74 protein-coding genes and 2 pseudogenes (1 of these 76 running past the window's edge) are annotated in these 115343 nt (G+C 45.1%); 22 read left to right on the forward strand and 54 right to left on the reverse strand.

Translation table 11 applies throughout. The annotated features are described in order from the left end of the window. Positions 1-200: 200 nt before the first annotated feature. Entirely contained in the window at positions 201-455 is a 255-nt protein-coding gene (locus ACYPWY_RS04935; protein WP_459684322.1) for a hypothetical protein, read from the reverse strand. 150 nt (positions 456-605) lie between these two features. Beyond that, positions 606-1481: an NAD kinase gene (locus ACYPWY_RS04940; RefSeq protein ID WP_459684323.1), complete on the reverse strand. Its 876-nt coding sequence runs from the start codon at positions 1479-1481 to the stop codon at positions 606-608. A gap of 225 nt (positions 1482-1706) precedes the next feature. Here ACYPWY_RS04940 and ACYPWY_RS04945 point away from each other — a divergent pair, with 225 nt between their 5' ends. From ACYPWY_RS04945 to ACYPWY_RS04960, 4 genes are all read left to right on the forward strand, one after another. Next, a complete protein-coding gene (locus ACYPWY_RS04945; protein WP_459684324.1) occupies positions 1707-2441 on the forward strand; it encodes a pyridoxine 5'-phosphate synthase in 735 nt (244 codons plus the stop codon). A 143-nt stretch (positions 2442-2584) separates the two neighbouring features. Beyond that, positions 2585-2830 carry a hypothetical protein gene (locus ACYPWY_RS04950; protein ID WP_459684325.1) on the forward strand — a complete coding sequence of 82 codons (246 nt, stop codon included), beginning with the start codon at positions 2585-2587 and terminating at the stop codon, positions 2828-2830. Positions 2831-2874: 44 nt separating this feature from the next. Continuing rightward, on the forward strand, positions 2875-3738 hold the full coding sequence (locus ACYPWY_RS04955) for an energy transducer TonB family protein (protein WP_459684326.1): 864 nt from the start codon (positions 2875-2877) through the stop codon (positions 3736-3738). 64 nt (positions 3739-3802) lie between these two features. Continuing rightward, positions 3803-4342 (forward strand): DJ-1 family glyoxalase III, encoded by a 540-nt coding sequence (locus tag ACYPWY_RS04960; protein WP_459684327.1) that lies wholly within the window; start codon positions 3803-3805, stop codon positions 4340-4342. 8 nt (positions 4343-4350) lie between these two features. Here ACYPWY_RS04960 and ACYPWY_RS04965 read toward each other — a convergent pair whose 3' ends face one another. The 3 genes from ACYPWY_RS04965 to ACYPWY_RS04975 form a co-directional block, all read right to left on the reverse strand. Further along, a complete protein-coding gene (locus ACYPWY_RS04965) occupies positions 4351-7593 on the reverse strand; it encodes a UvrD-helicase domain-containing protein (protein ID WP_459684328.1) in 3243 nt (1080 codons plus the stop codon). Next, entirely contained in the window at positions 7571-7915 is a 345-nt protein-coding gene (locus ACYPWY_RS04970; protein ID WP_459684329.1) for a translation initiation factor, read from the reverse strand. The genes ACYPWY_RS04965 and ACYPWY_RS04970 overlap by 23 nt, the downstream gene beginning before the upstream one ends. 193 nt (positions 7916-8108) lie before the next feature. Next, the gene (locus ACYPWY_RS04975) at positions 8109-8234 is read right to left on the reverse strand and encodes a hypothetical protein (protein WP_459684330.1); all 126 of its coding nucleotides are present in this window, start codon (positions 8232-8234) and stop codon (positions 8109-8111) included. Positions 8235-8310: 76 nt separating this feature from the next. On the opposite strand from ACYPWY_RS04975, the gene ACYPWY_RS04980 reads away from it, so the two are divergent. Both ACYPWY_RS04980 and ACYPWY_RS04985 read left to right on the forward strand, forming a co-directional pair. Then, positions 8311-8667 (forward strand): AAA family ATPase, encoded by a 357-nt coding sequence (locus ACYPWY_RS04980; protein WP_459684331.1) that lies wholly within the window; start codon positions 8311-8313, stop codon positions 8665-8667. A 158-nt stretch (positions 8668-8825) separates the two neighbouring features. Further along, entirely contained in the window at positions 8826-12368 is a 3543-nt protein-coding gene (locus tag ACYPWY_RS04985; protein WP_459684332.1) for an SNF2-related protein, read from the forward strand. Positions 12369-12388: 20 nt separating this feature from the next. Here the strand turns inward: ACYPWY_RS04985 and ACYPWY_RS04990 are convergent. Continuing rightward, a pseudogene (locus tag ACYPWY_RS04990) lies at positions 12389-13090 on the reverse strand (ATP-binding protein); the annotation flags it as partial. Between the two features lie 688 nt (positions 13091-13778). Here ACYPWY_RS04990 and ACYPWY_RS04995 point away from each other — a divergent pair. Beyond that, complete coding sequence (locus tag ACYPWY_RS04995; RefSeq protein ID WP_459684333.1) at positions 13779-17099, forward strand: sialate O-acetylesterase; 3321 nt, start codon at positions 13779-13781, stop codon at positions 17097-17099. 665 nt (positions 17100-17764) lie between these two features. Here the strand turns inward: ACYPWY_RS04995 and panD are convergent. The 5 genes from panD to ACYPWY_RS05020 form a co-directional block, all read right to left on the reverse strand. After that, a complete protein-coding gene (gene panD / locus ACYPWY_RS05000) occupies positions 17765-18118 on the reverse strand; it encodes an aspartate 1-decarboxylase (RefSeq protein WP_459684334.1) in 354 nt (117 codons plus the stop codon). A 7-nt stretch (positions 18119-18125) separates the two neighbouring features. Then, complete coding sequence (panC, locus tag ACYPWY_RS05005) at positions 18126-18977, reverse strand: pantoate--beta-alanine ligase (protein WP_459684335.1); 852 nt, start codon at positions 18975-18977, stop codon at positions 18126-18128. A 209-nt stretch (positions 18978-19186) separates the two neighbouring features. Next, positions 19187-20113: a phospholipase A gene (locus tag ACYPWY_RS05010; protein WP_459684336.1), complete on the reverse strand. Its 927-nt coding sequence runs from the start codon at positions 20111-20113 to the stop codon at positions 19187-19189. Between the two features lie 17 nt (positions 20114-20130). After that, positions 20131-20613 carry a YkgJ family cysteine cluster protein gene (locus ACYPWY_RS05015; protein WP_459684337.1) on the reverse strand — a complete coding sequence of 161 codons (483 nt, stop codon included), beginning with the start codon at positions 20611-20613 and terminating at the stop codon, positions 20131-20133. Continuing rightward, a complete protein-coding gene (locus ACYPWY_RS05020) occupies positions 20597-21649 on the reverse strand; it encodes an asparaginase (RefSeq protein ID WP_459684338.1) in 1053 nt (350 codons plus the stop codon). The genes ACYPWY_RS05015 and ACYPWY_RS05020 overlap by 17 nt, the downstream gene beginning before the upstream one ends. Before the next feature lie 317 nt (positions 21650-21966). Between ACYPWY_RS05020 and darT the strand changes: the two genes are divergently transcribed. Continuing rightward, on the forward strand, positions 21967-22605 hold the full coding sequence (gene darT, locus ACYPWY_RS05025) for a type II toxin-antitoxin system toxin DNA ADP-ribosyl transferase DarT (RefSeq protein ID WP_459684339.1): 639 nt from the start codon (positions 21967-21969) through the stop codon (positions 22603-22605). A gap of 11 nt (positions 22606-22616) precedes the next feature. Next, positions 22617-23663: a type II toxin-antitoxin system antitoxin DNA ADP-ribosyl glycohydrolase DarG gene (gene darG / locus ACYPWY_RS05030; RefSeq protein ID WP_459684340.1), complete on the forward strand. Its 1047-nt coding sequence runs from the start codon at positions 22617-22619 to the stop codon at positions 23661-23663. A 53-nt stretch (positions 23664-23716) separates the two neighbouring features. On the opposite strand, the pseudogene ACYPWY_RS05035 reads toward darG, so the two are convergent. From ACYPWY_RS05035 to ACYPWY_RS05165, 27 genes and pseudogenes are all read right to left on the reverse strand, one after another. After that, positions 23717-24664 (reverse strand): annotated as a pseudogene (locus tag ACYPWY_RS05035) (glycoside hydrolase family 43 protein); the annotation flags it as partial. Positions 24665-24688: 24 nt separating this feature from the next. Further along, positions 24689-26233 carry an alpha-N-arabinofuranosidase gene (locus ACYPWY_RS05040; RefSeq protein ID WP_459684341.1) on the reverse strand — a complete coding sequence of 515 codons (1545 nt, stop codon included), beginning with the start codon at positions 26231-26233 and terminating at the stop codon, positions 24689-24691. 291 nt (positions 26234-26524) lie between these two features. Further along, on the reverse strand, positions 26525-27823 hold the full coding sequence (locus tag ACYPWY_RS05045; protein ID WP_459684342.1) for an alpha-l-rhamnosidase: 1299 nt from the start codon (positions 27821-27823) through the stop codon (positions 26525-26527). A gap of 200 nt (positions 27824-28023) precedes the next feature. Then, positions 28024-29496, reverse strand: coding sequence for a rhamnogalacturonidase (locus tag ACYPWY_RS05050; RefSeq protein WP_459684343.1), 1473 nt, complete (start codon positions 29494-29496; stop codon positions 28024-28026). A 30-nt stretch (positions 29497-29526) separates the two neighbouring features. Further along, positions 29527-30207, reverse strand: a complete 681-nt coding sequence (locus ACYPWY_RS05055) for a GDSL-type esterase/lipase family protein (RefSeq protein ID WP_459684344.1) — start codon at positions 30205-30207, stop codon at positions 29527-29529. 21 nt (positions 30208-30228) lie between these two features. After that, a complete protein-coding gene (locus ACYPWY_RS05060) occupies positions 30229-31062 on the reverse strand; it encodes a hypothetical protein (protein ID WP_459684345.1) in 834 nt (277 codons plus the stop codon). Between the two features lie 221 nt (positions 31063-31283). Continuing rightward, the gene (locus ACYPWY_RS05065; RefSeq protein WP_459684346.1) at positions 31284-33425 is read right to left on the reverse strand and encodes a DUF4450 domain-containing protein; all 2142 of its coding nucleotides are present in this window, start codon (positions 33423-33425) and stop codon (positions 31284-31286) included. An 11-nt stretch (positions 33426-33436) separates the two neighbouring features. Further along, positions 33437-34669 (reverse strand): glycoside hydrolase family 88/105 protein, encoded by a 1233-nt coding sequence (locus ACYPWY_RS05070; RefSeq protein ID WP_459684347.1) that lies wholly within the window; start codon positions 34667-34669, stop codon positions 33437-33439. 38 nt (positions 34670-34707) lie between these two features. After that, positions 34708-34848, reverse strand: a complete 141-nt coding sequence (locus ACYPWY_RS05075; protein ID WP_459684348.1) for a hypothetical protein — start codon at positions 34846-34848, stop codon at positions 34708-34710. Positions 34849-34909: 61 nt separating this feature from the next. Continuing rightward, on the reverse strand, positions 34910-35224 hold the full coding sequence (gene rhaM / locus ACYPWY_RS05080; RefSeq protein ID WP_459684349.1) for an L-rhamnose mutarotase: 315 nt from the start codon (positions 35222-35224) through the stop codon (positions 34910-34912). A gap of 13 nt (positions 35225-35237) precedes the next feature. Beyond that, positions 35238-36248, reverse strand: coding sequence for a family 43 glycosylhydrolase (locus ACYPWY_RS05085; RefSeq protein ID WP_459684350.1), 1011 nt, complete (start codon positions 36246-36248; stop codon positions 35238-35240). Between the two features lie 14 nt (positions 36249-36262). Continuing rightward, the gene (locus ACYPWY_RS05090; protein WP_459684351.1) at positions 36263-37663 is read right to left on the reverse strand and encodes a glycoside hydrolase family 88/105 protein; all 1401 of its coding nucleotides are present in this window, start codon (positions 37661-37663) and stop codon (positions 36263-36265) included. Positions 37664-37705: 42 nt separating this feature from the next. Next, positions 37706-38944 carry an oligogalacturonate lyase family protein gene (locus ACYPWY_RS05095; protein ID WP_459684352.1) on the reverse strand — a complete coding sequence of 413 codons (1239 nt, stop codon included), beginning with the start codon at positions 38942-38944 and terminating at the stop codon, positions 37706-37708. A 93-nt stretch (positions 38945-39037) separates the two neighbouring features. Next, complete coding sequence (locus ACYPWY_RS05100) at positions 39038-41083, reverse strand: rhamnogalacturonan lyase (RefSeq protein ID WP_459684353.1); 2046 nt, start codon at positions 41081-41083, stop codon at positions 39038-39040. 25 nt (positions 41084-41108) lie between these two features. Next, positions 41109-42572, reverse strand: coding sequence for a sulfatase-like hydrolase/transferase (locus tag ACYPWY_RS05105; protein ID WP_459684354.1), 1464 nt, complete (start codon positions 42570-42572; stop codon positions 41109-41111). After that, a complete protein-coding gene (locus ACYPWY_RS05110; RefSeq protein WP_459684355.1) occupies positions 42562-45360 on the reverse strand; it encodes a glycosyl hydrolase 115 family protein in 2799 nt (932 codons plus the stop codon). Before ACYPWY_RS05110 ends, ACYPWY_RS05105 begins: the two co-directional genes overlap by 11 nt. A gap of 199 nt (positions 45361-45559) precedes the next feature. Continuing rightward, positions 45560-48079, reverse strand: a complete 2520-nt coding sequence (locus ACYPWY_RS05115) for a rhamnogalacturonan lyase family protein (protein ID WP_459684356.1) — start codon at positions 48077-48079, stop codon at positions 45560-45562. Between the two features lie 150 nt (positions 48080-48229). Beyond that, positions 48230-52801: a rhamnogalacturonan lyase family protein gene (locus ACYPWY_RS05120; protein ID WP_459684357.1), complete on the reverse strand. Its 4572-nt coding sequence runs from the start codon at positions 52799-52801 to the stop codon at positions 48230-48232. A gap of 590 nt (positions 52802-53391) precedes the next feature. Then, positions 53392-53580 carry a DUF6722 family protein gene (locus ACYPWY_RS05125; protein WP_459684358.1) on the reverse strand — a complete coding sequence of 63 codons (189 nt, stop codon included), beginning with the start codon at positions 53578-53580 and terminating at the stop codon, positions 53392-53394. 158 nt (positions 53581-53738) lie between these two features. Further along, complete coding sequence (locus ACYPWY_RS05130) at positions 53739-56477, reverse strand: autotransporter outer membrane beta-barrel domain-containing protein (RefSeq protein WP_459684359.1); 2739 nt, start codon at positions 56475-56477, stop codon at positions 53739-53741. Between the two features lie 366 nt (positions 56478-56843). Then, entirely contained in the window at positions 56844-57461 is a 618-nt protein-coding gene (locus ACYPWY_RS05135; protein ID WP_459684360.1) for a transposase, read from the reverse strand. Positions 57462-57631: 170 nt separating this feature from the next. Further along, the gene (gene pyrI, locus ACYPWY_RS05140; RefSeq protein WP_459684403.1) at positions 57632-58096 is read right to left on the reverse strand and encodes an aspartate carbamoyltransferase regulatory subunit; all 465 of its coding nucleotides are present in this window, start codon (positions 58094-58096) and stop codon (positions 57632-57634) included. A 189-nt stretch (positions 58097-58285) separates the two neighbouring features. After that, the gene (gene pyrB, locus ACYPWY_RS05145; protein ID WP_459684361.1) at positions 58286-59203 is read right to left on the reverse strand and encodes an aspartate carbamoyltransferase; all 918 of its coding nucleotides are present in this window, start codon (positions 59201-59203) and stop codon (positions 58286-58288) included. A 155-nt stretch (positions 59204-59358) separates the two neighbouring features. Next, positions 59359-60036: a TatD family hydrolase gene (locus ACYPWY_RS05150; RefSeq protein ID WP_459684362.1), complete on the reverse strand. Its 678-nt coding sequence runs from the start codon at positions 60034-60036 to the stop codon at positions 59359-59361. A gap of 125 nt (positions 60037-60161) precedes the next feature. Further along, positions 60162-60443: a hypothetical protein gene (locus tag ACYPWY_RS05155; RefSeq protein WP_459684363.1), complete on the reverse strand. Its 282-nt coding sequence runs from the start codon at positions 60441-60443 to the stop codon at positions 60162-60164. Positions 60444-60448: 5 nt separating this feature from the next. Further along, the gene (locus tag ACYPWY_RS05160; RefSeq protein WP_459684364.1) at positions 60449-61510 is read right to left on the reverse strand and encodes a hypothetical protein; all 1062 of its coding nucleotides are present in this window, start codon (positions 61508-61510) and stop codon (positions 60449-60451) included. After that, entirely contained in the window at positions 61450-61848 is a 399-nt protein-coding gene (locus tag ACYPWY_RS05165) for a hypothetical protein (protein WP_459684365.1), read from the reverse strand. The genes ACYPWY_RS05160 and ACYPWY_RS05165 overlap by 61 nt, the downstream gene beginning before the upstream one ends. Positions 61849-62214: 366 nt before the next feature. On the opposite strand from ACYPWY_RS05165, the gene ACYPWY_RS05170 reads away from it, so the two are divergent. The 12 genes from ACYPWY_RS05170 to ACYPWY_RS05225 all read left to right on the forward strand — a co-directional run bounded on the left by ACYPWY_RS05170 (position 62215) and on the right by ACYPWY_RS05225 (position 71148). Then, on the forward strand, positions 62215-62406 hold the full coding sequence (locus ACYPWY_RS05170) for a hypothetical protein (RefSeq protein WP_459684366.1): 192 nt from the start codon (positions 62215-62217) through the stop codon (positions 62404-62406). A 35-nt stretch (positions 62407-62441) separates the two neighbouring features. Beyond that, on the forward strand, positions 62442-62948 hold the full coding sequence (locus ACYPWY_RS05175) for a hypothetical protein (RefSeq protein WP_459684367.1): 507 nt from the start codon (positions 62442-62444) through the stop codon (positions 62946-62948). Positions 62949-63304: 356 nt separating this feature from the next. Further along, positions 63305-63523 carry a hypothetical protein gene (locus ACYPWY_RS05180; protein ID WP_459684368.1) on the forward strand — a complete coding sequence of 73 codons (219 nt, stop codon included), beginning with the start codon at positions 63305-63307 and terminating at the stop codon, positions 63521-63523. 5 nt (positions 63524-63528) lie between these two features. After that, complete coding sequence (locus ACYPWY_RS05185) at positions 63529-63723, forward strand: hypothetical protein (protein WP_459684369.1); 195 nt, start codon at positions 63529-63531, stop codon at positions 63721-63723. A 101-nt stretch (positions 63724-63824) separates the two neighbouring features. Next, positions 63825-64013 (forward strand): type II toxin-antitoxin system HicA family toxin, encoded by a 189-nt coding sequence (locus ACYPWY_RS05190; protein WP_459684370.1) that lies wholly within the window; start codon positions 63825-63827, stop codon positions 64011-64013. Positions 64014-64055: 42 nt separating this feature from the next. After that, positions 64056-64463, forward strand: a complete 408-nt coding sequence (locus ACYPWY_RS05195) for a DNA-binding protein (RefSeq protein WP_459684371.1) — start codon at positions 64056-64058, stop codon at positions 64461-64463. 273 nt (positions 64464-64736) lie between these two features. After that, positions 64737-64943 (forward strand): site-specific integrase, encoded by a 207-nt coding sequence (locus tag ACYPWY_RS05200; RefSeq protein WP_459684372.1) that lies wholly within the window; start codon positions 64737-64739, stop codon positions 64941-64943. Positions 64944-65016: 73 nt separating this feature from the next. Then, the gene (locus ACYPWY_RS05205; protein ID WP_459684373.1) at positions 65017-65190 is read left to right on the forward strand and encodes a hypothetical protein; all 174 of its coding nucleotides are present in this window, start codon (positions 65017-65019) and stop codon (positions 65188-65190) included. A gap of 37 nt (positions 65191-65227) precedes the next feature. Then, a complete protein-coding gene (locus ACYPWY_RS05210) occupies positions 65228-65632 on the forward strand; it encodes a DUF5053 domain-containing protein (RefSeq protein WP_459684374.1) in 405 nt (134 codons plus the stop codon). Between the two features lie 249 nt (positions 65633-65881). Next, positions 65882-69181 carry a phage tail tape measure protein gene (locus ACYPWY_RS05215; protein WP_459684375.1) on the forward strand — a complete coding sequence of 1100 codons (3300 nt, stop codon included), beginning with the start codon at positions 65882-65884 and terminating at the stop codon, positions 69179-69181. Positions 69182-69466: 285 nt separating this feature from the next. Continuing rightward, the gene (locus ACYPWY_RS05220) at positions 69467-70354 is read left to right on the forward strand and encodes an IS982 family transposase (protein ID WP_459684404.1); all 888 of its coding nucleotides are present in this window, start codon (positions 69467-69469) and stop codon (positions 70352-70354) included. Between the two features lie 275 nt (positions 70355-70629). Then, complete coding sequence (locus ACYPWY_RS05225) at positions 70630-71148, forward strand: NUDIX hydrolase (protein ID WP_459684376.1); 519 nt, start codon at positions 70630-70632, stop codon at positions 71146-71148. A gap of 50 nt (positions 71149-71198) precedes the next feature. Here the strand turns inward: ACYPWY_RS05225 and ACYPWY_RS05230 are convergent, their stop codons facing one another. The 12 genes from ACYPWY_RS05230 to ACYPWY_RS05285 form a co-directional block, all read right to left on the reverse strand. Continuing rightward, entirely contained in the window at positions 71199-73163 is a 1965-nt protein-coding gene (locus ACYPWY_RS05230) for an alpha-L-arabinofuranosidase C-terminal domain-containing protein (protein WP_459684377.1), read from the reverse strand. 83 nt (positions 73164-73246) lie between these two features. Beyond that, the gene (locus tag ACYPWY_RS05235) at positions 73247-77806 is read right to left on the reverse strand and encodes a rhamnogalacturonan lyase family protein (protein ID WP_459684378.1); all 4560 of its coding nucleotides are present in this window, start codon (positions 77804-77806) and stop codon (positions 73247-73249) included. A gap of 574 nt (positions 77807-78380) precedes the next feature. Continuing rightward, a complete protein-coding gene (locus ACYPWY_RS05240; protein WP_459684379.1) occupies positions 78381-80891 on the reverse strand; it encodes a beta strand repeat-containing protein in 2511 nt (836 codons plus the stop codon). A gap of 97 nt (positions 80892-80988) precedes the next feature. Next, on the reverse strand, positions 80989-83385 hold the full coding sequence (locus tag ACYPWY_RS05245) for a rhamnogalacturonan lyase (RefSeq protein WP_459684380.1): 2397 nt from the start codon (positions 83383-83385) through the stop codon (positions 80989-80991). 18 nt (positions 83386-83403) lie between these two features. Beyond that, entirely contained in the window at positions 83404-85215 is a 1812-nt protein-coding gene (locus ACYPWY_RS05250) for a RagB/SusD family nutrient uptake outer membrane protein (protein WP_459684381.1), read from the reverse strand. Positions 85216-85273: 58 nt separating this feature from the next. Then, positions 85274-88429 carry a SusC/RagA family TonB-linked outer membrane protein gene (locus tag ACYPWY_RS05255; protein WP_459684382.1) on the reverse strand — a complete coding sequence of 1052 codons (3156 nt, stop codon included), beginning with the start codon at positions 88427-88429 and terminating at the stop codon, positions 85274-85276. A gap of 50 nt (positions 88430-88479) precedes the next feature. Further along, positions 88480-90225, reverse strand: a complete 1746-nt coding sequence (locus ACYPWY_RS05260; RefSeq protein ID WP_459684383.1) for a fasciclin domain-containing protein — start codon at positions 90223-90225, stop codon at positions 88480-88482. 33 nt (positions 90226-90258) lie between these two features. After that, on the reverse strand, positions 90259-92082 hold the full coding sequence (locus tag ACYPWY_RS05265; RefSeq protein WP_459684384.1) for a fasciclin domain-containing protein: 1824 nt from the start codon (positions 92080-92082) through the stop codon (positions 90259-90261). 18 nt (positions 92083-92100) lie between these two features. Continuing rightward, a complete protein-coding gene (locus ACYPWY_RS05270; protein ID WP_459684385.1) occupies positions 92101-93717 on the reverse strand; it encodes a RagB/SusD family nutrient uptake outer membrane protein in 1617 nt (538 codons plus the stop codon). A gap of 38 nt (positions 93718-93755) precedes the next feature. Then, on the reverse strand, positions 93756-97040 hold the full coding sequence (locus ACYPWY_RS05275; protein ID WP_459684386.1) for a SusC/RagA family TonB-linked outer membrane protein: 3285 nt from the start codon (positions 97038-97040) through the stop codon (positions 93756-93758). Positions 97041-97101: 61 nt separating this feature from the next. Continuing rightward, positions 97102-99633 (reverse strand): fasciclin domain-containing protein, encoded by a 2532-nt coding sequence (locus tag ACYPWY_RS05280; RefSeq protein ID WP_459684387.1) that lies wholly within the window; start codon positions 99631-99633, stop codon positions 97102-97104. Between the two features lie 544 nt (positions 99634-100177). After that, on the reverse strand, positions 100178-103180 hold the full coding sequence (locus tag ACYPWY_RS05285; RefSeq protein WP_459684388.1) for a glycoside hydrolase family 2 protein: 3003 nt from the start codon (positions 103178-103180) through the stop codon (positions 100178-100180). Between the two features lie 323 nt (positions 103181-103503). Between ACYPWY_RS05285 and ACYPWY_RS05290 the strand changes: the two genes are divergently transcribed. After that, complete coding sequence (locus ACYPWY_RS05290; RefSeq protein ID WP_459684389.1) at positions 103504-107850, forward strand: hybrid sensor histidine kinase/response regulator transcription factor; 4347 nt, start codon at positions 103504-103506, stop codon at positions 107848-107850. Positions 107851-108114: 264 nt separating this feature from the next. Here the strand turns inward: ACYPWY_RS05290 and ACYPWY_RS05295 are convergent, their stop codons facing one another. The 4 genes from ACYPWY_RS05295 to ACYPWY_RS05310 form a co-directional block, all read right to left on the reverse strand. Continuing rightward, positions 108115-108687, reverse strand: a complete 573-nt coding sequence (locus tag ACYPWY_RS05295; RefSeq protein ID WP_459684390.1) for a hypothetical protein — start codon at positions 108685-108687, stop codon at positions 108115-108117. Positions 108688-109105: 418 nt separating this feature from the next. Next, positions 109106-111202: a beta-galactosidase gene (locus tag ACYPWY_RS05300; RefSeq protein ID WP_459684391.1), complete on the reverse strand. Its 2097-nt coding sequence runs from the start codon at positions 111200-111202 to the stop codon at positions 109106-109108. After that, the gene (locus ACYPWY_RS05305; RefSeq protein ID WP_459684392.1) at positions 111199-113985 is read right to left on the reverse strand and encodes an alpha-L-rhamnosidase; all 2787 of its coding nucleotides are present in this window, start codon (positions 113983-113985) and stop codon (positions 111199-111201) included. Before ACYPWY_RS05305 ends, ACYPWY_RS05300 begins: the two co-directional genes overlap by 4 nt. A gap of 20 nt (positions 113986-114005) precedes the next feature. Further along, positions 114006-115343 carry the 3' end of an exo-beta-1,4-galactosidase gene (locus tag ACYPWY_RS05310; RefSeq protein ID WP_459684393.1) on the reverse strand. It continues 1548 nt past the right edge of the window, so 1338 of the gene's 2886 nt are visible here — the last part of the coding sequence; the start codon falls outside the window, past its right edge; it ends in the stop codon at positions 114006-114008.

A 115343-nucleotide genomic window follows, 5' to 3' on the forward strand; every position in this document is an offset into this window, starting at 1 on the left:
TCATAGACATACTTTACTTGATACTTGTAAAAAGTACCGTTGATGAGCCTGATTTCCGTCAAAGGCTCCTTGAACTGTTGAATCCATTCCGGTAAATACATAATGCAACCTATTTAGGTAGCACAAAACTACAACAAAAAAGTGGAATATCCAAATGTTTATGCCACTTTTTTGCTAAAACTACCTAAATTTTTGCGGAGTTAGGGTTTAATGGCAAATTTTGTAAGAAGAAAGAAAATGCAAAAAGCAAGATAACTTAGAACTTGTACAACATTAATGAAATGACCATAATCAGCAGGGCCAATACCAGAACGAGTAATGTAAAAGAAAGTTCCACCTGTCCAAGTGAAGGTTATCGCCGTAACAATCCCCAAAGCCAGTAAAGTTTTGGGAAGATTTTCCTTTTCCAACCTAAAGGAGTAGGCCAACAAATACTTTAATTTCTCTTTCATCATGATTTTTTTTCCACAAAATACATCATTTATTTTGGTTCCGAAAGAATGGAATAAACAAATATCCGCTTTTTATGCACCAATTGATGAAAAGGAGGGATGAACGGCGCCAAGTGGAGACGTGGCACGCCACATCTCCACAAACCTTGAACCTTAAACCTTAAACTTCCGCGGATCGGCTCCCCACATCAGTTTTTCCCGCAGCGTTTCGTAAAAAGTATGCCCTACCCTTTTCACGACTTTAAGCGGATAGTGGCCTTTTTTTATTTCCAGCCGAGTACCCGTACTCAGTATATTCGACCGGCCATCCAGCGAAACAAGAAAATTCTGGTTACGGCTTTCAATATCAAGTGTTATCACCGAATCGTCGCCAATAACAAGCGGACGAGTGGTCAGGCTGTGTGGAGCAATCGCCGACAAGATAAAATTCGACGAATCGGGGGTCATAATAGGACCGCCCACACTGAGGGAATAGGCCGTAGAACCGGTTGGCGTAGCCACAATAAGGCCGTCAGCCTGATATGAGGTCAGGTATTCGCCGTTCACATGAGCGTGAATGGTTATCATCGAAGCCGAATCTTGCTTGAGTATAGCCACCTCGTTCAGGGCATAATTATAGCCCCGAAAAGCCTTACTCTCGGTCGAAAGCGTCAGTTGCGTCCTTTTCTCAACACGGTAGCGTCCGGCGACCAGGTCGGTGAGGGTCGATTCAATATCCTTATCCGAAATATCGGCCAAAAAACCGAGCCTGCCCGTATTGATTCCCAGAATAGGAATATCTTTTTTACCGACCAGCGAGGCTGTTTTCAGAAAAGTGCCATCGCCGCCGATACTCAAAGCAATATCAATGCTAAAATCGTCATTTTCAATCAGTCCGGCAAGTTTATACTCCAAATCGAAAGAAGTATGCAAGTAGTCATAAAATCTTTTCCGGATATAAATTTCCACCTCATTTTCGGAAAGAATATTGAAAATCTTCCCTATCTGTTCTGGTTGCTGATACCTGCTGCCGAATATTCCTATCTTCATACGGATGTTTTTTTTCTGAAATAGCTATTATTTATGAACGCATACAAATGTAAAAAGATTTAAGCGATTCCACTTTATAATTGCCTCCGAAAATTAGATGTTTAGTGTCTGTTTAAAGATTTATGCCAATTGTTTACCCCCAAATAGAAAAAAATGAGCTATCTTTGGCATCAATTTCGGCAACCAGGTAGAATAGGTTATCGTGGACGATACAGTTAACAGGATATGACTAAGTTAAGCGTAAATATTAATAAAATAGCCACTTTGCGTAATGCTCGCGGCGGAAGTGTACCCGATGTATTGAAAGTTGCTACCGATTGTGAACTATTCGGAGCCGATGGAATTACCGTACATCCAAGGCCGGACGAAAGGCATGTCCGTGTAAAAGACGTTTATGAACTGAAAGCGCGGGTAAAAAAGGAATTTAACATTGAAGGCTATCCCTCTCCCGATTTTATAAAATTGGTCAAAAGCGTAAGACCCACGCAGGTAACCCTTGTGCCGGACGCTCCCGATGCAATTACATCCAATACGGGATGGGATACGAAGCTACACAAAGATTTTCTGACGGAGGTAATCGACGACTTCAAATCGGCAGGCATTCGCACATCCATATTCGTTGGAACCGATTTGGAAATGATTGAATATGCCGCCAAAACAGGCGCCGACCGTATAGAACTCTATACCGAACCATACGCCGTCAATTACCCCAAAAATCCGGCAAAAGCCGTAGCTCCATTTGTAGAAGCCGCCAACCGCGCAAAAAAGTTGGGATTGGGCATAAATGCCGGCCACGATCTAAACCTCGATAATCTCAAGTATTTATACACAAATATTCCGTTTATAGATGAGGTGTCGATTGGGCACGCACTTATCAGCGATGCCTTGTATCTGGGCTTGGAGAAAACAATTGCAGCCTATAAAAACCGGTTGAAATTGGAAGCGCAAAATTGTGATTAGCTTTCAAAATTTGTACTTTAGCGGAGGATATACAATTTGGATTTGGCGACACAATGGGCACAATAAGTTGTGATTAGCTTTCAAATTCTTTCGATATTTCATTTATTTATCTATATTTGCAGAACAATTTATAAGTAGAAAGTTTGTATTTAGTAAAGAGTCTTAAAGGGTTTATCATTGCATCGGGTAAATTTATAAATTCAAAAAGAGGTCATACCGTGTCAATCTTGGATGAATTTGATTTAGATTTATCTCTTGGAGGTCTTGTGTATTCTTCTGTCGGAGAAGGCAGGAAGAATATGGGTAGCGACTTTATGGCTGTAAGAAACGACTTTAGAAAAGTAACCGAACAAGCTAAATTAAAAACCTCGTCAAAAAATAAAGAGTAATCCGACAAGAATTCTTACCATATACCAAAACTTCAGGCAGATCTATGGACGAAATTTCAAAAGACAAAATAGTAAGTATCGCGGGAACAATTGGGGTTCATGTGCTTATTCTTGTTCTGTTGTTGCTTTACGTCATAAGGCCCAGTTCCGACCACCGGTGGACGGAACCGCTGGAAGGTGTTCCGGTGATGTTTGGCAATGTACCCGATGCCTTTGGCGATAACGAAGCTTTGGGAAGGGGAAACAATGCAAATACTACGACCGATACCGAAGCAGAGGCGCCCAACGAAGCAGTTGCCCCTCAGCAACAGGCCGTTGCAAGTCCTGCTACGGACAACAATGCGGTGGCAACACAGGATTTGGAGGAATCTGTCGCCGTGAAAGAGGCCAGGAAAGCCGCCGAAGAGAAAAAACAGCAAGAAGCTATTTTGGCCGAACGCGAAAAGGCGGCAAAAGCGGAAGCCGAACGAAAAGCCGCATTGGAAGCCGAAGAAAAGCGAAATATCAACAGCCAGATGGCCGGACTTTTTGGCGATGGAACGGGTGATGGCAGCCGGGGAAACACCTCTGGAACAGGAACGCAAGGTGTTCCGACCGGTAATGCGAGTTATGGAAATACATCCGGCGTTGGAGGTTGGGGAAGTTACGACCTTGGCGGACGCGGCGTAGGCCGGGGAGGATTAGTTAAGCCATCCTATACGGCAAACGATTACGGCACAGTGGTGGTCGATATTATTGTTGATCCTCAGGGAAATGTAGTGGAGGCCACACTCGGACGGGGGACAAACACAACAAGTACTTCGTTGAAAAATGAAGGATTGAGAGCTGCTAAAACTACCAAATTCAATCCGGTAAGCAAAGCGGGCAACCAAAAAGGAACAATTACCTACAAGTTTAATTTGAATTAGGGGAGTTATGAATTTGTAGAGACGTGGCACGCCACGTCTCTACAAACTTTAAACTTAAAAAGATATGAAAGAAGTATATATATTCCTGACAACCGGCTTTGAAGAAATTGAGGCGATTGGAACTATCGACATTCTGCGCCGTGGCGGCATAAACATTCAATCGGTCTCGCTCGAAAGCAGTACACAAGTGGCCAGTAGCCGCAAAGTAAGGGTTATTGCCGATTTACTGTTTGACGAAGTTGATTTTTCTCAGGCCGAAATGCTGATTATACCCGGAGGAACAGTCCGTTTCAACGAACACGAGGGTTTGAAAAAACAAGTACTCGCCTTTGCGCAAGCCGGTGGAAAAGTAGCTGCTATTTGTGCCGCGCCGGTGGTTTTAGGTGGCTTGGGCCTGCTCAGGGGGAAGAAAGCAACATCCTATCCGGGTTATGAATCCTACTTGGAAGGAGCTGAATTTGTAGAAACACCGGTTGTGGTGGACGGAAATATCATCACAGGTCGCGGCCCCGGATTCACAATGGACTTTGCCCTGAAACTGGTCGAAATTCTTCAGGGGAAAGCCAAAAGCGACGAGGTGGCTAAAAACCTGTTGTTGAAATAAGAATTTACTTATTCCACCCGCTGCACCTTGCCCAAAGCCACATAACAAATATACCCGCTGATTTTTTGGTAGCCCATTTTGCCGATTAGCGACATGTAGTATTTCAGTTGCTTGTGGTATTTCTTGTTTTCTTTTTCACCGAATTTATAGTCGATAACCACCACTTCGCCGTCTTTCAGCATTACTCTGTCGGGGCGAAGAAAGGATCCGTTGGGTTGCAATATCTCCACCTCGTTCAACACCTTGTACTTGCCTGAGTACCATTCCAGCACGGCTTCGCGCGATAAGAATTGAGAAAGGGTGTTCCGCATGTCCGACTTTTCCGCCTCGGTGATGTCGCCCGAAATATGGTACAACTCCAGTACCTCCTCCAAATTATTGGCTGTATCAACTTTACTTATTATTTCGTGCATAAGCGTTCCGTACTCGCGCTGCCCGCTGCCCGAAAAGAAATACTTGTTGTTGAGCTTCAACTTGAGCCTGTCGTCGAACGGGATACTCGAAAGCGCTCCCAGAGCAATTTCTCCCGCATTCGATTTCTTTTCACCGGAGGGAGGACGGTATTCTTTTCCCAATTCAAAAACGGACGATTCCTCGTCGAAATTCTTGCTCAGGTCAATGTATTCTTTTCCCTTATCCGGCGCCAATGAGGTATTAAAAGATGTCCATAGCAAGGAGGAAATATTTGTTACTTTTTCGTTCTTGGGTTTGGGCGAAAAGGCAATCAGTTCTTTCTTGGCGCGGGTAAAAGCCACATACAAAATATTCAGGTTGTCGATAAAAGCATGAAGCTGTTCTTCAAAATATTCGTACTCAAAGATGGTGTTCTTTAGCTTTTTGGAATATTTTACCGGCGCCAAACTCAAGCGGTTAAAGGGTTCGATTGAGGGTTGGCACCACAGAATGGTAGTCAGCTTGTGGTCGGTATCCCAGTTGCAGAACGGAATCAGCACCACTTCAAAGCCCAATCCTTTCGATTTGTGGATGGTCATGATGCGGATGGCATCCTGTCCGTCTGGCGTGAAAATGGTTTTTGACGACCCCGACTCTTCCCACCAACGCAAAAACGCATCCAAATCGGACGAATGCCTGACCGTGAAATCGAGCGCCATATCAAGAAACGACTGGATATAAATATTTTCTTTTTTATCCATCGCCTCACGGAACAAATCGAAAATGCCCTCTGTCATTTCGTAAAGAGGCAACTCCCTTATTTTATCCAGTTTGCGGATGATCTCTCCGGGGAAATCGACCAAAATCGAAAAATGTTTCTGTATAGCGGCATCGGTAGGCAGTTGCTCCTGCGTTTTGTAGTATTCGTAGATGGCGAGGGAGCGCAAAGAAGCATCCGCCGGATTCCACAAATATTTCAACAACGAAACAATGAGCTTGATACTCTGTGCATTGCGGATATACAACGCTTCATCCGAAATAATATCGTACTTGTACTTCGATTCGGGATGCGAGCCTTTGTATTCCAGCAGGGTGTTGGCTACGTCTTCGCCTTCCCTTTTTGTCCTCACAAGCACAGCTATATCCTTCAGCCGGTAGCCTTTATCCTGCAATTCCTCTACCATTCCGGGCAGTTGCTGAAGTGCATACGATTGCCAATCGGGATGTTCACCGGTATCCACAAACTCAATTCGGACATGCCCGTCTTGCTTGTTTTTCTTCGCCGGCGTATGCTGATACACCCCCGAATAAGCCGTTTCTATTTTGTTCGACAAGCGGTTGATTCGCTCATCGCCTGTCTCTTGCCTGTCGCTGTTAAATTCGGCCTGCAAAATGCGGGACGAGGTGGTGAACACTGCATTATTAAAGTCGATAATATGTGCCGAGCTACGCCAGTTCGTACCCAGCGACTTATGCGCTATGTTCTTTTTGCCGAAGTCTATATCCAATTGTTCCTCAAGCAGTTTCCAATCAGAATTGCGCCATCGGTAGATACTTTGCTTCACATCCCCCACTATCAGGTTGTTGTTTCCGGCTGCCATGCTGTTTTTTATCAGGGGGTAGAAATTCGTCCATTGCATCCCCGACGTGTCCTGAAACTCGTCAATCATGTAATGGTCGATGTAGGTTCCCGTTTTTTCATAAATAAAAGGCGAATCGGTTCCCTGAATGATTTTATTCAGCAGCTCGGTGGTATCCGAAATAAGCATGATGTTGTTTTCGGCGGTGTATTCCCTGATTTTTTTATCCACATCGCTCAGTATCCCCAGCGTAAAATAATAGCGGTTTATCTCGCAGGCCGTTTGATAGAGGGTCGAATTTTGGTAATGCGCGCTGATTTGGCCGATGCATTCGTTCAGTCCGGCGTTGTAGGCTTCCTCTATTTTATTTCGGGTAACGCCGTCTGTTTTTCCGGTGTACCAGTTATCTATATTGCCGGACAGATTTGTAAACGTGGCGGTTGGCTCCTTTATTTCGCCGTTTGCCCACTTCAGGAATTGAGCGAAAGGCGACCGGCTTCCTCCTTTAAAATCATCGGCGTGCAAATCGAAGCGTGTCATCAGGTTCAAGCCTTTTTCGCCGAATTGCTGCGATGTTTTTTCAAAATCGCGGATGATGATTGCCAGCATCTCCTTGTAATCGTCCAAAAATTCTTTATTGGCAATATCGCGCTGCAATCCGTCGCTAAACGCTTTGTAGCTCTCCTTGAATATCTCGGACGACAACGATTGTATGTCGTTGCGGATATTCCATGTTTCGCCGTTTTCTATTTTTTCTTCCGAAAAGCGGATCAGCCAATTCAGCAATTGTTTGTTTTCTTTCCGTTCCAAATCGTAAAGCATGGAATCAATCGCTTCACCGAGTACCTTGTTTGAATCCAATTCAATACTGTACCCGCCTCCAATCCCTATCTCACGAGCAAAAGCCCGCATTGTTTGCTGAAAAAACCGATCGATCGTGCTGATGGAGAAAGCCGAATAATCGTGGAGTATATTGATGAGCGTTCTGCGCGCTTGCTCCCGTATCTGTTCTTCATTTTTCGCCTGCTCCTTCACTAAATCACTCAGGTAATCGGAGGATTTTCCGGTAGCCAGGTTTGCCAGTTCTTCAATGATACGGCTTTTCATCTCGTCCGTGGCCTTGTTGGTGAACGTTACGGCAAGTATGCGCCGGTAAGCGCCCGGAGACGAAAAAAGCAGGCGCAGGAATTCGCCCGTCAGTTGGTGCGTTTTTCCCGAACCGGCAGACGCCCTGTAAACAATCAGGTTTTGGATGTCAGATAATTCTTGATTTGGCATATCCTTCTTTTTGCAGCAATTCCAGCGCCTTGTTACGGAAATCGCCTTGGATAATTATTTCACCCTCTTTCGCCGAGCCGCCCACGCCACATTTCACCTTCAAAAACTTCCCCAAGTCTTCGAGGTCTTCGGTGGCGCCGATAAATCCGGTAATCAGCGTTACCGCTTTGCCTTTGCGGTTGCGTTTATCCAGCGATATGCGGAGCAACTGCTTTTCCTTGGGCAAAGTTTCGGCAGACTGTTCGTCCTCCGATTCGTAGCCAAAATTGGGGTTGGTAGAATATACAATATTCAGCCGGTCTTTCCAGTCGTTATTTTTCATGCGCTATTTTCTAAAAAATTGTTTTACAAAGATAGGTTTTTAAATTGATACACGCACTCCTCCTTGTTTCCCATATAGGGCAAACGCATGAAAAATTTTACGGCTTATGCCTTTCTGTAAGGTTGCTGATTGGGCCGGAGATTTGACTACGTCGATTTTCAATTCTCGCTACGCTCGAAATGACAGTCTCTTTTTAGGAGAGGGGAGGAAGAAGCGGCGGCTTCGCCGCCGCTTCCTCATCCCTTAAACCACTAACAGGCGAGTCATTCCAACCAAAGGGAGGAATCTCATCCGTAATAGCGCTAGTAAAATTTTTCAAGGTTTGCTCTGCTCCTAAGGGTTATGTAAATGAGAGTTTTCCAGTATTTTTATATCTTTATCTGTTAAAATCCAATATGATAACAAATATCAAAATAGAAAATTTTAAGAAACTAGAAAGTATATCATTTCCGCTATCTTTTTCAGTAGTGATTATCGGCCCTAATAACTCTGGTAAATCAACAATTTTTCAAGCATTATGTCTGTGGGAAATAGGTGTTAAAGGTTATATTGCTGCTTATCAGAAAAATGATTTGAATAAACAAGGTGCAGTAACAATAAATAGACGAGATTTATTAACCAGTCCGATTTCTGATGCCAGATTTTTATGGAAAGGGAAAAAAGTTACTCAACTAATTAATTTAGTGGACATAAAAGATATTCCCGCAGAAATTACAGAAAAATTGGATGCCATTTACGAAATATTGAAATAGAAGATGCCCCATTGTCGAGAAAAAAGTATATTATAGTAAAGAAAAAAGGCTAAGAATACACCTTTTTGCGAATATTTGTCTATCAATGATGGTGATTCATATTCAGCAAAATCATATATTTGCACTTGATTTTTAAACTTAATAAAAACAGAAATACTATGGCCGAAAAATTCGGAAAAACGTGGTGGGGCGAGCATTGGTTGCGCTCGCTGGAGAACGTGGATTACGATAATCGCCTGCCGCGAGGAGCTTCTTATGCACGAAGCGGCCATGTGGAGAGTATAGGAATAAAAAATAACCAAATAGCGGCCAAGGTATCAGGAAGCCGTCCGAGACCATATAAAGTCGCGATTATTGTACCGCCTTTTTTCGATGAACAGATTGAACGGTTGATGGATAAAATCATCGAACAACCTGCTCTCATTTCCAAGCTGCTCAATCGTGAACTTGACCCTGCCCTGCTGGATATTGCCGAATCAGTTGGCTTGAAAGTGTTCCCCAAACAATGGACGGATTTTAAGATGCAATGCTCGTGTCCCGATTGGGCAGTGCCCTGCAAACATTTAGCATCGGTCATATACATGCTGAGCCGCGAAATCGACAACAATCCCTTTTTGGTTTTTGGCATCCACAACGTTAATTTGATGGACGAATTGAAAAAACGCGGCATTTTTATTGCCGACCGGCAGAAAACTGAAATTCCTACACTCGAAAGCCTGCTGAAACTACAGCTCTCTCCCAAGCCCGCCTCAAAAGGGAAAGGAGATGCTCCCTCTCCTCAGGGAAGGGCTGGGGAGGGGCGTCAGAGTTTGGACTTTTCGCAGCTCCAAAATATTTCCGAGGCCTTGATACAACTTTTGCCCGATGCTCCACCTTTTTATCCTTCGGGCAATTTCCGCGAAAAATATGCCGATCAACTAATTCGTATAGCCAAAGAGGCCACGCGTATTCTCTCCAAAAGATTGGATTTTACAGCTATTTTCCCTCTTTCCGACAATCAATTATTAACCAACCGCTCTACGCTGAATTTAACACTTGACAACAATAACCAACTGCACATCAATGGCGAAAACCATAACATTGAGGATTTAAACAAACTGATTCCCGCTCTTTTCGTCTTGAATCCCGACCACTTACCCGACTTGGAGCCAAATGTGGTGGCGTTTTACAAAATTTTGCTCACATCTTTGCACTTACTGGCAAACGGAATGGTGATTCCGCAAATTGTTCAGTTGGAAAACAAACGCTTCATCATACGCTGGTTGCCGGCAAGCATGGATAACCGCGTGAAAACGATTGTCGAAAAGCTCTCCGAAATACTGCCCGGCAAGTTGTTGCTTACGAAGAAAATCGTGCGGAAAAATGAGCAGTTGGCAGCGGTAGAAAATCAAACAATCGAACTATTATCGTTGTTTATCGGCAATATACTAGCCCGTCTATCCCGATCGTCGAACAACGACTTATTCGAGGATCTATTTTTTAAAAATACCTCTTATGCTTTTGCCGGTGTGGGCGAAAATGCATTGAGTGGAGGTATAAAAGTATGGTTGGACAGATATTACCTGACTGCCGAAACCTACAAGCCGGTGATTACAGTCTCGGAACTACCCGATGAACAATTTGACGTGCAGATCAGCGTTGAAGATACTTCCGCTCCCGACCAGCTGCCCATCCCGCTGGAAAATATCCTGAAACAGAAGCAATACGAAAAGCAACGGTTTAAAATTTTACAGGGCGTATCATTGTTAACGCCGTTTATCCGTGGCTTGGACGCACATATCAATTTGGGCGGAAACACCCCTGTTCGCTTTGACAATAGCGAGTTTGCCCCTTTCCTGATGGAGGCGCTTCCGGCAGTACGTTTGCTCGACATCAAGATTTTACTACCCAAATCTTTGCAGGAATTGTTGCGCCCAAAAGTATCGGTGAAGCTAAAACGAACATCCGAAAGTCAGGGATTTGTACGTTTGGACGATTTATTGTCATTCGATTGGCAAGTAGCTGTCGGCGACAAAGTGATTTCGCCCGAAGAATTTAACAAATTGATGAAAAATGCCTCCCGGCTCTTCAAGTTCAAGGAAAACTACATTTATGTAAGCAATGCCGACATTGAGAAGTTGAACAAAGCTTTTTCGAGCAGTAAACCGCTCAATTCCTATCAATTACTGCAAACAGCATTGGCCGAAGAATACGAAGGAGCGCCCATTATACTTAGTGATGAAGTGCGCGATTTGATTAACGAACTGACCTCTAACGAGGACATTCCGCTTCCACAAGGTTTGAAGGCCCAGCTTCGCCCGTATCAACAGCGCGGTTTTTCGTGGATGTACCGCAACAGCCGTATCGGTTTCGGAAGCGTTATTGCCGACGATATGGGGTTGGGAAAAACATTGCAGGTTATTTCTATCCTGTTGAAATTCAAGGAAGAAAATGCTATTAATAAGAAACACAAGGCATTGGTGGTTGTGCCTACCGGCTTGTTAACCAATTGGCAGGCAGAGATTGGAAAATTTGCGCCATCGCTTTCGGCACATATCTATCATGGAACAGCGCGCAATTTGAAACAGTTCGATACCGACATCATGCTCACAACCTACGGCGTGCTTCGGAGCGATTTCGACCTGCTGAAAAAGCAGAAATGGCAAGTAATGATTATTGACGAAGCGCAAAACATTAAAAATCACGACACGGCACAGTCGAAGGCCGTCAAAAGCATTCCGGCAAACATCCACATAGCGATGAGCGGTACCCCGGTCGAAAACCGCTTGACCGAATTTTGGTCAATCATGGATTACACCAATAAAGGGTATTTGGGCAATGTAAAATCGTTTAAAGAAGATTATGCAAATCCAATTCAAGTGTTTAACGATGAACAGATTGTGTCTAAATTCCGGAAAATAACCGCGCCATTTATGATGCGCCGGATGAAATCGGACAAATCCATCATTTCCGACCTGCCCGACAAAATCGAACAGAATCAGTTTGCGCAACTCAGTAAACAGCAAGCAGCTTTGTATGAAAAGACCATGGAAGCGGCCATGAAGGAAATCGAAGGCATTGAGGCTAGCGACAGCCAAACGCTGTTTAAACGGCAAGGTTTGGTATTGCAAATGATATTGGCCTTGAAGCAAATATGCAACCACCCCACGCAATTTCTGAAAAACGGACAATTTGAGGCTGCCCTCTCGGGAAAAACAGAATTGCTCTTTGAATTACTCGACAGCATCAACGAAAGTGGTGAAAAGGTGTTGATATTCACACAGTTTACCGAGATGGGAGAATTACTGGAACGCTTTATTACCGAACGTTTTGGCGAAAAACCGATGTTTTATCATGGCGGGTGCAGCATCAAACAGCGCGAAGAGATGGTCAACCGCTTTCAGAACGGTCGCGCCGACAAGATTTTTATACTCTCGCTCAAAGCTGCCGGAACCGGTTTGAACCTGACCGCCGCCTCGCACGTTATTCATTACGACTTGTGGTGGAATCCCGCCGTCGAAAATCAGGCTACCGACCGCGCCTACCGCATCGGGCAAAAGAAAAACGTGATGGTACACCGCATGATTTGTAAAAATACCTTTGAAGAACGAATAGACGAGATGATACAAAAGAAAAAACACCTGGCCGAAATGACGGTAGCCAGTGGCGAAAACTGGATTGGCAAGCTAAGCAACAGGGAGCTGAGGGAGATATTTGAGTGAAATAGAATCAGATTCCCCCATCAATAATTCATCCCAAATTGCCAAAGCGGGACGATGTTGCCGTACCCAAATTCGATGTCGTCTTTCAGTATATATGCTTTTTTCAGGCCTTGAATCTGCTTTTGTCCTTTGGTTTTTCCTCCGACTTCAAATGTCATGTCTTCTATTTGGAAATCGGATGCGGGGGAGGCTATCACATCAAAGTTTACGCGCATTTGATTGAAGAAAAATGTTTCCCGGATATTACCGGTATTGGACATGTCTTTTGCCAGATTATAGATAAGATTGGTGTTGTCCAAATAGATTCTATCGACTTTTCCAAGCCCACGAATACCGCCTGTGGCATCCCGCAATTGGGCTATCAGTCCGGCTTCCTCAATGTAGAGGCAATAGTCGGCTATGTTGTTGCGGCTGGCGCCCAGCATCACCGCCAAATTGCTAAAGTTTGGCTTGAAAGGTGTACTTTTAGAAATAATGGCCATCAATTGCTTCAACTTTCGTCCGGTAGAAACATTCATGTCGGCATACAGCGGGATGTCCGATTCAAATGTCTGATTAACTATTTGTTGCAGGCGTAAATCATATTCATCCTCTATTGCAAAGGGGTAATATCCTTTTTTCAAATAATCGGCAAAAAGCGGCAGCGGGCGCTCAACTCCGGGTATTTTTACTTTATGCGCCACAATGTCCTGCAAGCTGTAAACATCGGTAGATATGTGATTGCACTACGATAGTGAGATTTATTCTATTTTTTGCACTATCATAGTGCAATTTTCGCTAATTTTCCTCAAACGAAGCCCATTATTTGCCCCGAAATATAGGAGAGGCTTGTCTCAAAAGAACGCAAATTACGCAAATTACGCAGATTACACAAATTTACGCAAATAAACCACTATATATTTTTCTTATTTAATTGAATTGCAAGAATAAATAAATTGCGATAATTCGCGTAATCTGCGTAATTTGCGTTCAAAAATACGTTCGAGACAACCCCTACAGTAGTGAATAACAACATTGAATAACAGCTTTGCACAACAGCAGTATATAGTCTGACACCTGCCCGGTGAGTGAATAACAACATTGAATAACAGCTTTGCACAACGGCCCCAATAAATTAACAATAACTTGCCGAAATTTTATACCCTAAGCATTTAATTTATCAAATATATATGTATCTTTGCAGGATAAAATGATTTCGTTAAAATACGGTAAGCTTATCCCGTTCAGTACAATAAGGCTTGGCAGAAGAGGTAAATCGCTGTTTGAAACTGAAATCGTTTAGAGCTAATAAAAATTTTCTGACTTTTGGGAACTTCTGTTCTTCATTTTATGGATTGAATTGTGTTCCCCTTTAAAATTTAATTAATCATTAATTCGGTATCACGAGAGATACCTCAATTTTTTTTCACCATGAAAACAGTTAAATTTCTTTTTCTTTTTCTTTTTTTACTGTCGGCCACGACTCAGGTAAAAGCCGAGTTAGAACCGAAAGTTGTCGGCTCAATTGTCGAAAGAGCTCAGGTAAACCAATTTACCTCAGGTAACTATTGGGGGTACCAGTACTACTCAACCGCAATAAGATTCGACCTTTCGGCATCCGACATCAATAATCTGGCGCTGAAAATGAGTGTTTATGTCGAAAATTTTGACAATCCCACCGACCTCACACCCATAACATCAGCCGGATTCGACCAGATAGAATTTGCCAGCGACTACAATATTACCGGCAGCGTAAAATATTTGGTATGGAAAATAAAAGCGTTAAACCTTCAGCCCGGATGGCAAGATATTACTTTGCCTTTCCCAACAGGTAACAACGCCGGAATCGACTTGTCCAAAATCAATTTCTTCCGGTTTTGCCTCGCCCAAATCTTCGCCAACCCGGGTGCGTTTCAAATTCGCATAAAGGACGTGAAGGTGGTCGATCTTTCTCAAATGATTGAACCGTCCGTTACTCCTCCGGTAGAATGGGAAACCGATCATTTGGTAAGCGATGTTCCTTTCACCATGGAGGGTACTTATAGCGCCGGTGGATTTGCTGTCGGCAAGAAGTTGGAACCTGCTATTGATGCATCCAAACACAATCCCGCAAAATTGGCTCTTCAGATGGACATTGATGTGGACGATTTGGACACTCCCGGAGATATTTCGATTTTGAGCAAAATTACCGGACAAGTAGAACTGACAAGCGGTGGCGGTCCCGACCAGCAAGAACTCAGCTGGGGAATCACCTCGCTGAATTGGAAACCCGGAAAAAGCACCTACACCCTTTACCTTTCTTCGGCCTCTGCCTCAAGTGTTGCCGGTTCTCCTCCCTTCAATCCGGGCAATATCAATTATATCCGCTTATATGGCAATGGCGCTGCTTTTGCCAGTTACACCGGACATTTGAAGATAAAAGTGGACAACGTAAAAATTATCGACCTGACCAACGAAACAAAATTGCCGACCCTGTTCAGCGACGGAATGATTTTCCAACAAAACAAGGATATAAATGTATGGGGCTATTCTCAGGCAGGAAAACCAATCAAGGTTGAGTTCTATAAGAACGATATTAAAATTGACGAAAAAGAAACCGTAACAGCCGAAAGCGGTAAATGGACAACAACATTCGCCCCATTGGCAGGTAGTTACGACAAATATAAACTGGTAGTATTGGAAGACGGAGTCCTTAAACAAACCGTCAACGACATCCTGATTGGTGAAGTATGGTTGGCAGCCGGTCAATCCAATATGGCTTACGGCGTTTCGGGAACACCTGACGCAGCAGAAGTGATTGCCGCCGCAAACAACAACAATATTCGCTTCTTCCTCGAACCCACATGGCCAACATCAAGCACCGTAATGCCTTACGAACCGGTGAATGACATACCCGGCGCATACTGGGGAGCCGGAGATGACCCGGCACAAGTAGGGAAATTTTCGGCTGTTGCCTACCACATGGCGCTCAATCTGCAACCGGAGTTGAAAGTTCCTATCGGTATTATAAATGCCGCAATCGGAGGTTCTGTTATCGAAGCATGGCTCCCGAGAGAAGAAGTAGAAGCCGATGCAAATCTGGTTTTTCAACTGAAGAGAAAAGGTTTATACTTCAACGAAGAATGGTGGGCAGACGGAGGAACAACACTGACTTGTATCTATAACCAAAAAGTGGCTCCTCTTGCCGGATACAACATCAAGGGAACAATCTGGTATCAGGGCGAAAGCAACAGTGGACGCGCCGATATATACGGCCTTGAATTGGATGCAATGCAAAGAGGTTACGAAAGATTGTTTGGCTTCACCAACAATGATATGCCGTTTATCTTCTCACAGGTTTGTCCGTGGTTGACCGATTTGGCTAATCCGCAATTCCTGGGATATTTGGCCGAAACCATGACAGACGCATGGAAACTGCATGAAAGCAACACAGCCATGCTTCCGTTGTATGACCTCGATTTGACTTACGATACCGACCCCATCCATCCTATCAATAAAACACCTGTGGGTAAACGATTTGCAGTTGCCGCTAAAAACCTGGTTTATGGCGATGGACAAAAAGAATACACCGCACCTGTTTTCGAAAGCCTGAGTGTTGCCGACAACAAGGTAACCGTGAAATTCAGCCACGTAGGCGATGGTTTGCAAGGAATTGATGGAGCTACCGACATACATGGTTTTGCTATCAGCCGCAGTGATGGTGTTTATGTGAATGCCAAAGCAAAAATTGTTTCAAAAGACGAAGTAGAAGTTTGGAACGACCGGATTACCGACCCCGTAAACGTTACTTATGCTTTTGCAACTTTCAATACAAACTCCAACTTGGCCAATTCGACAGGAATTCCGGCTTCGCCATTCAGAACAAACAAAGCTGCCACCGGTCAAAAATATTTCAATGCACAGGATTGGACGTATGCCGATGCTGATGTTTGGGGCGGATACAACAATGGCACAAAAGATGTGATTGGATTTATGGAGACATGGAAAAAGGGAACTGTATCGGGTCAGACAGCTACTGTTAAGTGTAGTTACGACGAAGCGAATAAAACAGAAGGAAAAGCATCGCTGAAAGTAGATTATACACCCGATAAGCTCGGTATTGCTTCGGTAACCCCTGTTTTGACTAATTTAACGGTACTCAAACAATTCGATAACTTCAAAACAATTTCGGTTGACATATTGAACCCCGATGACAGAGATAAAGAGTTGGAATTATTCCTCAAAGGCTCAAGCGCTACTCTTTACAGAGCTCCGATTGCCGACCAGAAGGCGACAAGCAACCTGAATACCAAAGTGAAACTTAAAGCCGGCGCCGGATTTACTACATTCACTTTCGATATAAGCAGGTTTGTGGTTACCAACGGTAACGTTATCACTACTCAGTCAACTATAAACACTACATTGAAGTCGTTAACAAATTTGCAATTTACAATCAATGACACTCAAGCCGGAACAATTCAGCTCGACAACATCCTCTTCGGATTGGAAATGAAAGACGAATTGGGTATTGAGGGTGCAAAAAACGATAATTCGCAGATAAGTATTGGCCTTTTGAACCAAACAATTACGGTAAACAGCACGAACGAATTGATCAGGAAAATTGATGTTCTTGATTTGCAAGGAAGGGTAATCAGCTCAACCAGCCCCAATCAATCGTCTGTTGCGTTTAAAGCGCCAACACAAGACACCATTGTGATTGTGAAAGTACAAACCGCAAATGCTCAAAAAACCGAGAAATTAATCCTCAAATAAAAAGCAGGACTGTTTCATAAGCACGCAGGTAACGCAGATTATTATAATGATAATCTGCGTTATTTTTGTTTAAAAGGGAACAGAAAGGGGGGCAAACGCATGAAAAATTTAGTACTACTGTTACGAATGAGATTCCTCCCTAAGCCCCCCACCCCCCGTAGGGGGGATTTCAAAAGCCTCCCCTACGGGGAGGTTTGGAGGGGCTTCGCCGCCACGTCCTCATCCCTTAAACCACTAACAGGCGTGTCATTCCGACCAAAGGGAGGAATCTCCTGCTCATATCAGCAACTTTACCGAAAGGCATAAGCAGTAAAATTTTTCATGCGTTTGCCCTAGAACAGCAAGAACGCAAATTGCGCAGATTACACAAATTATATATTGTTTGAAATCAGTCAATTCATAAAATTATTTGCGTAAATTCGCATAATTTGCGCAATTTGCGTTCTTATATAGTTGCCTCAATAGTGCGTATGTAAAGACTGAGAGGTTCTGCAATGCACAGGGTTTTGCTCCATGCTCGGGAGATTGCGGGTCGGAGCCCGCAATGACAGCGACAGAAAAAAATCATCATCATATAACAAACTCCGTCCCATGCGGGACTAAACACAAAAAAACGCAAAACCCTATCGGCTATGCGTTTAAATATATCAGATAACTTGTAATGACTATTTTACTATCCGGTTGGTTTTTGTATCGGGAAAGATAACCCAGGGTTTGAAGGTCTTGGCTTCTTCAAAATCCAGAATGGCATACGAGATGATGATGATAACATCTCCGGGCTGTGCCTTGCGGGCTGCCGCTCCATTCATGCAGACCATTCCCGAACCGCGTTCGCCTTTTATAACATAGGTTTCCAGGCGTTCGCCGTTGTTATTATTCACGATATACACCTTTTCGCCTTCGATAATATTGGCGGCATCCATCAACTCCTCGTCAACGGTAATGCTCCCTATGTAGTGAAGGTTGGCTTCCGTTACAGTAACCCTGTGTATTTTTGATTTAAGAACTTCTATTTTCATATCTTTCTTAATTTCGATTGAAGTATGTTATGTTATCAATCAACCTTACATCTCCGCAAAAAACAGCAATGCATCCAACAGCATACTTAGTATCGCTCCAATTATCAATTGGTTGAAGCGTATGTCCATCCACAATATCGTAATATTCTACTTTCAAATCCTCTTCCTTGTTTATCGAAGAAGTTACCTCATCAATTGTTTCCCTCACACTCAACGAACCGGTATATGCCAGGCTTTTTTTCAGCGAGGCATATATTTTTGCCGCTGTTACTTTCTGTGCCGGAGACAGCCTTTCGTTGCGGCTACTCATCGCCAAACCGCTTTCGGCCCTCAATATCGGCATTCCTGTAATTGTAACAGGCAAATCCAACTGCTTCAGCATTTCGCGGATGATGGCCAACTGCTGAAAATCCTTTTCTCCAAAATAAGCCCTGTCGGGTTTCACAATATCGAACAATCGGCTAACCACTTGAGCCACACCGTTAAAATGACCAACACGATGCTCCCCTTCCATCACTTTATCCAGCAATCCGAAATCGAATTGACGGGTATCCGGCTCGGGATATATCTCTTTTTCGCTTGGTGCAAAAACTACATCCACGCCTGCTTCTCCCAACAACTGCGCATCACGCTCCAGTGTCCTCGGATATTTTTGGTAATCGTTCTTATCGTTAAACTGAGTGGGATTTACAAATATGCTTACCACGCAAACATCATTGTCTTCGAGGCATTTTTTCACAAGCGACAGATGTCCCTGGTGCAAAGCGCCCATAGTTGGAACAAAACCAATAGACTTCTTTGGCTGCGTTGACGAAAACAAAACATTCTGCAAATCGGCGACTGTGCGAACTAAAAGCATCTTATTTTTCTTTCAATAATCCTGCCGGACTAAATTTTCGGCAAAGGTAAACATTTTATATGAATTAAGAATTGATTTCTGTATTTTGTTCAGAGCAAACGCATGAAAAAAGTCCGAATAGACTAAGGCTGAAAGCCTTAGCCTTACAGCTATACCCTACAAGCAGGCTCTAACATTCCCTAGGGGCATGACCCGTCTCTACCCCCATCTCAACGCAAACGAAGAAATGTCGGCTGAATAACAAATCCAAGCCTGAGCCGGTGCCTGTACTGTTTATACGACAGCATATTTTCGCCATAACCGTTGTAATATTCCATAAACAGGTATTGGTTTTCGTGCTTAAACAGCCTGTACGAAAAATTTACCACCACATTGGTGTCGAAGAAATGCCCCGCCCTTTTTGTGAGTAAAAGACCTACTTTATATTTCTCCCTGTTTCTATATTCCATCGAAAATTGTCCCCAGCCTTTGTAGCTTACAATATCTCTGTTGTTGCCTCCATCGACCAATGGAATCCACAACTTCGCGCGTCCCGACCAGTGATCGTCTAATACGATAAGCGCTGTGGCGCTTATTTTGTTCCAGCTGCGCGAATCGTCCCCCGCCCGCCCGTTCGATTCGTGTTCGAGCTGAAAATCAATTGTACCCAGAAAACGGTTTTTATAGGCAAGCGCCTTACCCAGCCCGATTGTGGGATTGTAGTTAATATCGCCAAACGGAAACGATTCGCGGTAAATATCCCAATAGGCCAGTTGGGTATAGGTCAGGAAGAGGTATGTTTTCAGCGGAAGCACACTATTGGTCATGCGTTGCATAAAGCTTATCTGAAATTTCGCATCCGAATTGTAACGGGTAGGCTTCGTAAACAAACTGGTTCCCGTTACCACATAATTGTCTTTGTAGATGCCAAAAGATGGCAAATCATCATATACCTGAACAATACTGTCGGCATTGTTCAATGTTGGTACCGGCTTAAAAACAAGCGTAAAAACTTCTTCAGCCCGTTTTTTGATTTCACGCGACAACCGGATCGTGTCTTCCGGCAGAACGCCCTCAGCATCAACCCCCGAGTTCTGGGCAAAAATACCTGCCGTAAAGTAACAGCCGAACAGCAACAAAACAACTACTTTTTTCATATATATCTCAGAAACTGTTAAATCCTGGTCAATCTGGTCAAAACTTCGTATGCAACGGGACAAGTTTCGGCATTTTTTACCGTCAGTTTATAAATCTGGCTAAACTTTTTCCTGCCGGTATGAGGATATTCCCTGCACGCTTTTGGCCTGTATTCGTATATCGAACAATAATTATCGGGCAACAGGAACGGGCAAGGCATTGTTTTGAATACATAATCCTTGTCTTCGTCAATCCGCAAGTAGGTTTCAACTACCGCCGAGGGCTTCATTTTCAAGGCTTTCGACATGCGTTCTATGTCCTTGTCGTAAATTGCCGGGCCTAAAGTGCGGCAACAATTGGCACATTCAAGGCAGTCTATCGCCTCCGAAACTTCCTCGTGCAGGCCGTGCACAACAGCATCCGCTTTTTCCAGGCTGTTCTTATTTTTTTTATAATACAGTAAAAAATAAGGACGCGCTTTTTCTGCCAGAATTTTCAGGTTCTCATATTTCCCTTTCATCAGCGCGTGTTATTTCCCCTGCCAACGGAATCCTCATCCTTATCACAATGTCTTCTTTCGAATAATTATGGCCAATTAAAAACATCATCTTGGTAATGGCGGCTTCCACCGTGGTATCGAGGCCGCTTATCACTCCGGCTTTCAGCAATTCCCGTCCGGTTCCGTAGCGTTGCATCTCAACGGTTCCCATCGCACATTGAGTAACGTTGACGATGATAATTCCTCTTTTTACAGCCTCTTTTATCGCATCAATAAACCAGGGAGCCTGTGGCGCATTACCCGATCCGTAAGTTTCGAGGACAACGCCCCGAATGCCTTTTATCCCCAAAATCGTTTCAACTGTTTTCCGATCAATACCCGGAAATAATTTCAGGATAACAATGCGGGGATCCATGTAATAATGGAACTTTTCTTTCCTGTCGTTGATTGGCAAGATATACTTCCGGTCGTAGCAAATATGTATTCCCGACTTGGCCATATCGGGATAATTGTATGATTGGAAGGCATTAAAATTATCGGCATTCGCCTTAGTCGTGCGATTTCCCCTGAACAGATAGTTCTGAAAAAAGATGCAAACTTCGGGCGCTATCGGGTTGCCGGCAGCATCTTTATCGGCGGCTATTTCCATGGCGGTTATTAAATTTTCCTTGGCGTCAGTCCGCAATTTGCCTATGGGCAGTTGTGCGCCGGTCAGTATAACCGGTTTTTTCAGGTTCTCGAGCATAAAACTCAGCGCCGAAGCCGTAAAAGCCATCGTATCGGTTCCGTGCAGAATAACGAAGCCATCGTGTGTATGGTAATTATCCTCAATGATTTTCACCAGTTTCTGCCAATGCACGGGCGATACGTCCGACGAGTCGATAACCGGGTCGAAAACAAGCGTATCAACGGAAAATTTCAGGCGTTGAAGTTCGGGCAAATGGCTGGTGAGATGCGAAAAGTTGAATGTTTCGAGACAACCGGTTTCGCTATTTTCAATCATGCCGATTGTTCCGCCGGTATATATCAACAATATATTTGCATTCGCATCTATCATAACCCCAAGTAGCCCTCTCCCGTTAGAAAAACTTTTTCACAAAAGTATATAGATTATGTGAGAAATGAGGAATGAAAAGGGAAAAATATTACCCCCTCCAAGCTCCCCCGAAGGAGGAGGCTTTAAAGTGAAACTGCTTCAAAAGTCTTTTTCTGAGTTTGTCATTGCAGGCTCCGACCCACAATCTCCTAACAGTCAGATAATGTTATTGGGAGATTCCGTGTCAAGCACAGAATGACAGCCGTTTTTAGTAGAATATATGTGCTTTCATATTTGAAAATATTATCTTATCTTTGGCTATGAATAGCGCCTAAATTATGGAATTAGCGGACATAAATATATATCGTATGACACATATTGAGAATATTCCTCATATTCTCCAATATGGCATTACTCATAAAAATTCACTTAATGCTAATTCTGATTACATAACTATCGGCGATAAAAGTTTAATTGATACTAGAAGCGCCAAGCAAATACATATAGAAGAAGGGGAAACAATTATTCTAGGCAATTTTATCCCTTTCTATTTTGGAATTAGAATGCCAATGCTCTTCTACGTTATGCAACATGGTGGAAATTTTGTTGAAAAAGCCACTCCTGCTGAAGATATTGTTTACTTAGTTTGTGCAATAAGAAAAATTATAGACTCAGATAAAACATATTTTTTTTCTGATGGACATGCAACAGATAGCCTTACAACATTCTATGACAAAAGCAAAGTAAGGGAATTACCCAATATAATAGATTGGGATGCGATTAAAGCTCGTTATTGGTCGGGAAATGAAAATTTAATTCTCAAATGTAAAAAGCAAGCAGAATTTTTAGTACAGGAGGATTTACCTCCCGATTATATTATTGGATTTGTGTGCTATAATGAGGAAACAAAAGAGAAATTAATGACAATGGGCATTGTAAATGAAAAGATAAGAATAAGAAATCAAGCTTATTACTAAAATAATTGGATATGATACAGTATATTACAGGAGATATTATGGAAAGTCATGCACAAGCATTGGTTAATACTGTCAATACCATGGGAGTGATGGGCAAAGGCATTGCTTTGCAATTTAAGAAAGCATATCCTAATAATTTCAAAGCCTATAATGAAGCGTGTAAAAGAAACGAAATCTCGGTGGGAAAACTATTTGTTACACATGACAGCAATTTAAGTTCAGGTGATAAAATCATTGTCAATTTTCCAACAAAAAAGGATTGGCGAAAGCCATCGGAATATAGTTTTATCGAAGAAGGGCTCAACGATTTTATCAGAATATTAGAAGTAAATCGGATAAAAAGTGTAGCTATTCCGCCGCTTGGGGCTGGAAATGGCGGTTTGGAATGGGAAAAAGTGAAGAAAATTATTGAACAAAAATTGGGACAACTTGATATTGAAATTTATGTTTATGAACCAACAATTCAAATTAAGGAATATTTGAAAAAAGAGCGAGTTAAACTCACTGATGCTAGAGCATTATTGCTATACGTCCTTTACGATTTAGTACGAAATGGCGAATATGTTTCAGAATTTTCCAGTGAGAAAGTTTGCTATTTCCTACAAAAATTTGGTGGCGAAAAATATTTAAAGCTCAAATTTGAACCTAATTTTTATGGCCCTTATTCGGGTAAAGTGCGGTATATATTAAATGTTTTGAACGGAAGTTATATAATGGGTTATAGCGATATGAATAAAAAACCGTTTGACCCATTGACAGTTGTTGCAGATGGATATGAGACTGTTAGAAATCATGTTGAAAATACAAAAGAACTTTTTTCTATTGCCAATACTACAACGAATTTTTTAAATGGTTTTTATTCTGATTTTGCACTTGAACTTTTATCCTCTGTTGGGTATATAATTGACCAGAATAAAACATTCGACCCGCAAATTATAGACCAAAAGTTAGGTGAATGGAACGATAGAAAACGTAGCTTATTTTCAAATCTCAAATACATTGATTTATCGGTTAGTCATATTCAAGAATACAAACAGAGAATGCAAAATAACATCTAAGGCTGCCTCCACTTAAATTGAGACAGCCCTATTTTGAACTTTGAAACCTATTTCAATCTATCCAAAACACTCTCCGCCACCGTAAAGGCTGTGCCGTGCCTTATGCCTTTGGGCAAGGAGACCGAATCCGACACATCTTCCCAATTAATCATATCCTTCGAGCGGATGGCTCCATATACGTGGTTGCGGTATTTATCGAAATAAACATATACATATTCGCCTACTTGCAAGGGTGTTGGCCCTTCTGCCCAATAATCGCCGGTGATAGGTTTTGATACCCTTACCGGAAAATTGTATGGTTTATTGTTTGAGGTAATCCGTATGTTTTTTTCGGGCGGATTGGAGTTTTCATTTTTCACAAACAGATAATAGGTATTCCCCTTTTGCAAAATAGCGCCGTCAATCACGCTGAAATCGGGGTCGAAGAACACCTTTGTTTCGCTGAAGGTTTTAAAATCCTTTGTCGTTACATAAAACTGCCGGTGATTCAAGCCTTTTTCACTGTCCGAAACCGGCACCTCTTTGAAATATCCGGGGACTGTTGACGACCAGAAAATATAAAAGGTTTTGTCGGCTTTATCGTAGAACAGTTCGGGAGCCCAGGTATTTTTGGCGCCCTCGAATTTTTCCATCAGCGGAATATTTTTTTGCTCCGACCAGTTTTTCAAATCTTTCGACGAGGCATAGCCTATCCCCTGATCCCACCAGCCGCTTGTCCACACCATGTGAAAAACGCCTTCTTCGTCCTGAACAATGCTGGGGTCGCGCATCAACTTATCCTTGCCCACTTCCGGCTTCAGAAAAGACGAATCATTGTTCAAGGCCGTCCAGTTCAGGCCATCGTAGCTGTATGCCAAGTGTAAGCCATCGGCGCTGCCACCCTTGAAATAAGAGAATAAATAGACTTGCTTTGTTTCCCCTAATTCATTCTTCTTCTGCGCCTTGGTTTGGCACGAGCAGAGGAGCGCCAATACAAAAAATAGACTTATCAACTGTTTCATATCTTTTCCCATTTGTCTGAATTATTATTGAATTTCGATTGTAACAAGCGATTTTGCCGGTAGTTTCAATGTCAGTTTATTGTTCCTGAATGTAGCGTCCTTAAAATCGACTAACTTCACAACTTCCTTATTTTCAAAGGTATTGTGTGAATCGGTTTGGGGAGCTGTGATTATGTTACCCGCGAGCAACTTTCCGTTTTGTATGCCCCTCACATCGCACGAAACTTCTATGGCATTTTCGGGGTCGATGTTCACAAACGACAGGTGTATTTTATTGTTGGCATCCTTCGAGGCCGACACCGAAACGGCATCTATCTTTTTGCCTTTGTGCTCATAAAGCGGCGCATTCAATTGCACGGGCAGCATGGTTGCATCCTGATGCACTTTGTACATATCGAAAACATGATAGGTGGGGGTCAGCAGCATCTCATCGCCCTCGGTAAGGAACAATGCCTGCAAAACGTTGACCAGCTGAGCAATATTAGCCACCCTCACCCGGTCGCAATGCTTGTGAAAAATATTCAGAATGGTTCCTGCGAGCAAAGCATCCCGCAATGTATTTTGCTGATACAAAAAGCCCGGATTGGTTCCTTTCTCCACATTGTACCAGGCGCCCCATTCATCCACCACCAAGGCAACCCGTTTGTTAGGGTCGTAAATATCCATAATGGCCGAATGGCGTTTTACCAAATTATCCATCTGGTATCCGTTTGCCAACAGCGAAAAGTAATCGTCGGCGCTAAAGCCTGTCGCTTCGCCCTTGTTGTTCCACGAATAAGTCAGTGTGTAGTTATGAAGCGAGATGCCGCCCATCATGTTATTCGGAATGTTTTTCATCGCGGTAGTCATCCAGTTGTAATCGTCCACATTGGGGCCGCCTGCTATCCTGTACAGCTTATTGTCGCCGTAATTGCGGCAGTAGGTTGCATAACGGCGGAAGTTTTCGGCATAGCCTTCGGGGGTCATATTACCGCCGCATCCCCAGTTTTCGTTACCAACGCCCCACAATTTCACTTTCCAGGGCTTTTCGCGTCCATTCTTTTTCCGAAGGTTCGACATCGGACTTTCGCCGTCGAAAGTGATGTACTCCACCCATTTCGACATTTCTTCCACCGTGCCGCTACCCATATTTCCACAGATATAGGGCTCAGTACCCAATTCCTCGCACAAATTCAGGAACTCGTGGGTGCCAAAACTATTGTCCTCTACCACTCCGCCCCAATGCGTATTAACCATTTTCGGACGTTCAGCCCTCTGGCCTATGCCGTCCATCCAGTGGTATTCATCGGCAAAACAGCCTCCCGGCCACCGGAGATTGGGTATTTTGATGTGCTTCAAGGCGTCAATAATGTCTTTACGCACGCCATTCACATTCGGTATATGGGACTCTTCGCCGACCCACAGCCCGCCATAAATACAATGGCCCAGGTGTTCGGAAAAATGCCCGTAAACATTTTTATCTATTTTGTATGTCCCCTGATCGACATTCACTACGGCATCCACCTTTTTCTGCGAAAAAGCAAAAATACTGACAATAAACGATAAATTTAAGATGATTAGTTTTTTCATGCTATTTACAATTTTAAGATTTCAACAAACTGATTCACAATACAATAAAAAAGACATATTCCCCCACGAGAATAAGTGTACATTTATACACTTACAAACATAAGAAATATATCTTATTCTTCCTAATATTTGTGGATTTTTTCGCGAATTACCCAATTTGTGGGATGGTAAATTCCGAACGCAAATTACGCAGATTACGCAAATAATTTTATGAATTGACTGATTTCAAACAATATATAATCTGCGTAATTTGCGTTCTTATATACTGTGTGCTATTTATAGGTCATCTCCTCAAAAACCCTCAAACTCAAGCACCTGCACCATTTGCGGGTCGGTATTTGTTATGCCTTCCGAATCGGCTTGATTTACATGTTGAACATAGACGTGCAGCAGGCCTTGATTTTTCCATAACTCGGTATCGAAACTGGGTTCCCACGAGCCTACCGGAAAATCGGTCAGGTCTTTGATTTGCCAGTTGTTTTTCTTTATATTGTTGCAAATGGCAATGGATACTTTTTCCGACCGTTCTTCATCCCTGAACAACAAGCCCAATGTTACTTTCTTTCCTTTTATTTTGGCAACAACCTGCGGACGCGAAATGGGTGTGCGCTTGGTTCCGTATCCACTAATCGAAAACGGCAATGTGCGGAAATTCAGGTTTGATGTTTGCCACTTCTTTCCATCATGATAAACAATGTGGTATTGAGGAACGGTGGAATCCTTTTCTTTCCAATAGGTGGCAATGTAGGGATTGCCGGCCTTGTCCGCCGTCATGGATGTTTGATTGATTAAATCGCTGTTCTGTGGAATAATACAGGCATATTCGGCGGTCTCTGCCGTAACAGGAAGGTCGTACTTAACTCCTTTCGTGTTTTCCCAGGTCTTGCCGCCATCGGTCGAACGGGCGTAGCACATATCGTGATTGGTCGCCACATCGCCTGTTTCGCGCCAAACCCATGACAAATGGAGGACGCCTTTACCATCCAAACAGGCTTGCCAATAAGCATTCCGCTGACCTTGTCCGCCAATCAGATTTTCGTGCAGTTGCTGCCATGTTTTTGTCTTCAAATCGTAGCGGTTCAGCGCCAGATTTCCTTGCCCCGACTGGCCGTCGCGATAGATAAAAATCAAGTCTCCGTTTGGCATCCGGTAAAACTCGGGGTAGGTAACTTTTCCTTCTTTTTTGCCGGTCATGCTTTCCTTATCGCCCAATTGCAGCGAAAGAGGAGCGATACCCTTTGCATACCTCAACGGATGCCCGTGATGATCCCACGAAACATGCAGATAGCCGTCGCCGTCCGTCATGATATTAATGCCATTATGGGCATCTTTCACATTCCCTTTGTATTGCGTTTTGTTGATTTGCCATTGTGTTTCGCCTAACTTCCGCTTGGCCAGCGTCATAAAGCCATCGTTGTCGTAATAGGCCACGAATTGCGTATCGCCGTGGCTAACGATAGAGTTCTTCCTGAAAACAGTCGCATTGACCGAATTATTAGACCAAGCCTCAGCCACAGGAATCAAACGCTGCGATTCAACGGCTTGTGGCAACAAAAAAGCTAAAATAGCTAACAAATTTACGAATTTCATATTACTTACGAGTTTTAGTTTAGGCGTAGGGGGCTGTCTAAAAAGTCTGTCATCCTGTGCTTGACACGGGATCTCCTGAGTAAATGTGCAATGATTGTCAGGAGATTGCGGGTCTTAGCCCGCAATGACAAGCTTTCTTTTTTCGCTTCGCGCCAATTGGCACATTATTCACATTATTATTATTGGCACATTATTATTCATTATTTAGGCGAAATAGCCTCAAATCCCTTAACACCTTCCTTGAAGATATACGGCGCAACACCCTCTTCCACTTTGGCTTTGTAGTTGAACAGGTGCACGTCCGTTGCATCTTTCAACCAGACGGACGAGCGATAGTCGGGTTTTGCAAAGCTAATCTGAATATTATTCAGCTCAACATTCCGTGCATGGCGAATAAAAAAGCCCGAAGCCGGAATTGTTCCGAACATCCAGGGTTCGGGATACAGGTTTTCGCTTTCGGGAGGGTCGAGCTTCCCGTCTTCTCTGGTATATCCACCGGCAAACAGTATGCGGATATTGTTCAGGGTAACATCCTCGATGTATTGGTCGGGAATTCCGCTGATAATGCACGAATAGCGCGAATCGGCATTATACACATTCACATTGCTGATTGTTATCCGGCGCATCTTTCCGGCAGGCGTACCTTTCGGGCTGCGCATACGAGCGCCCAGACGCAAGAATATCGGTGCATTCACTATATCGCGCATGGTGATGTTATCTATCACAACATCTTCGAGAAAACCGCCGTCAACGGTTTCCAAGGCCAATCCGCGACAACGCTCGAACACGCAATTCGAGATGGTTATATTTCGGAATCCCCCACTCGATTCGGTTCCCATTTTTATCCGGCCTGTTACAAATCCCTGGTCGGGGGCCTGTGGCTCATAGCGTTCAAACGTTCCGGCCAAAACGCTGCCTTTATCGTAACCGCTCACAAAACAGTTTGTAATGGTTACATTTTCCGTATCGCGAAAGAAACCCAGCCCATAACTGCTTTTCAAAACAATGGCATCATCCCAGGGAGCATTCACCGAACAATCGGAGATGCGGACATTGCGGCAACAATCTATATCGAAGCCGTCGCGGTTGGTATCTATCCACAGGTTGTGCAATGTCATATTATCGACACCTGTCGCCAACAAGGCAAAGTGTCCGCCGTTTACCATTTGTATATCCTTAATTGTTACGCTTTTACACAGTTTAAGGCTGATAGCCTTATTCCCTACTCCGGGCAAACGGCTCTCTTCGCGCGTCAATCCGCGTCCATCAATCCGGCCTTGTCCGCTTATTGTAATATTTTCGAGGCCAATGCCCCAGATAAGACTGTTCTTCCAGTGGCTGTGCCCGAAATCCTGAAACATGTTGTGCTCGTTGTCTTCGGCCAAATCGTATCCGCCGTCCTTATCGGGATAAGCGGCAAGAATTGTGCTGCCGGCATCCAGATACAGGTTGATATTGCTTTGCAGGCGTATCGAGTAGCTGAGGTAGGTTCCGGCAGGAAACACAATTGTGCCGCCGCCATTCTTCACAGCCTCCTCTATGGCCTTGTTTATAAACGGCGAATCAATTTGCTTGCCATCGCCTTTCGCCCCATAATCTTTCACATTGTAGGTAAATGCCATCATGTGTACAAAGCTAAACAAAAGAACGACTAATAGTGTATTTTTTTTCATGATATAGTTGATATTATATGAATTATTCCATTATTTCGGACTGTTACGCGTGCTGAAAACCTTGTAAAGTTCAGCCGCAATAACCAAATGTCCCAAATCGTTGGGGTGAAGTGTATCGCCCGGCAAAAAACAATCGTTTCGTCCTGCCAGGGGAGTATATAAATCAATGAGTTTATACTTTTTCTTTTTGGCCACCTCTTTCAGTATGGGTATAATCTCTTTTTGCAAAACATCCGGTTGATGCGCCCACTTCCTGCTGGGAAGTATGGGTATCGGCAGGCACAAGTAAATTTGAGGCTTCGATTCCAGCTTTTCAAACTCTTCGCACAAGGCAATAACATCCTGCCTGAAATTCTTGGCATAATTGTCCGTGTTCCACACGCGGGGTTGAGAATCGTTCGTACCCAGTTTAATGGTTACAATATCGGGCTGAAATTCTTTGGCGGCGGTGTATTTATCGGTCTTGTCGTAAGCCTTGTAGGTATTGCGGGAAGCCGTAGCGCCACTCACGCCAAAATTCTGTATGTCGAATTTTTCGCCCATCAATTGCGAGAAGATGCCTACATATCCTTTTTTTACCCGGTCGCTTGCGCCCACACCGGCTGTAATACTGTTGCCGACACAGGCTATTTTAAGCGGTTTATCCTGTGCGTTGGCAGCAACAACAAAAACCAATAAAAAACAGAGAGCAATGTATATTTGCTTTTTCATAGAATTAGTTTATCTGACAGGTTATTTTTTTTCGGGAGGCATCAAGCGGAAGGTTCTTAGCAACGAGGCATCGCCATACATGGTATGGTGGCGCGACAAGTTCCAAAAGCCATTCTTCTCTTTCCCCTGGTTGTTATCGTAGTCGATGACTGCCCAGCAAAGGCCAATCAATTTGTTTTCGTACAATTCGGACACAACCGAATATCTTGGGCCTTTGGGCGAGGCATAGTCAAAAGGCGTGATATAGAATTCCATGCGGAGTTTTCCGTTCGCCCCTTCCTTGAAATTGTAATTGTAGGCAAACTTCGAGTAAGGATTGCCTTTCAGCCATTCCTGCGGGCCCCAGTACATGCACCAATCGTCTTTTTTGGGTGGCGTATAAATGTGGTAATTCTGCGCTTGCCTGCCGTGAAAGAGGTTCCAGGCTTCCTCTTTGCTTACATCCTTATGCGGGTAAAATTTATCAATAAACACCCCACCCGACCGGTCGCCGTCCACTACCACTTCAAATATATCCACCATCAGGTCGTTTCGTGTAAACGACCAGTAATCGTCGTATGCTTCGTAATAGAAGTAAAGACGGCTGAGGCCTTTCACCCAACCCACTTTCACACGTATGTCCAAGTTCGATTTGTCCGGTTTTTTGTGTTTCCCTTCATCTTCCGTCATTTCATTTATGCCTATTTCGTACGATGCCGGAACAATATTCCAATCATTGAACTTTCCGTCTATCACGGGAACTTTATCTCCGGGGAAACAAAAAATGCGGAATATAGCCGTATCCGATTGAGCGCACAAATCCGGTACGAGTAAACAAGCAAAAAGAATAGCCGGTGCAAATATTTTCTTTTTCATTTTTTATATTAATAGATGTGCGTAAAGTATTTAGAGTGATTGTCCAGCCGGATTTGCAATCCGGCTGTAAGGAATATAAGGATTTATAATCCGACTAAAAAACAACTTTATGTCTAATTTAGTGGTTATAAATTTCTTTCGGATTATAAATCCTTATATTCTATACGATTGGATTATAAATCCAATCGGACGAAAGGACGAAAGAACTTTAAACTACATTCTTATTTCTTCCACTCTGCTTCAAACAGCGAAGATAGCATATAATATTTATAATCGGAATTCCGGCTTTGTTTATAAATGCAAAAATATTCCTTTTGGGCCTTACTGAGTGGCACAAGAGCCGTCAACACGGGTGCGTCCGTATCTTTTCCCGACCCGAACAACGCCAAGGGACTATCTTGTACGCGGGCATCCGCCAACCTTATCTCGGATGTTAGAGGCATAACGCCCTGAATCGTTCTTAAACGCATACTTTCGCCGTAATACAAGGTGAAAGAAGTGTGCTCCAAGCTAAATACATTGTACTTGCAATAGAGGGGATTCAGCGAAGGGGTTTCGGTATCGGTCAGCGCCTTTCCGTATGCTCCGCCATAAGACCAAAACAGACTTGCCTTTTCGGGCAAGTTGCTGTTATCCAATTCTATAACTACCCCATTTGTATTACTTAACGAAACAAGACTAAAAACCAGTTCGCCCTTTTTAAGCAAGGGGTCGGAAACGGTGTAGGTAATTTTGTTGCCGGTTTGCTTGAGCTCTTTTTTCTCAAAGTCGCCAATCCATTTACTTTCTCCGTCAACTACCAAGCCAAATTTCAGGTTACCAGCCATTTCGGGCAAATTGAATGCCAATTCGGGGTGGTCGGCAGCCTGTATTTTTGCATCTCTCAGCCCTGTCAGCCGACGCAAAAACTGCGTTTCGGCATAGGCGCCATTCAGTGGAATCTCCACATTTTTACTGTGCTGAATATCCACTTCCGAATTGTCTTTAATCCTGACCCGGATGTTCTTCACCGACCAATCGGCGGCATAGGCTACCCTTCCGGCTCTTTCGGCCCGAACGTTCAGGTTCTCGAAGAAGAAGTTTTTCAGGATGGACGTTTCGCTTCCCGTAGCGCTTACAAAACGATTGGCCTGCTTTATATTAAAATCCGACAAATAAATATTGTTAAAGTGGGGCGTTCCGGCTTCGGGCGAAACCCGTTCCAACATTTTCACCCAATGCGCGGGCAAAACCTTGCCTTCATATTCTTTCGGCAAAGTGGAATAGCTGTATGCGGGATTCCAGTTGGTGGTGGCTTCAAAAGCTATTCCCACATTTTCCATTTCAATGTCTTTCACATAGATGTGCTCTACTGTTCCACCGCGGTTCATCGCCGATTTCAGACGAATACCTACGCCTGTGCCTTTGGCTTTAAGTCCATAAGCCAACACATAACGGATACCGCCCGACGTTTCGCTGCCACAGGTAAAAAGTCCGCCGCCGGCTCTCGAAATACAGTTACGAATCACGATATACTCGGTGGGTCTGTTCACACGCAAACCATCCGCATCGCGACCGGCTTTCAGGCAAAAATTATCATCGTTGCAATCTATATCGCAGTTTTCGACCAGAATGCGAGATGAAGAATCTATGTCGATGCCATCGGTACTGGGGCCATGTCCGCCCAGGTTGTTTTGCACCACAATGCCGTCAACAGTACAGTAAGAGGAGTAAAGTACCTGCACCGTCCAAAATCCGGCCTGCTGAAAAGTTATTCCTTTGAGCGTAATATCCGACGAGCGGGAGATGAGCAGCGTGCGGGGGCGTTCGCAATCGTAATCAACTATCCAGCGCAGGCCTCTGCTATTGTAATCCCTGGCCATTGTGCGGTACTTTTCCCAGAACACTTTGCCTTGCGCATGTACAATACCATCGCCGCTAATCAGCACATTTTTCTGGTCAAGTACATTTATCAAAGCCGAAGGCCAGCGCATTTCTACTCCGGCAACACGCGTATCTATTGTTGGATAATCCTTCAAATCCTGACTGCCCAAAAGCGTAGTTCCTTTTGGTATCTGGAAATGTACGCCTTCCTTCAAATAAATTGATCCGGTGAGGTAACTTCCCCTGTCGAAGGTTACAATTCCGCCTCCGTTTCCGGCACAGGCATCAATTGCTTTTTGTATGGCGGCAGTATTCATTGTTAGTCCATCGGCAACCGCGCCATAATTGGATACAAGGTATTGTCTGGTTTTATCCGGCGTCTTTCTGGCGCCAACATCCTCCGCCCATTTCAAATCGGAGATATTGAATGCTTGAGCCTGAAAACCGGTAAATAACACGCCGATTAAGCAGATTAATGCATAAACTGTTCCTCGCTTCATCTTGCTGTAAATTATTTCTTTTTATTCAATTTCAATATTTCCACGCCTGTATCTATGATTAGTCCAAGGCCGTGTTTTTCGTTATCGCCAACCGGACGGGTAAAGTAGAACGGCAGGTCATCGGAGATACCGGTTCCTACACATACATTGCTAAACTTTCCTTCTTTTGTTATCTGGGTCGTTTTCAAGGCTCTCCATCCGGCTTGTGCTATGCGGGCGTAGGCCGGGTCAATCCATCCCTTATTCACCCCTTTTGCAATGCCATACACATACATCGCCGTTACCGACGACTCGTCGTACGAATCGGATTTGTCCAGTAACTGGTTCCACATTCCGTTCTCGTTTTGGTAGCGGGAAGCGCCCACAATCTGCTTTTCGAGTAGCGTTACCAGTTCGGCGCGCCGCGGGTGATTCGCCGGCATCACATCCAGCAAACGTACAAGCGACACCATTATCCATCCGTTGGCACGACCCCAGAAAGCAACACCGTTCCGTTTCAAGTCGGTATAATAGCAGTGGTAGAACAACTGCTTTTCGGGGCGCCACAAATAGTTGCCTATGTTTATAATCTGTTTGGCGCCTTCGTCAAAATACTTGGCCTCGCCGGTCAGTTTTCCCATCTGAGACAAAAAAGAAACGCTCATATACACATCATCGGCCCACACGGTATTTTTTCGGGGAAAAGTGCGGCAGAGTGTGCCGTCGTCTAAACGGGTTTGTCCCTTCATGATGTGGTTGGCGGCATTATCAATGTATTGCTTATACTCGGGCCTGGCATCCAATTGATATACTTCTATAACGGCCGAACCCATCGCACCGCAATCGTCCAGTTCTTTCATGTTCCAAAGCTGACCGAAAGGCCATGTCCAATGTTTGCGGTCGTTGCGGAAAGTATTTTTAAAATATTCGTAGTTCGCAAAGCCAAAAGCGACGTGATTTTTTGCATAATCAATGTATTTGGGTTCGTTCAGGTATTTTCCCAAATCCACCATGCTCATATCCAGTACCCCATTCGAATAATGCCATTCGGTCAGTGGGCTTTTGAACTTCACATCTTCTCCTTTCGGAATTTCGTTTGTACTACTGTATGTAGCGCCCGTTTTTACACCTACAAATTGTGTTACAGGTTCCTTTAAAATATTATCCGCCACAGCTCTTATGGCCTCCTCATCCGAGCGCTGCTGTGCAAAAACAGAGCAAGCAGCAACCGATAAAAGACCTATAACCAATGATTTTCTGTTCATACGTTTCAATTTTTATACGTTTTATTTCTTGTTTATATTCATTCCCATCCGGTTTGTCCGATGACATAAACCGAGTTTGCGGGATATTGATTGTATCCATAGGTTGACCCTTCGCCATAAATTGTAGTTAATGCAAAAAACAACAACAGCGTAAATAAACAGCAAACTTTTTTCATCATTTCAAATTTCAAGTGTTTCAAGTGTTTGTTTCTTAGATGATTCCAAGTTTTGCTTATCGGGTCAATCCATGTGGAATACTTCTTGCAATGGAATAGATACGGGCGAATTATCGGGATTGGTATCCATAATATCCGCCATGTAGGCCCACCATTTGGCAACGATGGGGTTGGCGCCCAAATCCTGAGACGAACCCTCGCCACTCACCACCTGACAGGCATACAGCACATTGGTTTCCTTGTCCCAGAAAATGGTGTAATCCGACACACCGCTGTCTTTTAATAACTGTTTCAGTTCAGGCCATATAGCATTGTGCCTTTTAGCGTATTCAACCTCGCATCCGGGTTTCAGGTACATTTTAAATGCTTCTCTTCTCATAGTCATTTACATTTTATTTTTTCGAGAGATTGATGGCAACCGGTTTATCCCTGTCGCACACAATCGCTCCGTTTTTATATTCCAATTCGGCCACCTGTATCGAACTTCTCCGCGTTTCGTACGAATCATTCGCTCCGGCGCCTGCCGTCCGCCCGGGATGGGTGAAGTAAAAGATATAGGCTTTATCGCCCTTGACAACCACATCGGCATGAAGTCCGTTTGTGCCGTCATCCAAGCCTTTTCCGGGGTGTTCGAGTATGTTTTCGGGCTGACGTATCCATTCTTTCAGGTCGGTGGATGAGTAAACGCCCAGTCCCCGCCAGTTATCCACTACCATAAAAAACTTTTTCTGCCAGTAAAACACTTTCGGGCCTTCGCCTGCACGGTCGGCCACGGCTTTCCCTACATCTTCCCAGTTGTACAAATCTTTGCTCCGGGCATAATATATCGACTTGCTGTCTTTTTCGTTGTTGTAATACAAGTACCACCAACCGTCTTTTGTCCGAAACACGCTTGCATCTATCACCTTGTCCGAAGCCAATTTCAGCACGGCTTCAAACTTCCAGTCTATCAGGTTCTTACTTGTCAGATGAACAATATCGCGCGGATGCTTCCAGTCGGTAAATGTTCCGGGCACAACCGTCAGGTACATGTGATAGACCCCTTTATGTTCGATAACATCGGGCGCCCAAAAGGTATAGCCTTCCTGCCCGTAGTTGATAGCGGCATCGCAGCGGTATTTCCAGGTAGCGCCGCCATCTTCCGATTCGGCAATGCCTATCGGGGCGCCGTGTACCCAATCTACGCCGCTACTTTTTTCGATGTTGGCACGGCGGTTGGTATAGAACATAAACCATTTTTTTTCGGCCTTGTTCCAAACAATCACCGGGTCGGCAGCGCCATCGTATATGCTGTCGCGGTACAAAGGCTTGGCGGCAATTTTTGCCGGTTGCGCATACAAGCCCTCCGACGATACAAACTGCATCGTCAAAAGAGCGACCAAACAAAACAACAAATTTCTCATATATCTCTTTTTTCTTAATCTTCTACACTAAAAATAGGCGCTGTGGTTTTCTGAGGCTTGGTATAGAACTGGATAGCGCTATCGTTCATCCGCGGATAGAATTTCTTGACAAGATTTATCATCTCGCCGCCTGCCAGCAAAACAGGGCCGTAACCATGCGCCGCATAAACATTCACCGGACGATAGTAGTAAAATGCGGGGTCGAAAGCCATTCCCGTACCCACGCAGGTGCCTTCTACCTGTCCTTCGGCGTTCACTTTTGTGGCAACGGCATTCCATCCCAAATTGGCCACGGGGCCATACGCCAAGGGATCGAGCCAGCCTTTATTGATACCTCTGGCATAGCAATACACATAGATGGCTGTTGCCGAAGTTTCGAGGTAAGAGTCGTTTCTGTCCAGCAACTGGTGCCAGAATCCTTCACCCGACTGAAGAGCAGCCAAGCCTTTGGCATGAGCCTTGAACAAGGCAAGCGCTTTCGGATAATCGGGGTGATTTTCGGGCAAAACATCCAGGGTTTCGGCCATGGTCAGAAATGCCCAACCGTTGGCGCGTCCCCAGAAAAAAGCCGGATGATCGTCCATAGATTCCACCCAACCGTGCCTGAACAAGTTTTTTTCGGGCACAAACATTCTGTCCGCAAACTGCCTGATTTGTTTTCCTACTTCATCGAAATATTTACGTTCGCCGGTATATTTTCCCATTTGCGATATAGCCGGAAGGCTCATGTACATATCATCCAGCCACACGGTATTTTTCAGTGGCCTGTTGCGGGCAAAAGTGCCATCAGCCAGACGGTATTCCTTGGTCATGATGTAGTCCATGTAGTTAGTGATTATCGGGCGCAATTCAAAATCGGGATTTGTTCCGGCAAATTTTATCATGGCCGCACACATGGCGCCTGCATCGTCCAGAGCATGGGGGGTCAACAATTGTTTCATTTGCGGGTCGATGACGCCATAATCGTCCATCAGTTTCTTGAAATAGGGCGCCACGTCCGACAACAATTTGAAGCGGTTGTAAACATAATCCGCATACCGCTTGTCGCCCGTAGCGTCGGCCACTTTCAACATCCCCGAATAGGTTACACCCCATTCGTAACTGGCCAAGCGGAAAACGCCTTTCTCCAGCTGCGAATTCTTATCTATTTTGGCATAATCGGTTATTTGCTTGCCCGTGTTTTTATCCACCACCTTGGCCGGATTCGATTTGTCGAGGTAAACCAGTACCCTGTCCAGGGTTCCTTTTATTTTTGCTTCCGTCAATTCCTCGTAGGGAATCTTGTAGTCGGGGGACAAGAGGTGCAAGGGCGTATTGGAATCGTTGAGCGCTTTCTGATTCTTCTGACAAAACGCCGATGATGCGCTAACAAGCAGCGCCGAGGCTAACACAAATTTTACAGCTATCTTAATCATTCTTGTTTATTTATTTTGTTCGTTACTTTATTGTCCATTCGTTCAATATTCCAGATGCGGAGGGATATTGACAAGTACTAAATCGAGTTTTTCCCCATCGCTTGCACGTCCCGATTGGATGTACACCCGCTTATTATCGGGGCTGAACGAGGGATGCGTGTGGTCGGGTTTCATCACATGACCGGCTGTCAGCTTGGTTTGTTCGCCGGTTTTGCAGTTGATGAGATAGACTTCGCCCTCGAAGTTATCGACAGCCGCCCATTTTCCATCCGAAGTTCCGCCACAATGCCAGAATCCCGAACCATAATCCAGTTGTCCCAGCGGTTGCAATTCGTCTGTCCGCACATTGATACGGAACAATCCCGAAGGTTTTTTCCTCAATCGTGGCAAATGACCCATTATCAGGAAGTAAACGTTGTCTTTGTCTATCCAGGCTTCGTGTGTTACCCAGTCGTTGGTGTTTTCTTCGTACAGGGGACGGTTGCCCGATCCATCGGCTTTTGTTATCCACATGCGTTGAGGCGCATCGCCGCCCGTTTCCTGACAATACAATATTTCGCCCGCCACAAACGGATTTGCCTGAACATGTCCCATCGTAAACGGAACATCTATCACAGTCGTAATTTTTCCGGTTTGCAGGTTGATAGCCCGCAAGCCCGATGGCACTTGTTTTATGCGCCATTCTTCATCACTGCCTTTGTACTCTTTTTTAGCTCCCACGCGGCGTACACCGATATAGGCCACCGTTTCGTCGGCATCGAGGCTAAAGCCGCCCGATTCGGCCAAATCATCCGGCAATACGGCTATTGAGCGTTCATATACCGATTTATCTTTTACTGTTTTGGCATAGCTGTCTTTAAACAGCGAATCCAGATTAAGCTCTATCAATGTTTTCTTGTCATCGGCTGATTTACGGAAATAATACAATTTATTCGAGAGCCTTGCCACATTCAAGCTGCCTGTGCCTGTACCCTCGCCGTCGGTCAACTGAATAATTTCGCCGGTATCCTCTTTCACGGCAAACGCTTGCGGGTTTCCATCCGCCGAACGGTCGGAAGAGCGGAAGACAATGAATTTACTGTCGTACGTCCATTGCGGATGCGTTTGATACATCTTTGAATCGCCGGTCTGGCAGCTGGTCAGCACCGTAACAGGAAAACCCGTTACCTTATCTATATACATATACTTTTCCGAAGGAAATATCTTCCCTATATCCGATGCAGAAGCAGCCACCGGAATCAGGCATAAAATCAAGCTTAGTATGTTATAATATTTTTTCATTTTTATTTGTTTGTTTTAACACCCCCTCCAACCTCCCCCAAAGGAGGAAGCTTTTTGAGCCTCCCCTACGGGGGAGGTTGGAGGGGGCTGGTTTTATTTAAGTGTTACATACACATAATCGCTGAACTGGTAGCCACGGAAGGTAACTTTCAGTTCTATTTTTGTTCTCTTTCCTGCCGGAATATCTTTTGTTGTAATTTCCCGTGTCCTTTTTTTGCCGCCGACCGACCACTCGTAAGCGTCATAATCCATTCCGGCATCAAGAACGATACTCTTGCTTGCAACCAGCTCTTTATCGGGGAAACAGTTGCCCAAATCGGCGCCGAAATAAAACCCGGCTTGTGTGGGTTGATTGTAGGCCACATTCTGATAAGCAATGCTCAAGCGGTAAACAGGGTCTTCCAGAAAGGTGTGGAAACGGTAATCGGTATCAATGGTAGAAACATACAACCTCAGGTTTTTATTGTCTTCTGTTCGCAGCAACACCTCTTCGCGCCAGTCGCCCAGCAAATCGGCCTGCAAACACGGATTGGCTTTTGTTCCGTTATTGGATGTACAACCTTCGGCAGTGAGCAAGGTTGTGCTTTCGCCATTCGTGTAATTGTATTTCGTAATCCTGTTTTTGTCAAGTAGTTCGCGCAATAAATCGCCATCCCACCAACAAGCCATATTGGTAGAAACACCCCTTGTCGATGGATTCACCACTTCGCCTTTCACATTGCGGATACCGTGCGAATCGGACGACCACATTTCCAGGCCCGGATGACTGGGATCTATATCGGCAGCCATGCAGCGACCAACATCCATCGGCGATGTTATCTGGAACAACACCTCTCCGGTAGCTGCATCACGGAAAGTCGATCCGTCTTTCTTGTTTTCGTGGCAATCCCATACCTGCAATCCTTTTCGGGTGGGGTCGAAAACAGTCAGGTGCATGGCGTCTCCGTGCCTCAATCCGGTGGTATATAATCCTTTACCGTCATTATCAATGGCACACGAACCGTAAATGATTTCATCGCATCCGTCTCCATCCACATCACCTACGCGCAGGTTGTGATTTCCTTGTCCGCTATAACCTTCATTTCCTGGGGTTTCGGAATCGAACACCCAGCGTTGAGTTAATTTGCCCTTTTTGAAATCGTAAGCAGCCAGCGCCGCGCGCGTATAATAGCCACGACACATCACCACACTCGGATTTACGCCATCCAGGTAAGCCACACAAGCCAGGTGGCGGTCAACCCTGTTTCCCCGGTTGTCGCCCCAGCCACTGCCATCACCCCCTCTAGGCGGATAATAATCAATGGTATGTAGAGCTTCCCCCGTTAATCCGCTAAATACGGTCAGAAATTCGGGGCCATCCAGTATAAAACCTCTTTCGTTTGCATAATCGGCATTCGGGTCTCCAATCACTTTACCCTTGCCATCGACTGTTCCATCGGCTGTTTTCATCACTACTTCCGCCTTGCCGTCTCCGTCCAGGTCATAAACCATGAATTGGGTGTAGTGCGCTCCGGCGCGTATATTCCTACCCAGGTTTATCCGCCAAAGCTTCGTTCCATCCAACTTGTAGCAGTCGAAGAAAACATCAGAAGTGTAACCGGCCTGCGAATTGTCTTTTGCATTGGAGGGATACCATTTCAATATTATTTCGTACTCGCCATCACCGTCAACATCGCCCACACTGGCATCGTTGGCCGAATAGCTGAATTCCCTGCCATTTCTGTCCGTACCGCCCTGAGGCAAGTCCAAGGGTATGTCGATGTAGCCAACGGGCGCATTGGCCGGCAAGGTGTAAGATTGCGATAACTTATCAATTTCCTTACCGTTTTTGACAAGCTTCACCGTATAAATCTGCTTTTCGGCAGATGAAAATCTATCCTCAAAATAAGTCGCCTTTTCGATGGGGATTTCGTTGATTTTCACATCGTTGCGGTAAACGTTAAAGGCCACATTCAACGGGTCGGAAGACAAATACCGCCAGGTAACAACATTGGTTGCCGCATCTTTCTTTATCACCGTGAGGCCGCGCCCCAACTTTTCCCGTTTCAGCTTAGAATAATTGTAATTCGGTTGGGAAAACGAATTACTACAAAAAGCAAATAACAGCAGAACTGTTGTAATTAAACATTTATTTTTCATGGGTTTGTTTTTATATGCTTGTAAATTATTCGTTTACAGGCCAATTTTCAGATTTTACGTGTGCATCTATCATATATCCGGCCAACAACCGCAGCACATCGGGATGTTCGCGCGCCACATTGTTGCGTTCTTCTACGTCCGTTTTCAGGTTGTACAGCTCAAATTCTTTGTCCACATTTTGGCGAATCAATTTCCAGTCGCCCTTTCTTATCGCCTGACCAATTCCGTATCTTGGATATTGTTCCCAATACAAATAGCGTTGTTCCTTATCCATGCTACCCGGATTTTTAATTTCGGGGTATATGCTTATGCCGTCCGGGCGAAGGGTGGTGTATGAGTGGGTTATATCGGCAAATGTCGGCAGCATATCGGGGAAGTAGCACGGGAAATCCGTTACCTTTCCGGCATTCGAGCGGTCGGGTAAACGAACAATCAGCGGCACGCGGATCCCACCTTCGTACAGTTCGCCTTTCCAGCCTCTCAGGTTTCCGTTCAATATCAGTTTTTCGGTTTCGGCAGCCTTGGCTCCGCCATTGTCGGAGGTGAAAATAACGATGGTATTCTTGTCCAGTCCCTGTGCCTTCAGTTGAGCCAAAACCAGCCCGATGCATTCGTCCATGTGCGTAACCAAAGCCGCATACGATTTATCGTTGTCCGACAAATCCATGTCTTTGTAATCGCCTAAAGCCTTGGCATCCAACGGTACATGAGGCGAGTTGTAGGACAAATAGAGGAAAAACGGATTATTCTTCTGACGTTTGAGAAAATCAATCGCCTCGCGCGTAGCACGGTCGGTATTGTGGTCGATGTGTTTATCATTGAGATTGTCCTGTATCACATACTCCTCGCGATTGCGAAAACGGATATAGGGATAATAGTTGTGGCTGTTGGGTTCACGAATCAACCAGCCATAAAACTCCTGAAATCCGCGGTCTAAAGGTCCTGCTGTGGGGTCGAAGCCATCCAAATGCCATTTATTCACCAAGCAGGTTCTGTAACCATTGTTCGACAGCACATTGGCCACGGTCGAATCCTGTGGCTGGAGGTTTGTCCGCATAACGGTACCTATCCCTACCCTGTCGCCGGTGATTCCCCCTGCTTTGCACATATTCCCGCGAATGCGCGTATGGCCGGTATGCAGGCCGGTCATCAGGCAACTCCTTGATGGAGAAGAAACGCTGGCGCCCGCATAACAGTTGGTAAATTTAACGCCATCCTTCGCCAGATTATCAATATTCGGCGTTTTGATGATGTTGTTGCCAAAGCAGGCTAAATCGCCGTATCCCAAGTCATCGGCCAATATAAATACAATATTCGGCTTTTGTTCATTGCCATCTGTTGCAGCCAACACCGCAATCGGCAACGAGCATCCGAATACAAGCGGAAAAAATTTAGTTACTTTATAGATGTTCTTCTTCATGAATATATTATTACTTTGATTATGGCGTAGATTGGGCGTATTCGATACGCCCCTACGTTCATTTTTCATTCTCAATTCTCAATTCATCATTCTCAAAATCCAGCAGCAACCGGTCGAGTATAATGCCTCTGTCCAGTGCATAGATTTTGATTGTATGTTTACCGGGCTTCGTCAGTTTATGGACTGTATTGTTTACCGATTGATTTCTCAGTACGTTTATTTTCCATGTCTCGCTTCTGAACTGGGTTTTAAGGGATACAACCTGGGGCTTTTCGTCATCAATGGCCACCGCATAACGTATATCTTTATCCACCGGATGGTTGGGAATCAGACCAACACTGAGGATAGCACGCCCCATGCTGAAAGTATAAATATCGTACTCCACCGAGTTTACTTCGCCCGGAGCAAGTTCTACCGCAGCTCCGTTATGTCCCAATTCTCTGATTACAGTGGTTTTTGCATTATCGGCTCTCGTATAATCTTTTGCGTTGATAGCTATCATCCGGTTCGATTCGGCAGGGATTTTTTCGTCTTGAGCAATGGCTTTCAGCCCAAAAGTATAGGTATCGTCTCCTATCCTGAGCGAACAATCGCCTTCGACGCTATTTTGTAGCTTATTCCACAGAACGCTGAAAACAAGGCGTTTCTCGGCTTGCATTCCGGTGTTAACTTCATTCACGATCAGCCAGTCCGGCTTGTTGATTACCGCCCATGCAGCCGGAAGGCTTCCTTGCTGCAAGATAGAAATAAACGACTTATTATCAGCCTGTTTTACAAAGGCAGGCAAACTGATGTTTCTTCGATTACCGGTTAAAGCTTCGCTTTCATTTTCAACCCACACCACAGCCTTTGCTACCGGTTTCACCTCCACCGGATTAGGGTAGTTTGCTTCCTGAAATACGGGCAGATTGCGGGGCTTCACGTCCATCATGCCTTTCCACTTTCCGTTTGATATGCCTTCGTTGTATCTGGTGGTCAGCTTTAGCAGTTCGTTGTAAGCCTCACGGCTTTTCGCTGCATATTCATTTGCCACAGGCAGATCATACTGTGCATACAGCCTGGCTTTCTGGGCATACAGCAGTTTTTCGTTCATCCCTGCCGAGGCATATACGGGGTATTCAATCAATTGAAAGAAAGCGTCTTTCTTTTCTTCGGGCAGCTGTTTTGCCAAGGGTTTTAGTTTTTCCTTTATCGCATCGTACGCGTCCAGGCGATTTTTAATTTCATCGCCAAAGCCATAAGGATTAAATTCCGTATCAATTACAGGGGTCTTCCCGCCTTTTACGGAAGCTTCCTCTACCCGGCTCCAACCCATAAACTCGGGTTTGCGGATACTTGCCAGGCGGTAATATTCGTTCATTATTCCGGCTACATCTCCCGAAACTGTTTTTCCAAAATCCCGTTCGTACAGATTAGTCAGGTAATCGGCAGCGTTACCGGCTGTAAAGTCGTCCACATTCCAGGCCATATCCATAAAGAACTCAATATTGTATTCTGCCGGTTTTATGTCGCCCACATTCAATATCCACAATTTGCGGACATTGTTATTCCATGCATTTCTCAATTGCCAATACATCAAAGCCGGTTGCGTGGTGCACAGCCACAAATAATCGTGTGGACGCCCCCAGTACGAGATATGATAATAGATGCCGCCGCCACCCATCCGTTTTTGTTCTTCTTCGTTACTCAAGCGGGTCAGGTAGCCGTAGTTATCATCGCACCACACCAAGGTTACGTCATCGGGTAATTGAAGTCCATTGTCATACACCTCCAGCACTTCCTTATAGGGAATAAAGGCTTGGGGTATTTTTGTTACGTCTTTGCCCACATATTTTTGCAGCAACAATCGCTGATCCTTAATCACTTCCGACAGTACGGTGGTTTGCTCGTCCAAGGTTTTTACGCCTTCCATTTTGCCGTCGTGCACGCCACGCATCCCGATGGTGTAGAAATTATCGGACTTACCCACCTCTTTCAGGCGGTCGGCCCAGTAATTTTGCACATTGGTTTTGTTGGTCAGGTAGTTGTAGTCGCCCATTTTTTTGGTGTCCCATTCACCGGCGCCATTTCGCATCAATGGTTCGCAATGCGATGTGCCGACAACGATGCCGTATTTATCGGCCATTTCTTTGTTTCCTGCCACAAAATAGAATGGAATGGTGCTTTCGTGCATGGCCGGCCAAAGCGTATTTGCCCTGAGGCGAAGCAATAATTCAAATATCTTGCCGTAAGTTTTGGGGCCTATCTGTCCTTTCTGCGCCGATGGTTCAAATGTTTTGCTGCTCCAAGGCATCAAACCCCAGTCTTCGTCATTCAGAAAAATGCCCCTGTATTGCACCGATGGCTGCTGAATAGTCGAATAACCGGAGGGGAGAAGCAGTTCTGTCTTTTTTTCGGGAGCAACATCGGCCCACCATTCCCAGGGCGACACGCCTATCAGTCGCGACAGTTCGAGTATGCCGTAGGCTGTTCCGCGGCTGTCGCTTCCGGCAACTACCAGCTGCTGACTGCCGTTTTGTTCTATTAGCTGTACCTGAAAGGCTTCCCAGCGACCGCTTAACGCCTCGGTTGAAATCAGTTTCTTTTTTACCAACTGTGTTATTTGCCGACTTTTGCCTATCGTCCCTATTATTATTGAGGGCTTATTATTTTTTGCAGCGCCCGCCAAAACAGGCTTTACTCCCGATACATTTTCCATATCGCCGGAAAACAGGTCGAATGCTGTATGCACAACCACATCTTCCTGCTGCTCCAGTAAAACAGTAACAGGTTCGGATTTTTGTATGAGCTTAAATTGCGCCGGATAACAGCACACAATACAAAGCAAAAAACTAACGAGGAATAAACACCTTTTCATGCTAACAAATGTATAGCTGTTTGAGGGTTTACAAAATGCACTATCGTACATATTTATGTAAATATATACCATACGACTGTTTAATCTGTTAAATTCAGGTTAATTTCTATTTAAAAATTCTAAGTTCGTAGGGGCGGGTTTAAAACCTGTCCGTACACAAGGTTCAAAAATAAAGACGTGGCACGCCACGTCTCTACTGTTATTCTTTAACGGCAAACTGCGTAAGCTTTATTCTTGCTTCGGTTGTTCGGAATCCAAACCAGCCCGATTTGTAGGGAGCCTCATCGGTGAAATCGACTAGTAGCTCCCCGTCCATGTAGTATTGTATCCGGTTGCCTTTGCATACAATACGAACATCGTACCAATGATTGGCTTTTAGTAAATGAGCCTCATCGGTATATTCTTTTTGTATTTCCGGACGAATCCCTTGCTTGTTGAACGATTCAAAATCACCGTTATACCTGCGAAAACGGGTCGTGGTATTGCTGTTGCCGCCATAACCCACATAATACATGTTCAGGCTGTAATAACGGCCAAACACACCGCCGCGCCAACCGGCCCGATTAAATATATCATCGGGATGTGCAGGGTCTTGCGCCATCCAAAAGCAATTCAAGTCGCTCAGCCGGTCTCCTTCGAGGCCTTCATCCAGCACGCAGGCCTTGTAGCTTATTTCAATATCGCCCGCATATTTTTCATTCCGCCACATTGTAAAGCCCTTTTTGGCCGCTATTTCTACCGTGTCGTTACCGAATTTGATTTGGTTTTCCTGTGCTTCAACCGTCCAAAACGTATCGAACAGTTCGGGAGTAAAGCCCGATTGTGATGGCAAACGTTTTTTAGCCTCGTCCAACATGTCGAAACCCGGGTGTGGAGGTTGATTGTAGGCCACATTTTGCCAGGCAACCGCCATACGGTACTGAGGGTCTTGCATCAGGGTTGGTATCCGGTAGGCTGCGGGAATCGTTGTTGAATAAATCCGCAGTTCCGTTTCATCGGGTGTCCGCCAAATCACTTCCTCGCGCCAATCGCCCAGTATATCAGCCGATAAGCAGGGGTTGGCTTTGGTGCCGTTATTTGAAGCAACCCCTTCGGGCGATAGCAATGCCAGCGTTTGCTCGTTTTTCCAATCCCATTTCGAGATGGTGGTGCGGTCGAGCAACTCCCTGAGCGGGTCGGCATCCCACCAAATGGCAAAATTGCACGAATTGGGCGTTTTTTTACTTATTTCTTCTCCGGTGTCGCTTCTCCGCAAGCCGCCCGGGCCACCCCAACATTCGGCTCCACGGTAGCGCGGGTCAATGTCGGAAATCATGCCCCGGCCTACATCAACACCCGGATACCTGCTCCAGATTATTTCACCTGTCTTGCCGTCGAATAAAGCGATGCCCGGCGTTTTTAGTTCAAGTGTTTTGGCCTCGCTCTCGTGCACCCCAAAGACTTCCAAGCCCGGGCGTTGCGGTATGAAGTCGCCGCCATGTAAAGCATCCCCGTGCCTCAATCCGGTGGTAAACAAGCCTTTGCCGTTGTGATCCACTGTCATGGCTCCTACACAAATTTCGTCAAAGCCGTCTCCATCAAAGTCGGCAACAGTAACCGAGTGGTTGGCCATACCCGAATAACCTTCCCATTGTGGGTCGGATGAATCGAATACCCAACGCGATGTCAGTTTTCCTTTTTTATAATCCCATGCAGCCAAAACCGTCCGTCCGTACCATCCGCGCACCATCACAACACTCGGATTGCCGCCGCTCAGGTTGGCTACACAGGCCGAAAGGCGGTCGGAGCGTCCGCCGGTAGCATCGTTGCCGCCATTTCCGCCAACGCCGCCCCATCCATCAAGCGGATAGCGGGTAGGAATGTATTCCGATGTAGCCAGATTTTTGCCTGTCAAGCCGTCGAATACGGTAATGTATTCGGGGCCATTGACTATTTTGCCGTAAGTCGGGCTGTTTTTTTCTTTTGTTCGCCAATCGGCGGAAGCATCGCCTATGACTTTTCCCAATCCGTCAATTGTGCCGTCGCCGGTTTTACAGGCCATTTCGGCTTTACCATCACCATCGAGGTCATACACCAAAAACTGCGTACAGGCTGCTCCCGAACGGACGTTTTTGCCCAAATCGACACGCCAAAGCAAACGACCATTCAATTTATAGGCATCAATATAGGTGTTACCGGTGAATCCGGTTTGCGGCGGACGTTTACCGTTTGTCGGATCCCATTTCAGTATCACTTCGTATTCGCCGTCGCCGTCCAGGTCTCCTACGCTGGCATCATTGGCGGTATATTCAAACTTTTCGCCTTCAACTATGCCTCCTTGTGGTCGTTGCAGCGGGATGCTCAAGTAGGAATGGAGGGGAGAGTTGGCCGCTATACGGTACCGGGCAAGCGTCTTCCCTTTTTTATCTTTCAACAACCAAAGGTTATCTTTCTTAAAATCGACGCTATTATCCGTAAAATCGGTGGTTTGCCTGACCGGTTCTTTATTCAGTTTTACCGGCGTCTCATTGCCGGATGACCGGTAAACATCAAAAGCCACATCCTGCGAATCGGCGGCAAACAGGCGCCAACTGAGGTAGGCCGATTGCTCGCCGGTGGGTAGAACAATCATTCCACGATCTAATTTCTCGGGGAGACTTCCTTTTTTTCCGAAAGCCGCGCCATGAATTGCGAGCAGGAAAAATAAACACACAAAACCCTGTAAACAATTTTTTTTCATCCCTTAACTCTGTTGATTGAAACAAAGAGGCTGTCTCATAAACCTATAATTTTCTGCTGATTGCTAGGAGATTGCGGATCGGAACCCGCAATGACAGTTTCAGAGAAGAGGCTTTTGAGACAGCCACATTTATATTATGCTGCAATAATACTACTTTTTAACCAATTTCGCAACATATACCTTTCCGGCAGTATCTATTCTCACTAAATAAACGCCTTGAGGTAATGCGCTTACATCAATTCGTTCCTGTGTCGAAATCTCTTTCGACAGAACTAAGTTTCCGGTCAAATCAAGAACATCCATTCCAGCCAATTCCGTAGTAGGAAGACTGATTACCACGAAATCGCCCGCAGGATTCGGATGTATTTGCAAAACCTTGCTTTCGGTCGATGAGATGCTATTTGGCGCGGTAATTACTTTTATCGTACCGGTTGTCAGTAAAGCGCTGGTATCCCATTCTGTGCCGGTGGCTGTGGTCGGTAGGCTTACAGACGTGAATTGTCCGCTAACAGTACCTGTCAGGTCGAATAATTTCAATTCATCGCCGAGAACGAAGTCCGAACCATCCAACTGCGTTAATACCAGACTTCCGGCAATGGCAAACGTTCCTTTCACCACCACTTTATCGCTCGGATTACCCAGACGCTTCCGTGCATTCAGTGTTATTGTGCCGCCTGATTGCAGGGTTAAATTCTTTTCAAAAGTCAATGTACCAATCTGTTGCGCTATGGCTGTGGAGGTGTGATTACCCGGCTCCAAAAATGCGCCGTTGTTTATGGATGCATTGCCGCCGATAATACCTGTTCCCCCCAGATAGCTGCCGTTTCCAACAGTAACGTTACCTGTTCCGGTAGCGCTGCCGGTTGTATTCGTTACCAGCAAGCGTCCGCCGTTGATGGCTGTGGCTCCCGTATAGGTGTTTGCATTGGATAGCGTTAAACTTTCCGTACCTACTTTTGTCAACGAACCGGCGGTTATTTTTCCGGCAAATGTGGTTGTTACATTCTTATTACCAACCGTCCAGAGATGATTGCCCGAGAAGGTGGCAGTTGTGCTACCACTCAACGCGCCGATGGTAAACGCGCCACCCGTATTGTTATACACATTCAGCGTACCCGTAACGTTCAACTCGGCATTTGGGAGACCATAACTGTTATTGAAGCGGAGATCGCCTCCGTCCGAATCGGATGTTGCGGTTATCGTACCAGTAAATTCCGACCAGTTACCGCTCAACTCGCTCCTTGAGAAGGGAGACATGATGGTCAAGTTACCTGCTCCGGTGAGTTTGCCGGTGTAATTGCAACGACTATCGAGGTTGATTGTGCCCGTTTTTCCTGCCGGAACTTCGATGCTCCAACTTGCCGAGCTGTATGTTCCCGAATTATCGAAAGCGCTCAATGTTCCACTTTCAAACACTACGGCTTTGCCCGGATTGGTTTCTTCGGTTTTCAACGATACGGTTCCGGCTTTTATTATCAGCTTGTCGAAATTATTGGCTCCGAAGAATGCCAGGTTGCGTGTGCCTGCCTTTGTTAAGGCGCCGCCTGTGATAATTTCGTTCCATTCAATGTCGGCGTTGGCATCAATGGTTCCGCCGTTAGCGCCTATTTTCATCGCTTTGAGGGACGAGAGGGCTGTGCCGGTGGTAGTGAACGTACCGCCATCGAGGACAAACAAATCGGGATTGCTGCTCTTAAAGCCTATCGAGCCCGGGTATATCAGGTAAGGCATACTTTCTACGGCCAATATTCCGCCTTGAATGAGGGTGGCTCCCGAATATTCGTTGCGGCCTTTCATAATCAATTTGCCCGAACCGGTTTTGGTTAACGAGCCTGTACCGGAGATTTTTCCGCTACCTTGTATGGTATATTCAGTTTCGGCATTGACGAGGATGTTGTTTGCCAGCAAATCGCCTTCTTTATTCACGGTTTTCGACAGGGCCGAATCGTCGAAAGTAACATCGTCATTCACGGCAAAATATACATCGGAACCGCTTAGCGTAAAGTTTTCGTCTTTACCCAAATTCCATACCGAACCGGCATTGCCGCCTTTCCAAACAACCGATGCGCTGCTCCTCATATTGCTTACCTTGAGGATAACGTTGCCGCCTGCGTACGACAGAGAGGTAACCTGCGTATTCAAGCCTTCTATCACTACATCCGACAAGTCGCCGTCTATATTCGCGGCCTGTATCAAAACATAATCGCCGGGCGCCAATTTATCTACTGTTTTCTTTACGCGGATAACGGCGTTTCCGGCTATATGCAATGTTCCGCCCGACAGCGTTATTTTATCGCACAGACTGGGATTGTCATTCAAATCAAGTTCCAGGATGGCATTTTCTTTCAGGTGGAGGTCGCCGCCGATTGTTAAGGCGCCGGCCGATTCTTTTCCGGCGGGATACAACACCGAGCCGTAGTTCAGCGTAAGGTCTTTACCCAAAGCGCCGGTTGCGGCCAGTTCGCCAAACAGATTCAGCCAAACAGAACTGTTTGTGAGTTGTCCGTCAAAAACAGTCAAGCCGTCCCACAATTCGGTAACGCCCGAATAATCGTGGTTGCCGTTGAATGTGAACGAGCCGCTGCCTTGCTTTATCAGTTTCATCGTTCCCGTCAACTTACCGGCAGACAGGTCGAATGCGTAGTCGTTCGGCGAATTAACCGTCATGTTCTCGGGCGAAACTACGCTTGTCAGCGAAACGCTTCCTGCTACATGACCCGATACATCGAACAATACTGCTTTTCCGTCCTGATAACCGACGGCGGTTCCGTTCTCCGTCCAATTGCCGGAGGAGCTGCTCCATACCGGTGATGAGGGGTTGAATACCAGCCGTTGATTATCCATAACCGGCGGAGGGGGTAGCGTGATGCCTTCGGCTTCGCCCAGGAAGAAGCTGACATGAGGCGGCTGATTGTAACCGCACATTTGCCAGGCGATGGCCTGACGGTATTGCATGTCGTGCATCAAGGTGTAGATGCGGTGCTCGGTGGGTATGGTGGTGAAATAGATGCGTATTTTGGTATCGTCCGCGCTTCTGAAAATCAATTCTTCGCGCCAGTCGCCGAATATATCTGCCTGAATACAGGGCGTTCCTTTGGTGTGGTTGCAGGAATAATAGCCTGTTGTTACCAGCAGATTCTGCCAGCTCGAACCGTTGTATTTCTGCACTTTACCTTCGCCTTTTGCCAATGACGCGCTCCAGTTATGATCGACCAGCTCGTCCAGTAAATCGCCGTCCCAATAGATGCGGAAGTTGGATGAGCCGCCCGAAAATGGAATCTCGTTCCGTCCCGAAGCCGAGAACGACCCGTTTTTTGATGGCCACAATTCGGCGCCTTTGTATTTGTCCGTAACATTCGCGGCCATGGCTCTGCCGCAATCGCTGCCCTGAATATATTGTAACAGTATTTCCCCGCTTTCGGCTGCCCTCAGGGTACTGCCGAAATAAGGCGATTCTTCGAGGCAGGCGAAGACTTCCAGGCCCCGGCGATAGGGGTCGAAATCGCCTACGTGGATGGCATCGCCGTGGCCTAACTGGGTGGAATAGAGGCCTTGACCGTACTCGTCAACTACCATGGAGCCATACACTATTTCGTCTCGTCCGTCGAGGTCAACATCGGCAATGCTGTAGTTGTGGTTGCCTTGTCCGCAATACGCGCCTGTGCCCGAATCCCATGTCCAGCGTTCTACAAACCTCTTATTTACAATATCATAAGTGGCCATTTTGGTGCGGTAATAGATACCCCGCGACACAAAAAGGCTGGGCTTTTTACCATCAAGATAGGGAACGCCATAGTGGTATTTGCAGGCGCGGTGGGCCAATCCTCCGGCTCCTGTGCCCGATACGCCCCACTGGCTGGCCGGTTGACGGGCGATGTGGTCGATGCGATCCAGCATTTCGCCGGTTTCGCCATTGAAGAGCGACAGGTATTCGGGCCCTTCGTACTCGAACCATTGCCCGTTGTTTTGCAGTTTGTCGCGGTAATTGGTTTTGCCGTCGGGCGTGGGCTGACCCATGGCATTGCCCAGGTCGGGGATAACGTTCCCCAGTCCGTCCACGGTTCCTTCGGAGGTGCGCATCACTACTTCGGCTTTTCCGTCTCCATCGAGGTCGTAGGCCAGGGCGTTTATTTCTACGTTGTGAAACAAGTTGGGGCCGACATCAATCCGCCACAAAAACGTTCCGTCCTGCTTGTAGGCATCAAAGAGGGTATAATACTTGTTTTCGAAGGGTTTGGCCGAATCGTAGCCTTCGTTCATGCGCTTCACTATCAATTCGTATTCGCCGTCGCCGTCGAGGTCGGCCACTACTATGTCGTTGATTTTGTAGTCGGCATAATAGGTGTCGGGAACGCCTGCTATTTTGGGAATCGGCTGCAGCGAAAATTCGATGTAGGGATTGGGCAGAACGGCCTTTTCTACGCTTTGAGGCTGCTCAACGCCTTTCACGATAGCCGAAACGCTATATTTTGAAGTCAGCGTGCCGGTGGCATCCATATAATTGGAGGCGCCGGTGATGGGCGCCGCATTCAGCTTAACGCCATCGCGATAGAGGTTGTAGCTAACGCCTTGCCACTCCTGGCCGGTGATGCGCCAGTTGACATACACGCCGCCGGTTACTTTCGAGGCGATAAGCCCCCTGTCCAGATTTTCCATCCGGCGCTGGCTGTGAGCCGGTTGCATTGACAGCAATACAAGAAAAAAGAGTATCAGTTTTTTCATTTTGGTGTTGGTATTACAAGTTAAAGTACAGGGAACAAATGTACAAAACACACTTTAGTTTCAACTGTATTATTATACAAATGCATGGAAATTTGTACAAAAGCCCACCAGCCAGCACCAGCCAGCCCCCGTAGGGGGGATTTAGGAGCCTCCCCTACGGGGAGGTTGGAGGGGCTGTTTGTAGAGACGTGGCGCGCCACGTCTGATTTCTACGATTGTATGTGTAGGGGCGTATCGAATACGCCCGCTGCCGCGAACGGGCTGCGATTGTATGTGTTATATTAATAAATGATAATAAAGAAATGAGGTAATGAGGTTCCATTATTCGTCATAATGTGCTGCTACTGAGGTTGTTTTGTTAAATAGAATTAGGTGAGAATGAGGTTATAAATGCACAGGGGTTTGCGCCACGCTCGGGGGATTGCGGGTCGGAGCCCGCAATGACAAATAATGGTGGAAGATAAAAATCCCCCCTACGGGGGGGCTAATGCTTTGGAAATAACCTATCCCTATTGCGGTAAACAACAATAGCGACTGCTACCATTGCGATAAAAGTATTTACTGATATGAAAATAACTAATCCCATAATTTTACTCCTTTCCTTTTAATTTATACAGCACAAAACCACCAATAACAAAAAATATTGCACATATCGACCCTACAATATACAATACGGTTGTATCAACATTCTCGGATATAATACTTGCAAGTATTACACCCCCGAAAATAAGTTTGGCAATATCTATCAGCAGATCACCTGCCTTTTCATAAATATTCATGGTGCGTGGGTTTAATAAGTACAAATGTACACAGAAAAAAAATGAAATGCAAAAAAAACAGGCAACACATAAGCGTTGCCTGTTTTTTATTATCCGTCCAATAGCCTCCCCCACAGGGGAGGCTCCCATGATCCCCCCTACGGGGGGCGGGGGGGCTGTTATTTTATCGCTTTTGTATTCTTCACCGAACCGTCTTCGTAAGTTGTTTTTACTATTACGAAGCCTTTGGTTGTGGCTGATACGGCTTTACCGCTCAGGTCGTAGTATTCGCGCGATTTAACGGCTTTGTAGCCGACTGTTTCGCTGCCGATACCTGTACCGTCCACCAAGTAGAGCAATTCGCCGGTGTCGGGCAAGTAGGCAAATTTGGCTTCGCCTGCAAATACATCGTCATTGGCGGTGATGTCAACGCCATTTACCAATACTTGGTCGAATGGGTCTATTGAGCCAAACGGAACGTTGAACAACTGGATTCTGCCATCGCCTGTAGGAGTTGCATCTACTGTGATGTCCAGAATAGCTCCGGCAACACCTAAATTACCATCCAGAATAGTTATCACATCGTAGTTGCCTGTTCCGAAGTTTTTAACATGAGGCGCTGCTTTACCCGGGCCAACAATAGTGATACCATAATCGGAAGTTAATGTACCGCTCAATGTACCAAGCAGTTCTGCGCTACCTTTCAGTGTACCGCCAAGGCCTTTCAATGCGGCGCCTTCGGCAATACTGATAGTGGCTGAATCCAACTGTCCTGCTAATTCCAAGGTTCCAGCAAGAGCCAAGGTTCCTTCATTTACCTTGAATTTACCTGTAATGGCTGCATTACCCGAAAGTGTCCATGTACCTGTTCCCACTTTATTGATACCCAATTTACTTGTTGCCGATATTCCATCTGCTTTTGTATATTGGCGGATAGTGCCTGCAAATTCGGCATCGGTATTTAAACCGCCAAACTGATAAGTTCCTCTACGGTTATCAATAAATCCACCTTCAATTACAGATTTGTCGGTTCCGCTCAATGCGCCGACTTCAAGAATATCATTACCATTTGCATTTTCGTTGTAGAAACGTACCAAACGGATGCTATCACCCAAGTTTAAGGTTACATTCTTCAGACTCGTGTGATTAACGCCAAATCCAGCCAAAGCGCCATCTTCTACACCGTTAATTACATTTACTTGTGTATTGTCGGGGAAAGTACCAATCCATTGGTTAGACCAGTTAGAGCCATTTAATCTTCCTTTAATCTTTCTGGTGATGTTAACAGTAGAAACATTAGTTATAGCAGATGAAGTATAAACATCGCTAACAGTTTCGATATTAAGAGTTCCACCACTTCCTTCGATTGCTTTAGAGAAAGTTGTTTCCGGATTCAACGAAAGGGTGGTATTATCGGCTACCTTAAATGATTTACCGGCTTCCGAATTTACAACTTCCAATGTACCGGCTGATAATTCAACACCGCCATCCAACTGGTTCACTATATTCAATGATGTAGAAGCATTAACAACCAATGTACCTGTTCCAAGCAGTTTCCCTTCACCTGAGAAAGAATAACCTTCCGCCGAAATAGTAACATCTTTGTCATCCAAGAATAAATTTGCCGGAATAGTTATGGCAGCAGCAGCGGCTGCATCCGAGAATGTAGCTGCATTACCGTTTTGGTAACTGATATTGCCCGCGCCAACGCTAAAGTTGTCATCTAATTTGTTCCATTCAGCGCTTGTTGCACCTGTCCATGCGTAATTACCTGCTGTAAGAGGTGATTTTTTGAATATCACATCAATGCTAACACCACCTGCTACAACTTCAACACTTTCGGAACCTGTGGCTGCAGCGTTGTAAGCATAATAATCGGTGGCAGTTACAAGATCTTCCTTATCGGATAGAAGCAATGGATAGAAAGTTGCTACTTCTTGATTTGGAGCAGTTCTAGAAGGTTTAACTGGACCACCATTCTGGTCTTTGTAGTTAACAGTTACATCTGCTTGACCAACCGATTCTACATTAACATAGACTTCCACATTATCGATATAAAACTCTAAATTAGTATTGCCACCAGCAGGTCTGCTACCAAACAAGGAGATAATGGAAAAATCAGACACAACTCTTTCATCAACAGGAACTACAGATTCTGCACCGGCTGTTGAGGGAGCAAGGAATGGTTGATTGTTTATAGTTGCCGTATTGGCGGGATTATCCTTATCGGTAATGGTCAGACTAATCATTTTTTGATTAGCAAAATCCATTTCCGCTGTAATATGATAGGTAGAACCGGCAGCATAAGTAACAGCTGTTTGAGTGCTGAGGTTCAAAGCATCAGTTTCCTCATAATTGCCAGTAGTAGCAGTTTTCCTGCCAAACCATGCTTCATTGCCACTACTATTAACAATAGCGGGAGTTCCGGTTATATCCATGTTCCAAAAATGAATGTATCCATCATTTTTGTAGATATACAAACCGAAAATAGCATCAGCATAATAGGTAGCATTAACATTCACATTTTTGCTGTTACTACCTGAAAAAACCAATGCTATATTATTTGTCGCATTGAAATTAGCATTGTTGATAGTCCAATCTAAATCCACAGACCAAGTAGGACTTGCCGCATCCGTAGGACTAGTGGTTGTTGAAGGTAGAAGAATGTCGCCACCTCTAGTACCCGATTGACCGTCTTTGAGAGTATAAATAATCTGGTCAGCAACAGTAAATGTTCCTGCTGCTCTACCAAAGATAGCCGAATTACCTTGGCGCCACGACCAACCGGCAGGTAAGGCTTCCAAACCATCAAAATTTTGATTGATGGTATGCCTTTTGTAAGTAGCAGCATTCGCCGTACCCAAATTACCAAGCGTCAAAATAACTGCGCTTAGTATAAAAGTAAAGATTTTTTTCATTGATATAAATTTTAAATTAGTAATATGTTTGATTAAAAAATTTAACGAGATAATATGTATATCTAAATTTAACCCATCACTTAACGTAGCAAAAGTATAAACATTTGCGTCTTTAAACCTATATTTTTGTTCAAAAACATGGAAATTTGTACACGGGGGTGAAAAAATGTTTGTTGTAGGGGCGTATCGAATACGCCCTGATTCGGGTTATACACATTTTGGTTATCCATAACATCGCTATTGGGCATATTTGTTGTTATTGGACGCAATGTGTGTATTGGGCGTATTCGATACGCCCCTACGGGAATATGTGGCCAGCATTCACGCAACACATTTGCGGCAACCTATTCGCGGCAACGGGCGCCCCTACGGGTAAAAACCATCATCTGCCCAATTTGTGGGATTGTTGATGATGTAACCGGCAATTTTTTGATACGATTGATTGTTGCGGATAATGTGTTCGTGGTAATTGCGCTGCCAAACCGAAAAACCCAATTGTTTGGATACGGCCGATTTATATCCCCGCACAATCGACCCAATGGTATTGGACGGCGACCGTAGGGGCGTATCGAATACGCCCTGATTCGGATTATGCACATTTTGGGTATTGGACGCAATGTGTGTGTCGGGTATATTCGCCGTTATCGGGCGTATTCGATACGCCCCTACATTGTCCACATCGTTATTGGGTGAATGTGATTCGCCCCTACGGCGGGTAATTACAATAATGGCATGAAAATGATTCGGCATTACCACAAATTCGCCCAATTCAATTTCCGGGCGAATTATTGGCGTTTTCATCCATTCATCATACACTATTTTTCCCACATCATTCAATACCATTTCCCCATCCACGATTTCGCCAAACAAACATTGCTTGTCCTGCACGCAAATGGTAACAAAATACAATCCTTCCTGCGAATAATCGTATTCTTGCAGGCGAATGGCACGCCGATGATGAATTTCGGGATTAAATTTATTCATATTTTTTGTTGTAGGGGCGTATCGAATACGCCCTGATTCGGGTTATACACATTTTGGTTATCCATACATGCATTGGGCGTAACGTACGTGACATATTCGTCGCAACCCGTTCGCGCCAACGGGCGTATTCGATACGCCCCTACAACACCATATTCGATATACCGTAACCATTATTTCAACACAATGTCGCCTTTTTGTATTTTCAATCCGCAATAGAGGCAGTTCAGTTCTATTTTGTTGTCGTCCACCACCTCGAAGCGGGTGTGCATGGGCTCGTTGTTGGTGATGCATTTGGGGTTGTTGCACTTCACGATGTCGGTAATGATTTTGGGGAGGGCTACGCGTTTTTTCTCCACCACCTGATAGTCGCGGATGATGTTGAGCACCACGTTGGGGGCTACCAGGGCGATGCGGTTGATTTCTTCTTCTTCAAAAAACTTGTCCTGTATCTTGATGATTCCTTTTGTGCCCATCTTCTTGCTTTCCAAGTTGTTACCGATGGTGATGCTGTTCCGCAGGTTCTCGAGGCCCAGCAGCGAAACTACCCTGAACACCTGCGCCGATGGTATGTGGTCGATGGCCGTGCCGTTACACAAGGCAGCTACCTGCAATTCTTTTCTCTTTTCCGACATAATTTTTTTGTTATAGTTGTATGGTCATTAAATGGAACTGTCTCAATAGAACGCTAATTACGCGAATTGGGCGAATTTACGCAAATAAATCATTCTGTTTTTTCTGATTTGATTGAATTTCAACACTATATAAATTGCGTAAATTCGTGTAATTTGCGTAATTAACGTTCAAAAATACTTTTGAGAGGGCAGCTACACAACTGCAATGCCGAGGCTGTCGCAAATGATTGCCTGCCGGGCGAATACGCCGTTTTTGGCCTGTTCAAAGTAGTAGGCTTTGGGGCTTTCGTCCACATCCTGCTGTATTTCGTTGACGCGCGGCAGGGGGTGGAGTATTTTGAGGTTGTCCCTGGCCTCGTTCAGCATGTCTTTTTTCAGGATATAGACGTTTTTCACCTTTTCGTATTCCATCAGGTCGGTGAATCGCTCGCGCTGTACACGGGTCATGTACAAAATATCGGCGTGGTTGATTACTTCCTGGTCGAAATCGGTGTGTTCGGTGTAGGCAATCCGGTGTTCGTCGCAGAATTTTTTGTAGGTGTCGGGCAATTTCAATTCTTCGGGCGCCACAAAAATAAACCGGGGGTTGAAGTGCGACATGCCGATAATGAGGGAGTGCACCGTCCGCCCATACTTGAGGTCGCCAACAATGGTTATTGTCAGGTTATCAAGGGTTTTCTGCGTTTTGTAGATGGAATAGAGGTCGAGCATCGTTTGCGTGGGATGCTGATTGGCGCCATCGCCGGCATTGATAATGGGCACGCCCGACAGCTCGGAGGCATACCGCGCCGCGCCCTCGAGGTGGTGCCGCATGATTATCAGGTCGGCATAATTGCTCACCATGGCGATGGTATCCTTCAGGGTTTCGCCCTTGGTAGAGCTGGTGGTGGAGGCATCCGAGAAGCCGATTATCTTCCCCCCCAAACGGCTCACGGCGGTCTCGAAACTCAGGCGGGTACGGGTCGAAGGCTCGAAGAAAAGCGTGGCGCACACACAGCCCTCGAGCAACCGGCGGTTCGGGTTGCGGTCGAATCCGGCAGCCGAAGCCAGTACCCGCAAAATATCTTCCTTCGAATAATCGGTGATGGACACCAAACTTTTGCTATTCATATATCGTTTCAATTAAATAATTCGCCAGAAAGCCCCAAAAAAATAGCTCGCCAGAAAGTCCCGCAGGGTTAAGGCTGAAAGCCTTAACTGACGCTATGCCTAAACACCTGATTTTGCTGATGAGCCCCCACAAACCAAAAGTCGATAATCGTCTCCTACGAAACACCCACCGCCACCAGTTGCGGAAACACGTTCATCACATTTTTTTCTATCTGCGCGGCCAGGTCTTCGGGCGAAATGCCCAGCGCTTCGGCCAAATCGGCGTAAACTTCTTCAATTGTTGCATCAAAAGTATCGGTTTCGCAAAAAAGCGAATCAAGCGGTACTTCCTTCACAAAATTTTTGTTGAACTTCTCCCCTATCGAAAACCGAAAGCCGTGCGCCAGCAATTCCTTCGTCAGCTCGGTGTTTCCACGATAACCGTGAATAATCCAGGGCTGCCGCGGTTTGAACTTCTTTTTGGAGGCCAACAGCTCGTCCCAAGCCTTCACGCAATGCACGATAAGCGGTTTGCCCAACTGTTCCGACAGTTCAATCTGCCGCTCAAAAGCAATCCGCTGCGTGGCCAAACCGGGGCCTTTCAGCTTGTCGTAACCGGCTTCACCAATGGCAACAATGCGATGGTCTCCGGCAATTTCTTCCAAAAAATTTAATTGAGGCTCGGCGTTTTCCGAGTACCATGGATGTACTCCGCACGAAAAAAAACAACACGCCGCATTATCTTTAGCATCTTCAAATCCAAGGGGATAAACATTCAGGATATACGGGCGCCCCTCCTCACCCTCTTCGGTCGAGGGCGCTGAATCATGCGTGTGTATGTCATATAAATCCATATTTATGTTTAAATTGGTACACCCTGCAAATTAACTAAATCTTTTTGATTCGGTGAAAAATTTTGGGGCAAAAAAATATAAAAGTTCAAAGTTTCAGGTTCAAAGAGGCTGTCTTAAATGTAGAATTAGCACACAGAATACACAGAATGAACGGAATACACGGTTTTTTTGTAAATTGAAGTATCTTCTTTTGCCAATAAATCGACAAAAAGTTCTTTCGTTTTCTTTATCAAGCCATCATTTTTCGGCAGATTATACTCATCTTTTTCGGCAAATTTACTCAAAGAAGTACATTTTTTACACAGTATACCTAAAATTGCCAAAAGCATAAGCCCTGCAACTAATATAATAATGCCTTTGCTAAAACGTACTCTGCCATTTGACATATCAATATCGTGATTGCTCATATTTTTTAGTATTTAATGGTTTGCGTATTATCTTGTTTCTGAATTTCATTTAACAGCCAAAGGACATAAGTGAAATTATTTAGCGCCCTTTTATTGCCGCCGTTAAATGTTACAAATTCAGCATTGTCAATTTGGATACTAATTCCATCAATAGCAACAGAATCAACTGTATTTGTCGAAGGTATAAATTTCAATACATCTATTACGCGCAACTGTGCTGTATCGTTAAAACACTTGTAAGAAATTCCTTTGCTGTACAAAATCAAATTGTCGGTAGTGTGTTCCACAGCAGCGGGAAAAGCAATGTTCAAACTGTCGAAAACGGCGAACAGTTTTTGGCTTGCATTCCCCTCTATTTTCGGGAAAACAATTTTTTTACCCGATTGAAGTTTGATAGAATCTATTGTGAAACCATTCGACGTAACTTTATCAAACAAGGGTTTAATTAACAGACTTTTATCGGTATATTGGAGTGGAATATCAATTTTGTCTGTACTGCTAATTTTACCGAACAGGTGTAAAGTATCGTTTGTTAGTGCAGCTACTACTTCCTGTTGGAGTTCGGGGATTGTAGTGTCTGTTTTCGTTTCGGTTGGCTGTTCTACTGATTTTTCCATATTCAATTTTAACACATCTCTACACCCTGCCCAATAGCCAATAACAAGCGCAATGATTATAGCAAGTGATATAACGAACCACAGAAAGTTTTGCTTTGTGTTTTTAATTTCGGCAACAGTATTTTTTGCTTTCTGCTTCAAACCAACGGGCAAATATTTTGCAGGCACGGCGCCTTTCAGTGATGGATATTTTTTAATATACTTCAAAATCGGTCTTATAGATTGCTTTATTGCCGACTCGTGTAGTTTGACATTAAATTGCAAGCCACTTATTTCTTTGAGAAATTCAATATTTTTATCGCTTTTAAAATTTTCGAGTTTGTCCAACAATTCATCGTATGTATTAATTTCCGAAAAATCGCTATTGATTTTGTTTTTTATTACCTCTTCTATGGTTGGATATTGTATAAACTCGTGCCTGCCCACATACAAACCGCCAGTATTCGCCATCGCATTTGTGTATGCAGTTTTGGTTTGCTAATTCCGTATTCCTTTATTCCGCCAATACTGAAACCCAAAACCAAAAGCAACAATGCCGACAGCAAACCGAAAAATATAAATGTACTGCCTCGCATTGGCGCGTAAAACGCCGCAGGAAAACTCACATCGTTCAGTACCACCGGCGATTGTCCTGTGGAAACAGAAGAATGTAGCGGATAATGTTCGCTCATAGAATCATCGTTCTTAATATTGCCAAACATATAGTGTGACAGCGCCACCATGAATTCTGCATCGGAATCGTTGTAGCGGTAGCCTGTTTTCTGCACTTCTTTAAAATCCACATACATTGCCGCTCGTATGATACATCGCTGAAATTACTCATACGAGGAATAATTACCATAACTAACAATACAAGTATTACAATAAAACTTATAGTTGAAGTCCATAAAAAATGCTTTACAACATAAAAAAATAGAACTATAAATGTTTGCTATATGCAAACATTTATAGTATCTGTGTTGTGTATTTAGAACTGCCGGGCCAGCAGGATAAAAACGGCAGAAGATCTATGACAAATTTATTTACAGCGATTAAGCAAATCGCACAGGAAAATCCGGACGGGTTTACAGTTCAAATTCCTTCTTTGGAATTTCTGATAAGCGGCTAATATTGTCGCATACAGCGAGACGCAGGACTGTTTTGGAGATGATGGATTGAATAAAGTTCTTGCACATGCCGCCAATAACGACAACATCGTAGGCGGTTGGAGAAACAAGGACAATAAACAATTCTATTTCGACAGCAGCAAGGTGTTTGATAAAAAGGATGATGCTATTGAGTTTGGGCGAAAGCAAAAGCAGATAGCTATTTTTGACTTGTATTCATTCCGTGAAATCCGGTTATAGACTTCGGGGAGAGGTCTTAAAACCTCTCCCTTTTTTTGAAACTATTAATTTATTACATCATGAAAGGTATTGAATTACTTTCTTTCCTCTCCAGGGAGCAAAGAAATCTGCTGGAAACATCTGAATCAAACTACAAACGTTTTGCGCGTATCTATTTTCAGGTATTGTCCTGCGAAGAAAATAAAATTGTAGTGAAAGTTTGGCAACAAGAAAATCCCGCAGGGAAATATTTGTCTGCCAAAGAACTTGTCGAACGCTCTAAAAGCGTATTCAATGAAGATGTGTTGCCGCCTGAAGTAAAACTTCACGTTCGTCCGATACCGTTTGAACAGGACGAACTGAAGACGCTAACAGTTACGGATATTGAAAAAAAAATGCAACAATATGGTTTGCAGCCAAAAGATTTGGTCAAATTACTCGACATTGATAAATCATCTTTGAGTTTAATACTGAATCATGGGCGCGAACTAACAAAATCGGGAAAAGCCATGTTCTACTATTTCTTTAAAAGTTTGGAACGTTCGCAGTCTGTTAACTATTGAATAAGGCTTTGATTTGTTTCTTTTAATTACACTAGTCCGGCATAGCTGCGGTGCCGGATTTTTTTTCCTGAAAAAGCCTTTGTTTGACGGGCAGTAATTTATTATAAATAAAGTAGTTATATTTGTTTTAGAAAAAATAACCCGTCAAAATACCGTCAATCTCTGTCGCTTATAATTAATTGAATAATAAATAATTAACTAATCCCGTCAATCCCGTCAAACTTTTCTGAAAAAAATATCCGGTATAAATATAAAGGATCTTGATTATTATCTCTTATATATCGAACCTCTATCGAATGATTATAAGACGATTGATTGGGATAAAGTAGTTGACTTAAGAAAGAAAGGAGGCAACGATGAAAACTGAAATGCCATTGGTTAAAGTCGAGAAAAGAATTTTCCACACTAACGATGAAGATTATCTACCGATACTCTTCGACATCGAAATTCAAGAGTACAACCCTGTTGATTTAGAATATGACTTCGAATGCATTACCGGAATTACCAAAGATGCTGCTATATTACTTTTTCAATATCTCGGCAAGGCGCTAGAAAAGGAAGGAGGCGAAGGATGAGAAGGATGAGCGAAATTTACCGCAATCAGCAGTTAATCATTGATTTTGGCGAAGTTCTTGATATATCATTATTTTTTTTGGTTGTTGATGGAAGTAAAATAACTATAGAAATGACAAGGGATATAAATTTATCATTAATGTCGACAGCTATAAAATCTGGTTATGAAATTAAGAAATTGTCAAAAATAAAGAAAAAATAATTACATCCGTTTTTTAACTAAAAAAAGCGCCTGATTATTTGGATTATAGTAGAAAAATAGTTATCTTTGTTGTGTAGTTAATCAATAAATAATTAAGCAAAATGAAAACTTCAGAAGCAACAAGAAAACTCGGAAAAGCAGGATGCTACTTTGTAGAACACGGAAAAGAGCATGATTGCTGGTATAGTCCGATAACCGAGAAACGATTTAGGGTTCCAAGACATGGTTCGCAGGAATTGGCTAAAGGAACTAAGAACAACATTGAAAAGATTTCGGGGGTTAAACTTTAACCCCCCAATCATAAAAAATATTTACCGATAAAAAAGAGATAAATGGAAAAAGTAAATGTGATAGTAGAAAAAGCAAGCGACGGAAAATTTAGCGCCTATATGGATAGCGATACTTTCGATTTTGGTTTGGCCGGTTTTGGAAAAAACGCCAAGGAAGCCATTGCCGATTTTTACGAAGCTTTGGGCGAAGAAAAAGTAATGTACGAAAAGGAAGGAAAAACATTTCCCGAATTAGATTTCAACGTTCAGTATGATGTGTGCTCGTTTCTTGATTTTTATTCGGGCGTTTTATCAAAATCGGGATTAGAAAAAATAACCGGCATCAATCAAAAGCAGTTGTGGCATTATTTTTCGGGTAATCGCCGACCAAAACCACAAACGACTAAACGCATAATAGAAGGACTTCACTCTTTTGCCGAAGAAATACGGCAAGTGCAATTTGTTGATTAACTACAATTTTTTCTTATTGCTTCTTGCTAAGTCCCGCCTTTATTGGCGGGGCTTTTTTAAAAACAACCCAAAACCTCAAAGGTATGAAAAGCTTTACCGATCTCCTGGCCGTAATACTGGCCGCAGCCGTATATATTGGTTTATTTTTGGCGGCTGTATATATTTTAATAGTATTGATTTTTTCGCCATTGTAAAAAAAACGAATAAATAGTTGCATATATCAAGGTAATTACCGAAAAAATTACGATTGAACGAACAATTCAAAAAAAAATAGTGAAAGAAATAAAAGAAAAGTGGCAACTGATAACTCCACATACCGGACGAAGAACCTTTTCCACAAATGCCTACCTGGCCGGAATACCGGTTTTCAGAATCATGTTAATCACTGGTCATAAAACCGAGCAATCATTTTTCAAATACATTCGGATTGCAAGAAAAGAAAATGCGGATTTTTTGGCCGAACATCCGTTTTTTTACTAAAAAAAGTATCTGATTATTTTGTTTGTAAACAAAAGTTTATTACCTTTGTAATACCAAATAATAATTACGAGATATGGAAAACAAAGAAATTAAAATGTTATTGCTCCATAAGAGAATGGAAGCAAAAGGAAAGATTGAAAAATTCAACTATTTAACAGAAAACACAAGATTATCATTTAAAAACGAAATCGACAAACTGTTAGATTTGATTAATGAAATCGACAAAGCGCTAGAAAAATTGGATTAATAATCAGCCCCCGAAAGGGGGCACAAACTAACTATTTATGAAACTATCCGAAAAATTAAAAAACAGCATACCTCAATTGACAGGTGATTTTGAAACATTTAAAAAGACTGTTGACGAGTTGATGCTCAGCGTAAATTCAGAAAAAGAAAAAGATTTAATAGCCGAATTTGTTGCAGATGCTATTAATGCCGATGCAGAACAGCTAATTGTGGATACTAAAATTTTGTTGCTGAAATTGCAATTGAATGAATATCAGGAGATAATTCCCTATTCTTATATAGCAAAAAAATACTTCCAAAAGTCGAAATCATGGCTATCGCAAAGGGTTAATGGGTACGATGTGAATAGGAAAAAAACAAAATTCACGCCGGAAGAATTGGACATATTTATTTTTTCCTTGAAAGATATAGGTAATGTATTTGGCTCAATCACATTGAAGTGATTATTATTTGGTACTCGCCCTCGTATTGAGTCATACGGGGGCTTTTTTAAAAACATCTAAAACTTAGCATTATGGACAAATACGAAAGATGGGGACTAATCACCGTAATTATTTGCGTGATAATATTATTATTGTTTTTATAATTTAATTTCGTCTTTTTATAACCACATCCGGTCATCTATTTTTGTTGATGGTTAGTGGTAAACTGGTTTGTTAACCACTAACCGTTTACCATTAACCACTTTTTTTATGGCCGATTTTTCCACCAATGCCACCGCCAACGTCTATGTGAACAACGAGCAGGCCAAGAACCGCCTGAACGAACTGACTGCTCAAGCCGAAATGCTTCGTAAAAAACTCGATAGCGCTCGCCTCTCCGGCGACGTGAAAGGCGCTATTGATACGCAAAAAGAACTCAAGAAAGTAGAAAAGGAAGCCAACAATGTGGTGAAGGCTTACTTTGATGTGGACAAGGTGATGCAGAACTTGTCCAAATCAGGCATGAATGATCTTAAAAAAGCCTTGTCTCAGCTTCAGAAAGAAATCAATTCCGGAAAGATTGCCCGCGGATCCAAGGAGTGGGACGAACATATCCATAAAATTAAGGATCTCAAGCATGAAATTGAGAACATTGATCAATCCATGCGTATTATTCCTACCCGAATGGAACGCTGGGCTAACGGGTTTAATCGTTACGCCGCATCGTTTGTTACTATCGGATCGGCTTTTTATGCTATTCAATCGCGATTTCATCAGTCTATTGAGGACTTTGCCAAAATGGACGATACCTATTCGGATGTGATGAAAACCACGCAGATGACACACGAACAAGTACGCGAGCTGAACAAAGATTTTGCAGAAATGGATACCCGAACTTCCCGGGAGCAACTCAATCTTTTGGCACGTGATGCAGGACGTTTGGGCTTGAATGCTAAAAAGGACGTGCTTGAATTTGTCGAAGCCGGCAATATGATAAATGTAGCCTTGGGAGAAGACCTTGGCGATGGCGCCATTAAGAATATAGGTAAAATAGTAGATGTTTACAAGAAATCGACCAAAGAGCTTCAGGATTCGGGGCTGAAAGAAAATATGTTGGCCGTTGGTTCTGCCATCAACTCGATAGGACAATCATCTACGGCATCCGAAGCCTATCTGGTGGAGTTCGCCGGACGAATGGGCGGACTGTCGTCTCAATTCAATATCAGCCTGCAGAATATTTTGGGTTATGCTTCGGCGCTTGATCAGGCGATGGAAAAGCCGGAAATGGCCGCTACGGCATTCGGAAAATTGATGACTAAAATAATGTCGGACCAAAAAACCTTTGCCGGCATTGTGGGTATGGATGTGAAAGAGTTTAGAAAACTGGTAGACACCGACATGAATAGCGCCATCCTGAAAGTGATTAGCTCGCTCAATTCGCTGGAAGGATACAAGCAAATGCTGCCTATTCTTGATGAAGTTGGGTTGGATGCTTCGCGTGCTGCGGAAGTGATTTCACAATTGGCCAACAGCGTCGATAAGGTAGTTGTGGCGCAAGATATTTCCAATACATCCTTCGCTCAAGGAACATCTATTATCGACGAATACAACGTCAAGAACAACAATGCACAGGCAACGCTTGACAAGCGCAAGAAAGCGGTTTTGGATACCTCCATTTTACTGGGCGAAAAACTGATGCCGGTACTATCGGGCGTTTATGGCGTATCGGGTTCTATGCTTCGCCTGTTGCCGGGTATAATTGATGCAGTTATCAAGCATCAAAAGGCAATTATGTTTTTGGCCATAGCGGGTGGCGTATATGTCGCCGGCATGAAATTGCAGGCCTTGTGGAACACACGCCTGGCAGCAGCCCTATCATTAACGAATATTCAGCTCAAGCTGAAAAATGCCTGGTTAATTGCCAGTGAGGCTTCCATGTTATTATACAATGCGACAATATCGCTATTCACCGGACGATTGAAAGACGCCAGGCACTCAATGATTGCATTTAATGCAACACTTAAAACGAATCCCTTATCTTTATTTCTGGTCGTCTTGACAGCTGTTGCCGCAGGCATCTATTTATTGGCGCAACGTACCGAGAAAGTTACTGCCCTGATGCACGCACAAGCCAATATTCAACGAAAAGTAAGCGATCAATATGCCGTTCAGGAAGACAAAATAAATACCTTGGTCAAGTCTATTAACAACGAAAATATGGCCTTGTCCACACGCCAGCAAAAATTAAACGAACTCAAGGAAATAATTCCCGGGTACCATGCCGAGCTGACAACGGAAGGAAAATTGATTAACAACAACACAACGGCCATCAATGATTACCTTGTCGCCTTGGAAAAACAAATCTACCTGAAGGCTATTCAGGAAGAAAAAGAAGAATTGATTCGTAAAAAAAGACTACAGGAACAACAGGTTAATAAATTGTCTTCCGAATCTTTATCGGCATCAAACCGAACTGCTGGAAATACGGCCTACTATGGGGGAGTTGCAGTTTCTAATGTGAACAAGAAAATTGCTGATGCTATTGCTGAAGATGCCCGAAAAGCCGGAGAAGAATTAAAAGCTACTAATGATGCCCTGAATGAATTAGACAACGAATACCAAAAATTGGAAGTTGAATTATCGAAATTAACTCCGGCAACAGTTGCCGAAAATGTTGTCGTTTCCGGCGCCGGCGTTCCCCCAAATGGGGACGACAAAACCGACCCTCACAAAAAAGAATTAGACGCCTTGGCCAAGTACCTGAATGACCAAAAAACAATGCTTATCAAGGACAGACAGGCCGGTATCCTGTCGCAGGACGAATATAACCGGCAATTGGAATATTTGGAAAATGAACATTTGATTCAACTGGTTGAAATATATGGCTTGGAAAATGAAAAAGGCCGTGAAGCTCAGGACAAGCTATTCCAGTACCGCGCAAAAATAGCCAAGGACTTGGCCAAGGAAACTAAAATAACAGTCGATGACCTGAGCGAAATTAACAAACAGTCGCAATCAGACATCGTTTCCAAGGCCGAAGAAAGCATGAATACGCTGTCCTCAATACTGACAGCGGAAGCGATTAATGAAGCATCCCTCCAGCAGTCGTTAACGGAAGTTCATCAAAAGGAATGGGCCAAGCGCATCGAGGCTACACAGTTCGCCTTAGATTCCATGCAGGAACTAATGGGCGGGCTATCATCTTACATCCAGGCCGAAAACGCCGCCGAAACGGCAGCCGTCAATCGCAAATACGACGAGCAAATTAAAGCCGCCGGCAAAAATCAGCGAAAGATTCAAAAACTGGAAGATGCCCGGGATAAGGAATTGAAAGAAGTTAAGCGCAAAAATGAAGATAGCTCTTTCCGTTTGCAAATCGCTCAGGCGCTTGCTTCCACCGCTCAGGCTGCGCTCAATGCCTATTCTTCTACGGCGGCAATTCCTGTTATTGGGCCTGCTGCTGCTCCCATTGCTGCAGCCGTTTACCACTGCCGCTTTAGCAACAAGATTGCCGCTTTTAGCGTCAGGTGCATCCTGTGCCTGAACATTGGAAATATTCAATGCGGATAATGCTAACAGTATGTAATAATAGGAGCTCTTCATATTTTTGTTTTTATTGGGATATAGGGTTTTTGTAAACCATCTTTTGCTAACTAATCAAAATATTTTCGTAATAACCTGAGTTCCGTTTAAGAAAAGCGCTAAAAAATTTGGTAAGTAAGAAATAATTTTGTATATTTATAGCTGATAACCAATAAATTAAACAAATTTATGAGCTTACTTACCAACGACAAAATTACGGAATTAAGCGAAGCGTATCATGAATACCATAAAATAAAAATAATGCATGAATAAATTTTCTGTGCAGCAGACGAGTTTTGTAAAGAATATTCACAAGTTATTAAAGAAAATCGCACTTTATCCATCACAGACGGTAAAAAACACCGCAATCGCAAGCACGAAATCTCCGACAGCGAGATAATCACTATTCTCATTCTATACCATTTTGGCACGTTCAAAAATTTCAAACATTACTATTTCCATTACATCAAAGTACACCTGCGCAAAGAATTTCCCAAACAACTCTCATACAATCGTTTTGTTGCCATCGAATGTACGGTTTTTGTGCCAGTGATGCTGTTCCTGAACATGGTTTGTTTCGGAAAATGCACAGGCATAACTTTCGTGGACAGTACCAAAATCAGCGTCTGCCATAACAAACGTATCTATAATCACAAGGTTTTTGAGGATGTAGCACAACGTGGAAAAAGCACAATGGGCTGGTTTTATGGCTTTAAGCTGCATTTTGTCTGCAACGACAAGGGAGAAATAATCAGCTTCTTCTTCTCGCCAGGGAATACGGACGACCGCAGTATGGAAGTCTTTAATGTGTTGAAAAAGAAACTCTTCGGAAAACTCTATGGAGACAAGGGATATATTTCTGCATCGCTTTTTGAGACACTTTTTGACGATGGAATTTACCTCGTTACAGGCATTAAAAGGAATATGAAAAATCGGCTGATCTCCCTCTACGACCGTATTATGTTGAGAAAACGCTCTATAATTGAGACCATTAACGATGAACTGAAAAATATCTGCGACATCGAACATTCCCGTCATCGCAGTATTCAAAACTTCTTCATGAACCTCATTGCAGCCTTGGGAGCCTGTTGCTTTTTCGACAAAAAGCCTGCCATTGAGGTAGATATAGAGCTTTCAAACCAGCTGGAGCTGTTCTGCTAATCATCCTGCTCCGAATTTTATATCAAAAACTTTGTCCAATTTGCATTGGACTAAAGTTCTTGTTCCACAAATCAGAAGCGAAAAATGAGCGTTGCTTAAACGGAACTCGGGTTAATATATAATTAGCAATCCCTTTTTATTTTATTATATAGCCTATCATCAGATTTATACGGATTAAAAAATATTCTGTATTCTCCGTGTACTCTGTGCCCTAATTCGACTTATGAGACAACCCTCTACTTGGTTGTTTGCGGTTATTCAATTAATTTTGCAGCATGATTACAACAGAAGAAATATTCCCTCTCGTCAACGAGGAGGGCGATGTAACGGGACAGGCTACGCGAAGTCGTTGCCACAATGGGTCGATGTTGCTGCATCCGGTGGTGCATCTGCACGTGTTCAATGCGGCAGGGGAACTGTATTTGCAGAGGCGCTCTTCGCAGAAGGATATTTTCCCCAATTTGTGGGATTCGGCAGTTGGCGGGCATGTCAATCCGGCAGAAACGCCCGAAGCGGCAGTTATGCGCGAAGCCCGCGAGGAACTGGGCTTAACGGGATTTGAGCCGGTTTTTATCCAAAAGCACGTTGTAGAAACGGCCTTTGAGCGGGAACTGACTTATAGTTTTCGGACAACCACCAAGCAAATACCTCAGCCCGATGGGGTCGAAGTGTCGGACGGACGGTTTTGGACACTGGAGGAAATCCGGTCGAAACTTCATCAGGGCGTGTTCACCCCCAATTTTGAAATTGATTTTGAACTCCTAGCCCCCCCACCCCCCGTAGGGGGGATTTAGGCGCCTCCCCTACGGGGAGGTTGGAGGGGCTGCATCCCCCTACGGGGGATTTAGGGGGCTATATGGTAAACCCCAAACGTCTCACCCTTAGCCGAGATAGTCAACACATTTTCGCTCCAATTGGCCGTGGTTTTTTGCGGCACAATGTTCTGTGGTTTTGCCAGTGTGTTCACTTCGTCCGTACCGGTTGATTGAAGAACCAGGCAATCGCCTACCGACAATTTCAGTTTCTTATTCAAACCTGCAAAGCTTATCTTGATTTCTTTCGCCGTTTTTTCGGTGTTCGCTACTTTTATAATGTAAGCCTTCGATTCCTTGTCATATACTGCCGAAGCATACAAGCCATTCTGACCCTTCAACGGCTCTTTATTCCAGGTGAGCGATACCACATTGCTACCTGCATTGTGTCCATACAACTGCTGAACATAGTAGTTGGGCGTTTTCACCAGCGACAGATTATCGAACCAAATCATATCGGGGCGCCATTGCCAGGCATCTACGTGCGCAAACAGCGGAGCATAAGTACACATGTGTACTATATCGGCGTTGCGCTCCAAGCCGGTCATAAATGCGGCTTCGTACAGGGCGGCATGAAAGCTGTTCGCCCGGTCGGGTTGATGACAGGCATACTCACCGGCAAATACGGCAGGGCCCTTGCGGTCGTAGTTATCGTAACGTCCGGCGCTTTTCAGGAACCAGGCCGGATCTTTGTAGTAGTGTTCGTCAACCAAATCCACTTTCAGTTTTTTCATTTCGGGCCACAGGTAATCGAAATCTTTTCCATCGGCAGAAGGTCCCGAGCTGCCCACGATGCGTATTTCGGGGTATTTCGCGCGAATGGCTTTTACAAAAACCGCCAGCCTGTCAACATATTCCTGTCCCCATTGCTCATTTCCCACACCCAGGAGTTTGAGATTGAAAGGCGCCGGATGTCCCATATCGGCACGGAGTTTTCCCCATTTGGTTGTAACAGCGCCGTTGGCAAATTCAATCAGGTCTAAGGCATCTTGCACATACGCACCCAGTTCGGCCACAGGCACATGAGCCGCTTCGCCCTTGTTCTGGTACTGGCACGAAAGCCCGCAACTAACTACCGGAAGAGGTTCGGCGCCGATGTCTTCCGAGAGCAAAAAATATTCGTAGAAGCCAAGCCCGTAAGACTGGTAATAATCGGGGAAAAACCGGTGGGTGAAGGTGTAATGCCACCTGTTTTCGTTCACCGGACGGTTTTCGACCGCTCCTACACTCTTTTTCCAATTGTAGCGCGTATCCAAATCGGTTCCTTCCACAATACATCCTCCGGGAAAGCGGAACACGCCCGGATTAATATCGTACAAAGCCTGAGCCAAGTCTTTTCTCAAGCCATTCTCGCGACCTTTCCATGTGTCGGACGGGAAAAGCGAAACATGGTCGATGTAAATGCTTCCCTTCGATACAAAGAATATGCGGAGGCGGGCTTTTGCTTCGGTTCTTTTGGCGCTGAGCGTTATTTCATATTTTTTCCAATCGTCTGCTGTTATCTCCAAATCCTGCGAAACAATCACTTCATCGCTCGAATCTATCAGCTGAATGCGTATCTTCTGATTCTCGGACGAACCGGCTTTCTTCGCCCAAACCGAAAAACGGTAAGCCGCATCTTTCTTAATGCCCATTCCCCTGAAGCCTTCGTTTTCGATGCCGGTATGTTTGTGTGGATGAGGTGCGGCAGAGAGTTTAAGGTAGGTCGGATTCTTCTCGAATGGAGAGTTGTCTTTGCGCAGTTCAACATTGCCAAAGGTGTACCATCCCATCAAATTCTGAGGGAAGTCGAAAGACCTGTTTTTCACCAGCTCGGCATACAATCCGCCATCCGCAGCAAAATTAATGTCCTCAAAAAACAAGCCGTACATAGTCGGTTGAATGGGAGAACCCAACTTTTTTGCATCCAATGTCAATTCGTAACTCTCTTGGGAATAGCCCGAAAAATTTATTCCGGCTATAAGCCCTGAAATCAAGATTTTTTTTGTCAGTTTCATATTCTATTTGTTTAATACCCAGCCCCTCCAAACCTCCCCGCAGGGGAGGCTTTAAAAGTCCCCCTACGGGGGATTTAGGGGGCCTATTTCTTTATAATCGTTCCCGAATACCGTCCATCTTCCCAACTTACATTCAGTATATACACACCTGCTGCCAGTTTCGATACATCCATATTGAGATATTCTGCGGCTTGTTTTTCTTCATCCAGACACACGGAGCCATCGACCGATACAATCCGAATCTTAGCCGGTCCGTTGTAATCTCCGAGATGGATGTTGAGCTTGTCTTTCACCGGATTGGGATATATTTTCACCCTTTCACTTGTAGCTGACGAGATACCTGTCGCAGTTTTCACGGCAATAATGCCTTCCGCTATCCGGCTTTGATCCCATTCGAGACCTTCTCCGGGAAGCGGGCTGATTTGCGTAAACGAACCTGTGATAGTTCCGGTTACATTCAACAGCTTGAATTCCATGCCGGTCTGAAATGTTCCGGTTCCGAGCCTGGCTATTTCCAATGCTCCGGCTATGGATACATTCACCGCATTCACCACATCCGATTGAGCAGCCGCCGGATTGAGTTCTATCGCCAATATTGAACCGGCCTGCAACAACAGGTTTTTGCCTATATCTATTTTGCTGCACTTCGCATCCTGCAAATAAACGTAGCCGTTTGAGGCTACCGTAACTATGCCTGCAATGCTGCCCGTTCCTTCGAGTCTGGCGCCGCTTTTTACGGTTACATTGCCTGTTCCGGTGGCGCTTCCGGCTGTGTTGGCTACAATCAGGCTTCCGGCGTTTACTTCTGTTGTTCCGGTATAGGTATTATCGCCTGTCAGGGTAAGCGAACCGGCGCCTTCCTTTATCAGTCTGGAACTTGTGCCCGACAGTACACCTTTGAAAGACAAGCCCGAGGCATTGTTTCCGCCGACTTGCCATGTCGTACTATTCCCTGAAAGGTATGAACCGGCATCACCCGACAGGGCGCCAATCTTGATAGTTTTACCCGTTGACAGGTGATAAACGGACATGTATTGCCCAACATTTATAGTCGCTTTTCCGTAGCCATAATCGTTTCCTATGCGGAAATCGGCTCCGGCTGTTCGAGCGGTACTCAGGTTTATCTGGCCTTCAAATGCCGACCAGTTGCCGTTCAAATCGAAGCGGACATAAGGTATTGCCAGATTCAGCGTACCCGAACCGGTCAGTTTTCCCGACATTTTCCAGCGGCTTGAGCCTTCCAGCCGGGCGGTTTTGCCTTCGGGCAGCACCATATTGAAGGGCGAATCGAAAGTATTGGCCGTTTCGTTGATGTCCAGCAAGCGGAGGGTTCCGCCTTCCATGGTTACCGTGGCATTACCCAGCCCGTAACGGTTACCGGCAATTGAGCCCAGGAAAATGGTTCCCTGTTTCAATGTTACCGATCTGAATGTATTATTTCCCTGCAAATTAATTAAGCCGGCGCCCGTCTTCACAAAATCGGCAGTTGACCCGTTGATATTTCCCGAGGCCATCAAACTGGCGCTGGATGCACTTAAATCTATCGTGGCGATTCCGCTCATCGTTATGCTGCGGCTCGATGCGCTGATTCCCGACAAGCGCAATGTAGCGCCCGAAATCTCCAGCGAAGAGCCTGCACCCAACGAAGAAGCATCGCCTGCATTGCCCACGCTAACCGCTTCGAGTGTTCCGCCCGATACGATTGTGGCGCCCGAATAAGTATTGTTTGTAGTGTTTATCTTCAACGTACCTGCGCCTTCTTTTTTCAACGTTCCGGCGCCGCTGATACCGCCTGCGCCCGAAAGCGTATAAGTTGCATTGGTTGTGAAAATTGTAGCGGCGGCGGGCATCGACTCGGTCAGCACAACTGTTTTATTGCTTGCCTCGTCGTTGAATGTAACCTCGTCTTCCGGCACAAAGAATACATCATCCGTCCCGGCTTTGAAGTTGAACGAAGAGAAGTCCCAGGCCGAACTTGCTGCGCCCGACCAGGTTACGGCAGTAGCTGCACGCGTGGCTTTTACCTCCAATGTTACTTTATTGTCCGCTATAAGCAGTTCGTAAGGCGTATTCACCAAGCCTTTTACCGCGAAGTTGGCAATGCTTGCATTGGTCGCTCCGGTAAATTCGATTAAGGTATATATTCCAGCTTCGGGTTTTTCGGTAGAGAATGTAATTTCGAGGGTATTATTGTTGCCCGTTACATTAAAATCGCCGTTGATTGTAATTTTGTCATTTATCTTTGCCGAGCTTGGCACAATGTCGAATGCAAAACAATTGCGTCCCTTTCCGTTCATATCTCCTTGAATAAGAACGGTTCCCAGTTTCGCCGCCTCGCAACCGTTCCCCGGCTCAATGCGTCCGCCCATGTAGTTCAATCCTTCATTCAGTTCAATGCCGCCATTCAAGGATGCATTACCGGCAATAATGCCTCTGGCTTCTACCACTACTTTAGCTGTCAATGAGCCGTTTAGGATTACTTTCCCCTCCGAAATACGTGTGTTGCCTGTGTAAGTGTGGTCGCCATTCAGGGTAAACGTTCCCTGTTGCGATTTTATCAAATCCATGCTTCCGGTCAGAATGCCTGTACCTGTAAATTCGTAATCTTTTCCTTTGGGGTTTATCATCCATATCCGCGAGGGAGAAATATTTTCGTTGATAGCAACCGATGTGGCGGGATTCCTCAGGTCAAACATCAGGCTTTTATCGTTGGCGTAGGCTGCTGTGAGCACATTGCCGGTCGTAAAATATTCGTCGGCTTTCTGCACGGGGGCAACCGGCGGAGCGGGCATGTCGTAGGCCAGATAGTAATCGGGATAAGGCGATTGATAATACCCCCTTGTGGTAGTCTGCATCCGGTAGCCCGGATTTTGCATCAGGCAGTAAAGCCGTTTGTCGGTTACAGCCCAATTGCTTATTACGCAGAAGCCTGTCGTATCGCGGCGCATAAGTACCAGTTCCTCGCGCCAATCGCCGAGCAGGTCGCCAAAAAATGCAGGGCGTCCGCCATATTCAGCCTTGGCATAGTATGCCGATTTTTCGTTGTAGAGGTTGGGCGTTTCCCGCACAAAGCCTTTTGTTGAGGAGTTCCATTTATTGATGGCTACATTAAATCCTTCCTTTCCGATTGGCGAAAGTTCTTCGCGGAGCAAATCGCCGTCCCACCAAATGCCTTCTGCCGGATGCAATGTTGCCCCATCAACCAGCAGATTGCCTTTGCTATCGTAATAGCCGTTCATGGTCGAAAACATTTCCAGACCGCGCGATGTGTTGTCCATATCTATGCATTCGCCGCGTCCTACATCGCCCACAGCCCCTTGATACCAGCGTTTTATCATCTCACCGGTAGCGGCATCGTACAAGGCCATTCCCAGCGTACTCAAATTATCTTGCTGAATGGCGAAAGTCTCCAATCCCGGGCGGTCGGGGTCGATGTCGGTTGTCCGGTGGCGGTCGCCGTGTCCCAAATCGGTATTAAACAAGGGGGCGCCATCGTGGTCGAGGACAAAGCCTCCTTCAATCATTTCGTCGAAGCCATCGCCGTCCACATCGGCTATCCGAATCTGGTGAAAGCGCGCATACTTCTCGGCTTCGTCCACCCAGTTCCAGCGTTCGACCAGTTTCCCCTCCTTAAAATCCCAGGCCGTAACGGCATGATTAAACGATTTATCGCTGTTGCGGTTGGCCTGTTCAAAAACCAGACTGGGATGTATGCCATCCAGATAGGCAATACCAAAATTCCCGAAGAGTTGCTTGTAGCCCCAGTCTCCGTACAGATTGGGCTTATTGAGGAAAGCCTTGTTCGCCATCTCTATGCGGTCGATCTCCACACCCGTTTCGCCATTGATGATGGACAGAAAATGAGGAGCCGGTTTGTTTAAGGGGCGGTAATCGGTTACTTGCCCGTTCGTCCCCTTGATGACTGTTCCGTCTGCAAAAGTGGCGCCTTCGCTGGTTTTCATCAGCACTTCGGCCTTGCCGTCGCCATCCATATCGTAAGCCACCACCATGTCGCTCATTCCGGCGCATATTTTTACGTTGGGGCCTGCACACACGCGCCATTTGAACGCGCCGGCAGAACTGTATGCCTCCACGTATGCAGGGGCAAAATTAATATCGTTCACTTCCTCTTCGCTTTCGTCCGAAGCGCCGTAGTTTTGCCTGTCCATCACAAAATCGTATTTGCCGTCGCCATCCAAATCGGCTGGCCAGCAGAATTTCATGGCATACTTAAACGCAACGCCCGGAATGGGTTCCAAGTTAAAATCCTGAACTATCCGGTGATTCGGCGCATTGACCGGCAGATTCCACGAACCTTCCTCCGCTCCTTCAATGCCATTTATAACCGGCTTGACAAAAATGCGCGAAGCCGAACCCGTGAGCCCCGAAACAGTACTCAACAAGTTGGTAGAATTAGTTACCGGACTGGCATTCAGCTTTACAGGAGTAGCCACTCCAAGCTGCCGATAGACGTTAAACGCTATATTATCGGGGTCGGTGGCAAAAAGACGCCACGAAATAAACAGCTGGTTGCCGCCCTTATTGATAGCAACCACACCCCTGTCCAAATGCTCCATTTGGCGTTGAGCATAAGCAGATTGCATTGAAAACAATACAAGAAAAAGCAGTAGCAATTTTTTCATGGCATCTATGGTATTAAATTCAGAAAACAAATGTACAAATAACACTTTATTTCAGCAATATATTATTATACAAATATATGGAAAATTGTACGGTTTCAAAATCTAATTTTTAAACACATTGTAGGGGCGTATCGAATACGCCCGACACACGATATTTAAAACCAATACAATGATGAAACATTTGCCGGTTTTTCCGGTGCGTGTGTAGGGGCGGGTTTAAAACCCGCCCCTACGGGGACTTCTGCAATGTATGGCACAAACCCCATGCATTTATTACCTCATTTTTCCTAATTTGATTAAACAAAACAACCTCAGTAGCAACGTGTTACAACAAATAACACAACCTCATTACCTCATTATTCGCGTGTGTTATATTAATAAATGATGATAATTGTTTTATACATACCGACCATCACCTGCAATAGAAATAATAATAAAAAAACGGGCAACGCAAAATGCGTTGCCCGTTTTTTTATTATCCGTCCAAAAGCCTCCAAAAACTTTTACCTTTTCTTTTCTCCTTTTGGAGAAAGTACCCGCAGGGGGATAGAGGCAGGGGAGGTTGGAGGGGCTGTTATTTAACCACTTTAGAAGCTTTTACGCTGCCGTCGGTATAAATAGTTTTTACTATAACAAATCCTTTGGCCTCTGCCGATACTGCTTTACCTGTCAGGTCGTAGTATTCGGTGGAGAGAACGGATTTTGCGTATTCGGCAGATGTAATGCCAACACCTTCACTTGCATACACCAGATATAAACCATCGGCTTCAACAACAACTGCATAATGCACATCGTCTCCACCCGGCAAGTTGATTGTTGCAGGTGTTCCGGTTATGGTTCCTGTAACGCCAATCAGTTTTATGGTTATGTCTGAAGCTGGAGTTGTATCAATAGTTACATTCAATGTTCCACCGCTAATGTTTAAATTTCCGGTTACTTCAACAGCATCCGATGCATCAGCCTTAATATTTGTTGTGCTGGCTGAGCCAAGTGTCAGGTCGCTGCCAAAGCTCAGGTAGCTATCGGTAGCGGTTAATGTACCGTTAACGGTAGTAGCTCCGGCAATAGAACCGGCTCCTTTTAGCGTACCGGCAGCAGCAACTGTTACAGGAACAGTAGCGCCAGCTAAAGAACCATCCACAACAACTGTTCCGGCATCTACATTTACTGCTCCGGCAACATAATTTGTACTTGCTCCCAAAAGAGTTAACGAACCTGTTCCCGTCTTAGTCAATGTTATAGTTGGAACATTCTCCCAATTATCTGCCGGGAAATTTTCAAATACACCGGCAAAAGTTGTGTTTGTATTCAATCCGCCAATAGTGTAATTTATATCCCTGATACGAGGTCCTTTCACAATAGAACCAGAAGTTCCCGACAAAGCGCCTACTGTTATTGTAGAAGATGGGTTTGCCGGATTTGCCGGATATACCAATACCACATTATCACCCAGATTCAAGGTATTGTTTGTAAAATTATTTGTCGAACCAAACCATGCTTCGCTCACGTTTGTCGTAACATTTATCGAACCGCTTGCAAATGTATTGTTTAGAATAGGTAGTCCTGAAAAAGCGCCCGCGCCTGTTGCTGATCCGGCTGTAAGCAATTGGTAATTCAATTCGCTTAGCGCTGTTATAGCCGACGAATAAGTAACAACTGATGTCGGAATCAATGTTACCGAACTGCTTCCGGTTCCTGAAATAGCTTTGCTGAATGCAGCGCCCGTATTTAGATTCAAAGTAGTTCCACCTGCTACCGCATATTTTGTAGCCGCTGCATCCCTTTTCACAGTCAACGTTCCGGCTGTTAATTCAACACCGCCTGCCAGTTCGTTTATAATATCCAATGTAGCCGATGCACCTACAATAAACTTGCCTGTTCCAGTCAGTTTGCCTGTCCCGCTAAAAGAATAACTGCCGCCGCTAACCGTTATATTTTGAGCAGCTAAATTCAAACCGCCGGTTAGCGAAACAGTCTGATTGGCGCCTGTTGCATCAAAAATAATTGAATTTCCATTTTGATAAGCTATTGAAGGGTCGCCACCTATGCTAAAGTTTGCATCTACTTCATTCCATAATGCATTTGCTGCCCCTGTCCAACCATAATTGCCGGATGCTACAGCTGTCCCCTTAAAGATTACATCAATAGAGGCCCCTGCGGCAACTGTTACCGATTCGCTTCCAGTTGCTGCTGCATCGTATGCATAATAAACACCACCATCAATAAACGATACTTTATCGGTATCCAGCAAAGTATAAGTAGAACCGAGTTCTTGATCTTTTGCCATTCTAGCCGTTTTAACCGGGCTGCCACCAACACCGTCCAAGTAATTTATGGTAACATCGGCTGTACCGGCAGATTCTTCATAATGGTATATCTGGAAGTTATCAACTCTCGGTTTCCACGAATTGGCATCGCCACTAGTACGATTAAAACGTAGAAAAAAAGTTTTTAACAATCCGGCAGAGGTGTTATGAAAATCGAGTCCTCTATTTTCGTATGTTGCTGTACCATTCGTAATTTTGATAGTATCAATTTTGTGCGTCGTAAAATTCAATACGGCATGGACGTTCACCCATGTACTTCTTACAAAACTGCCACCAGTAGGAGCTACTCTTATAGCTGCATTACCCGGATCGGTATCAATATTAACCGTATTATCCAAATTTAGCAAATGAAGCGCATTTCCTGTTGCTCCTTGTTGCGAATTAACGCTAAGTCCCAAAATAAGGTTATCATTAGCATCTTGAAATCTGAAATATCCACCGGAACCAGCATTAGATGCTGGTGTTCCTAACCACCAGTCAAAATCTAAACTGAGAGTACCTTCAGTAGAAAGAGTTAATGTCCCCAAATCTTTACTCCCTGTTCGAGCGCCGCTTCCATTACCATATGTTTGAAGACCATTCCCTGAAGTACCACCAGTGGTTTCTATGGTAGTCTGAGCTTGAAACTGACCTGTAATACCCCAAGGCGCTAGTGCATCTTCAAAGTCTTCATTAATATCATACACCCGTACCAGGTCTGCTGCGCTTACCGATACAACGCCAACAGCGAGTAATAATAACGTAAATAATTTTTTCATGTTGTTTTAGTTTAATTGTTTGTAAATAAGCCCCTCCCGACCTCCCCGAAAGGGGAGGCGTCAAAGTCCCCCTACGGGGGATTCAGGGGGCTGTTTTTTATTTTACCACTTTCGTATTCAGTTCCGAACCGTCTTCGTAAATGGTTTTTACTATTACGAAGCCTTTTGCGCTTTCGCTCGCTGCTTTGCCGGTCAGGTCGTAGTATTCGATTGCTTTGATGGCTTTGCCGTCAGTTGTTTCGCTGCCGATACCATTTCCGGTATCAAGGAACTTCACATTCACGGTTTCGGTAAAAATGCGTCCGCGGAAGTTCATGGCCAGTGTAAACGGAATGTTTATATTTTTTTCATAATCGGCGCTGTTCAATACCAACTGTTTGGTTGTAGCCAAGGCTGTTTCGCCTGTTGACCAAGTATATGAAATGGCATCAAACACAGGGTCGAGGGTATAAGTAGCATCCGAAGCTTCGAGGTTTTTCACAGGGAAAATCTTTTCGAGGTCGGAGCCAAAATAGAACCCCGTACCTGTCGGCTGGTTGTAGGCCACGTTCTGATACACAATGCTCAAACGGTAAACCGGGTCTTCGAGGAAAGTATGGAAGCGGTAAGTGGTGGCTATGGGCGTCAGGTAAATCCGGATAGACTTGTTATTGGAAGCCCTCAAAATCACCTCTTCGCGCCAGTCGCCCACTATATCGGCCTGCAAACACGGATTGGACTTGGTACTGTTGTTGGACGCTACGCTGGTAGGGTCGAGCAAAACCGTAGAGCCGCCGCCGCTGTAATTGTATTTGGTAACCCGTGTTCCGTCCTGCAATTCGCGGAGCAAATCGCCATCCCACCAGCAAGCCATATTGGATGAGGTACCGCTTGTAGTTCCGACGCTGAGGCCTGTAGCCGACGACATAACGCCACCTGCGCTACCTCCCCAAAATTCCATACCACGGCTATTCGGGTTTACATCGGTACCCATACATCTGCCTACATCGGTATCAGGACTTTTGAACTGGTAAATAATTTGGCCGGTTGCCGCATCCCTCAATGTAACGCCATTTCCACCGCTTTCGTGGCAGGCAAATACTTCCAGGCCGGGGCGGTCGATGATGTAATCGCCAATGTGCATCGCGTCGCCATGTCCCAGCCGGGTGTTGTACAAGGGGGTTCCATCGTTGTTAACGGCCATTGAACCGTATATAATTTCGTCCTTGCCATCGCCGTTTACATCGGCCACCCTCAGGTTGTGGTTCCCTTGTCCGGCATAAGCCGATAAGCCGGGCTTGCCCGACGATGTATCAAATTTCCAACGCTTGGTGAGGTTTGTTCCGTCAAAATCGTAAGCCACCAAAACCGAACGGGTATAGTATCCGCGACACATCACCACGCTGGGATGCACGCCATCCAAGTAGGCAACACAAGCCAGAAAGCGGTCGCAACGATTCCCGTAACTATCGCCCCAACGGCTATTGATATTAGTCCCTGTCGGATTCAGAACAGGCGTTTCGTTTCCATTGCTGGGCACCGATGCGCTATAACGTGGCGGATCGTATTCGGTAGTAACCACTTCCTCGCCGGTTTCCCCATTGAAAACCGTCAGAAATTCAGGGCCTTGCAGAATATAACCGCTACTGTTCCGGTAATTGGCATTGGCATTGTAATTGGTCGTAAAACCATATTTTGCCTTGTAGGTGGGGAAGTAAGCTTCACCCACATTCGTGCCTTTCGAGTCTTTCGTGCCTTCGGCTGTTTTGCATACCACTTCGGCTTTTCCATCTCCGTCGAGGTCGTACACCATAAATTGCGTGTAGTGCGCTCCCTCGCGGATATTAACGCCCAGGTTTATTTCCCACATAAAAGTTCCGTCCAGCTTGTAGGCCTGCAACACCGGTGCATCGGTAATTCCGCTATTTGCATTATCCTGACTGGCTCCCACACGATGTACAACGATTTCCATCTCGCCATCGCCATCCAAATCGGCTGCCGAAGCATCGTTCACCGAATACTGCCAAGTACCGCCTGCGCCATCAACGCCGGTTGCTCCGGTATCGCCGGTTACGGCTTTCATCGGTATTTCGATGTAGGGAGCAGTTGTGCTTATGCTTGCGGTAGCTTTCAGGGTGTATTCGGCTACATAACCGGCGCTTTCTACACCGGCTCCGTCAACCGTTTTCAGGTAATATTTGGTTTCTTCCAGTCCATTGTCCATGTAGCGGTACCAGGTTGCTGTTTCAACAGGCGTGGCATTGACTTTGGTTGGCATAGATGAAGAAGTGGCAGGTTGCTTGTAGATGTTGAACTTGGTAGCAATATCGTCCGAAGACAAGTACCGCCACGAAACAAAAACATAGTTTACGCTGCTCACCTTCTGACGGTAAGCAACCAGTCCCCTGCCCAGATTTTCTTTCTGCCGGGCATCCGATTGCGCACCGGACACCAGTTGCTGTCCGGTAAGCGCAGAAATCAGAATTACATAAAACAATAATACAGTTTTTTTCATTTCTTGTGTCGTTAAGTATTATTCGTTGTAGAACGGTAAATACCACTTATCTTCCGAGCCGAAATCGGGTACCGCAGTTCCCGCCTTTTGATATTTGCCACTCAGAATTTTGTTCAGGAAGTCGGACCCGTTAGCATATATAATGCCATCGTCCAGGGTAGTCAGCGCGCCTTCGGCTTGATAACGACGGGCAAAGCGAATCAAGTCCGTCCATCTGTGGCCTTCAAAGCCCAGCTCCAAGGCTGCTTCGCGTATTATCATTTTTTCGACAAGCGCCATTGAGTCTTGCTTGGAAATACCTGCCGGCAAAGTTACATTCGGCAAGTTGGCGCGTCCTCTGACGCCGCCATTATTTCGCCAGGGAGACCTCAAATAAGGCTGATTGATTTCCCGTCCGTCAAAATCGTAAGGTTCGGGATAATTCTGCATGGGTCCCCAGGCGCTTTGACGGATAGAATCGCCACGGCACACATTTCCCGCTGCATTTCGCCAAACGAAAGCGCTGCAATTGGGGCCGAAACCATCATTAATTATCGCCCATGCCAGGCGAGGCCATCCTGCACGGTTTGCAGCTTCGGCATAACGCAAGTGAAGCAATGCCGAACGGTAGAGATACCATTTTCCCGACACTTCAAAGGGCTTGTTCAGCGCGTCGTAAGTGAGCGAATATTTTGAAACCAGGTAGTCGCCCGAAGGAGTTTCTTCGATACCGCCAGTCAGACCGCGTGCATCAAATGGCGTTCCATTCTTTTGATTTTCGCTTCCCCACAATTCTTCTACGGCATAAGTCGAAGGTTTCAGGTAATACTTGCCCTGTCCCTGATTGGAGAACATTTCTACAAATGGATATTGAGGCGCATACCTGTAATCGTACGACATTTCCCAAATCATTTCGTCCCTGACGCCTGCATTGTCTGCCGATCCGCTGAACATTCCTTTCCATGCATTGTAAGCCAACGAAGCATCGTCCGGTTTGTAACGGTCGGTCAATACTTGGAAGTAATCTACTGTGCCGCCGCTCCATACATAAATGTAGAGCCGGTTTGTGCGTTGTTGCAAGCGAGCGGTAGCCGGTTCGTCTTCGCCTACCCGCAATACATCGCGGTAAATCTTCGCCGCTTTTTCGTAATAGCCTGCGCCTTTGAACAAATACAAGTCGCCCAACAAACATTTTTTGTTGATAAAGAACGGCAGAAGGCTGTATCCGTCAACCGAACCGGTTATCAGTTTAGAAGTGCGGTAAGGTTCCAAGGTTGGAAGGCCTTCCATAAAGCGAATCAATTCATCGGTCAGTTGACTAAGCGTCAACACATTGTCTTGGTATTTAGCCAAATCTTTAATATCCACAACCGGTTCGGTGATATAAGGCACGCTACCGAATTGCACGCCCAATTGGTAATAAACCCAGCAGCGAATAGCGCCTACGTCCGAATAACGTTCGTTATACTCTTCTCTTGTCAGTTTATTTTCCGCCAGCATTTTATTGTAGTTATACAAAATATCGTTGCAATTTTGAATAACATTGTAAAACTTGGTAACGTTACTCCATTGATTATCCTTACCCGGATTGTTCAAATTGATTTGTTGCAAATCGAGTGAAGCATTGTCCGTAACATCGAGCAAGTCGCCCCTCAGTTCGTTCAAAACAACAACGGGCGCAGCCAGTTCCATCACCTTGCCATACAAGCCCAGTATGGCGGCATCGGCATCATTTGCCGTCGAATAATAGTCATCGTAATCTACCGCTTCGTCAATATCGGCGTCTATACAAGAGGCAAATAGCAAACAAGATGATAGGGTTAATGATAAAAATATTTTCAAAGTTTTCATTCTATATTCTTTTTTAAATCTTACATTTCTTTTTTTCTTAACTTCTCAACTTATTGTCTTACAACTCAAGTTTGAATCCGACAGACAAGGTTTTAGGATGAGGTATAAAACCGCCATCTATCCCGTAGTACAAGGGACTTTGACCTAGCTGAAATTCGGGATCCAAGCCTTTGTATTTTGTCAAGGTCAACAAGTTTTCGCCTGTCATAAAGAATGTACAACTTCTCAGTACGTTGTAGTTTATCGGCAATTTGTAGGCCAGCGTTACCGCTTTCAGTTTCAGGTACGAACCGTCTTCGATCCAACGGTCGGAGAAGCGCGAATTACCCATTGGGTCGCCCAGTACGGCACGAGGAACATCGGTAACGTCGCCTTCCACTTTCCAGCGGTTTCTGACAGCCTGCGTCTGATTATCCATGTTGGTCATGCTTTCGAGCTGCGCCCGGGTGTAATTATATACATCGTTTCCTACCGAATAGGTCATAAATACATCCAGGTTCCATCTGTCGTATGTAAAGTTGCTGGAGATTGAACCGTAAACGTCCGGATTCGGATCGCCGATTACTACCCTGTCATCTTCATTAATCAGGTTATCTACACCCGGGTTCTGATTTACGAAACGTACATCACCGGCTGCAAACGGCGCCCGTACAAGTCCTTGCATAATACCCAATCCATCGGTAGCCGCTTCGCCTTGTGTGGCATATACGCCATTGGTTTTGTAACCATAGAATACGCCCAGCGGATTGCCTTTTTTGGTGAGTATTTGAGCGCCACAAACAGATGTGATGTATTCATTGTCTTTCAGGCCGGTAACTTCATTTGTGTATTTCGACACGGTAAGACCCAGATTCCATTTCAAGGGCCCGTCAAGAATGCGTGTGTTCAATGAGAAATCGACACCGGTGTTTTCCATTGTTCCGTCATTGGTGATGTAGTAATCGAATCCCGATATGCGGGGAGCCGAAGACTGTGTTATCATATCCGAAACTTTGTTGTTATACCAGTCCACGCTCAGGTTCACGCGTTCGTTGAGGAAAGAAGCGTCAAGACCCACATTGAAGCGGCTCGATTTTTCCGGTTTCAGGTCGAAGTAAGCCAGGTTACCGCGTGTTAACCCGTATGTTCCGAGAATATTTTGCGGCAGATAATATTGCTTGCCTGCATAGTTTCCGATGTCGTCGTTTCCGGTTATTCCGTAGCCAACCCGCAATTTCAACACGTCAAACAAATCCGAGCCTCTCAGGAATTCTTCGCCGGTAAGCAACCATGCTCCCGAAACAGAAGGATAAAGCAAGAATGTGCTCACATCCTTTCCATACCGGGAAGATGCATCAGCCGAAGCGGTCAAGTTCAGGAAATATTTGCTCTTCAACGAATAATCGACAGTAGCGAAGATTGACATCCAGTTCCAGTTGCTAACTTGCCCGCCAATCTGACGAAGCAACGGGTCGCCATAGTTCACCGATTTAAAGTTATTCGAGCTGGAGTTATAGCCCTTGCCCCAATCGTCTTCAGCCTGATTGTTTTGATAACGGGCGCCACCGCGAACGCTTAAATTGTGGATGTAATTGAACGATGCATCATAAGAAACCGAACCTTCGCCATAGAGCGAGAACAAACGGTCAACCCGGTGTTGCAACTTATTGCGTACCGCTCCCAATGCCAATGTATCGAATGCCACTCCCGTAACAGGATAAAATATTCTTTCGCGTTCCTTGTTAAAGTTTACACCCAACAGCGCATTTGCCTTCAACTGTTCGTTGAACACATATTCGCCGCCAAAGTTTCCGATAAAGCGGTATTGGTTATTTTGCCTGTCGGACATGTTGACCAGCGAGCTGGGGTTGGAACGTCCGAAAATATCAACTCCTTCAATCACCGGAGAGATGCGGCCTTCGGTGCTATAAATATTTGTAGCCATGAAAGGCGATTTTGTCAGCGCCGAAAGAACAGGATTTGTATTTACATACGGCCCTTGATCTACCATATCCCTGGTTCCATAAACGAAACTCATGTTGGCGGCCATTTTGAACTTGTTGCTCAATTTCACTTCCGAGTTGAAGCGTGTATTGAAGCGTTGATAATTGGTATTCTTCACCGTACCACCCTGGTCGAGGAACCCGATAGACAGTGCGTACAAAGCCACTTCATCACCCCCGAACACATTCATGTAATAGTTCTGGTTGAAGCTTGGATCGTACAATTCTTTCTGCCAGTTGGTATTGTGGTTGTACCTGTAATAATCCACGTTGCCTTCGTATCCCCACAGTTCTTTTACCGGACGCTCGCTGTTTATATAAGGCAAGCCTTGTATCTGCGATGTGGACAGGCCCGAAGATTGCAACAAATCGGAAAGCAGCAACTTATGATCGGTGGCGCCCAATACCGGAATGGTTGCAGGTTCAAAGCTTATTCCCGTATGCATGTGGAAATTAATCTTGGTTTCCATTTCTTTTGCCCGTATGGTTCTGATAAGGATAACGCCATTGGTCCCTTTAACACCGTACTGCGAAGTTCCGTCCTTCAGTACCGTAATACTTTCGATGTCTTTCATATCAATCGAGGCCAAGGGATTGGCAAAATAATTACCGACCAACGAAGCTGAATAAGCCGAATTTTCGTAGGGTATTCCATCGAGGATATACAGCGGTTGCGAACCGGCATGCATTGTATTGAAGCCTCGCAAGTAAATATTCGCTCCATCGCCGGGCGCTCCCGAACGGTAAACGACGTTCAAACCTGCTACTTTTCCCTGAAGGATGGCGTCAGCCGTAGCGCCGGTACTCAAAATCGCGTTTTCCTTGATAGGAGTCCATGCATTGGTTATTTTCAGCGGCGATATGTCGCCCGAAGGGGCTACGATGTTATCGAATGTACTTTTGAAGCCTTCTTCATAAAGTTCAATATCAATGGCGCTTCTATCTCTGGACGAAATATCTTTGCCGGTAAATCCGGGTCCTGAGACATGCAAAATAACGCTCGCTGTGGGCAACTTAATGGTATATTGCCCGTTATCGTCGGTCATAGCCGACGAAACTCCGGGAAGGGTGATGCTTATACCCGGCAAAGGCTGCTTGGTTGAAGCGCTCTTCACAGTTCCCGAAACAGTATAAGCAAAGTTTTCCCGTCCTTGTGCCCGTAATGAGGACAAACCTATTATACACGAAAGTAATAACAAGGAACAAGGAATTATATATTTTAATATTTTCATAGTGTTATACATTTTGTATTTTATCATATTACAATTCACTCTATTCTAAATTAGTCAGTTACATCCACCAATGGAACAAACTTTATATAATCCAGGAATATCATACCACCATACACATCTTTTATACGCACAGTGTTAGCAATATATAAGGTCGATTTTCCATAACGCGGGCAGATGAGTTGTTCCTTGTCTCCGAATGCATCGCTTCCGTCAAAGAAGTTTTCGGCTCCGGCATCACCGGTTACCATGAAGAATCCCACATTCGATTCGGTAGTATCTGTTTTGTAGCGAAGGAATTGCGTTTCGGCAGGTGTATCGCCGGCAACAGATTTTGTAACAAACACGGCATCATTCTTGAAGTTATTGTCGATTTTACGATCGCCGTTGCGCGACAATTTTGGAGCATCGGGGAAACTAATCAGCAGTTTTTCTTCCTGTATCATCGGATACCAGTTGTCGCTGCTAAAGGTGTTGGAGCCATTGTAGTGCCAAGGTATATCGTCGTGGGCAACCGCATAAATTTTGTAGCCTACCGAGTTTAATACCGGATTGAACTCGATGTAGCAGTTCGACACACGTCCCATGTAGCCGTATGCTGCTGCGGCATTGCTGTTGTAATAATAGGTGAATGTTTGCGTTACCGTATTCATTGTAACTCCGTCGGCATTCAGTGTATCCCAGCGGAAAAAGTTACGGCTTTGGCTGTTCATCATCATATCGGCTTCGCCGCTGGCCCAGTTTCGGGTTCTTTTCGACCAGGCGTTTCCGTCAGCATAAACCGAGGTGTAATCTTCGCCTTCGATAATAAAGGTTTTGATTTTATTTTCGTAAACCTTTACATCGGCATCCGAAAATTCGTAAACAATACCATTCGATGCCTGATACTCTGCTACCTTATTGGATACTTCTATTTCGACTCCGTCCACCGACAGGTATTTGCCGTTGCCCGAAATTTCAACCGGTAACAAAACGCAGTCTTTGAAAAATTCCACTTCCAGCAGCGAATCTTGTTGTGCCTGTTCGGGGCGAACAAAATACTTAGCATACTTGGCCTTCACCCTGTCGGCAACAGTAGAATTTACCAAAATAAAGGTATAGTCTTCTTCTTCGTTGTTGAGCTGGTATTGATCCAGCACAACGTTCCGGTTTACCCATATTGTATCATATACAGGACGGGCTTGTTCGTCTATACCCACCTGAACACTTCGTTCGGTATCCATTTCCAGGTTATCCAGACTTTTGATAAAGTCTATCTGAGCATATCCGCTTTTAGCCGACAGGTACTCCCATACACTTTTCCGGGTGGTAATTACTCCGCTTATAACGTGCAACAGACCGTTGGAAGTTGTGATGTTATACGCTTCGCCGTCCATGGCTATATTGCCTATCTTGCCGTTATTGGCTTTTACCCGTTTGGTATTTATCATTTCCACGGCATCGGTCGCAAACTGTCCACCCGCAAGCGGATAGGACAGATAAGCGATGTGATTCTTCACCAACGAAAGCAGGGTTTCTTCGTCCGACTGGCCGGATATGCCCGCCGAGGCCAATGCGCTGTTTGAGGGCGCAAAAACCGTAACAGACTTATCGCCCGACAAGAACACATCGTAGCCGGTTTTCTTCAGGATAGCGGCAAAATCCGAGGTTTCGGGATTGGAAGCGATTACTTGCATAATCGTTTCCTTTTCCCGGTTGTTTTTCACCTCTATATGGTCGTCCCACTGGTTATCGCAGGCAGGCAGACACAAAATACAGATTGCAATTAAAATATTGCGGTATATTGGCATTAATTTCATAATCATCTTATATTAATCAATTTCAGTTTATTTTTATTCTTCACCTTCTACCGGCGCTTCTTCGCATTCCGAGTATGGCCATATCTGGCACCATGGGGTATCGCGGTAAATCATGTTGCCACGGATGTCTTGTTTTGGCCATACCTGGTCTTCTTCCAGCGGAATGAAATGTATTACGTCCCACATGGGAGCAAAACGGGCATCGGTAACACCTTCTATGCGCAATATATGGCGACCGGTGGTAGCTACATCAATAATTCCCACCAGGAAACAAGCGTTTGCCGTATCCGGGTTTTTCTTCAAACTCATGGTGTAGAGTCTTTGTCCTTCCGATTCCAGTTTGGCATGGAATGCATCGTCCACATCAGTCATCGAATAACTCGAAGGTTTTTTCGTATAATCGAATGTAGTAATACCCAATATCTGGTCGTCCTGTCCGGTTTGCTTGAATATGGTTCTGATGTCGGCTCTTTTAGTCGAACTATCGGTGTTGGCATAACGCAGACCTACCCATACCTTGTATTTTCCTTCAACCAGGAGAGGCAGCGTGAAATTCACCCACTGAATAGTAGCAGCCACATCTATACGGAAGCTGATGTTATCGCCATTCACATAGTTGTTGTCCTTGGTTACGGTGGTTGCATAACCATTGGCATTGTAAGTGAGAGCGCCCGGGTTTTTACCGCCGAATTCAATTTCCGACAATTCGCCTTTGGCAAAGGCTACCGATGTTCCGGCTTTGCGGAAGTTTTTCAAGGACATTATTTCGGGCTGTTCGGCTATATCCCAGTAAACGCGGTAAGCTGCACGCTTCACGATTTCGATATTTCCATTGATTTTATGAATCACACCATTCGAGCAGGACAGGTCGGTATAGGCGCTTTCCCTGTCAACCAACGCTCCCGGCTCTATTTGTCCGTTAATATTGAAGTAGTTGACATATACTTTGTCCACATCGCGTTTCAAGCTAAGCACCTGGTTTTGCACGATAGTCTGCAACGACGACTGCATCAGCAAATCGGCCACATAATTCAAACCCGATACACAGTGATAGGCTACATAATTGAATAATAGCTGGTTATCATCGGTTATATCAGGCGTATTTTTCCTCAACCTCACCAACAAATCTTCTACGCTGCTGATTCCTGCTTCGGCGTAGGAATCGTTATCCTGAACAAAGTATGTAAACCACAGACCTCGTTCCCCTAAAGTATCCAAGGTTTCGCCCAGGCTGGTTCTGTTGAAGATTTCCTTAAACAAACCGTATTGTATCGGATCCAAGGATTGTACCACATCGGTAATTGATTGGGCGGGAGGCGTCAGTACGTTGTCTATTTTATGCAAATAACCGTTAGCTCCACGCAAATCCTTTTCGGCAATGCGCGCTTGCCTGTTCACCCTTATAAATACATCTCCGGCTTCATCTTCGGTTTTGGTGGTGATGTATTTTTTCAGGAAGTTGGCCGATGCCAGGCGTCCGTCAATAAAATCGGCAGTAGGAATTGTATCCGGTACCAGATGGTATTTCACAATTTCTTCGGCTTCTTCTTTGCTTAACGCGGGCAAGGTTTTGCCAACACGACCCAGATAAGCATCAACAGCCTCGTTGGTTGGTGCAAAAAGCGTATAAGTACCGTAAGCATGTACGGTTCCGCGCATGTTACCTATTTCAATAATCTGAAGGAAAGAAGATAACTCGGCTTTGCCTTCCATTATTTCATCGAGCATCAGTTCGTCAGATACCTGAAACTGGTCATCCACATCTTTTTCGCATGATACAAAGCCCAAGAGGCCGACCACTATGGCGAGATAGCTGAAAATAGCTATTCTGCTTCTAAATTTATTTATCGTCTTCATAATGTATATATGTTTTTGTTAATTCTGATAAAATGGATTTTGAACCAAATTCTTATTATTCTTCAATTCAGCGTCGCTTATCGGATAATAATGGCTGTTGTGATTTCCTTTCCATTTATTTTGGAGACTGGTTGCTTTATCGGGCGTAGCCGCATATACGGCAAGCCTCAACAAATAGTCGATACCGGCATAGTTGTCTCTTTTTGCATTTCTCAAAATATCGAACCAGCGTTTACCTTCAAATGTAAATTCACGGCCTCTTTCCTGCAATATAAACTCTTCGAGCAGGTTGGCATCTATCAGCGTTCCTTCCGGGAACAAGTCGGTAGATTCCGGCGCGGCGGCGCGACTTCTGATTTCTTTCACCAGCGCCAATGATGCTTCCAGTTGAGCCTGATCGCCGCTTTGTTTGCCCAATTGATTCAAGGCTTCGGCTTTCATCAGATAAATATCGGGCAAGCGGTAAAATATCCAGTTGCTGAACGAGCGGGTTCTTTCCCTGAACGAATACAGGTTTCTGTCCAAGCCTATCCATTTCCAAACAAGGCCTTGCTTGTAGGATACGCCTTCGGTGCGTATATCGAACCAGCTTCTGTCGATACCGGACGGGATAAACAACTCGTACTGTAAATAGTCGGAGTTGGGTTGTATGTACCCGTCGGCAGCGCTGAACATACCGAAAAACGGATTTTCGTGGTCGGTTGCAAACTGCAGTTCAAGGATACTTTCCACCGAGTTTCCATCCACATAGAGCGATTGGAAGAAATTGTTCACATCGCCTTCAACCGGATAGTAAGCTACACACGGATTGCCCATGGCATCTTCGGCCTGCACTTCATCTTTGGCGATGGGGAACAACGAGAACTGACCCGAATTGATGATTTGCGAAGCTTCTCTTTCGGCATTAAAATAATCTTCTTTCCACAAATAAATATCGGCCAAGAGGGCTTTCAGTCCCCATACGGTGAAGCGGCCCTTGTTGTAGGCCGGATTGGAGCCGTAGTTGAAAGGTATGCCCATTGATGTGCCGTTTTGCGATCGGTCCACACTTCTCAAGCTATATACCAGCGAATCGAGGATGGCTTCCTGCGATATTTTCACGGGCATGTAATTCTGTCCGTCATTTGTAGAGGCAACAGTTACATAAGGCACATCGCCAAATGTTCTGACCAGGTAGAAGTACATCAACGACCGGATACAGATAGCTTCGGCTTCGTATGCTTTCAGCTGTTCTATCGTAAACGACTGGTCGATGGTTTGCGTTTTCTTTGCAAACTCCAACACGGTGTTACAGTTGTTAATTACTGTATAAAATTTCCCCCAGCTGGTAAACGAGTTTGTTGTTGCTACTTCGCCGTTCTGTATGCTCACCCAGTCGGTAGATGCAGCTTTGGTAGTACGCACACCTAACGACAGTTCGGCGCGGTTTTCGCCCCAGGCATACACTTTCAGCATCACGTCTGCGTCCATCATGGCTGCATAGCAACCCATCACACCGGAGTTAACCTCTTCTTTTGTTTGCCAAAATCGTTCGAGGATTACCCCATCCTCTGGTTCCAGGTCAAGGTAATCGCATGACGAAAAACATGTAAGAACAGAGATTATTCCTATTAATAAATATCTATATTTTTTCATATTCTTAATTTTTACTTTTATTCGTTTTACATTCATCATTAAAACCCTAAATTGAAACCAAACACAAATTGTTTTGCCCTCGGCGCGCGAGAATAATCCCGTCCCACTGATCCCAACGCCCCGGAAATGGATACTTCAGGATCCTGACCGGTGTATTTTGTCCAAGTGTAGAGGTTTTGCAAGGTTACCCAGAGAGACAAATCCTGTAAACGGAGCGTGTTTGCAAGTGCGCGCGGCGCATTGTACTTGAAGGTTAGGGTCTTCCATCTCAGGAACGAGCCATCTTCTACAAAGCGGTCGGAACCCAGCCAGTTGTAGCCTTTACCATACAAAGCGCGTGGCAACAGGTCGGATGGAGCTGTATCTTCGGTACCCACCGGATACTCGTTCCGGAAGCGTTTGAGTACGGCTTTACTTTGGTTGTCGTAGTTGTACAATTTTTCCATGTTCATACGTGTCATGTTGATGACATCGTTTCCGTAACGGAAGTAGAACCACGAACTCAAGGTAAACGATTTATACTTTATTGTCGGGCCAAAACCACCGGTGAACAAGGGATTATAGTCGCCCAGATACACAACGTCCTGCAAGTTGATGTTACCATCGTTGTTGATGTCTTTGTATCTGGCATCCCCTGCCTGAAATTCGTAACCGATAGAGGGATAGCCGAACTTCATACCCACTTCTTCGGCCTGACCGTATTCGTTGATTGTCCAAATGGTATTTCCGTTTTTATCTTTGGCTTTTGTTTGTTCGCCGTTCAGGTAAACGCCATCGTATTTATAGCCGTAGAACGAACCGTAAGGCTGGTCTAATTCGAGACGAATCAGGTAATCGCCATTTTTGTTCCAGGCGCCGCTTTCCAGATTATAATATTCCGAGAATTTGCGGAGGTAGTTCTGAGAGCGTGCTATGTTGAAGCCAAAGTTCACCGTCAAGTCTTTGGAGCGGTAAGGAGTTGATTGAATATTGACGTCCCAACCGATATTTTCCACGGTATTCAGGTTCATGGTCATTTTACCGATACCTGCTGTGGAAGGTATGTTTTCGTCGCTAAGACCACCTTTGGTTTTCTTGGTGTAGTAGTCGAACTCAAGATTGATGCGGTCGTTGAAAGCTATCAATACAAAACCTAAATTGGTTTGGGTCGTTTTTTCCCAACGCAAATTATTCAACGCCAGCGATTGCGGATAGGCAGCTTGCTGACCGAGGTAGTTATAATCGTAAGTACCATAATTACTGTAATACAGGTAATCTTTGCTAGGTGTTCTACCATTTACCCCCCACGAAGCTTTCAACGAGAGGTCGTCTATCCATTTCTGGCTGCTCATGAACGATTCTTTCGATATTCTGTAACGTCCCGACAAGGCCGGGAACCATCCGTAGCGGTAATTCTTACCAAAGCGCGAGTCGCCGTCCACGCGGATACTACCGTAAACAATGTACCGGTCCATCAACACATAATTGACGTTTGCCAATGCCGAAAGTCCTCTCCGTTGCGAGAATCCCGAGCTAAGATCTCCGTTTGTTACACGGGAAGCAATGGATGGGTCTTGCAAAATGGCAGACGGCAGATTGGTGGTAACGGTTTTAAACGAGTTACCTCTGCTTTCGTCTGTGGTTAAACCCAACAAGGCAATCAGGCGGTGTTTTTCGTTGTCGGCAAAGTTGGGCGTCCAACGCGCTTGCGTATTGGTATATATCACAAATTTGTCGTCATCCGAATCCAAGGCCGTATTTACACGTGTATCGTTCCAGGGTAAACCGGTAGCCGATTGAGGTGCAAACTGCTGGTTTTTATTATTGAGTATCGAGAATGATACATCGGTAGAATAACGGAATTGCGAATTGTAGTCGTAAACCAGCGAGAATTTAGGCACCGCATTTTCGCTGCGGGTATTGTTTTTACCTTCCCTGGCCATCGCCACCGGGTTATAAACGCTTTCGTACGAACCTTGTTTGTTGGTAGCAGGCGTAAAATACTGCGATGTTTTTTCGCCGCGTTCGTTGTAGTAGTAAACACCCTGATTCGGCATTTTTGTATAGGCTTTGTCGCGCAAGTCTTTGTCTCCACCGGGCAGGTAATGCTTTTGCTGGTCGGAATGCGTGTAAGCAATGTCCGCCGAGAAGCGCAGCTTGTCCGACACAAAGTAGTCGAGGTTCATACGTGTATTCAAGCGTTGGTATCCTGTTTCGATGGTGATACCTGTTTCGTCCCAGTAGCCTGCCGAGAAACGGTAACGCACTTTTTTGCTACCCCCCGTCAGCGAAAGGGTATATTCTTGACCAATACCTGTCTGGGTCAGTTCTTTCACCCAGTTGGTATTGTTGGAGTAATTGTAATAGTATTCGGGATTGGTAGGGTCGAATCCCAATTCGGGGATAGTATTGGAATCCACAATAGTACCGGCATTTTTCATTGCTTCGAGAATGGCGGTAGAATATTCGTATCCCGAAAGTGTTTTAATCGGGTCGGGTTGCTGGCTGATGGTCAGCGTGCTTCGGAAACTGATTTTCGGCGGGCTGATAAATCCGCGTTTGGTAGTAATCACCAACACCCCGTCGGCTCCTCTCGAACCCCATACAGCGGCGGCGGCGGCATCTTTCAACACCACGATTTCGGCTATATCTGTCGGAGGTATATTCAACATTTGCGAAAATTCTTCTTCGGTTGCCGTAGAGAAGTCGATGCTGCTGGCGCCTACTTCTTTTTCCATCGGAATACCGTCAACAACAATCAAGGGCTGGTTATCGCCGTTGATAGAGGTCAACCCGCGCACACGGATAGACATCCCACCACCCGGGTCGCCGGTAGAACCTACAATGTCCACCCCCGATATACGTCCCTGCAAGGCATCGTCAATAGATGCGGCATGAACTTCGGCAATATCATCGGCATTTACGCGTCCGATGGCCATGGAGAGGTCTCGCTGGTCAATCATCAAACCGCCGATGCTTTGCTTGGGCTTGGCTGTTACTACAGCTTCTTCCAGCATCTGCGTGTCGTCGTCCAAAATTATATCCAGCACACGTTTGTCGCCCACTTTAAGAACTCTGTCCTTAAAACCTATATATCTGACAACCAACATACTGCTTTTCACATCAACCATATTGATACTGAAGTTACCATCCAAGTCGGCAACAGCGCTCGATAAAGTACGGTTATCTTTATCTCTTTCTATGACAGTTGCCTGCGGCAAAGGGAATTTATCTCTATCGGAGATGGTACCACGTACCAAGGTTTTTTGTTGTGCAAACAATCCTCCGGGAAGCGATACTATAATACCCAAAACAAGGCACCATATTCTAACTGTTTTTTTCATATCTTGTTATATTTCGTTTTTCTTTGATATTTTTATTATCCATAGCAGTTTTTTTGCTGCATTATTGCACTTCAAAACCGAAGTATCCGTTTAACTCATGAATCACAGCATTTCCGGCTGGCCTGTTGCTTCGGAAGTTGTCGGGAGAACTGGCCGATACAGCGCCACGCGTAAGGGCGACACCTGTTGTGATTGCTGTTGCAGGACGGCTCTTGGCTACATCAACCAGCAGAGCGCCATCCTGACTTGTTACAGTCTGCGGAATAAAGGTCATGTTGCCATTGGCAGCCTTCGTTACCCGCACATAAGTTCGTTGATTGATCAAGCCCAAACTTTCTTTGTTTGCCCGGTACATGGTAGAGGCCAATTCAAAAGTCGGTTGATTCACATTATACGGATAGAGGTACGCCAATCCATCGTCGGCATATACCCGTCCTTGCAAAAAGTGTGCACGGAGGAACAATGCAGCCGCTTCCTTTTCGTTGTTGGCATTGGCTTCCACAGCGGCCAAAGGAGGAACCAGGCCCTGGCTTTGGGCTGTCAGCATATAGGTATTGCTCACCATCAATATAGTGTAGAAATTTCCTTCGGCTATACCGCTCAATTCGTCGGTATCGGTAGCTTTCAGGGCAGCTTTCACATAATTGACAAAAGTGGTTACATTCCGGTTTTCGACGCCGGCTTTTTCGATGTGGCGCCAAAGTGTTCCGCTTGTCCATCCTGCTGCTTCGCCTGCTTTTGTTTTACGTGGCGAATATTGCAGAAATTCTCTGTTACTTCCTTCGTAATCGGTTGTCCAGACTGTTCCGTTATCAAAAGCTTCGAGTTTTTTCACCGTAACAAATGTGTTGTCTTCCACGTTTCCGGTAGCTTGAAGCCTGTCGTTTTTGAAACGTATCAGGTCTCCGTAAGCGCTCACGCGGAAAGCCCAGCCATTGTATTGGGTGTTGAATGTACCCGGACCGTCGCCACCTGCAAACGAGGTGATTTCGGTATTGACATCATTGTCTTTATAGCCCTTGAACAAATGCATGGGAATCAATTGTCTTACACGACCTTCGGCATTGCCCGAAAGCACCAGGCTGTTGCTGAAACCATCGGTGTTGGCATCGTAAACAAAACCATCTTCTCTCAACTGTGCATCCGACACTTGTATAAGCGTGTACCTTTCTTTGTCGTAACCGCTGATAATACTTCTCATCAAATCGGTTCTCAACGAATTGAAGAAATATTTAATGTAAGCGGCATTCAGTATCGAATAGTCGGGGTTCAGGAACATTTCGGAGTAAACGGTTTCAAACAGCGAGCTCTTGATTACATGGTCGATGGTGTAGATAAGTCCATTGCTTGCATATTTCTTATCCACAACGCCAAAGTCATCGTATCCGGCGCCGGTTGAGCCTAAGCCGTTCAGGTATTCACCCGTATAAACTTTTTCACCCTTAAAAGTTGAGGGATAAACCATACCGTCGGCCATGTGGGTATTTATTAATGTAAAAATAGCATCCAGCGGCACATCCTTTATATCGTCGTAATATTTCAGGATTTTGTCGTTGATATATTGTTGAAGCGCTTCATTGGTAGGTATAAACATGGTGAAACCGGTTTGTTCCGTATTGGTAGCGCCTCTTCCTGCCGATTCAAATGCAGGCGAAAATGCAAGAAAAGACTCATCGTAGGCTTTTACATACACATGCTCAATATTGAGTTCGGGATGTAGTTTCTTATAGAAGTCGGTTACAGCAAGTACAGGTTCCCAATAAACTTTAAACGCCCAAGCGCCCGCAAGCGTCTTGTAATCCAACAGTTCGTTTTTGAACACGCTATACTGCGGATCGCGCAACACTTTGTCCAGGTTTGGCAAAGGATAGTTGACCACATTCACTTCCTGTACAACCCCGTTGCGTGCAATAATTCCTTCGGGATAAGCCGGATTAAGAACAATTTCGCCATCAATAAGGTTTCTCCCTGTGTAAGGAGTATTGGGAAAGAAAGTGTTGTAATCACTGGGCAAAAAGCCTGTGTGTGAGGCATACGAATCCATAAAAACAGGCAGATATTTGAAATTATTCGCCAAAGCGCCTGTTGTAACATCATAACTAAACCCACTTGGCCCATTTTGGTCAATCACCCAGTTTCCATCATTGTCAGGATCCTGATAGATTCCTTCATGGAAATTGGTTTTCTTTTTGAACGACTGACCGGGCAAATACTCACGGTTGATAACGCCGTTGTAATAATCGCCCAGGTTCGACAGTTTCCAATCGGAGAAAACCATTGAATAGGCTACAATAGTGTTGGCTTCTTCCTGTGGTATGTCGGCCACCGAGGCATAACCCTTCTTTTGCAGATAAGTGGCAAAGGCCTCATTGTTGGGTGCAAAAACGGTGTAGATACCGCCTTCTTTCAGCACCGGAGCGTAGGGCGTTCTATCGACTAATTGCAGGTAGCTCGTAAAACGGCCTTCATCTGCCAAAACTTGATAAACAGGTTTGGCCAACCAATCCGGTTCATCAAAATATTTATCGTAATCGTTACACTGAACGAATACTACTAAACAAAAAAACAATAAAAAGATATTCTTTATTCTCATAATCCAGACATTAAGATTTTTATGAAATAGATATTCAAATATTTTAGTTTATTAAATTACAATACATTACAATAGGTAGGTGGGTTAGATTCAGGCTCAACCCCAAGCTCAATTATCGGGTTTCTGTTTCATTTTTTCATGGTTTTAAAGTATTTTATTTCGTTTAACATTAATAGGCTTATTTTTACGCATTTTTTTACTCTACAAATATACGGCTCCTCTACCAAAGGTATAATGAAAAATTATCCAAAAACATGTATTATTGTACATCTTATGCAAAAATACCACATTTAGGGGAGAGCCACATTTGAATTGAGAATTGAGAGTTATTATTCACAATTGTTTTTTTTGATTTTTACAATATCTCAATATACTGCTTATGTCTTTCGGTAAAGTACCTATAAAAGACTACGCACGTTACAGATGAGATTCCTCCCTTTGGTCGGAATGACTCGCCTATTGGTGGCTTAAGGGAGGAATCTCCTGCTCATATCAGCAACTTCACCGAAAGGCATAAGTGGTTCTCAATATTTCAATTTTAAAATTAATTCTCAATTCCCGAAGAGTAAATTTCCGCTTCTACCACACGCAACTGCCCTTTCGCATTCAAGGCATTGGGGTCTTTGTACAAATCCAGTTCGCCGGCAGATTGAGCGGCCACTTCCACTATTCCGCCGAAAGCGTCCTTGTCTTCGCTCTGTCCTGCCAGTTTTAGGGTAACAAAGCGTCCTTTTTGCGGTGAAAAGGGGATATTGATGTATCCCAGGCTCTTCGCCGTTTCGCCTTTATACACTTCCTTGTCGTCCACAAAAATCTGGATGGGGTAGCTGCGCATTCTCCAACCGGTGAGTTTCAATTCCACTTCGCTGACGAGGGCGTCTTTTTCCAGTTCGTATTTAATCCAGCCTGTTCCGAGCCTGCCATCGTTCGTCCATTCCGAAAGTTCGTTGTCGTCGTAGCTCAGGAGGGCTTTATCTTCATTGCTTCCGGCTGTTGCACCAACAATTCGCAGCGATTGACGCGAAACGCTGTACGATTTCCCGGATGGCGTAGCGCCTCTCGTCAGGTTAACCGGCTGATGTTCGCCACTAATGTAGGTCGATAACCCATTGCTTTCCTGCACCGGAACCGAACTGAATGTAACCGTAGCCGGTTTGATTCCGTCCGATACGGCAGTCAGTCTTATTTTTCCGCTTTTGTTGGTCGAGCGCACCAATACCCGGTTCACACCGCATTCAACGGGCAGTTGCTGCGATAAAACGTAGTTATTATCGGCGCCTTTCGCCAATCCGCCACGCCATTCGGCAGGCCCTTCGAGGCTGAACGAAATGGTGTTGTTGGCCAGAGGGCAGCGGCGACCGTCCTTGTCCACTACCTCCACTTCCACCAAGACCAGGTCGTTGGCGTTTGCCAAAAATCCGTCCGGGGCCGATGTTACCTTCATGCGTATTTCGGCAGGTTCGCCCGCCGTTTCTATTTTGTAGCGGCTGAGAATCTTGTGGTTGGCATCGTAGCTCACAGCCTCAATTGTTCCGGCCTCCCACTGCACATTTCGGAAGGTGTATAAAAAATGCTGGCTCCGTTCGCCCATTCCGACCGATTTTCCATTGATGAACAGTTCGGTTTGTTCTCCGGTCGAAACCACATATATGTCTTTTTTCACCTGACTGTCGTAGTTCCAGTGCCCACAGATGTAAGCGCCGTGCGTTTCGGTATCCACCCAGCCGTTCCACATCACTTGGTGGGCAAAAAAGGCATCTTTAGGTATGCGCATGGCATCCACCACGCCACTTCGCCGGTAATTCTCCGCACCGCGGTAATGCGTATTCGAATCGTGGAAATGGATTTTTGCACCACCCGCACTCACCCGCTTGCCCGTCCCCGGACGAACACGGTAGTAATCGCTCCAGCGCGTAATCAGTTCCACAAAAAACGAATCCTGATTGCGGTTGTAGGGGCTGGCATCCTGCCCCTTGTGCAAAGGCCCGTCGCCATCCTTGTGGAAAGGATAGGAATAATTGTCCCAATACTTGCGTAACCCTTCGTCTCGGCAATATTCGGTCGCCCACATCGGAATGTGCGCGCTTTTATTGATGTACAGCATCTCGCCGCCATACTCGGCAATTTTACTGTCAAGCATTTCGCGCGAACCAATCGCCCGTCCGCCATACGGGTCGTACTGGTCGCGAATGGCTTTCAATTCAGCCATGTGTTCTTCGCTAATACTCTCATTTCCACCTTCATAAAAAATGATGGATGGATTGTTGCGGTTATAGATAATGGCATCGCGCATCAACATCACCCGGTGTTCCCAACGCCTGTCGTTCACATCCTTTTCGGAGTCTCCGGCGGGCATGGCTTGCATCAGCCCTACCCTGTCGCAGGATTCCACATCCTGTTTCCATGGCGTAACGTGCATCCAGCGAACCAGATTACCGTTACCCTCCACTATCATGCGGTTGCTATAATCGCTCAGCCAGGCCGGAACCGACAGGCCAACGGCAGGCCACTCGTTGCTGGTGCGCTCGGCATAACCTTTCAGTTGAATCACGCGGTCGTTGATTATTACCATTCCGTCCCTGAAAGCGGTTTTGCGGAAGCCGGTGCGGGTTTTCACCACATCCACCGCTTTGCCGTCCACGTTCAGGATAGTATATACATTGTACAGGTAGCCGTAGCCCCAACTCCAGAAATTCAGGTTTTCGACACGCTCGCCGGTTTTCAGGCTGCGGGTTTCGCCTGCTGCTATCTTCAGCGGAACGCCGGACATCCTTTTCAGAATCTGTCCGTCCATGTCTTCCACCAGCACATCCAGCTGAATTTCCTTTTCGGTCATCCATTCGTTTCTGACTTCCGCTTCGGCGTAAATTACCGCATTTTTTTGGGTAATATCTATTTCGCGCGCATAAACATACGTGCCGGTTGTTCCCAGATTGCTGTACAGGGGCAAGGTCTGGTACAATTTGTTTGTAACATGCAGATACACATTTTTGGGAATGCCACCGTAGTTGGCATTGAAATTCTTGTCGTTCCATTGATAGGCCGAGCGGGTCGCTTCTTCCTTGTATCGCCACGAGTTGTCGATGCGGACAGCCACTACATTGTCTTTTCCGCCGAAGTTCGCGTAGTCGCTAATATCAAGCCCGCAAGCCATTACGCCATTTTCGTGTATGCCCACATAGTGTCCGTTGATGTAGAATTTTCCGCCAAAACGGATGCCTTCAAACTCAAGGAATATTTTTTTGCCTTTGTCGTTTGCCGGCAGTTTGAAATGCTTGCGATACCATACAATGGTGTCGGTGTGCTCGTAGATAGACACACTAAAGGCTTCGTCTTCGTTAAACGCCTTGGGCAGGGTAATTTTATCCCAGTAGGAATCTTTAAAATCGACCTGATGGGCATTTTCCAGTTCACCAATATGAAGCAACCACTGCGAGTTGAAATTATACTTCATCCGTTCATTCCCGTTAAAGGTCTGAACAGCGTTGGCCGGATGGAGGAAGAAAAATGCCACACAGAGTAGCGGGAAAAGGGTTTTATTATTCATGGTTAAAAAAATTCCGTAGGGGCGGGTTTCAAACCCGCCCCTACACAAGGTTCAAAGTTTTAGATTCCGTACACAAAATTCAAGGTTTTCAATATGTCATCAATGCATTGGGCTTAACTGAACAAATGTACACATAACACTTCATATTCAACTGTATTATTGTACAAAAGAATAGAATCCCGTACACACTACGAAAAAAAGAAAGACTAAAATTCGCTACAAAATGGGATATTGTACAGGTAACACAAAATTTTATTCGTTTTAATTCAGTAAATTGCATTATAATTACTACTTTTGAGGGCTTGAAATCAATTACCATTGACATGAGTATAACAAAATTTATTCCATTGTGCCTCTGTCTGCTGTCGTCCATATTACCCTTATTTTCGGACGAAGGAAACAATTTTCATTTCTACCAGATCAGTACCAAGGAAGGTTTGTCTCAGAATACCGTCCGCACTATTCTCGAAGATAAGAAAGGCTTTATTTGGGCAGGCACCCTCAATGGGCTTAACCGCTACGATGGCTACCAGATTGTAACATACAAGCCGCATGTAGGCGACTCGCATTCGCTCATCGACCACCGCATAAAAGATGTGTTTCAGGATAAAGACGGGCTGCTTTGGATTAAAACCTACAAAAACGGATTCAGTTGCTACGACCCTGTGATCGACACATTTACCAACTACTGGTCGGAAGACGCCAACGAATCGGTTCACCTGTTCTCGAATTATTTCGAGGCCTCTACCGGCGATATATGGTTGTGGGGAAATGCCAACGGCTGCCTGAAAATAAAGAAAGATAAGGGTGATTTTATTTCAACACTTTTCCTGAACGAAGAACAATCGGAACGTCAGGCCAATTGCCGGTTTTTGTTCGAAGATTCCAAATCGGCTATTTGGGCGGGCGGCAATCAGGGGCTTTATCGCATTACAGATGGCAATACCGAGGTATTCTTTATCAAAGGCCTCGAAAAACGTTCGTTTACAAAAGCCGTAGAACTAAATAACAAGATTTATTTCAGCGCCGAAGAATCCTCGATTATGGAATACGACCTGAAAAGCAAGCTATTCCACGAAATAAAATACACCGCCGGCAATAAGGCTTTTATCAACCTAAGCAAATTATCAAGCAACGAATTACTGATCGTATCGCGCTCATCGGAATTGTTTTCGTTCAATATCAACAACAGGCAGTTCTACAAACCCAAATGGAGCGACAACAAAGACCTGACCGGAAACATGGATTTCATCATTGATAAAAACGAAGGTATCTGGATATACAACGGCTCGGGCATTGTTTGGTATTACAACCCCGGTAATCTTCAATGCAAGAAAATGACGCTCATACCGTCCGATATTGTAAAAATTATCGACTATGAGCGATACAATATTTTTATCGACTCCAAAAATCTGATTTGGATTACCACATACGGCAACGGCATTTTCTGCTACGACCCTCAAACCGACAAGTTGGACAACTACCTGTACAACCCCAATCAAAACAGTCCGGCATCCAACTACATTCTGGCAATAACCGAAGACAAGTTTGGAAATATCTGGATTGGGAGCGAATATGCGGGGATAATAAAAGTAACCAAGCCCAAATACAGCGCCAAAATAGTACGCCCCGAAACTCTTACTTCCATCGGGAAAAACAACAACGTGAAGGCTATCTACGAATCCTCCTCCAACGAAATATGGGTGGGGACAAAAAACAGCAGCCTGTATGTATATGACGACGACCTGAGCGCCGGTAAAAATATCTACAAAGACCTCAACCCCTACGCTTTGCTCGAAGACAAACAACTCCGCATGTGGGTAGGCACAAAAGGCAACGGATTGTGGGTGCTTAACTCCATCAATTACAATTTAATTGCCCACTTCACGCATGTCGAAACCGACGATAAAAGCCTGAGCGGAAACACCATATTCAATATCTTGCAAGACAATAAGGGTAGAATATGGCTGGGCCTGTTTGGTAACGGAATTAATCTGGTGGAAGAACAAGGCAATAAAATATCGTTCAGGCACTTTTTCGAAAATGACGGCAACCGGAGTTATGTCCGCTATTTGTATCAGGATAGCAAAGGGCTTATTTGGGTGGGATGCAGCGATGGATTGATACGCTTCGACCCAGACGAATTGATGAAAAATCCCAAAGCGTTTGTTACCTACCACCTCGATTTGAAACGGAAAAACAGTCTGAACAGCAACGATGTAATGACTATTTACGAGGACAATAGCGGCCAAGTCTGGATAGGAACTTCGGGCGGAGGCCTCAATAAATACGTCAAGGCAACCGATAAGGAAGAAGAGCATTTTGTGGCTTACACCACCGAAGAGGGCTTGTCGGGCGACATTGTATCGGGAATCATCGAAGACCACGAGCAAAACCTGTGGATTAGCGGCGAAAGCGGAATAAGCAAATTCGACCAGAAGAACAATTCGTTTATATCCTACTATTTCTCCGACTTCACCTACGGCAACCATTTCAACGCCAATGCCAATTTAATATCCCGCAATGGCAATATGTATTGGGGAAGCCTCGACGGTCTGCTGGTATTCAACCCCGATTCCTTTATTTCGGATACCCCACCCTCGCCTGTTACGTTCACCAATTTCTTTTTATACGACCAAAAAGTGACGGTTGGAGACAAAGATTCGCCTTTGGAAAAAGCAGTTCCATACGCCGAAAAAATAGAACTGAATTACAAACAAAATACCTTTACAATTGAGTTTGCATCGCTAACCTCAAAAAATCAGGAAAGAACCAAGTACTCGTACAAACTGACGAACTACGACCGCCAATGGAGCGCTGCCAGCTACCTGAATACGGCAACATATAAAAACATAGCGCCGGGAAAATATACATTTATGGTGCGCTGCTGCAACAGCGATGGCATTTGGAACGATGAAATAGCCGAAATAGAAATTATCATAAATCCGCCGTTCTGGAAGTCGGTTTACGCCTATATAATATATGTATTGCTGGCCGTATTGCTCGTTTATATTACAATAAGGCTTGCCAACAAATTTTACACATTAAATAACACCATTGAAGTAGAAAAGCAACTGACAAACCACAAACTCAGGTTCTTCACCAATATTTCGCACGAATTCAGAACGCCGCTGACCCTGATTCGGGGCGCCATAGAGAATTTGAACGAACAAGCCGAAGTCCCCGAACGGATTAAACGGCACATCAACATGATAAACAAGAATTCGACCATCCTGACACGGTTAATAGACCAGTTACTCGAATTCCGGAAGCTTCAGAACAATGTATTGAGGCTCGACCTGGAGGAAACCGACATCATTGATTTTGTCAAGGAGATTTATTCCGGTTTTCAGGAAATTGCCCAGCAAAAACAAATTGAATACAACTTTTCCACCGATATAAGTTCGTTCAAGATGTATATCGACAGGCGGAAAATAGATAAAATCATTTACAATCTGCTTTCCAATGCCTTCAAGTTTACACCCAAAGAAGGCAAGATAGATGTTGTTATCGGCTTCAACTACCGAAACGAAACATGCGTTATTTCGATAAAAGACAACGGGATAGGTATTGACAAAGAAAAGCAGCACCTGTTGTTCAGCCGGTTTATGCAAATCAACTTTTCGGCATCCGGCACCGGCGTAGGCCTGTCCCTCGTCAAAGAATTTATTGATGTGCACAAAGGCAAAGTATGGTACGAAACCAATAACGACCAAGGTTCGGTCTTCAATGTCGAACTTTCGACATCGAAGGAGACGTACAAAGGCGAAAATTTCATACAAACATCGTATCCCGATGTGATAGAAAGCAAAACCGATTCCTTGGTTATGTACCCGTCCGAATCGATGGAAATAGCCCGTCCGAATATCGACGATTCGACCCTGGCCAACTACAAAATGCTGATTATAGACGACAACGACGACATCCGAAACTTCCTTGTCGATGAATTCAGTAACTATTTTATGTGCGATGTTGCCGAAAACGGAAAAGAAGGCTTGGGCAAAGCCATCGACAACAATCCCGACCTGATTATCTGCGATGTGATGATGCCCGAAATGGACGGATTTGAGGTTACACGCCGCTTGAAAGAAGAGTTCCAGACCTGCCATATCCCCATTATTTTGCTGACGGCACACTCGTCGCTGGAGCACCAGCTGGAAGGAATACAAAGCGGAGCCGATGCCTATATCATGAAGCCATTCAGCTTAAAATACCTGGTAACCAAGGTCTTTAAACTTATCGAACAACGCGAGCAACTCAAAAAACGTTTCTCGAACGAATCCATCATTGAGGGGAACATTATCCCGTCCACAAGCAAAGACAAAGAATTTTACGAACTAATCGGTAAGATTCTCGAGGAGCATTACGCCGATTCTTCTTTTTCGGTGGACAAATTCGCTGAGCTGACAAAACTCAAAAGAACCATCTTCTACAAAAAAGTGAAAGGGATAACTGGTCTCCCACCCAATGAACTGATAAAAATAAAGCGACTGAAAAAAGCGACCGAATTGTTATTGGTCGGCGAACTCACCGTTTCCGAAATCTCCTACAAGGTTGGATTCGACGACCCATTCTATTTCAGCAAATGCTTCAAAGCCCACTATAATTGCAGTCCGAGGAAATTTGGGTTGGGCGAACAGCCCCCTAAATTCCCCGAGGGGGACGTTTAAAGCCTCCTCCATGGGGAGGTTGGGAGTGGCTATTTTCCTCCTTTGGTGGCTGTCTCAAAAGTCTGTCATCCCGTGCTTGACACGGGATCTCCTGAGTAAATGTGCAATGATTGTCAGGAGATTGCGGGTAATGACAAGCTCGGGAATAAGGCTTATGAGACAGCCCCTATAATTTAGAAAGTTTGCAACTTTCGGCAGTTGAAAACTGCCTGAATTTTAGGGCACAAGTTAAAAACTTGCGCCAAGGGGAGGGAAAGCTTGAACCTATTTAAGCCCGTCTTCCAGCTCAGAGTACAATTCTTCTATCTCGTCAATCAGGTAACCGGCTATTTTATTGCTGGCGTGCTTCACAAAACCAAGTTTGTACTTGTTTCTCAGGAACACATCCTCTGCCGAGAATGCAAAGTCGTTGGATGTATCGGGAACATTTGTGTCTTTTTTACTGGGTTCCACCAAAACAACATTCCTGATTTCGACCGCACAATTGTCTTTGCCATAATCAATGAGCAAAATGTATTTCGCCCACATGGCAAACAGCGACAAAGGTCTTTTCTCTATCTCCATGTAGTCGAAGACCTGAATAACAATCTGATTATTAACGGTGTCGTTTAGCCTCATCAAGCCTTTTTTGTCCTCTAAATAGCTGGCAAGGGATTGCGTGAGCCTTTCTCTTATAACCGGTTTCTCTATTCCGGCAGGCAAAGCTATTGTTTTTGTGAAAACAACTTTGCCATCACGAACAGGAATTTTAACTAAAAAATTTTCTTCCACTTCTTCCTGCGCTATTACACAACACAATGGAACAAATAGCATGAATAATATTAACAACTTCTTCATCTGTTTTTGGTTTTAAAAATTCAGTTCCCCAAATGTAATAAAATTAATCATTAATCGAAAATGAATAGGTAGGAGGAGCAGGGCAAACCATGAAAAATTTCAGAGCCACTATTACGGATGAGATTCCTCCCTTTGGTCGGAATGACTCGCCTATCGGTGGTTTAAGGGAGTAGGAAGTGGCGGCTTTGCCGCCACTTCCTACTCCCCTCTCCCAAAAAGGAGACTGTCATTCCGACCAAAGGGAGGAATCTCCTGCTCATATCAGCAATTTTACCAAAAGGCATAAGCGTAAAATCTTTCATGCATTTACCCTGTTAGGAGGAGGCTGTTTCAAACGTTGTTTCCGTATGCTAATTCTGCTTATGAGACAGCCTTGATTATCGCTTCGCGCCAATCAGCACATCAGCACATCAGCACATCATTTCCCTTCTTTCCAAACCGAAACGCCTGCTACCGGAATGTCTTTTCCGCCAAACAAATACTTCACATTTCCTTGTACGGGGAGCGACAAGCCTTTATCGGCATAGTTCAACGCAACGCCAAACCCGTCTCGATACTCAATATGCAGTCCGTCAGGCAGATCCAGCAAGGGGATATTCAGGCGGCCATAGAGTTTTTGCAATACGGCTTTTTCCATTTTTCCATCCTGAGAATCTACGCCTATATATGTAACCGTTCCTTTACCCAATTTACGGTGTACAATAGCCGGTCTTCCCGCATAAAAATCGCCTTCGTATGTAGCCCAAGTTTCCGTTGCATTGTCAGGCAGCAGAATCTCCGCCCAGCTTGTCCAAGGATACTTGTTATTTTCAAACACCACATTATCAGGCGTATGAGGCAACAATAAATCGTAGAAGTCTATTTTTGCGCCAATCAGCGAATAAACAGGTTCGGCAAATGCAGCTTCCCACAGATGACCGTTACGGGTTTTATGTCCCGTGCGGCTTGTAAGCACCAGATTACCACCATTCTGCACATATTCCGTCCAGCGTTGAACCAGTTCTTTATCCAGCATTTCGTAGGCCGGAGCAAGCATTACATTGTAGTTAGCGAAATTATTCCGCTCGTCAATAAAGTCCACCGGCGCGCCGAAATTTTTCAGGGCGTAATAATATTTGTCCACGTGATTTTCGGTGTTCCATTCGGTTGTTTGCTTGTTTTTCTCCAGTTCCCAGGTGTTTTCGTGGTTATAAAGAACAGCTGTCCGGCGTTTTTCGTAAGCCTCCGGATTTTTTGCTTTCGGGTCGTAATCCTTCCGCAAGGTTTTGATGTCTTTTATAAAGGTCGAGTATTCAAGTCCGCCCGGCGTAGGAGTTACCCCATCGGAGCCAACAATGCCATAATGATACAATTCTGTTCCGTATATCGGTTGGCGATAGCGGTAAGTACAGACAAAATCGCTGCCTCCCGCAAACACGTGCCACAACCACAAGCGCACAGCCCCGGGAAGAGGCTGCGGATTGATGGCGCCCCAGTTCACTTGTCCGGGTTGAAGTTCCATCACGCCATAGACCCCATCTATCGGACGGAAAAAGTCATTTGCTTTGGCGATGCGTTCCACATGTCCCAAGCGATAACCTTTGCGTCCTATGCCAAAGTTCTCGCCATAAACCATGTAGCGCGTATAGGAGTGGAAGTCCAGTTCGGCGCTCTTGCGCAAATGGCCGTCGTCGTAAGCCGGAATGTAGTTGGTGGTAACCCACTGTTCCGGCATCGAATAGCGGCGGATGGTGCGCACCTGTTCGTCCAGAAAGCCCGACATTTCGTCCGTAGTAAACCGGTTGTAGTCGAGTATCTGGTGCGCGTTCATGAACATTTGCGATACTTGCGGAATATTAATCTGCTGAAAACCGGTGTATATCTGTCCCCAGAAAGCCGTTCCCCAAGCCTTATTCAGCGCATCTATCGTTTGATACCTGTCCTTTAGCCAATCCCTGAAACGCTGCTGGGCATCGGCGCCATAGTCCTGTATCGGACGGGGTTCATTGTCCAGCTGCCAACCCATGATGCGTTTGTCTTTGCCATAATGTTCGGCCAGTTTTTCAATCATTTTCAAGGAGTAAGCTCTGTAAAAATTATTCGAGGACGAGGGATGCTGGCGGGCGCCGTGATCCATCTGGGTTCCGTTTTCGCGCGTAATGGCAATGTCGGGATGCTGGCGCAACAGCCACACAGGCGGTGTAGCAGTAGAAGTGCTCATCACTATTTTCAGGTTATTTTTACCTGCAATATCCACAGCCCTGTCGAGCCAGGCAAAATCATATACGCCTTCCGATGGCTCGAGCCTCGCCCAGGCAAATTCAGCAACATGTATAAAATCGAAGCCCAAATCGCTGATTTGCTTCAAATCGCGTTCCCATTGCGACTCCTCCCAATGCTCAGGGTAATAATACACGCCTGTCAATGTCAAATCCCTGGCATTGAAAAAACTGTGCGGATCGCGGTTACTCGCCCGAACGTTCGTCAAACTTGCACAGACTAACGCCACTATCGTCAATACAATTAACTTCCTCATAGATTGATGTTTTTAAGTTCTTTAATTACCACAGGGCCTAACAATCCCGAAGGAATTATTCCCCATTTGTCGAATTGTTCGGGCTTGTAAGTAATGCTGACAAAATTAATTTCGTTGAATATGCGCCACTCTACACCCCGCCTGTCGTAGTCGGAAATCCGGTTGGCAGGAAGGTTGGTTACTTCTACTTCGAGCGTATTTTTACCGTCTTTCAGGTATTCGCCTATATTCAGTTCAAAGGGCACGGCGAACAGCACGGCCACTTCTTTTCCGTTGATAAATACACGCGCACTTTCGCGCACATCGCCCAGGCAAAGTTTGTATTCCAAGCCCGCTGTCTTCTTTATCTCGAACGCTTTTTTGTAACGGGCTGTCGCCATGTTCTTTTTCAGCACATCATTCGGCAAATTTGTCCACGAACCCAGTTCAGGTAGCTTAAACGATTCCGAAACAGCGGGCTCGCTTTGCACAAACGACATTTCCCAATCGCTATTCAAGCCGAGTTGCGTACCGGTAGCGAGGTAGTAATTCCAGGGCTGAGCCTCCACTTTTTTGTCGAATGTTTTCAGGATAATTGATTCGCCCGGCTGCAACTGCATGTAAACTTCTGCAACTCCCTTGTTTTTTCTGATTTTCGCCAAGCCTGTTTTTCCGGTCAATGGGTCGAAGAACATCGCGCTTCCGGCATCAACGCCAAGAGCTACCCAGCCATCAACCGTTTTGTTTTGAAGCATGGCGAAAAAGTAATGGTAACCGCTTTCGTTTTTCCGGCGGATATATTGTCCACCAAAATCAGTCGAAAAGCGTTCTTTATTGACCGTGCATTTCGATAATATGTCGGCATATTTTTTGCCTGTAATGACGTTACCGGTTCCCAACTTATAAGCGTTGGCAGCGTTAAACGAGGCTACTGCGGGGAATTTTTCCAGTTGGCTCTTGAATGCATCTCTGCGGTTTTGCAGGTCGTTCATACCCGGTACATCTGCCGGATATTGTTCGGCAAAAACAATCGTGGCTCCCTGTTCGGCCAATAGACGGATTTTGGCAAGCGTTTCTACGGGCAATAATTTTACGGAGGGCAAAATCAGGGCTTTGTAGGTTGCGCCTCCTATGGTTTTCAGTTTGCCATTTTCAACCACTGTGCTTTCGATAAACGAATCGGTGATGTAATCGAGGTCATAGCCCAATTTGCGGATGTCCTCCACGGCGCTGTAAAATTCCGGCAAGCGTTCGCGCATACTGTGAATGGCAAATGTGAGGTAATAATTGCCCCGTTGTTCGTTCCACATATCATAAATAGGCATGTAGAGCAAGAAATCATTGTCGGGACTGCCATATTGCAGGAACGACTGTACGCGCGTTATGTACTTGAAAAATGCCGGAGCATCGCGCCAGATACTGTTTGTAGGCGACATGTCAACGGCTGCATAAAACTTCCAGCCGGGCCAGGCGGCTTCCTTCGGCGAATAGGCCGAGCCATGAAAATAAACGTGGTTGATTCCCGAGGTAAACACCTGATCTATTTCGGGTTTACATTGCGACAGGGATGTCCTGAAATGTTCGGTCAACCAAGTGAAAGTTTCGGAAGAGGTATATTTTTTGCCTGCGATATGTGCGGCAGAAGAGGCATATTTCAGCGTAGTCGGGTCGCCATCGTTTTCTTTTCGGATTGAATCTTTGCGCAAGCCCGGGATGTCGAAATCGGTGATACCAAAGGTTTCACATTCGGGAATATCAACGGCGGCGTACAGGTCTATCAGGTTGGCAGGCGAACCGTGCGCTTGGTTGCGTGTGGTGATTTTGCGGGCATGAGACCAGTCTGTCCAAGCTTTTGTAAAATATTCGTAGAGAAGGTCGCCCACTGTTTGCCGGTAATCGGAAATGACACGCGCCGAATTGGCCGTTTTGCCGTTAGCCAGAAAATCGGGGAAATAATTTTCGAGTTTGTAGCCTCTTCTCTTTTCAAATTGGACGAGCAAGTCAGGCGTCCAATCGGCTCCATATACTTCGTACGAATCGTTGAAGAAAGTATGAGGATACTTGGTCTTGGAGCTTTTAAACGCCTTGTCGAATTTGCCGAAATAACGTTGTACGGCTTTGGCATCGTAATGATCCAAAACGTAGCCTTCGCCACCCGGAGCCGCCCGTTTTACCTTCTGCAAGGTTTTTCCGACAAATAACGCAACCAGTTTCAGATCCTGTCCGGCGGGCGCAGTCCAGTTCAACTTTCCGGCTTTCACTTTGCTTGTTAAATCAATGGCCTCTCCACTGGCAGGATAGGCTATCAGTTTGCTCAAAAAGGCCACATCTTTTTGTTTTTTATCATTCACCTCCACCGGTTCCGACAACGATTGTCCGCCTTTGAGGTTATACTCCTGAAATATGGCGCGGGTTGCGGCATCTTCAATGCTAACCTCCGGCCCGCCAAAAGGCCAGCCCGTTCCCATATTCATGTCGATATTCATATTCAACCGGCTGGCTTCAGATTCGGTAAAAGCCAACACATCCATCCATTTGGCCGAAAGGTAATTGATGTTTTTGCTGTCTTGTCCCTTCACACCATAAATAGGCGTAATTTCGGCCCCGCCGAGGCCTGCCTTACTCATTTCTTCCAAGTTGTAAGTGAGGTTTGCCTTATCGACTGCGCTTCCCAGCCACCACCAGCGCGCCCAGGGTTTAGTTTCGGTTGTAATATCCGGCCAAGCGGTTTCCTTGGTCTGTTGCGGATAGGCAAACAATACATTTGCCAAAAGTACTATGTAAACAATTAGTTGTTTTTTCATGATTCTATATTTTTGTTCAATTAATTAGTCTTCAATTCATCAGGTGCATCCTGAGTATGGGTGTTGAGGCGTTCGCCTTCTTTGAGGAGAATGTCTTTTATAAGAGATATATTGAGGCTCTTTTCGGGCAGAAAGAGGTTGGAATTCATGTAGTTCAGAATGGAGTAGCGCAACTGCCTGGCCACCGGACGTTTTTCCAAAGCCGATTGTATATCTATGCTGGTAACTACTATCTTCCCTTTGCCCACATTGGCCTCGAATAAAGTGGCCAACTTGCGGTTGATAAACCAGGTATCAATTGGCTGTACAATCGGATCGAATCCTTTCGGGAAACCGGTTATTTCCATCACCTGTCCTCTGTTGACAAGCTCCCACCATTGAAGGCCTGTATAATAATCGGTCGGGAAGTTCTTGAACACCGGATGGAAATCGTTTATCAATGTTCCCACCGTGTGAGGGGGGCGCATCTTGAACCACGAGGTATTCCAGAATGCGGGCGTCATGTATTGTACCACATCTTTGCCTTGCTCCACTTTGCCATCCAGCAACAAAAGCGCCTTGCCACCTTTAGCCAACACCGCTTCTGTTTCGGCATCAATCTGGCTGGTGATGTGAATATCGTTCGCTGCAAGCTCCGGCAAACGGGCAGGATATACCCAAAAATCCCAATTGTTGCGCACATTCAAGGCATCGAACGAAACTTCAAGATTCAGTTTCTGGGCTTTTTCCAGCTTCGCCAACGGAAGTTCAACGGTTCCCAGCTGTTGGTTATTTCCCAATGAAATGTCTTTTGCTTGAAGCTTTCCTTCGGCTATTAGCGTTCCGTAGGCATCTTTTATTCGCCAGTTGGTGGGTTGTTGTTTCAGTTCTTTTTCGCCGAAATGCGCTACTTCAATCTTGGCCGTCATTGTTTCGTCATTGGTGAAAACAAATTTGTCCATCCTCGACAACAACACAGTCGGTGCACAGAACTGACGGAATTCTTCGGCATTAATGTAGCCTTTTTCTTCCCAGAAAGCATTCAGAACGCCCACCAAGGCTGTTCCCTGTCCCGAATAATCGTTCAGGCTCAACAACTGGAATCCTGCATATTTAGGGGTACGAAGATTTTTTTCTATATCGTGTTTGTAGCTCAATGCCTGCAACTTACCCGATGCCATCAGGAAGGCGGCTTCCTTGTCGGCCATGCCTCTGTCGGCCAAATCCTCGCGGAATAGCTCGAAGTTGCGGGCACGCATCACGCCCGTATATTTCCGTATCTCGGTGAAATCGGGGAAGACGCACCACTGACCGGTTTCGTGCGAGATATAAGGTTGCTTAACGGTATCTATGCGCGCCAGAAAATCGGAGGCCGATTC

The organism is Viscerimonas tarda (assembly GCF_054601255.1).

Bases quoted from the DNA above. Each gene is read 5' to 3' on its own strand.
- ACYPWY_RS04935 (WP_459684322.1), bottom strand. From the start codon at position 455: ATGATGAAAGAGAAATTAAAGTATTTGTTGGCCTACTCCTTTAGGTTG.
- ACYPWY_RS04940 (WP_459684323.1), bottom strand. From the start codon at position 1,481: ATGAAGATAGGAATATTCGGCAGCAGGTATCAGCAACCAGAACAGATA.
- ACYPWY_RS04945 (WP_459684324.1), top strand. From the start codon at position 1,707: ATGACTAAGTTAAGCGTAAATATTAATAAAATAGCCACTTTGCGTAAT.
- ACYPWY_RS04955 (WP_459684326.1), top strand. From the start codon at position 2,875: ATGGACGAAATTTCAAAAGACAAAATAGTAAGTATCGCGGGAACAATT.
- ACYPWY_RS04960 (WP_459684327.1), top strand. From the start codon at position 3,803: ATGAAAGAAGTATATATATTCCTGACAACCGGCTTTGAAGAAATTGAG.
- ACYPWY_RS04965 (WP_459684328.1), bottom strand. From the start codon at position 7,593: ATGCCAAATCAAGAATTATCTGACATCCAAAACCTGATTGTTTACAGG.
- ACYPWY_RS04970 (WP_459684329.1), bottom strand. From the start codon at position 7,915: ATGAAAAATAACGACTGGAAAGACCGGCTGAATATTGTATATTCTACC.
- ACYPWY_RS04980 (WP_459684331.1), top strand. From the start codon at position 8,311: ATGATAACAAATATCAAAATAGAAAATTTTAAGAAACTAGAAAGTATA.
- ACYPWY_RS04985 (WP_459684332.1), top strand. From the start codon at position 8,826: ATGGCCGAAAAATTCGGAAAAACGTGGTGGGGCGAGCATTGGTTGCGC.
- ACYPWY_RS04995 (WP_459684333.1), top strand. From the start codon at position 13,779: ATGAAAACAGTTAAATTTCTTTTTCTTTTTCTTTTTTTACTGTCGGCC.
- panD (WP_459684334.1), bottom strand. From the start codon at position 18,118: ATGAAAATAGAAGTTCTTAAATCAAAAATACACAGGGTTACTGTAACG.
- panC (WP_459684335.1), bottom strand. From the start codon at position 18,977: ATGCTTTTAGTTCGCACAGTCGCCGATTTGCAGAATGTTTTGTTTTCG.
- ACYPWY_RS05010 (WP_459684336.1), bottom strand. From the start codon at position 20,113: ATGAAAAAAGTAGTTGTTTTGTTGCTGTTCGGCTGTTACTTTACGGCA.
- ACYPWY_RS05015 (WP_459684337.1), bottom strand. From the start codon at position 20,613: ATGAAAGGGAAATATGAGAACCTGAAAATTCTGGCAGAAAAAGCGCGT.
- ACYPWY_RS05020 (WP_459684338.1), bottom strand. From the start codon at position 21,649: ATGATAGATGCGAATGCAAATATATTGTTGATATATACCGGCGGAACA.
- darT (WP_459684339.1), top strand. From the start codon at position 21,967: ATGGAATTAGCGGACATAAATATATATCGTATGACACATATTGAGAAT.
- darG (WP_459684340.1), top strand. From the start codon at position 22,617: ATGATACAGTATATTACAGGAGATATTATGGAAAGTCATGCACAAGCA.
- ACYPWY_RS05040 (WP_459684341.1), bottom strand. From the start codon at position 26,233: ATGAAAAAACTAATCATCTTAAATTTATCGTTTATTGTCAGTATTTTT.
- ACYPWY_RS05045 (WP_459684342.1), bottom strand. From the start codon at position 27,823: ATGAAATTCGTAAATTTGTTAGCTATTTTAGCTTTTTTGTTGCCACAA.
- ACYPWY_RS05050 (WP_459684343.1), bottom strand. From the start codon at position 29,496: ATGAAAAAAAATACACTATTAGTCGTTCTTTTGTTTAGCTTTGTACAC.
- ACYPWY_RS05055 (WP_459684344.1), bottom strand. From the start codon at position 30,207: ATGAAAAAGCAAATATACATTGCTCTCTGTTTTTTATTGGTTTTTGTT.
- ACYPWY_RS05060 (WP_459684345.1), bottom strand. From the start codon at position 31,062: ATGAAAAAGAAAATATTTGCACCGGCTATTCTTTTTGCTTGTTTACTC.
- ACYPWY_RS05065 (WP_459684346.1), bottom strand. From the start codon at position 33,425: ATGAAGCGAGGAACAGTTTATGCATTAATCTGCTTAATCGGCGTGTTA.
- ACYPWY_RS05070 (WP_459684347.1), bottom strand. From the start codon at position 34,669: ATGAACAGAAAATCATTGGTTATAGGTCTTTTATCGGTTGCTGCTTGC.
- ACYPWY_RS05075 (WP_459684348.1), bottom strand. From the start codon at position 34,848: ATGATGAAAAAAGTTTGCTGTTTATTTACGCTGTTGTTGTTTTTTGCA.
- rhaM (WP_459684349.1), bottom strand. From the start codon at position 35,224: ATGAGAAGAGAAGCATTTAAAATGTACCTGAAACCCGGATGCGAGGTT.
- ACYPWY_RS05085 (WP_459684350.1), bottom strand. From the start codon at position 36,248: ATGAGAAATTTGTTGTTTTGTTTGGTCGCTCTTTTGACGATGCAGTTT.
- ACYPWY_RS05090 (WP_459684351.1), bottom strand. From the start codon at position 37,663: ATGATTAAGATAGCTGTAAAATTTGTGTTAGCCTCGGCGCTGCTTGTT.
- ACYPWY_RS05095 (WP_459684352.1), bottom strand. From the start codon at position 38,944: ATGAAAAAATATTATAACATACTAAGCTTGATTTTATGCCTGATTCCG.
- ACYPWY_RS05100 (WP_459684353.1), bottom strand. From the start codon at position 41,083: ATGAAAAATAAATGTTTAATTACAACAGTTCTGCTGTTATTTGCTTTT.
- ACYPWY_RS05105 (WP_459684354.1), bottom strand. From the start codon at position 42,572: ATGAAAAATGAACGTAGGGGCGTATCGAATACGCCCAATCTACGCCAT.
- ACYPWY_RS05110 (WP_459684355.1), bottom strand. From the start codon at position 45,360: ATGAAAAGGTGTTTATTCCTCGTTAGTTTTTTGCTTTGTATTGTGTGC.
- ACYPWY_RS05115 (WP_459684356.1), bottom strand. From the start codon at position 48,079: ATGAAAAAAAATTGTTTACAGGGTTTTGTGTGTTTATTTTTCCTGCTC.
- ACYPWY_RS05120 (WP_459684357.1), bottom strand. From the start codon at position 52,801: ATGAAAAAACTGATACTCTTTTTTCTTGTATTGCTGTCAATGCAACCG.
- ACYPWY_RS05125 (WP_459684358.1), bottom strand. From the start codon at position 53,580: ATGAATATTTATGAAAAGGCAGGTGATCTGCTGATAGATATTGCCAAA.
- ACYPWY_RS05130 (WP_459684359.1), bottom strand. From the start codon at position 56,477: ATGAAAAAAATCTTTACTTTTATACTAAGCGCAGTTATTTTGACGCTT.
- ACYPWY_RS05135 (WP_459684360.1), bottom strand. From the start codon at position 57,461: ATGAATAAATTTAATCCCGAAATTCATCATCGGCGTGCCATTCGCCTG.
- pyrB (WP_459684361.1), bottom strand. From the start codon at position 59,203: ATGAATAGCAAAAGTTTGGTGTCCATCACCGATTATTCGAAGGAAGAT.
- ACYPWY_RS05150 (WP_459684362.1), bottom strand. From the start codon at position 60,036: ATGGATTTATATGACATACACACGCATGATTCAGCGCCCTCGACCGAA.
- ACYPWY_RS05155 (WP_459684363.1), bottom strand. From the start codon at position 60,443: ATGAGCAATCACGATATTGATATGTCAAATGGCAGAGTACGTTTTAGC.
- ACYPWY_RS05160 (WP_459684364.1), bottom strand. From the start codon at position 61,510: ATGGCGAATACTGGCGGTTTGTATGTGGGCAGGCACGAGTTTATACAA.
- ACYPWY_RS05165 (WP_459684365.1), bottom strand. From the start codon at position 61,848: ATGTATGTGGATTTTAAAGAAGTGCAGAAAACAGGCTACCGCTACAAC.
- ACYPWY_RS05180 (WP_459684368.1), top strand. From the start codon at position 63,305: ATGAAAACTGAAATGCCATTGGTTAAAGTCGAGAAAAGAATTTTCCAC.
- ACYPWY_RS05185 (WP_459684369.1), top strand. From the start codon at position 63,529: ATGAGCGAAATTTACCGCAATCAGCAGTTAATCATTGATTTTGGCGAA.
- ACYPWY_RS05190 (WP_459684370.1), top strand. From the start codon at position 63,825: ATGAAAACTTCAGAAGCAACAAGAAAACTCGGAAAAGCAGGATGCTAC.
- ACYPWY_RS05195 (WP_459684371.1), top strand. From the start codon at position 64,056: ATGGAAAAAGTAAATGTGATAGTAGAAAAAGCAAGCGACGGAAAATTT.
- ACYPWY_RS05205 (WP_459684373.1), top strand. From the start codon at position 65,017: ATGGAAAACAAAGAAATTAAAATGTTATTGCTCCATAAGAGAATGGAA.
- ACYPWY_RS05210 (WP_459684374.1), top strand. From the start codon at position 65,228: ATGAAACTATCCGAAAAATTAAAAAACAGCATACCTCAATTGACAGGT.
- ACYPWY_RS05215 (WP_459684375.1), top strand. From the start codon at position 65,882: ATGGCCGATTTTTCCACCAATGCCACCGCCAACGTCTATGTGAACAAC.
- ACYPWY_RS05225 (WP_459684376.1), top strand. From the start codon at position 70,630: ATGATTACAACAGAAGAAATATTCCCTCTCGTCAACGAGGAGGGCGAT.
- ACYPWY_RS05230 (WP_459684377.1), bottom strand. From the start codon at position 73,163: ATGAAACTGACAAAAAAAATCTTGATTTCAGGGCTTATAGCCGGAATA.
- ACYPWY_RS05235 (WP_459684378.1), bottom strand. From the start codon at position 77,806: ATGAAAAAATTGCTACTGCTTTTTCTTGTATTGTTTTCAATGCAATCT.
- ACYPWY_RS05240 (WP_459684379.1), bottom strand. From the start codon at position 80,891: ATGAAAAAATTATTTACGTTATTATTACTCGCTGTTGGCGTTGTATCG.
- ACYPWY_RS05245 (WP_459684380.1), bottom strand. From the start codon at position 83,385: ATGAAAAAAACTGTATTATTGTTTTATGTAATTCTGATTTCTGCGCTT.
- ACYPWY_RS05250 (WP_459684381.1), bottom strand. From the start codon at position 85,215: ATGAAAACTTTGAAAATATTTTTATCATTAACCCTATCATCTTGTTTG.
- ACYPWY_RS05255 (WP_459684382.1), bottom strand. From the start codon at position 88,429: ATGAAAATATTAAAATATATAATTCCTTGTTCCTTGTTATTACTTTCG.
- ACYPWY_RS05260 (WP_459684383.1), bottom strand. From the start codon at position 90,225: ATGAAATTAATGCCAATATACCGCAATATTTTAATTGCAATCTGTATT.
- ACYPWY_RS05265 (WP_459684384.1), bottom strand. From the start codon at position 92,082: ATGAAGACGATAAATAAATTTAGAAGCAGAATAGCTATTTTCAGCTAT.
- ACYPWY_RS05270 (WP_459684385.1), bottom strand. From the start codon at position 93,717: ATGAAAAAATATAGATATTTATTAATAGGAATAATCTCTGTTCTTACA.
- ACYPWY_RS05275 (WP_459684386.1), bottom strand. From the start codon at position 97,040: ATGAAAAAAACAGTTAGAATATGGTGCCTTGTTTTGGGTATTATAGTA.
- ACYPWY_RS05280 (WP_459684387.1), bottom strand. From the start codon at position 99,633: ATGAGAATAAAGAATATCTTTTTATTGTTTTTTTGTTTAGTAGTATTC.
- ACYPWY_RS05285 (WP_459684388.1), bottom strand. From the start codon at position 103,180: ATGAATAATAAAACCCTTTTCCCGCTACTCTGTGTGGCATTTTTCTTC.
- ACYPWY_RS05290 (WP_459684389.1), top strand. From the start codon at position 103,504: ATGAGTATAACAAAATTTATTCCATTGTGCCTCTGTCTGCTGTCGTCC.
- ACYPWY_RS05295 (WP_459684390.1), bottom strand. From the start codon at position 108,687: ATGAAGAAGTTGTTAATATTATTCATGCTATTTGTTCCATTGTGTTGT.
- ACYPWY_RS05300 (WP_459684391.1), bottom strand. From the start codon at position 111,202: ATGAGGAAGTTAATTGTATTGACGATAGTGGCGTTAGTCTGTGCAAGT.
- ACYPWY_RS05305 (WP_459684392.1), bottom strand. From the start codon at position 113,985: ATGAAAAAACAACTAATTGTTTACATAGTACTTTTGGCAAATGTATTG.